Origin of the sequence: Chloracidobacterium validum, from assembly GCF_018304825.1 — a bacterium.
Classification (GTDB): domain Bacteria; phylum Acidobacteriota; class Blastocatellia; order Chloracidobacteriales; family Chloracidobacteriaceae; genus Chloracidobacterium; species Chloracidobacterium validum.
Window position 1 is genome coordinate 2,235,206 of record NZ_CP072648.1, and the last position, 115,343, is coordinate 2,350,548.

Here is a 115,343-nt window from a genome sequence, read left to right on the forward strand (position 1 = left end):
CGGTGGAGAGCGGCATGTCCTGGAACTCATCGCGGCGCTGGCAGCCCGTGGGCACGCCGTACACATCGCGGCCCCGGCACATAGCGCCCTGGCCAAGCGGCTTGGCCTGGTGAGTTTCAGCCATCACATCCACGCCCTTGCCGTGCGTCATGCGCTCGATGTCGGCGCGGCCTGGCGACTGGTGAAGCTGGTTCGACACCATCAAATAGACATCCTGCATGCGCACTACGCCCGCGACTATCCCGTTGCGGCCGGTGTCGTCCGGTGGCAACGCTGGACGGCAGAGCGGCGGCCGGCGCTGTTCCTGACCCGTCATCACTACGCGCCACTCACGGGCAACTGGTTTTACCACCGGTGGCTCGGCGTCGCCGAGCGATTGATCGCCGTTTCCGACTACGTGCGCGAACGGGCGCAAAACTCGCTTGGCTGGGACACCGGCCGGATCGTCACCATTCCCAACTGGGTAGATACCACGCGGTTTCACCAGCCATCTGCCCGGGCACGCCAGGACTGTCGGCGGCAACTCGGCCTGCCGGTCGAGGGCTTCATCGTTGGCTGTCTCAATCGCCTTGAACCGAGCAAGGGACAGGCAACGTTGCTGGGCGCGGTGGCGTTCACGCGCCGCCAAACGCCCCACCTTCACTTGGCGCTGGCTGGGAGCGGCCAGGCGGCCTACCTTGACCGGTTACGGCAGCAAGCCAGCCAAGCCGGCGTTGAGCGCCAAGTCACCTTCCTCGGTTTCATCGAAGATGCGCCTGGCTTTCTGGCGGCTTGTGACGTGATGGCCATTCCTTCGCACGATGAAGCATTTTCCCTGGGCGTGCTTGAAGCCTGGGCGGCCGGCGTGCCGGTTGTCGTTTCCGACGTGGGGGGGCTGGCAGAATTGGTCACACACGAAAACAATGGACTCCGGGTGGCGCCCCGCGACCCGCTCGCCTGGGCAGCGGCCCTGCAGCGGATGGCAGCCGACGAGCAACTGCGCCGACGATTAGCCGCGGCCGGCCGGCAGTCGGTTGGCAGCTACACGCTTGACCACGCCGTAACAGCGGTTGAAACGCTTTACCAGACGGCGCTCATCCAGAAAAACTGATACACTCTCTGCAACGAGAGGCGCGCTTTTTTCGTCAAAGTGCTCGTCACACTTGCTGAACCGGGGATAGGCACATGAGAAATGCGAGGCGGATTGAGTCCCACATCGCTCGTTGGGCACTGACGCTATTCATCGCGTTGGGTCTGGTTGCGTCACCGCTCGTGACACTGGCCCAGTCAGGCCGCCAAATCACGCGGCCACGGGTCGTTCCAACCCGCCCGCCGGCCGAGGCGACACCCCCAGATGACAACGCCAGTTCACCAACGCCACCGGAGCGCCCAACCCTGGGGCGGCGCGGCGGCAATGTCCCTAGTCCGTCAGTTCCCGCGCCGGCCAGCGGCCAGGATGAAGACATCATTACCATCCAAGCGACGCTGGTCACGATTCCGGTCGTGGTCAGCGATGATTACAACCGCTACTTGCCGTTCCTCAAGAAAAACGAATTTCGGTTGACCGAGGACAATGTCCCCCAGGAAATCACGTTTTTTACTTCAGAGAAAGTTCCCTTTCATGTCGCCCTGGTGCTCGATGTCAGTCGCAGTGCTTACCTGAGCATTGATGACATGCGCAGCGCGGCGGACGCTTTCATTGATCACCTTCGCCCCGACGACCGGGTGAGCGTGTTTACCTTCTCCGATAAGATCCGCCAACTTTGTCCCTTCATCAGTGACCAAGGTGAACTGCGTCGCGCGGTGGCGCGCGCCAAAATCGAGGGCGGCACGCGACTCTATGACGCGGCTTATCAGATTCTGGAAACCCACCTGGCGCCGATTGAGGGACGTAAGGCGCTAGTCCTGCTCACCGACGGCGAAGATACAACGAGCCGAGCCTACAGGCCGCGGGACGTGCTCAACCGGGTCATCGAGTCGGATGTTTTGGTCTATACGTTGCAGTACCCGGCAGCCGACCCAAACCAACCGCAGATTCAGTTGCCCTTTCCCTTCCCTTTTCCGCTTCCACTTCCAACGCCCCGACGCGTTCCACGTCGCGGACCATTCTTTCCACCAGATGGACGGACAACCCAGGTTCAAGGCTCACCAAGCCGCCAAGAACCGTCCGTGCTCGGGCTCGAGGAAACATTTCTGCAGGACCTTGCTACGGTCTCTGGCGGACTGCACAGTCCGTTCACCGATCTGGGCACGGCGCGCGCCCTGTTCAAATCCATCGCCGAGGATTTGCGCCATGTTTACGTCCTGGGCTATTACCCAACCCGTGGCCTCGATGAGCCGGGTTATCGCCGCATCCGCGTTCGGGTCACGCGGCCGGAGGCCAGAGTCCGCGCTCGACCAGGTTATGTCGTAACGGCTGAGATGGCGCGCCGAAACGCGCCAACGGCAGCTCCGGTTCCAACCAACGCCCGTGACTGATGCCCACTCGTAACCTCATCATCCTCGACTATGGCGTGGGCAATCTGCGCAATCTGGAGCGTGCCTTTGCCCAGGTAGGCGTGACGGCTCAAATTTCGTCCGATCCAGCCGTCGCGCACGAAGCAACGCACCTCGTCCTGCCAGGGGTCGGAGCCTTTGGCGCCGCCGTGGATGAGCTTCGGGCGCGCCGGCTCGACGACCTGCTTCAAGTCGCAGTGCGCAAGGGAACATGGCTTCTTGGCGTTTGCGTTGGGTTCCAAATGCTCTTTGAAACAAGTTACGAGTTTGGCCGCCATGCCGGGCTGGGGTTCTTGGTCGGAGACATCATCCGCTTCCCGTCAGATGTACGACCGGTTCCCCATGTCGGCTGGAACCAGGTGGAGCAAGCGCGCCCACACCCTCTGTGGAAAGACATCCCAGATGGCGCGTTCTTCTATTTTGTCCACTCCTACCACGCGGCTGCGACCGACCCGGAGGCCGTGATTGGGGTTACGGCGTATGGGCTGTCCTATGCCAGCGCCGTCGCGCGGGACAACATCATGGGCGTACAGTTTCACCCTGAAAAAAGCCACCGGGTCGGCTTACAGCTTTTGCGCAATTTTGCCAGCTTGTGACGCGCACCGTGGACGGACTACCGGGATGTCATCTGTCGCCACAGGAACTCCGCCAGCGGTAAATCGTCTGGATGGGTAATTTTCAGATTCCAGCGCGGCCCAGGCACGATCCGGACCGGCACGCCCAATCGCTCAACCAGCATGGCGTCATCCGTGGCGCGAAATCCATCGGCTTCGGCCTGCGCATGGGCTTCACGTAGCAGTTCCGCCTCAAAGGCCTGTGGCGTCTGCACCGCGTAGAGCGTCAGACGTGGTGGCGTCGCGTATGCCAGTCCATCCCGAACCGTTTTGATGGTGTCAGTCGCCGGATGGCCGACGACAGCAGCGCGGTCAGCCTGGGCGGCAGCAATCGTGGCCGTCATCAAGTCCGTTGTGGCAAAGGGACGCACGGCGTCGTGAACAATGACGACCGTGGCGCTGGTTGGCGCCGCCGCCAGCGCCAACCGAACTGAATCCTGCCGCTCCGCGCCGCCGGTGACCGTCGTCAGTGGTTTTTCAATCGGGAAGTGCTCAATCAACCGCTCAAAGGCGGTGCACGCGATGGCAGGCAAGGCCACAATCACCTCGCTGATGGCAGGGCAAGCCGCCAGTCGCCGCAGGGTGTGGATGATGATGGGAACACCGGCCAGTTCAAGAAACTGCTTTGGCCGGTCAGCCCCAAAGCGCGTTCCCAAGCCACCGGCCGGAACAATGGCAACGGTCGTCATAAGTGTGCTAGGCGCGAGCTTCGAGTTGCATTGGCATGCCGTATTTGGGCCGTAGGGTAATCAGCGGCTCCGGCACAATTCGGGCTTCTGGCGCAAGTCGCATGCGCCACTTCTGGGCAATCGTCGCCAGAATCAACACACCTTCCATCCACGCGAAGCCTTCGCCGATGCAGGCACGCGGGCCGCCGCCAAACGGAAAATAGGCAAATTTTGGCCGCTTTTCCTTTTCTTCGGGCGTCCAGCGTTCTGGGATAAAGCGTTCCGGGGCCGGATAAAAATCAGAGCGCCGCTGGACAACATACGGACTCATCAGCACCAGCGCCCGCCCCGGTAGCCGATAGTGACCAATCGAAAAGTCATCGAGCGCACGGCGGCCAAATACCCACGCCGGCGGATACAGCCGCATGCTTTCGGCAAAAACCATTTCGGTGTACTTGAGCTTGCCGTATTCGGCGACCGTTGGCAGTCGCCCGTCAAGAACGGCGTCAATTTCAGCGTGCATCTGGGCTTCGACCTCTGGGTGCTGCGACAGCAGATACCACGTCCAAGTGAGGGCGTTGGCCGTCGTTTCGTGACCAGCCAGGAAAATTGTCATGGCTTCGTCACGCAGTTGCTCGTCGGTCATGCCCGTCCCATCGCCTTCTTCGTCTTGGGCAATGAGGAGCATCGAGAGCAAATCCCCCCGGTCTCCGCCGGAGCGACGCCGTTCCTCGATGATGCGATACACCGTCTCGTCCAGGCGCGCGCGGGCCGCTCGGAAACGATAGTTGAACGGCAGTGGGAGCTTCTCGATCAACTCGAAGAAAGGCAGCGTCATCACTGCGGAAAACAGCTCGATGGTCGTCGTCAATGCCGCGCCGATTTCATCCATTTCACTCTTGACTTCGGCATCGAAAAGGGTCTTGGCGACCACTCGCAGCGTCAGGCGCATCATTTCCTTGGCCATGTCATGTTGTTCGCCGGGCTGCCAGGCATCGCGCATTTCGGCGGCATACTGCGCCATGACGCGCGCATAGGTCGCAATCCGTTCGCGATGAAAGGCCGGCTGCGATAACCGCCGCTGCCGTTTGTGAAACTCTCCTTCGCTCGTCAGCAAACCGTTGCCGAGGAACTTGCGCGCACGCTGTAGGCCACGTCCTTTGATGAAATTCTTGTGATTGGTCACAAGGATTTCCCGAATGTATTCGGGGTTGCTCACCATAAAGACCCGTTCGCTACCCAGGCGAAACTGCACAACATCGCCATAGCGGCGATACATCCCCTGCAGGAGCCGCAGGGCATCGGTTCGGAAGCGGTAGATATTTGCGCCTGGCAACGTACGAGCGGCACGTGGAGCTTCGAGTTGAGCCATCATTGACAACAACCTTCCCAGCCGAAGAAATGTCGAGCGGCACGCAACAACCATCACCAAGTGCTGGCTTAGTGCGCTACAACGCCAGCTTCAAGTTTTACGCTGGAAGCAGTCGGGATGCAAACAGGAATATGAGCAAGACTTCAGGTTTTGCCGGATGACACCGACACCCACCTTTTGCCGGTACGCCGCACAATAAGTTGTGCCAGTTCGATGCCGCTCACGTAGTCCGTTGGGTTGAAGCGAAGGCGCTCCCGCCCAACGATGGTGTAGGTCAAGCGACGGCTATTGGGTCCGCGCCACTCGACCTGCAAATCGGTGACTTCTCTCCAAGGCAGGCTGACTTGCCGCCAGATGCCTTGATACTCGATCTGGTGTGGGGTGATGGTGATGTTGACGCGGGCTAGACTCCACCCCAGGAGTAAGGCCAAAACACCAAGCGGCATCAGGAGAACCACCGACACTAGGCTCCCCAGCCAAAACGGCACCACCAGCCCAAGCAGCCCTACGCCGTAGATCGGAAAACGCAGGGTTGAACGCAATGGAAACTCGCAGATACCAAGGTGGTAAGTCTCACCCTGGATATTGCCGGCCCACGCCGTCGCTGACCAAGCCATGGTCACGCGCAGGCGTGGGCCGCCTGGCCCAAATTCGATGTCATCACCGTCACTGAGTTGGGCCTGGGTGATGCGGCAATTGTTAAGCCACGTCCCGTTGGTGCTACCCAAGTCTTCAACCCACAGTGTCTGGCCGTCGAACCAGAACCGGGCATGGCGGCCCGAGGCTTGCATGTCCTGCGGGTCAAGTTGAATGTCGCACTGGCGGGAACGCCCAATGACGGCCGGAAGCCGCGCGATCACCTGCTGTTTTCCAGCCAGCGCGCCGCACAGGTGTGTAACCGTCAGGGTGACGGGAGGTGGCTCTGGGGAAAAGGTTGCCGGCTCATTCTCCGTCGGCATCATCGGCAGCGGGGGTCAAGGGGGCGATGACGACGTCGCCATCCGCTGATTTGAGAACAACCTCGATCCGCTGCTCGGCCGCCGTCAGGTGCTCCCGGCACAGACGAGCCAGCCGCATGCCACGCTCGAAGAGACCAATGGATTCTTCCAGCGGAAGGGTTCCATCTTCCATCTGGTGGACGATGCGCTCAAGCTCGGCGAGCGCAGCCTCATAGCTGACTGGTTCAGGCTCATTCGTGACCGACATACCGACTCATAACGTGCGCAAGTAGGCAATCAAATCGTTTAGTTGCTGGGCATCGTACTTGCTGCCAAAGGCCGGCATGCCGCCGCCGCCTTTCTGGATTTGCGCTTTGACGACGGCCACCGAAACTGGACGATTGGTAGCTGGCATTTTCTTTGCCTTGAAGAGACCTTGCAAGCCGGGTCCAACATTCGCGGTTTTGCTGGTGGCGCTGTGGCAGGGAGCGCAGGTTTGAGCAAAAAGCTGTTTTCCGTTCGTGGCATCGCCGGCGGCTTTACCCTTTTGCACGGCTGAAGCGGTCCAGCCGGCCGCGACGGCACCAACCAGCGCCGTAGATAGCACGATAGGCTTGATCATGGGGCATCTCCACAGATGAAAAAGCCCCTGCCAACGCTTTTGGTAGGCAGGGGACATAAACTCAGTGCGTAAGTCCGCTTTACTTGACAACGGGTCCCTGAAGCAACGGATTTTTTTGCAAAACAAAGCGCAGAAGCGCCGCGTGCTGGGCTTCGGCCGCACCGATGCCGGCCAGAACCGGAATGAGGTCTTTCTCTGAAAATGAGGTCAGGACGCCGATGTACGCGCCGGCCGCCTGCTCTTCCAGTGTAAGGGCGAATTCAAGAATGTCGGTGGCTGTCTTGATATTCGGGACGGCCTTGGCAATGGCTTCGTATTCTTTAGGGTCTTGCTTTGGCTCGACAGGCGTCCCGCCAAACTTCTTGATGACGCCGATGAGTGCGTCACGGTGCGCTTCATGGTGGCTCATGAAGAGCTTGGCCGCTGCCAGCGCGGCGCCTTCCAGCAAGCCGGTGCCGGCGCCAACCCCATACGCGGCAATGGCTTGGTGTTCGAGATTGAGCGCCACGTTGGCAATTTTGACATCGCCGGCTTTGTCAGCCCCAAGAGCAATGGATGGCGTCAGCAGTGAGCCGCCAAGCATCGTGAAGGCGCTGGCGCCAAGTCCGACCACGCCAGCTTTGAGCGCCGCGCGACGCCCGCGTTGAATCAGTTCACCAACCTCAAGGTATTTGTTGGTCAAGTCGCGTTCTTTCATTGGAATCACATCCTCCGAAAATGTGAGAAAACCGTGTGTTGACGACGCCGAACAGCCGAAACATCACTGCACAGCGCATTAGCACGACATATACGCTTAGGTGCGTGTATGTCGCACGCATACCATTTACGGCCTGTTGCTTGGGGTGGATGAGTATATTTTTGTTCATGACCGCGTTCAGGCCGCCGGATGTCTATTGCATCAAAGCTCAGGATGCAAGGCTTTGGTTGAGAAACCATGTCGCGCTCAAGTGTTGATCGCGCTGGGGAGAGCGAAGTTTTTCTATCACGCCAAACTGTGTGACTACTGGTTGCTACGATACTGACTTGGCGCGTCAGCTTGTTGAGTGAGACGGTTCGGGCGAAGCTTACTTCAGAAACAAGCGCGTGCGGGCTATAACCTCTGGGCTGGCAGTTTCTGGCGTTCCGGCGTAAAACGGTGGCTGTGGAGCATACTCGATAAAGAGTTGGATGCATTCCGCCGTGGACTGATCGCACTCCAGCGCCGCCAGTGTCAAAGCCGCGTCTATCCCGGCTGAGACACCGGCGGCCGTGATGATTTTTCCCTGGCGCGTCACTCGCGCCCGGCTGGGCGTCACGCCAAAGCGGCGGAGGTGGTCACGCGCCGACCAGTGCGTCGCCGCCTCGCCGCCGGTGATGACGCCCGCGGCAGCCAGAATGAGCGAGCCGGTGCAGACGCTCAGTGTCCAGCGAGTTGTAGCGTGAATCTGGCGCAACCAAGCCAGCGCCGCCGGATTGCGCATCTGGGATGGGGCATTGCCACCCGGCACAACGAGAATGTCAGCCTGCTTGACCTCGTCCCAGCTTACATCGGCATGGAGTCGCAAAAATGTCGAATCCACGGTGACTGGGCCGCGCTCCTGCGCAACAAACTGGACGGTGGCGCCCGGCAGCCCACGCAAAATTTCATACGGACCAATCGCATCCAGCGCCGTCAACCCGGGATAGATGTACACCGCAATGGCGCGTGATGCTTCCACCAGATGATTTGACATGCTCTTCCCTCTCATCACCAACCGTGGCCAAGCCAGGGGACAAAGCCCTGGTTTGACAGAACCCTGCGCCAAACATAGCATCGGGTGGCTTTCCCAAACACACTTAACCTCATACGTTCAGGAACATGCCCTTACTCGCCCGTCTGTTCCGCACGAAATCCGTTGCCCGCATCCAGGCCGAGGCTGCCGCCGGCATCAGCGATCATGAGTCTGGCAGTGCGTTGGCCAAGGAACTCACCACCTTTGACCTGACGGCACTAGGCATCGCGGCAGTCATCGGGGCCGGGATTTTCTCAACGGTTGGCAATGCCGCCTACAGCGGCGGCCCGGCGGTGTCGCTACTTTTTATTTTCACGGCCATTGCCTGTGGTTTTGCCGCGCTGTGCTACGCCGAATTTGCCTCGATGATTCCGGTGGCAGGTTCAGCTTACACCTATGCCTACGCCAGCTTTGGGGAACTGATCGCCTGGATCATCGGCTGGGACCTCATTCTCGAATACGCGATTGGTAACATTGCGGTCGCCATCTCGTGGAGCGAGTACTTCTCAACCTTGCTCGAAGGGTGGGGTATGCCGATTCCGGCGTACTTCCGTATGGACTTCCTCACCGCCAAGCGCGGCTTTGATGCCGTGACGGCGCTGCTCCACCAAGGACAAACCCTTGAGAGCATCCGTGGCCTCGACGGCATGGCGTCCCAGGTTCTGAGCTATGAAGCCTGGGTGAATGCGCCGCGGCTGGGATCGCTGCCGGTCGTTTGTAACCTGCCGGCCCTGGGAATCGTCATCCTCATCACAGTGCTGGTGTATGTCGGTATCCGTGAGTCGAAGCGCGTCTCGAACGCCATGGTGGTGTTCAAGGTGGCCGTCGTGCTGTTCGTGATCGTCGTCGGCGCGTTTTACATCAAGCCGGAAAACTGGACACCCTTTGCGCCCAATGGCGTGGCCGGCGTGCTGAACGGCGTCGCGGCCGTCTTTTTTGCTTACATTGGCTTCGACGCCATTTCAACGACGGCCGAAGAATGCCGCAATCCACAGCACGATTTGCCCCGTGGGATCATCTACTCGCTCATCATCTGCACGGCGCTGTATGTCTTGGTCTCGTTGGTGCTGACCGGGATGGTATCCTACACCAAGCTGCAAGTGGCCGACCCAATGGCTTTTGTCTTTGGAAAAGAAGGCGCGAACCTACTTGTCATTGAACGCATCGTTGCCGTCAGCGCAGTGGTGGCCACCACCACCGTGCTGCTGGTCTTTCAGATCGGCCAGCCGCGAATCTGGATGGCGATGTCGCGTGATGGACTGCTCCCCAAAGTGTTTGCCAGCGTTCACCCGCGTTTCAAGACACCGGGCTTTGCCACCATCGTGGCTGGTCTCGTGGTAGCGATTCCATCGTTGTTCATGAATCTGACGGAAGTGACGGACCTCACCAGCATCGGCACGTTGTTTGCTTTCGTGCTGGTGTGCGGCGGCGTGCTCGTTCTGGAACAGACGGCACCGGCTGCCGAGCGGAAGTTTCGAGTCCCGTACGTCAACGCCAAATACATCGTGCCGGCCGGCGTGGTGGTCGCGTGCCTGATCTTTACGCTTTATCCACCGGCGACGGCAGTAGCGCGGAACTTTCTGACCATCACCCCAGCCGAAGGCGAAAGCTGGCTGGGCGCGTTTTCGCACAAGATTCCATTCCTGGTCTTTGCCGTCGCCACACTGGTACTCGCCGGGCTGTGCTTTTTCAAGAACCTGTCGCTCATTCCCGTGCTTGGGTTGCTACTCTGTGGCTATCTGATGACGGAACTGGGCCTCGTCAACTGGCTTCGATTCCTGGGATGGCTGGCGGTGGGGCTGGCGATCTACTTTGGTTATGGTTTCTGGCATAGCCGCCTCGAAGCCGAGGCTCAACAAGGCGACTGATTACGCCGGGAGCAACCCTTCTAAGTCGCGCAGGCGTTGAGCCAGACGCAACAGTTCGGCGTCGGTCGTCGGCGCGCCGCCGATGATGGATTGGCAGCGTTCCGTCACGGCGCGCCATTCACTTGCCGGCCGCCCAGAACGTTCGGCGGCGGCAGCGCACAGGTCGCCGAGCGGGGTGGTTGTCGGGAGGCCGGTGTAGCGACAAAGCCGCCGATGAAAGCGCCGGTAGAGGTTCTCAATCGCCAAATCGCGGCTCTCGGCCACCCGCTGGATGCGCGCCATCGCCGCGACAAACTCAAGCGCATTGGTGCGGGGCTTGACCGGCAAGCGGAGTGGTCGCCCAAAGCGGCGGCCCAGCGTATAGGCAACGAGCAGGCTCAGGGCCGCCACATGCCACACCATCCAGGGAATGGGCGTTCCCCGGAAGTAGCCGAGAAAGCCCAACAGCCCGCCGTTGGTTGTGCGATAGCCGTGATGGTAATCGTCAAAAACAATCCGCCCACCGGTCTGACCGGTGAACATACGCGCAAGGTTGACGACAAAACGCGCATTGTCGCCCTCGGCAATGCCCTGGTTGGCGATGATAAAGGGGTCGCCGACGAAAATGACGCACCCTGCGCCATAGCGTACGTCCACCACTGCCGGGGCGTCATTGACGCCAGCAAGTGGCACCAAACCGGCCGGTGAGATGCCGTCCCCGAAAAAGTCGTCATCCAGGCTCAGCTTAGGCATCGGACCGAGACTTACCGTCGTGGCATATTCAGAGCAACCCAGCCAAGTCACACCTTGAAAGAGGCTGCCCGGCTGCCATGGGACGAGGCGCTGTACCGGGACTTTGCCAAAAACCGAACCGGTCTCACCGACCGGCAAGGGCAAACTAGGCTTGAGCTGGTGGCGGCCCAGTTCGAGTGACCAGTGGCGCTCAAACAGGATGAACGTTCCGCCCTTTGCAATCCACTGAAGTAAAGCCCGCACCTGTTGCCTGTTGGGTTTGTCCCTTGGCTCAACGAAAATCAGGACACGCACATCCTGGGCATCGGCTAACGCGCGGTAATCTTGCTCCCATCGGCTCACACGCAGGCCTGATTCTTGCAGCAGCAGATAGGCGCCCAGCGTGCCGTAAGGCCGCCCGGAGTAAGTCGAGCGGTCGGCGTACACCGGTGACTCTTCATCCGGCTCCGGCTTGACGTAAAACAGCAGATTGATGGCGAACAGCAGGACCATCACCCCGATGACAATCAAGCTATTGGTGAAGGTCTGGCGATTCATGGCGGGGTGGCGAACGTCGAATGTCAGGCGGCCGCGGGGACATCAGCCCGCGCTTCCCAGTAACGGGACAGGCAGCGCTCGTAATCCTCGCGGCTGCCCGGGTGCTGTCCGTACCACAACCAGTCAAAGCGGTCGGTCAGTTCGCGCATGGCGGGATAGAGGCTGGATTGCGCGCGGACGGCGGCCAGGTATTCGTGGTTGGTCCAAGCTGGGTTGAGCGGCACAATGCCGCGCTTGTCGAGGTCATGGAGTAACGCAATGTAGATTTTGCGCACCCCCTGTCGCCAGTCACCAGCTTCGGCCGCCGCGCGCGCCTGTGCCAGGAGTTCGTCGGCATCCATATCGAGCGCAACCGGCTCACCCAAAATGATTCGCGCGCCTTCCTCTACCGACTTGGCTTGGCGTCGCAGGCGACGAACGACCCACAAGCTCCCAGCAATCAGCAGCGCCGCGATGCCAATCCATATCCCACCTTGCGCCCACTGGTTCCAGGTACTGAGCCCACCATCCGACTGCCTACTTCCCTTCGGGAGCAGCTTTTCCAGCAGTTGAAAAAACCACTCACGAAGCTGCTCCAGTGGGGTTTTGGTTTTTTTGATGGGCTGGAACGCATCACGCGCGAGAATTTCCTGGATATTCGCGGCGCTACCATCCACCGGTGCGGTCAGGTAACCTTGAACGATGTCGAGTTGGGCTTGCAGCTTAAGGAGATGCTCGCGCATTTCAGCTTTATCTTCGGAGGCGCACAGGGCATCGAGCGTTTCGCGCAGCGGTTGGTTTCGGACAACAACCTCGCCGGTTGGCGTCTGCACGATGCGCCGTTCCGGCAACCTGCGGTATAGCTCTTCCTGAAGAGACAGTGGCAGAATTTCCTCGACAGTGACATCTTCCGTCTCGAGCTTGAACCGTATTTCCCAAATCTGTTCAACGACCTGTCCAACTTGAGACCGGTAGGCTTCAAGCGGCACGACATCTGAAGGATTCGTGGCAGCGTAGCCGGCGCTCAAGAAACAGGCCAGGACCAGCGCCGGCACGATTAGCCAACTCAGTCCGGGGTGCTGGCGTGCTCGTCGTGGCGGCTTGGTCATAACCATTGGCATTGAGCGCGGAGGAGGGTCAATACTCATAGAACCCGCGTCCGGTTTTGCGGCCCAGCCAGCCGGCCGCGACATACTGGCGGAGCAGCGGGCAGGCGCGGTACTTTGGGTCGCCAAAGCCTTCGTAAAGCACATCTAGAATGGCCAGGCATACATCGAGTCCGATGAAGTCGGCCAGGGTCAGTGGCCCCATTGGATGGTTCATGCCAAGCTTCATGATGCCATCAATTGCCTCACGGGTCGCTACGCCTTCGTAAAGCGCGAACATGGCTTCGTTGAGCATGGGCATCAGGATGCGGTTGGAGACAAAACCCGGAAAATCGTTGGCAATCAAACAGGTTTTGCCAAGCTTTGCGCCAAGCTCAAGGATGGCATTGGTGGTGGCGTCGCTTGTCGCGCGGCCACGAATCACCTCCACCAGTGGCATGACCGGCACCGGATTCATGAAGTGCATGCCAATGACTTGCGTGGGGCGCTTGGTCACGGCTCCAATTTTCGTAATCGAAATTGAAGATGTATTCGTCGCTAAAATCGCTTCAGGACGGGTCAAGGCATCGAGTTCACTGAAGAGCGCCGCCTTGGCCGCGAAGTTCTCGACGATGGCCTCCACAACGATTTCGGCGTCTTTGACAGCCGCCAACTCGGTCGTCGGATGAATCCGCGCCAGGATTTCGTCTTTTTGGGCCGGCGTGAGACGCTCTTTTTTGACATCCCGATCGAGACTGGCCGCAATGGTCGTCAGGCCTCGGTCGAGGTATTCCGGCGCGACATCCCGCAAAACCACATCAAATCCGGCGCGGGCGGCCACTTGGGCAATGCCACTGCCCATCGTTCCTGCGCCAATGACAGCGAATCTACCCATGGTGTTTCCTCACCGTATCCAAGCTAAAACCGGCCGTGGCGAACGCCGATACCGCGCCGCCATCAACAGTGTAGCCATCAATAGTAGCGGTCACGTTCATCATCCTCGTCATCGTAGTCGTCGTCGTAGTCGTCGTCTTCGTCATCATCCTCGTAGTCAGATTCGAGGTCGAGTTCAATGGGGTCGAGTCCGACTAAGCGCAGTACCGCGCCGCACTCGTCACACTCGATGATATCGCCTTTGTCGGCGTCTTCGTCCACATGAACTGTTGCTTTGCACTCAGGACAGGTTCCCTGCGGCATGACCGTTGTTTCTCCTTCAGAAGTGGCAAATGCGCATAGCAAGTCGGGTTGAGGCGAACGTAAACCAGCCAGCCCAACGCTGCAAGCCAGTCTTTCGTAGCAAAGGGTGGCACAGGCATTCCTGCCTGTAGCAAAGGGCGGCACAGCCATTCCTGCCTGTAGAAAGCGTGGCACAGGCATTCCTGCCTGTAGAAAGCGTGGCACAGGCATTCCTGCCTGTAGAAAGCGTGGCACAGGCATTCCTGCCTGTAGCAAAGCGTGGCACAGGCATTCCTGCCTGTAGCAAAGGGCGGCACAGCCATTCCTGCCTGTAGCAAAGCGTGCCACAGGCATTCCTGCCTGTAGCAAAGGGCGGCACAGCCATTCCTGCCTGTAGCAAAGCGTGGCACAGGCATTCCTGCCTGTGGCAAAGGGCGGCAGGACACAGGCAAGAATGCCTGTGCTACCTTGTTCGCTTTAGATACCCTCACAGGGACGGATTGAGAATGGCAACATAGGGCAGGTTGCGGTATCGCTCGGCATAATCCAGGCCAAACCCAACCACAAACTCGTTTGGAATCGTGAAGCCCACATAGGTCACGTGCACCTCACGTTGCCGCCGTTCCGGCTTGTCGAGGAGGGCCGCCACGCGCACCGAAGCCGCGCCACGCCGGCGAAACATATCGAGCAGGTAAGACAAGGTGAGTCCGGTATCCACGATGTCTTCAACAATGATGACTTCCTGCTCCCGGAGACTGGCGTCGAGGTCTTTGAGCAAGCGCACTTCGCCCGATGACTTGGTTGAAGCGCCATAGCTTGACACGGCGATGAAATCCATCGTCACGGCCAGGTCTATCGTCCGCACCAAGTCCGCGGCAAATGGCACCGCGCCCTTCAACACCACGACCAGCAACGGCGACCGTCCGGCGTAGTCAGCCGTAATGGCCGCCCCCAACGCTCGAATTCGAGCCTGAATCTGCTCGGCGGTGAACAAGACACTCAACTGCGGTTGGTCAAATTCCGACATACGTTATCTCCACGCAAAAGGTGAACCGTCATCACCGATGCTCCGCCGGCAACGAGGACTCTGGCTGTGACGCGACGGTGACTTGATTCCGTCCATTTCGCTTCGAGGCATAAAGTGCCTTGTCGGCTAGCTCGACCAGTCTGTCGGGGGTGGTGGCCGCGGAAGACGGTAGGGCCGCGACCCCAAAGCTCGCCGTGATACGGAGGTCGCCGGCCGCCGTGGGAACAGGGCGCGTCTCGATTTGGCGGCGCAGACGCTCGGCAACATCGCGCGCGCCCTGAACCGGCGTACTCGGCAAGATAACGATGAATTCCTCACCGCCATAGCGACCGGCAATATCGGCGTCACGCAGCTTACCGCGCACCATCTTGGCCAAGTGCTGCAAGACCTCATTCCCAACCTCATGGCCATAGGTGTCGTTGACTTTTTTGAAATGGTCAATGTCGAACATGAGGACAGCCATCTGCCCATTCGCCGCGAGCGTCTTGGCAAATACTTCGGTGAGCTTCGCGCGGACAGTACGGGCGTTGAGCAGCCCAGTGAGGCCGTCCACGGTCGCCAGCTCATAGAGCCGAGCCTTTTCCAGTGCGCCGACCAACTGTTGACCGAGCGCCCGTAACATTTCCTCATCTTGCTCTGAAAACGCCCGTGCCTGGTGGCTCGCCACGCTAATCACACCAAGGGCCTTCTTTTCGGCTTCAAGGGGCACGCCCATCCAGGAACGATAAGGCAGCCGCTCCGTCAGCCAGCGGTAGCCATAGGAGCCGGCTTCCCGTTCAACATCACTGATGCGCAGTGCCTGCTTATGCTGGATACACCACTCAGCTAGCCCAAGCGCATCCACTTCAGGACGAGGAATCTCATGCTCACTGGTCGAGCTGCGCGATTGCCATTGCCCGCTTGGTTGAGCCTGAGCCTCGATTCCCCGGCGTTCAGCCTGTGGGCGATTCACAGCGACCGACTGCCACTCCAGGACTTGGGGCTTGATGCTATCTTGTGGAAACAGGTACACCGCCAGTGAATCCGCGCGAAACAAGGCGCGCCCTTCTTCATAAAGTGTTTTGAACAACTCGCGGCGTGTCTGGGCCGGATTGCTGAGCGCCCGCCCGACACCGACCAGAATTTTCATTTCGGCAATGGTCCGCTGTTGCCGTTCTGCCGCCTCACCCTGTTTGCTGAGCAAGGCGACTAGCGCCACCAGCACCGCGCACAAGGAAAAAACAGGGAGGAAGCCGGGCTGGGTGTACACCACGGCAATCATTACAGACAAGACGACGGTGGCGAACTCCGCCAGAAAGGTAACGACGGATTGCCGGGCACGCGCTTCCTGTACAAAGACCGTCAGCGAGATACCGCGCACCCATAGGTAAAGGAAGGATATGCTGACCCGCATGACGAAGACAGAGAGGTATATCAGTGGGATGGTCACCAACTCCCGCAGACCATACTGCGGGTCGGTGTGCCACTCATGGAGATAGCCAGCCTGCTCGACGGTACTTCCAGTCACCCCAATAAATGCCGTCACCCCACCCTGAAACACCAACTCGCCAAGCACGACATACCAGCCTCCCACCGGCAAGCTACGCTGCACCCGCTCGGCTTGTTGGCTTACCGATTCGAGGATGCCGGCAATGCCAAGTAATGTCACCGTTACCTCGATGGGGAAGACCAGAATGATCATCACCATGAGACCGTCTTCGGCGAGCGTTGGTGCGTAGGCTTTTGACCGGCGCCGCAAGAAAGCGCAGACCATGAGCAAAAGCAAGAAACCGGCCGCCGCCAAGCCATCCCGCTGAAGCCAGAAGCTAAAGGGGTTCCATCGCAGTTTCCCCGGCGTTTTTAGCTCAACGGCCAGGACGAGAAGCCATAGCAGCGTACCCAGCCCCCACAACAGCAGCCCATACGGTAAACCAAACGGCGTTCGACTAAGCCGGAACGGCATACGTGAATTTCAGATGAGTGGATTCCTGGAGGTCGTGTCCAAAAAGTAACGTTGAAAAAGTAGCCTTGGAAAAGGCGATTGCCGCATCAGTAGGAGGAGAATGTAGCAAACACGTCGTCAACAAACTATCATCTCACTACGCGCGTTCTTGCTCAGGGTAATTTCCACAACACGCCTCACCTTGGCGCATCCCCATTGCGGCACTATGTCATCAAAAACAGAAACTAAACGGTTGACATCGTCAAATATTGAACTCAAGCCAAGTTACCTCCCAGATGATGCGCCGGCAGCCAAGGCTGAAAGGCCGGGGGAATACCCGTTCACACGCGGCATTCACGCCACCATGTACCGCGCTAAGCTTTGGACCATGCGCCAGTACGCGGGCTTTGCAACGGCCGCTGAATCCAACGCTCGCTATCGCTACCTGCTTTCCCAGGGAACGACTGGCCTGAGCGTCGCCTTTGATTTGCCAACCCAGATCGGACTCGACTCTGATTCCCCCCTCGCGCTGGGTGAGGTCGGGAAAGTCGGCGTCGCCATTGACTCGCTCGAAGACATGGCGGTGTTGTTTGACGGCATCCCGCTCGACCAAGTTTCGACCTCGATGACCATCAATGCCACGGCTCCGATTTTGCTCGCGCTCTACATTGCGGTTGGCAAACGCCAGGGAGTGACACCCGACAAGCTCAACGGCACGGTACAAAACGACATTCTCAAGGAATACATTGCGCGTGGAACCTACATCTATCCACCCCGCCCCTCGCTGCGACTGATTACGGATTTGTTTGCTTACTGCGCCGGCGAAGTTCCCAACTGGAACACCATCTCGATTTCGGGCTATCACATCCGCGAGGCCGGCGCCACGGCCGTGCAGGAAATCGCCTTCACGCTGGCCGACGGCATTGCCTATGTCGAGGCCGCGATCGGGGCCGGTCTCGATGTGAACACCTTTGGTCCACGCCTGTCATTTTTCTTCAATGCCCATAACAACTTGTTTGAGGAAGTCGCCAAGTTTCGAGCCGCGCGACGCATGTGGGCCCACATCATGCGGGAGCGGTTTGGCGCAACCAACCCCAAGGCCTGGCAGTTGCGTTTTCACACGCAAACCGCCGGGAGCACCCTCACGGCGCAGCAGCCGGAAGTCAATGTCATTCGCACCACCATCCAAGCCCTGGCCGCCGTGATGGGTGGGACGCAATCGCTCCACACCAACGGGAAGGACGAGGCCCTGGGCTTGCCAACCGAAGAAGCGGCCCGGATCGCGCTCCGCACCCAACAGGTGCTGGCTTATGAGTCAGGGGTCGCCGATGTGGCCGATCCCCTGGGCGGGGCTTATTTCATCGAAGCTCTCACCGCCGAACTCGAACGCCGGGCCCTGGCTTACATTGAAAAAATAGACTCACTGGGCGGCATGTTGGCCGCCATCGAGCAAGGGTTTCCACAACGCGAGATTCAACAAGCGGCGTTTGAATACCAACGCGCCGTCGAGCGCAATGAAACCATCGTCGTCGGCGTCAACCGCTTTCAGGTTGACGAAGAACACTCCATTCCAATCCAACGCATAGACCCAGAAATCGAACGGGCGCAAGTCGAACGGGTGCGCGCCCTGCGCGCGCGACGCGACGCGACGGCCTGGGCAACGGCGCTTGACGCACTCGAAACCGCCGCACGCGGAACAGACAATCTGATGCCGTATATTCTCGCCGCCGTTGAAAGCTACGCGACTGTCGGTGAGATTTCAGATCGTCTGCGGCGCGTCTTTGGCGAGTACCAGGAAACCATCGTGTTCTAGTTGAGCCAAATTCTAGTTGCGCCAAACGCACTTTTCCGGTCATCGGCCGGTTCGCTCCGATGCACGCCCCTTACCATGCTTGGACTTGATGTCATCCGCCAAAACTTTGAACTGGTCTGCCAGTCGCTCGTCAACCGTCGGGCCGATCTCACGCTTGATGCCTTCCGCGAACTCGACGTATCCCGCCGCCGCCTCATCGGCGAAGTCGAACAACACAAAGCGACATTGAATCGCATCAGTCCCCAGATTGGCGCGTTGCTCAAAGCTGGACAGCAAACCGAAGCCGAAGCCAAACGCGCCGAGATGCGCGAGCTGAAGTCCAGTATCGAAATGCTCGAAGCCGAGCTTGAAAGCGTCGAGCACCGCTTGCAGGAGATTGTCCGCATCATCCCCAATCCGCCCCATGCCTCCGTTCCGATTGGCGACGAATCGGCCAACCAAGAAATCAGTCGGTGGGGTGAACCGCGTCAGTTTGATTTTCCTCCAAAGGATCACGTCGAGCTTGGCACGGCGCTGGGCATCCTGGACCTTGAACGTGCAGCCAAAATCTCCGGCGCGCGCTTCGCCGTGCTCAAAGGTGTTGGGGCCCGGCTCGAACGGGCGCTGATCAGCTTTATGCTCGACCTTCACCTCGATGAGCATGGCTACACCGAAGTGCTTCCGCCCTTTCTCGTCAATGGGGATGCGTTATTTGGCACCGGGCAGCTTCCCAAGTTTGAAGCAGACCTCTTCAAGCTGACCGATGAACGGGGGCTTTATCTCATTCCGACAGCAGAAGTCCCGGTCACGAATTTACACCGCAGCGAAGTACTCGACAGCGCACAGTTACCGCTGCGGTATGTTGCCTATACGCCCTGTTTTCGGAGCGAAGCCGGCAGCTACGGACGCGATACGCGCGGACTCATTCGCCAACACCAATTTGACAAGGTCGAACTGGTCGCCTTTGTCAAACCCGAAGAAAGTTACGCCGAACTCGAACGCCTGACGGCGCATGCCGAAGCCGTTTTGCAGCGCCTCGAGCTTCCCTACCGCAAGGTTGTCCTGGCGACCGGCGACCTGGGCTTTGCCTCAGCCAAGACCTACGATCTGGAAGTCTGGCTTCCCAGCCAGGGGATGTATCGGGAAATTTCTTCCTGTAGCAACTTTGAAGCCTTCCAGGCGCGGCGGGCCGACATTCGGTTTCGACGGGCGGCAGGCGCAAAGCCGGAATTCGTTCACACGCTCAACGGCTCGGGCCTGGCCGTTGGACGAACCTGGTTGGCGTTGCTCGAAAATCACCAGCAGCCGGATGGATCGGTGACGATTCCAACGGCGCTCCGCCCCTACTTGGGTGGGCTGGCGCAGATACCTTGATGACCACATTGCCAAGGTGCTTACGCGATCAGGAAGGCTATGGGCGAAGCTTCACCAATGCTGCCGGCGACCGATGAGCCGATGTTTCATGGCCGCCTGCATTACAAAATTCTCCTGACCACGCTGCTGTGCGCGGCGCCGCTCATTTTTGGCGTTGACTATCTGTTTTACCGCAATCTGCAACGTGACAAGATTGCCGAACAAAGTCGGCAGTTGCGACATATTGCGGCAACGACGGCAACACTGCTTGACATCACCGGACTCCCGATAGAACCACCAGGCGAAACACCATCAGGGGCAATGCCCGCGCTTGCCACCTTGACCGCACAGCTCTACGCCGTGCAGCGTGTCAACGAACTCGACCAGCCAATCGAGTTGTTTTACTGGCGGGAAGGTCATTTCACTCCGCTCGAAACAACGGTCGAGCGCCGACCACCGCGCCAACTCCGCCCAGAAGCTCACCAGGCCGTCCAGCGACGGGAGGCGCTGGCAACCGATGTGTACACCGACCTTCAGGGCACCTGGATTTCGGCCTATGCGCCGTTTCGTGGCACGTCCGATGCGTCAGTGATCGGCGTCGTCGCCATTCATGCCCGCGCCGACCGCATGAACCTGCTCATCGTTGATCACTTCAAAATGTTGTTTCTGGAAGTGACCCTGACGGGTTTGTTCATTGTTGTGTTCTTCTCGCTCATTCTACGCTACTTCGTCACCCAACCCCTGGGACGACTGCTGGCTGGCGTCCGTGCCATGGCGCGCCGCGAGTATGCTTACCCGATCTCAACCGCGGCCAACGATGAACTCGGCGCGCTGGCCCGGGCCTTTGTGCGTATGCGTGAAACGCTTCAGCACCATGTAGCGGAGCTGGAGTCGTTTGCCCAAACCCTTGAAGAAAAGGTCGAAGAGCGCTCGATTGACCTCATGAGCGCCAACCAGGAGCTTTTGCTGGCCAACTCTGAGCTGTATGAAAATCAGCGCCAGCTTCGCAAAATCAACGAGGACTTACGCCGTGCCAACCTCGCCGTGATGGAAACCAACCGGCTCAAATCCGAGTTTGTGGCGAATATGTCGCACGAACTTCGGACACCGCTCAACGCCATCATCGGCTACACATCCCTGTTGCAACGCGGACGTTACGGGACGCTCACCGACGCGCAAACCCGCGCACTGACGCGCATTTCCGAAAACTCAGCGAACCTCCTGGAGCTTATCAACACCTTCCTCGACTTCTCGAAGATCGCTGCTGGCAAGATGGAAGTCAACGTCAGTGAAGTTGACTTGGTGCAGTTCTTGTCCGAGACGATTGCGCCACTCGATGCGCTCGCGCGGGCCAAAGGTCTGACGCTCAACATCGAAGTGCCGCCCCAGATGCCGTCGGTGTCAACCGATCCGGTCCGTTTGCGGCAGGCGGTTACCAATCTCGTCTCCAATGCGCTCAAGTTTACGGAGCGTGGGAGCGTGACCATTGCCCTACAGATAGAGCCTGGTGCGGAGACGTTCACCATCGAGGTTCGGGATACCGGTATCGGCATCGCCGAGAAAGACCTTCCCCACATCTTCGAGGAGTTTCGGCAGGTGGATGGCTCGTCCACACGCAAATACGGGGGCACTGGACTAGGGCTGTCCATTGCCAAGAAAAACGTCATGCTGCTCGATGGCGTCATCGAAGTCGAAAGCGAGGAGGGCCGCGGTTCCACCTTTCGAGTGCGGCTGCCACTGCGCCTGCGCGAGCACGAGATGATGGAAGCCAGCGAAAAACCCGCGATTCCCCTGCGGCCCTCCCCAGATAACCGCATCATCCTGTGCATTGATGATGAGCCGGACCTGACGCAGCAGTTGAAAAACTTGCTCGACCTGACCAACTACACCGTCATCGGCGCGCGCAATGTCACCGAGGGGCTAGAACTCACCGCCGTGCTCCGGCCGCGGGTCGTGGTGCTCGATCTCATCCTGCCGGGCGCAAGCGGACTCGCATACCTTGAACGACTGGCCGAAGACCCAAACCTTCAGGGCATCCCAGTGATTGTCGTCAGTCAGGCGGACCGCCGAATGGCTCAGGCAGCATTCGAGTTTCCAATGGTGATTGGCTACCATCCCAAGCCATTGGATCGGACGTGGCTGCTCAACAACCTCCGTAAGATTGAGCAAGAAACCTTGCACCGCTCACCAATGAGCCTTGCGACCGGGTAGCCCAAAATCGCCATGACGCGCATTCTGGTAGTTGAAGACAACATGGATAGCCGTGACATTCTCACCTTCGAACTCGAGGCTGAGGGCTACGCCGTACAAGCCGTGAGCGACGGACTTAGCGCAGTCGAAGCGGTTGCCAGTTTTCAGCCTGATCTGATCATCATGGATATTTCGCTGCCGACCATTGATGGGCTGGAGGCGACCAGGCGCATCAAGACGCAACCTGATTTCGCTGATATTCCGGTGTTGGCGCTTACCGCGCACGCGATGACCGAAGATGAAGCTCGTTTCCGGGCGGCGGGCTGCGACCACTATCTGGCCAAGCCGACCAGTCCCGAAGCGGTGCTCCGTACCGTCCGTCAGCTTTTGGCGCAACCGCGCCCTGGGTCAGCTTCCGTCTGTTAAGGGTTTCCAATCCAAGTAGCCGGCGCCATACAACCGGCTCGGCTACGGAACAGGCATCAAACTTTCAGGCATCAAACCTTTGCAGCAGAAGGCTGGACAAGCATCACTAAATCGTGGAAAGTGAACACGCAGGCCATCGCGCGTGGCGAGTCGGCGCAACTTCTGTCCCCTTTCGCAAGCTCCATGGGACATTCTCCATCACAAAAGCCTCGCATTCTGGTCATAGATGACAACCAAGACGTACTCGACCTGCTCCACGACGAACTCACCGCTGAGGGGTACGCAGTCGAAACAGCTTCTGACGGACTCGCTGGGCTGCGCGCGCTCAAGCGCTCCAAACCAGACTTGGTCATCATTGACATCATGATGCCACACGTTAGCGGGCCGGCCGTTATGACGCTCATTGGTGAGAAAGAGCACTACCGGGAGCTTCGAGACGTGCCCATGCTGATTATTTCAGCCCAGTCCAACATCGAGTATGTTCGTGAGGAAGGGTTGCCATTGACCGAGTCAGACTACCTGACCAAGCCGATTGACTTTGACCGTCTGCACGAACTCATCCAGCGCAAGTTGGCTCAGAGTATCTCGGAGGATGCGCCTCGGCCTGATACTACCCATTGGGTACAGGCTTGATGCCACGCCTTTTGGGCGCGTATCTGAAAGCTCCCAACCAGTGCGCTTTGGTTTAGCCTCCACGACTGAACACGCAAGCACGGATGCCGATAACCTTTAGCCACGTCCGTCAGGGCGTGAGGGCAGCGCCATTCCTGCTATCCTCAAGTCCTCCTATCCTCAAGGCGCAAAGCGCCGACGGAACAGCACCCTGCGCCTGCGGGGATGGCGCGAAACCCAATCGGGTCATCCCCCAACTGTCGGTGTGTCGGCACCTCCTCCTGCGCTTAGGCGGGTAGCCATGCTTGCGGAGGAGGTGCTTGGACAAAACACGGAGCTTCGCCCGCGCGTTCTCGTGCAGCGTCCGTTTGACCGTCATGTGTTTGCGTCCCGTCTCGATTAGCTCTCGGGCAATGGCGCGTTGTTCGTCCAGCGGCGGCACGCCCACATCAGGTGGGGCGAAGCAGACCAACGTATTGCTTGCGGAGTGCGGAGACGACAAGCGAAGCTTGCTGGTGAAACCTCCCAATCAAAGCGAGTGTTAGCCTTCGATGTATTCATCAATGCGCTTGTACTCTCGTTTTTTGCCCGAGAAGTGTTCGAAAAGCAGTCGGTGGCGGTGTAAGCCGTATTCGTCGGATCGGGTTTCGTATTCGCGGACCCAGGCAACCAAATTGGCTAACATCTCTTGCTGCTCCTTCTCAGTCGGGAATTTTTCTGGCTCCCACGGCCTCTTCAGGCAGTGGTCAACACATACCTCAATGCCAGGGTTCAAGAACCGTAATTCCTCGCAGAAAGGCAGTGCCACCTCAACCAAGTCGCTATAGCAACCCTCAATAATCCAGTGCTCGTTGTCGTCTAGGAACTTGCGGAGAACTTGTACGCTTTCTTCAAAAGGCTTGCGTTCAGCGCCTTGTCCCCAAGCGATTTCGTCAAGAGAAAGGTGTGGAACCGACAGACCCTGCATCAACCGACGAGCCATCGTACTTTTTCCGGCTCCCGCATTACCCAAAAGGATGATTCTCATGGTTGGTTTCTGATAAGGCTAACGTGAGATTGGGCTTATCAAAGCAGGGTGTGGCGTTAGGGATGGTGCCATGTAATGTGCTTCATGGGCCAACTTCAAGGCTTTATCTACCACATCATCTACCACATCGCCTCATATTGCCTTGTCGTTTGGCTGGTCATTACCGTCAGGATCATCGAAGTTCACACTAACCCTAAACGAGTAGCTGCTTTGAGGCTGGCGGCCGCCACTGCTCGTAGCTGTCGCAGTCATTCGTTCACATACCTAAAGGCAGGCAAGGTACCAATCCCGGCTGAACGGTCGCTGACTCATGGCTGGACTCATGGCTGATTGATATACGCCCGGTTGTATGACAAACGTACAGCCGCAAATCGAGGGAACAAGCCATTGAGATATTCTGCCCTGCGCGTATGCTCACTCACAAGATTGAGCTTTGCTCAACGGCGGCCCAAGCGTAGCGGCTGGCCAGGCCATGAGAGTGGCGCAGTCCGCCTGCGACCGGTCACTTGCCGAATAGAAATAGAAGAAGCGCCAATCACGGGGTTGAGCAACGGATGCGGCACACGTTGAGCCTACTGTTGGGCGGCTGTTGTCAGCCGCCGCTTGCCAACGACTAATGGGCTAAAACCCGGCGACGAAGCGGTAAAACCGTCGGCAAGAACGTACGCTCACATACAAAAGCCCATTGCAATCGTTTAGGCTTGTCCTATAATCAACCCGGTTTTCCTCCTCCGGTGGTGCGCATTTCGGCGCTGGATTGCTTCCGCTGATGCCCCGCCGAGACTCGTCGCCGCCTTCCTCCCCCAAGTCGTCTTACTTCGCTTCGTGTGTTCGTGACGCGGGGTCGCTTGGGAAGCGCGTGCGCCACCTGGCTTACTGAGGTCTCATGAGCATCGTCCTGAGTAACCACTTTCTTGCCCGTCGGCTGCATTCGCTCAGTGGCGTTATCCCGATTGGGGCGTTTTTACTGGAACATCTTTACACCAACTTCCACGCCGTAGCCGGACCGGCAGCGTTCAATGAAGCCGTCAAAGGCATTCAGGAATTGCTACCAGGTCCGATGCTGCCACTGGCCGAGCTGTTTCTCATTGGACTGCCGATTGCCTTCCACGCCATTTACGGCATTTACATTGCTTACACATCGAAAAACAATGTGTTGAGTTACAGCTATGCGCGTAACTGGAACTACTTGTTGCAGCGTGTAACAGGGGTCATCCTGTTGTTCTTCATCACCGCGCATGTGCTGACGCTGCGCTTTGGGATAGGCGGTTTGGGGCTGGCGGTCGCGCACCATCCCGACCAGGCCTTCACCATCGTGCAATACTGGCTGGCACAGCCGATCTTCCTTGCCTTCTATGTGTTAGGCATTTTCTCGGCGGCTTTTCACCTAGCTAACGGTTTGTGGACGTTTGCTATCGTGTGGGGAATTACCGTTAGCACGCGCTCCCAGCAGACGTTTTCCTATGCCTGTGCCGTTTTCGGGGTAGCGGTCTTTGCCGTTGGCGTCCGCGCCGCATTTGCCTTTGTTCCATAGACACTGTTCCACGGAACTGGCCTCCATTTCACGAATCAAAGCACCCATGAGTAAAAAACCAAACATCATTGTCGTTGGGGGCGGGCTGGCCGGATTGATGACGACCATCAAAGCCTGCGAACTCGGTTACACCGTTGATCTGTTCTCACTCGTTCCCGTCAAGCGGTCCCATTCGGTCTGCGCCCAGGGTGGAATCAATGGGGCAGTCAACACCAAAGGCGAGGGCGATTCCACTTACGAGCACTTCGATGACACCGTTTACGGTGGTGACTTCCTCGCCGAGCAGCCACCGGTCAAAGCGATGTGCGATATGGCGCCAGACATCATTTACATGTTTGACCGCATGGGTGTGCCGTTCTCGCGTACCCGTGAAGGACTGATTGACTTTCGGCGGTTTGGCGGCACGAAGCACCATCGCACGGCGTTTGCTGGCGCAACCACCGGGCAGCAACTTCTCTACGCCCTTGACGAGCAGGTGCGCCGCTACGAAGCCGAAGGCAAGGTCTATAAGTACGAAGGGTGGGAGTTTTTGTCCGGCGTCATCGAAAATGGGCGCTGCTACGGCATTACGGCCATGAACCTCCAGTCGTTGGAAGTCAAGGCATTTGCCGGCGCCGCCGTCGTCATGGCGACCGGCGGGATTGGGGCGATTTTTGGTAAGTCCACGAACTCTGTCATCTGTACCGGGAGCGCCCAGGGCATGCTTTACCGGCAGGGCGTCAAGTACGCCAATGGGGAATTCATCCAGGTTCACCCAACGGCGATTCCCGGCGAAGACAAGCTCCGGTTGATGTCCGAAAGCGCCCGCGGTGAGGGCGGCCGCGTGTGGGTTCCGCGCACGCCGAAGGACCAGCGCGCGCCCAAGGACATTCCCACTTCTGAGCGGTGGTACTTCCTCGAAGAAAAGTATCCTGAGTATGGCAACCTTGTTCCGCGCGACATTGCCACCCGCGAAATTTTCCAGGTCTGTCTCGATGGCTATGGCGTTGGCGGTAAGTTCCAGGTTTACCTTGACCTCACCCACATCCCCCGCGAACAGCTCGACCGCAAACTGGGCGGCATTCTCGAAATTTATGAAATGTTTGTCGGCGACGACCCACGCGAGACGCCTATGCGGGTGTTCCCCGGCATGCACTACACGATGGGTGGGCTGTGGGTGGACTACGAGCAACAAACCAACATTGCCGGACTCTACGCCGTTGGCGAGTGCGATTACTCCATTCACGGCGCAAATCGGTTGGGGGCAAACAGTCTGCTTTCCTGTGTGTACGCTGGCATCGTCGCTGGGCCAGCAGCGGTGAACTTCGCCAAAAATAACTCGACCAAAGACCCGCTTGATCCGATTTTTGAGCGCGAACGCGCGCGCCAGGCGGCGCTCAACGAAGCCATCAAAACCAAACGCGGCACGGAAAACCCGCGAGTCCTGCACGAAGAACTCGGTCGGATCATGACCGAAAACGTCACTGTGATTCGGTACAATGACCGCCTGCGCCAGACGGATGAAAAGCTTCAGGAGCTGCTCGAACGTTATGAGCGGATCAACCTCAACGAGCAAAACTACTGGGCAACCCAAGCAATTCCGCATGCCCGGCAGCTAGAAAATATGCTGCACCTGGCGCGGGCCATTACGCTGGGCGCACTCAACCGGGACGAGTCGCGTGGCGCGCACTACAAACCAGACTTCCCGGAGCGGGATGATGAGCGCTTCCTGAAAACGACCATTGCAACCTGGACACCAGAGGGGCCGCAGTTGACCTATGAGGATGTCAACGTAAGCCTTATCAAGCCGCGCAAGCGTGACTACTCGAAGAAAAAGGCGGCTTGAGGTCACTGTCTATCGAACCAACCAGGAGCGAATCCAACGTGAACCCCCCTCTAAACTACATATCCCTGATGGCAGGTCTCTGGTTTAGCTGGCTGTTGTCCCCGGCCTGGCTGGTCACGGCCCAGGCCAGTCCTGCGCCGCGTGGGCAGAAGATGTCCGTGACACCGGTTACGAGTGTCCCAACCGGGATGCGCGGCTTGTTCAAAGGCAACTTCAGGTACGGTTTGCGCTGGACTGACCTCAGCGGTGATAACTGGCTTATCCTTACCCAAACCGGTGACTTTACACCGCCTGGACGGCGCCCCAGTCCAGATGAGCCGGACGAGTCACGCCATTCGGAGTTGTATGCTTACCGCTTTGTCAATGCGGCTGGTGTTTTTTCACCGGCCTGGCAAATCACAGACTTCGTACGCGACTGCCCGCTCGACATTACGGCTGAGTTCATTGTTCCGGCAACCGAGGTGACTGACCTCAACGGCAATGGCGTCGCCGAAGTGTGGGTTATGTATAAAACAGCTTGCCGGGGCGATGTCAGCCCGGCCACGCTCAAAATCATCATGTACGAAAGCAACAAAAAGTATGCCATGCGAGGGAATGCCCGCATCCAACTGCCGGATTTCTCGGAGGGTGGTGACAAGAACCCGGACGCCGCACTCCGGGCCAACCGGACGTTTCTTCAGCACGCTGAGCGGAAGTGGCAGAAGTTCTGCAGGGAAACCTTTGAGTAAACAGGCTTGGTGCCAGCAGCACCACATCGAATGTGATAGCGCCAGCCAAGTCTGCAAGTGATGTAAGTCAAGTGATGCCGCCCCCCGAACATGGAGATGGCCAGATGACCCGTGAAAACATTGTCCTCAGAATCAAGCGTCAGGATGCCCCTGACAAACCGGCGCGGTGGGAAGAGTTCTCGCTTCCCTACCGCCCGAACATGAACATCATTAGTTGTTTGATGGAAGTGCAAAAACAACCTGTCACGGCGTCGGGGGAAGCCACGACACCTGTGGTCTGGGAATGCTGCTGTTTGGAGCACGTTTGTGGTTCCTGCTCGATGGTGATCAACGGCAAAGCCCGTCAATCGTGTAGCACGCTCGTGGACAAACTCGAAGAGGGGCCGATTACCCTTGAGCCGATGACCAAGTTTCCGGTCATCCGTGATTTGCAGGTTGACCGTTCGCGGCTCTTCAACGATCTCAAAAAGGTCAAAGCCTGGATTCCGCTCGATGGCACGTACGCCATGGGGCCTGGGCCGCGGCTCGACCAGAAAACCACTGAGATTCGCTACAAGCTTTCCACGTGCATGTCCTGCGCAGTGTGTATGGAAGTGTGCCCGCAATACAACGAGCGTTCGGCTTTTGTTGGTCCGTCAGTGCTCAATCAGGTGCGCTTGATGAACCTGCACCCAACTGGCAAGCTCAATCAAGACGAGCGGTTAGAAACCATCATGGGGGATGGGGGCATTACCGATTGTGGCAATGCCCAGAACTGCGTCAAAGCTTGTCCGAAGAACATCCCACTGACTGAATCCATTGCCGATCTTGGACGACAAACGACCATTCGTGGCTTGTTTGGTTGGCTCATGCCCTGAGCGTCCAAAGCCATGAAAAGCCGCTATGACCGACATCCAGCACATCACGGCCACCGAACTCGCCCAACGTCTGGCAGATGGGCAGCCGGTCAACCTTCTGGATGTGCGCGAAGCCTGGGAGTACGACTTCAATCGCATTCCCGGCGGAACGTTACATCCGATGAGTGACATGGCAGATTGGGCCACAAAACTTGATCCGGCGCAGGCATACGTCATTTATTGCCACCATGGCATTCGGAGCATGCACGCCTGCGCCTATCTGCGCAGGCGGGGCTTTACCCAACTTTTCAACTTGGTGGGCGGAATTGATGCTTGGTCGCGCGAGGTTGATCCAACCGTTCCACTTTACTAGCTTCCATAAATTCCATCGCTGCTCAATTATCGCCTTGTACGCAGGCAGCTACTGAGCGCGCAGGCGAGCGAGTTCAGCCTCAAGTTGGGTGCGAGCCTGGCGTTCCGCTTCAGCGCGGGCTTCAGCTTCCAAACGGGCTTGCTGTTCCGCCTCTTTTGCTTGGCGTTCAGCTTCGGCACGCGCTTCAGCTTCAAGCTTTGCCTGGCGCTCGGCTTCGGCACGCGCTTCAGCTTCAAGCTTTGCCTGGCGCTCGGCTTCAGCGCGGGCTTCAGCTTCAAGCTTTGCCTGGCGCTCGGCTTCAGCGCGGGCTTCAGCCTCAAGCTTTGCCCGGCGCTCGGCTTCGGCACGAGACTCCGCTTCCAAGCGCGCTGCCTCCTCTGCCCATAACCGCTCCACCTCCGCACGGACCAGCTTACTCGCCGTCCCCCCTCCCAACAGCGGCTCAACCTCAAACGTCGCGCCCCCCAACCCCTCTAACCCAAATGCCTCGCCCCGCCGATAAACCCTCACCTCCCCGTACTTCCCATCCTCTACCACCGGACGCCGATGCACGACCACCTGCTCTTTCCCCACGTCCACAATCACGTACTCCCCAAGCCCACGCCGCGCATACTCCTCCAGCTTTACCACGTAGTCGTCCCGCCGATTCGTGCTCACTACTTCCACCGCTACCACCGCCGTATCCTGCGCCAGCCACACGATCCCACTCCGAGCATCCAACCCGGCACTTGCATCTGCCAGTTTCTGATACACCAGCACGTCAGGTATTCGTATGGTATCCACTTCCGTCTGCAACCCGAGTTGTACGGCTTCGTACAGTAGTCCCCGCTCGGCAATCGCGCGGTTGAAGAGATGAAGCAGGGCCGTGATGATGAGTTGATGTCGTTCGCTCGGTGGAGGCATTTCAACGGGGATGCCGCGGACGAGTTCATAACGGCGGTCGTCGTCCTGACCGTAGGTGAGAAACTCTTCAACCGTCAAGCGGCGGGGTGGCGCAGTTACGACAGGTGCAGACACAGCGGCAGTTTCCCCCAAAAACAACCTCTGGCACAGACGCCAACACCAACCAGTGTGACCGAAACCAAAGGTTGACGGCAAGGTACGGGCCGAACCACAGACGAGTCAGCCCCAGCATCACCTAGTACGCACTCAGGATTGCCCCAAAGCTGCCTGGATGCCTCTGGTTAGAGATTCGCGTAGGTGCTGATATTCAGTCCAAGACCGGCCGGCAATGAGTCCGCCATCCACGACAAGCGCATGCCCATTGACGAATCGCGCATCGTCGCTGGCTAGCCAGAGCACAGCCTGCGCGATGTCCACGGGTTGGCCGGCGTGACGAAGTGGCTGCGCGTTGACTTGCATTGGGGCCATCAGTGGCGCAAGCGCGCGCGCCACCTCTGGTGGAAGTCCAAAAGCATTGCCGAAAATGCCGGTGGCAATGAAGCCCGGACAAACGCAGTTGACCCGGATGCCCTGCTCGCCCAATTCCATGGCGACGGAATGGGTCAGGTGGATGACGGCCGCTTTGCACGCACTGTAGATGTGCGGCGCGTGGCCGGTGCGCAGCCCGGCTACGCTGGCGGTGCTCACGATGCTCCCAGCGCGGCGTGGCAGCATCACCCGCGCGGCATGCTTCATACCCAGAAAAACGCTCCGCAGAAGCAGGGCTATCGTCTGGTCAAAGCCTTCCGATGGGGTTTCAGCAATCGGACCCGAAACACCCTGCGCCCCGGCGTTGTTATACATGATGTCGAGTACGCCAAACTCAGCAACGGCAACATCCACGAGTGCGGCAATATCGTCCTCGCGGGTGACATCAGCTCGCTTGTAGATGGCGCGCTCGCCAAGTTCGGCCGCGATCTCCCGACCGCGCTCATCCTGAATGTCACTCAAAACGACGGCCGCGCCTTCGGCATGAAACAGCCGGGCCGTCGCCTCACCAATGCCGCTGGCCGCGCCCGTCACGACCGCAACCTTCCCGTCGAGTTTACCCATAACTTGCTCCGTTGTGTTCAAGATATTGTGCGCTGATGGGTTGATTGATGGCTAGCCACCAAAGAAGCGCTTGATGCGCTCCCAGAAGGATGGCTTGGGAATATCGAATGGTTGATTGAACTCTGGGATTGGCGCCGGCTCTTGAAAGGCTTCAGGACTCCGCGACTCTCGCAGACGGCGGATACGGCTTGACATGGGTGTTTCGAGGTCGGATGGCGGCGAAGTCGTCTCCGCTGGGGGCATCACCGGCGCTAAGCCGGAGCGATTCGACCGCGCCACCTCACCGGATGCCGGGCGGCGTGCGCTATCACTGCGCAGGCGGGATGGGCTTTCATCTTCCACAGGACAAACTCCTCAAAAGAAACCGGCAGATTATCGGTCCATGGCAATCCGTGGGTCAAGAAACCGGTAGAGCAGGTCGGTCAAGGTGTTGACCGTGACATACGTCAACGCGATGGCAAGCAAGTTGGCCTGAACCTGATTATACTCGCGCTCATTGATGGCCCGCACCGTGAGGTCTCCGACGCCCGGCATCGAGAAGATGGTTTCGGTGACGATGGCTCCGGTGAGGATGATGCCAAACTGTAGCCCAATGATGGTGACGACCGGAATGAGGCTGTTTTTGAGAACGTGCTTGAACAGCACGACCCGTTCTGGAAGCCCTTTGGCGCGTGCCGTCCGCACGTAATCCTCGCCTAACTCCTCGATGACGCTGGAGCGCACCAGGCGCGTCAAAATGGCGGCCATGGCCAGGCCAAGCGTTGTCGCCGGCAAGATGAAATGCTCGAAACCATCACTCCCTGAAACCGGCAGCCAATCCAGATAAACCGCAAAAACGAGAATGGACAGCGGCCCAATCACAAAGTTGGGAAGCGCAATGCCGCCCAGCGACACAACTGAGATGGATGTATCCAGCCAGCGTCCACGCGCAACGGCCGCCGCAATCCCCAGTGGTACGGCAATGATGACCGCGACCAGCATCGCCGCGCCCGCCAGCTTGAGCGTCGTCGGGTAACGTTTCAGCAACTCACGCATGACATTTTTGCCACCGAACGTCTCACCCAAATCACCCCGCAGGATGCCACGGTGTTTGTCTGCGCCATCGGTCGTTGGTGCGCCAAACCAGAGCCGGTAATACTGCTGCCAAAGCGGCAAATCGAGGCCGTGCTTGTGACGCAGTGCCTGAATTTCTTCTGGGCGGGCGCTGTCGCCAAGGTACATCACGACAGGATCGCCGGGCACCAGGTGAATCAGCACAAACACCAGTGTCACGACCGCCCACATCACCGGCACGACTATCGCCATGCGCTTGAGAAAGGAAAGAACAACGACCATGACAAGTAGCGCGACGGTTGCCGCCCTGCCTTGGCGCGCATCACGGAGTCGGCACCCCGGCCAAGGAAGTCGCGGTTACGAAACCGGCGTTAGTTGAGCCGGCATTGAAGGTTGCGGATGGCCTTCTTGGCGGCTGCATAGTCTGGATTATACGCCAATGCCGTCGTGTATTCGCGCATGGCGTCCAACCACCGTCCCTGGAATTCCAGCACCCGGCCATAGTTGAAATGCGGGTAGAAATAGCATTCGTAGCGCTTGGCCTTCATGGCACGCTGCAACCAAAGCGTGGATGAAAGGGGGTCGTCACGCTCGATGAGATAGGCCCCAATGTCGTTGTAGGGATTGCCAAAGTCTGGATCGAGTTCAATCGCCCGGAGGCATTCAGCAATGGCGCGGTCGAGATCGCCCAGGAAGCTGTACGTCCAACCAAGAAAGGTGTGGGCTTCAGCCGTTGGGTGGAGTGCAATCGAACGTTCATAGAGCAAGATGGCTTCGTCGAGCTTGCCTTCCATCTGACGCTGATAAGCCGTTTGGAAGTAGTGCGTCGCTTCACGCTCGGCTAGATCATCTGTCGTATCGAGATGTTCAAAGTTATCGCGCGCGTCATTCATAGTGATTCATCCTCGTTGGGAAGCCGAAGTCGTCGCTGGTTTGACCGCTGTCGTTTTGCCATGAGGGCAGTTGCCGCTTCAACCGTTGTGATACCTTCGGCGACGAGCCGGTTCAACAATCGCAGGAAAAGCTGGGCGGTTGCAAGCGCGTCTCCCGATGCGCGGTGACGGGCTGGGTTGGAGATGCGGAAGTGGTCAGTCACGCAATCGAGGCGGTAGCTATCCAGTCCGGGGACGAGGCGGCGCGCGAGCTGAACCGTACACAGCGTCGGAGCCTCCCAAACGAAGGTTTCGTCAGCCCGCGTCAGCTCGGCCGTCAGAAAGCGCCGATCAAAGCTGGCATTATGGGCAACGACGACCGTCTGGACGAGACGCGCGCGAAGCTGCGGGGCAATTGCCGCAAACGGCGGGGCATCGGCCACCATGGCGTCACTAATGCCAGTCAGCGCCGTGATGAGCGGCGGGATTGGCTCGCCTGGATTGACCAAACTGGTGAAGGTGTCCGTCATCTCACCGCGTTCGATCAGGACACAGGCGACTTCAGTAATCCGTCCGTGCCGGGAACTACGGCCGGTCGTTTCCACATCAATGACGGCAAAGCGACTCTCCAGAAGCAACTGGGGCCAATCAGGCGTGGGGTGCGCCAGATAGGCTTGCCAGCGGATACAGTTGTCATCACCCAAAATGGCTTCTGGAATCTGCTCAAGGAACGGCAGCAGTATCCGGCGGACAAGCTCCGGTGATGCCTGCGGCGCTTTGAGCAGCTCACGCCCCAGCGTCGTTAGGGAAACCGGACCCGGCGCCGCTGACAGGCGGGCGCGCAGGGTTCTCAACAGGGTGGGTGAAGCGCCTACCGTTTCGTTCGCCAAGGTTTGGGCAACTCCGCAGAAAAGCCAGACCAAGCAGCCATCCCGACGGCGCGGCGCGGACTCGCAGGGGGCAGGATGGTGACCGTCATCTTGCTGAAAATCCCGGCTCTGTCGCGCTCAAAGAACGTTTTCAGATACACGGTCGGGCAGGTTCAGGTTGGATGCGCTCAAGGAAGCGGCCGAAATGAATAGGCCAGCCGATCCGTCTGGTAACGCAGTGTATCGTGGAAGCGAGTTTCTCCCTCGAAGCGCAGGACCCAGATTGTTTGATCGTCTGTCTGCAAAAAATAGTAACGCCCGGTCATAGGCTTCCCGACCCGGCGGAAGGTAAAGGTCAGGAGCGTTCCACGCGCAATCGCCGTTGAAAAACGCTCTCGCTTTTTCAACTGAAAGTCCGGCCGAAACTGAAGGGAGGTTTCGGCTTCACGGTCGGCCAGGCAGCGGGCCGGTTCGTCGGCACAGTCTGCCGGTATGGTTTCACGCTTCACCTTGAGCAATGCCTGGCTGCGGTCGCGGTAAATGATTTCAAGCACCCGCCGCCCATCATTCTCGATGGCGTTTTCCGAACGCCAGCCGGGTAGCAGTTCCAGCTCAAAGCCGGCCTCGGGATCGGCAAACTTGCGCACTTCAGCCGTGCGCTCGCTGGTGGCGGACGACGGCGGCAGCGGAATCCCCTGGGCAGTAACCACCGCTGGCAGCCCCCCCAGCACGAGCCACCAGAGTGCAGTTCGGCAAGCCATGGCAACCTCCAAAAAACCAATCGGATATACGCGGCAGGCTGGTCAGGCGTCTAGTTCGGCGAGCGCCTGGAGCACTTGCGCATCATGCCCCTCAACCTTGACCTTGGGAAAGATGCGCGCGATTCGCCCCTGCTCGTTGATGATGAAGGTCGCGCGGACGATGCCGAAATAGGTCTTGCCGTAGTTTTTTTTCTCCTGCCATACGCCGTACTGCTCGGCCACAATGTGGTCGGGATCGGACAATAGGGGAAAGTCGAGTCCAAACTTCGCGGCGAATTTCCCGTGGGAAGCCACACTGTCGGGACTAATCCCAATCACTTGCGCCCTGAGCGCCGCCAGCTTGTCGCGCACCGCGTTGAAGGCACAGGCCTCTTTGGTGCAACCCGGCGTGTTGTCACGCGGGTAGAAATAGAGGATGACCCGCTGTCCGGCAAAGTCCGTCAGGCTGACAGCCTGCCCATTGGCATCCGGGAGGGTGAATGTCGGGGCTTGATCGCCAACCGACAGCGAAGGACGATGAGAAGTCATGCCAAGCTAGGTATGCTTGCGGTCGCTCCATTGCGATGTGGTGTCTGGAGCATTGCCACCACCGCCGGATCGGCCGCGATTTGATGGTTGAGGTGGCGCAGGTGCGCATCCCGCGCCACCCGGATGGCGTTACAAATCGCCTGGGGCGTCGAGCGACCGTGACCAATGATGACTGGCTGCCGAATGCCAAGGAGTGGCGCACCGCCATACTCCGCATAGTCAAACCGCGCGCGCACCTGCTGCAACCCACTCAGCGCGTCGCGGGCACCCGCCGCCGAACCGAACGCCTGCTGAAGCAGCGTCAGCAGCGTCGTTGCCAGCCCTTCGCTCACCTTGAGCACGACATTGCCAGTAAAGCCATCACACACGATGACATCCACCACACCGGCATACACGTCCTTGCCCTCGACGTTGCCCACGAAGTCAAACGGACGGTGCGCGGCGTGTTGACGCAGCAACGCATGGGTTTCACGGGTCAGCTCATTGCCCTTGACGCTTTCTTCTCCGATGGAGAGGAGCCCGACCTGGGGGCGGGCAACCCCCAGGATGCGTTCGGCATAGGTAGCCCCCATGACGGCGAACTGATCCAGCATCGCCGGCTTGCAATCGGCATTGGCGCCAATATCGAGCAAGAGCGTGCCGCGGCCGTTGAGGGTCGGGAGGACCGTCGCCAGCGCCGGACGCGCAATGCCGGGGATGGTGCCTAACCAGAGTGTTGCCGCCGCAACCACTGCGCCAGTGTTCCCGGCGCTGACGAAGCCCACGGCCCGGCCTTGCTTGAGAGCTTCCAGGCCAACGCGCAGGGAGGAGTCACGCTTGGTGCGAACGGCGCGCGTCGCCGTCTCATCCATGGCAACAACTTCGCTAGCGGGGAGAATTTCGATGGGTTCGGTCGTCCAGCCGGCTTCCTGAAGCGCGACTTGCAGCCGCTCCGGGCGACCGGCAAGCAGCACTTTCACGCCCAAGTCACGGGCCGCCATGAGCGCGCCTTCAACTTCTGGAACCGGCGCGGAGTCCCCACCCATGGCATCGAGAGCAATTTGCAGCATTGAGGTCATGTCAGATTGCCGGGTACGTGGCAACCAACCCGGCCGCTCACCGGTTTCACCAACGTTCAGAACCAGTTCCTATTCTTCGGCGCCCTTTTGACGCACAACGATCACCTGGCGACCACGGTAATAACCACATTCACCGCACACGCGATGCGGTAGGCGGGGTGCGCCACAGTTTTGACAGCGGACGATGGTCGGATTGACTAATGCATCATGAGCGCGACGTTTACCGCGCCGCGATGAAGAATGGCGTCGTTTCGGATTTGGCATAAGCTTGATCGCCTTTCAAGAGCACGTTGATGAGCATTCGACGGAAATGCAAAAGCACAGGATTATAAGCTGACAAGGACGCTTGTCAATGTGCGGCAAGCCTAGGTAAAGCCCCCCAAACGGCTCGATGCGGTTTTGGATGGCGGCGGCGGTGTCCATTTTGTGAAAGCTGGAGGTCCTTCCGCTGGAAAGTCGCCACCCGCTTTACGTAGGCGCGGCTTTTGGTCATCCTTCGTCGCTGAAACACCACCTCCAGCCACAGGCAGGGACGGGCCTCTGCCGTGGGCAGCTTTATTTTCTATGCACGAGAAGTACCAACCGCACGTCATCGAAGAACAATGGCAACGGATTTGGCAGGAACGACAGACCTTCAAGGTTCGTGACGATGGCTCACGGCCGCGTTACTACATGCTGGAAATGCTTCCCTATCCGTCAGGGCGCATTCACTTGGGTCACGTTCGCAACTACAGCATTGGCGACGCCGTCGCCTGGTATAAGCGCCTGCGGGGCTATGACGTGCTGCACCCGATGGGCTGGGATGCCTTTGGGTTGCCGGCTGAAAATGCGGCCATCAAACATGGCGCGCGCCCCGACGAATGGACGTTCCAAAACATCGCCACCATGCGCGCTCAACTCCAGCGGATGGGGTTCAGCTACGACTGGGGACGTGAAATTGCCACCTGCCACCCCGATTACTACCGGTGGAACCAGTGGATGTTCATCCAGCTCTTCAAACGGGGGCTGGTCTATCGCAAGCGATCCGTTGTCAACTGGTGTCCGAAGTGCAACACGAGCCTTGCCAACGAACAGGCTGAAGGCGGCTTCTGCTGGCGACACGAAGACACGCCGGTTGAGCAACGCGAGCTTGAACAGTGGTTCGTTCGCCAAACGCACTACGCCGAGGAACTCCTGGCCGGCATTGAAGGTAGCCTCCGGGATGGCTGGCCCGGACACGTTCTCAAACGCCAGCAAGATTGGATTGGCCGCAGCGAAGGCGCGGAGATTGATTTTACGCTGGCTGATGACCCAACGCTCAAACTGCGCATTTTTACGACTCGCCTGGATACCATTTACGGCGCCAACGCGGTTATCGTCGCCCCAGAGCATGGCCTCATGCCACAGTTGCTCGAACTGTCGCCGGTGCGCGATCAGGTTGAAGCCTTTGTCACCCACATCACCTCTCAGTCGCTCCGCGAGCGGACGGAGTCACGGGAAAAAGAAGGGGTGGATACGGGCCTTTATGCCATCAATCCATTCAATGCGGAGCGCTTGCCCGTCTGGACAGCCAACTTTGTCCTGGCGCAGTACGGCACGGGTGCGCTGATGAGCGTTCCGGCGCATGACGAACGTGACTTCGAGTTTTCGCGCAAGTACGGCCTGCCCATTCGGCGGGTCATCTGGGATGTCGTGCCGAGCGATCCGAAAACGACGCTGCGCATCTCGTCGTTGCCGTTTCTGGATGAAGGGCAACTCGGCGCCGACTGTGGCCCGTTTTCGGGTCTTTCTTCGGATGAGGCGCGCAGCGGCATGGCCCGGCAGGCTGAAGCGCAGGGCTTTGGAAAACGCACAACAACCTACCGGCTGCGCGATTGGGGCATCTCGCGGCAACGCGCCTGGGGAACCCCGATCCCCATGATTCACTGTGAGGCCTGTGGCACGATTTCCCCGGAAGCTGAAGAAAACCTGCCGGTTCTGTTGCCACCCGACTTGGATTTTTCTACCGGCGCGCCCTTGGCCACGCATCCAACCTTCACCAAGGTCACTTGTCCCAACTGCGGCGCGCCGGCCCGACGCGACACCGATACCATGGACACGTTCGTGGACTCCAACTGGTACTACTTCCGCTACTGCGACCCGCGCAATGCCGAGCGACCATTTAATCGGGAGGTCGTCCACCGCTGGACACCGGTGGATTTTTACATCGGCGGCGATGAGCACGCCGTCATGCACCTGATTTACACGCGGGCGTGGACAATGATGATGCGCGACATTGGGTTGGTTGATTTTGGCGAGCCGGTCAAACGGCTTCTCACCCAGGGCATGGTCATTCTCAATGGCGCGAAAATGTCAAAGTCGCTGGGCAATATCGTGGACCCAGACGAGATGATCCGGCGCTATGGCGCGGACGCCACCCGGCTATCCATCCTATTTGCGGCCCCGCCCGAACGGGAAGTAGATTGGAAACGGATTACGGATGAGCACGGCGAAGACGACTATCCGGCCGCCGAAGGCGCGATGCGGTATCTGGCTCGTGTCTGGCGGTTGGCGCACCGGTGGCACGACCGGTGCCGCGCCGTGACTGGTCTGCCCGAAACGACCTCACCGGCGGCAGAAGCCGCGCGGCGCGCTACACACCAGGCGCTGGCGCGGGCGACTGATGCGTTTGAAAACGGGCTCCGCCTCAACGTCGTGGTAGCCACCTGCATGGAACTGACCAATGCGCTCTATGACTTTGACACCGCCGTTGGGGACACGACCGCCGTCACCGATGTCCAGACCATGCGGGAAGGCCTCGAAGCCCTCACCACCATGCTGGCCCCGCTGGCCCCGCACACGGCCGAAGCGCTTTGGCAAGCCCTTGGGCACGAAACCTCGCTTGCCGAAGCCAACTGGATGGACCCTGATCCCGACCTTGCCCGCGAACCACAGTTGGAAATTCCGGTGCAGGTCAACGGCAAGCTCAAAAGCAAGGTCTTGGTGGCGGCAGATAGTTCGGATGCGGACTTGGAAGCCGCCGCACTGGCCGACGCCAAGATTCAAGCGTTGACGGCGGACAAGACCATCGCCAAGGTCATCGTCGTTCCCAAGCGGCTGGTCAACGTGGTCATCCGGTAAGCGACCCGGCTTGGTTGACGTTCTCTCACTTGAAAGGTCACTGCGTTTATGAACGCCATTGTTTTTCACGCCCCGCACGAAATTGGATGGCAATCCATTGCCTTACCGCCTATGACCCCAACTTCGGTACGGGTTGCCACCAAACTCACCTCCATCAGCGCCGGGACAGAGCGCATGACACTCGAAGGACGACTGCCGGGGATGCCACAACTGCGCTATCCGCTTATCCCAGGGTATGAAAACGTCGGCGAAGTCGTCGAAGTCGGGGCAGATGTTGACCCGGCGCAGTTCAAGGTGGGCGACCGCGTGTTTCTCCCCGGCACGGTTCGCTACGAAGGCTTTTTTTCCGTTTTCGGCGGCCAGGTCTCGGAATCCATCAGTGAGGTTCAGCGCCCGATCAAAGTGCCGGACGGCATCTCGGATGAAACCGCGCTCCTGTTGGCACTTGGGGCCACGGCTCACCACGGCGTGCGCGATTTGGTACCCGCCGGCAACCAGCCCTCGGTTCTGGTCCTCGGTCAAGGTATCGTCGGACAACTGGCGGCCCGGATGCTCACTGAAGCCGGCGCAGAAGTTACCGTTGCCGATACGATTCCCTTTCGCGTCGGACTGGGCGAAGCTGACCACTTCATTGTTGTCAATCAGGAGAGCGACATCCCGTCTGATAGCTTTGATGTCGTCGTCGAAGCAACCGGCAACGTGGCCTGCTTCGACACAGCCGTGCGCGCCCTCAAAAAACACGGACATCTGCGCTCACTCGGCTTTTACGAAGACATTCGGTTTGCTTTCGGTCCAGCCTTCATCAAAGAAATTCGGCTTGACATTGCCGGTGAATGGGATGCGCAAGACATAGCCGCAACTTGCCGGTTCCTCGCCGCGCAGGACGACGCCCTCCGGCAGCTCCTCACGCACCAGTTACCGGCCAGCGATCCGGTTCGGGCCTATGGCGTTGCCTTGCGTGATCCAGAGTGTTTGAAAATCGCACTCACATGGTAAGTTGAAAGTAAGGGTGAAGGCGATGGTCTTCACCCTGAAGTGTTTTTCCCATGGGCGACGTTCCCCAGCCCCTTGTTTTGACGCCGGCATCCGTGCCGCGCTGGTCTTCTCACCTTTCTCGCCTGATCGGGAGCGTCTCATCCTATGCCACTCTCACAAGAAGTCGAACAGCTCACCCAAACGGCCCTACGCGCCGGACTCACCCTCAACGTCAAACGTGACGTGGACACCAGCAATGCGTTTTGGGGGGCGTTGTTTACGTTTGGGTGCTTGCCTGACTTGCAGGTTGTCATCAACGGTCCGGTGGGATGCTACACGTTGCCGATCACCTCGATTCTCAACTACACCGACACGATTCCGAACCTGCCGAACGTCATTTCAACTGATTTCACCGAACGCGAAGTGACGCTCGACGGCACGAATCCCATTTTGCGCACGGCCCTTGATGGACGCTCCACGCTCAACCACCAGCGCCGCGCCACAGTTGTCTTGACGACACAGGAAAGCGAACTCATCAGCACCGATGGCTTTGAGTCCGGTTCAAGCGTTGCCGGGTCCGTCGCCCACTTTGAGAGTCGGGCGCTGCAAGACGACGAATGGCAAGGGCGCGATGCCGCGCTGCTTTACCTCTATGAACAGCGCGAATGGCTGCTGACATCTTCTGGTCATGACGCAAGAGCCTTACGGCAGGCCGCCGAGAACCGGACAAAGCCGCGCGTGACCATCATTGGCCCAACCTATGGCTGTTTCAACGGCTATGCCGATCTGGCCGAGATTGAGCGGCTCATCCGTGGCATCGGGGCGGAGGTCGGATGCGTCATGCCACTTCGGTCGCGGATCGCTGACCTAGCAACCCTGGACGCCTGCGACGCCTGTGTCGTCATGTACCAGGAGTTTGGGGCGAACCTCGCCGCGCGCCTGGGCAAGCCCTATCTCTATGCCCCATTTGGCATTCACGACACGACCGAGTTCGTGCGTGAACTTGGCCGGATGCTCGGTCTGCCGACGCAAGCCGAAGCCTTCATTCAGCAGGAAAAACAAACTACGCTCCGGGCTTTCTGGGACCTCTGGCGCAGCCCGCACCAGGATTTCTTTGGCACATCGAGCTTCGGCGTTGCCGCGGGCGAAACCTATACCCAAGGGATCCGGCGTGTGCTGCAGGATGAATTTGGCATGCGTCCGACGCTCGTGGCCTCGCGTCAGGCGAAATCCGGGCCGTTTGCTTACAGCGCGATTGACGTTCGGCAGACGCTCCTCGATGACCCACCGATGCTGCTGTTTGGCTCGATTAACGAGAAAATCTACATCAGTGAGCTTGAACTGCTCACCGGTTACATTCCGGCGTCTTTTCCGGGGCCTGTGGTTCGGCGGTCAACCGGAACGCCGTTCATGGGTTACGCCGGGGTGGTCTATCTGGCGCAGGAAATCAGCAACTTCTTGTTTGAGATTTTGTTCCGCCACCTGCCCGTGGAAGGACTCGAACGCAAACAGGCGCAGGAAACGACCATGGCCGTTCCAGATGCCGAAATCATCTGGAATCCCGACGCCATCGAACGCATGAATGTCGTCCTGAAAAAAGTGCCGTTCTTTGTGCGCATTTCCGCCAGTAAAAAACTGCGGATCGAAGCCGAGCGGGAAGCCATTCAGCGCCGGATTCGAGAAGTCACCCCGGACATCATTGACGACGTGGCCCGCCGATTTGCGCGCTAGGGTATCATTTGACGCAACCGAACCTTTCTGCGTCATGGGATGAAACCCACATGGATGACTATGCCGACTTTGCCCACGCTGTCTATGCGACCGGTGTGCTCTCCGACCCATGGTTGTGGGGCGAGCCGCGTTTTCGGTTGCAGGGAGCCATCATCTCACCGTCCCTTGCCAACCAGTTGGCCGAGGCGGCTGAAGCTGTGACCTACCTTCACCAGGCGCTGGTTGAAATCTTGCTGGATAAGCCAGAGTTCATCGCATCGTTTTATCAGCTCACCCCCTTCCAGCGCATGATGTGGCAGGCGGCTGGAGGGATGTGGCATGGCATGGCGCGGGCTGACCTGTTCCTGTGCGCCGATGGACGCATCCAGTGCTGTGAACTCAACAGCGATACGCCCTCGGGCCAACCCGAGGCCGTCTGGCTCAACCACCTCCGCCAAGCTGCCCACCCCGGCTGTCTTGACCCAAATCTGAACTTTCCGGCGCGATTTCTTGAACTGCTGCGTGAAAGCCACGCCAAACGCACGGACACGCCACTGACCAAGGTCGGGATTGTCTATCCGACCGAGTTGACAGAAGACCTCTGCATGATCGCCGCCTTCTCACGGTGGCTGGAAGCTGAAGGGATACACGTCGTCACTGGCTCACCCTACAATCTCTGTCGAACACCAACCGGTGTCGCTTTGCTGGGCCAGCCGGTGGACTTAATTCTGCGCCATTACAAAACGGACTGGTGGGGGGAGCGCCTGCCGGTTTGGGCAGATGCCGAGGGCTACCCTGACGATGAACCACTCACCGAGCCGCTGTTGGCCCTGCTAGATGCCGATGTGCAGGAACAGGTGACGGTCGTCAACCCATTCGGCGCGGTTGTGACCCAAAACAAGCTTTCATTGGCGTTCTTCTGGGAAGAAATGGAGCGCTTCACACCCGAAGCCCAGCAGCTCATTCGCCGCTTCATCCCTGAAACCTATCGTTTGACCCAAATTTCGCTTGACCGGCTATGTGATGAGCGCGAGCAGTGGGTTCTCAAAAGTGACTACGGCTGCGAGGGCGCGGAAACGGTTTGCGGCCCCTTTGTCACGCCGGAAGTGTGGGAGAAAGCCATCGAACTGGCCCTGCCAGAACACTTCGTGGCGCAGCGTTTCTTCGAGGTTCAAGCTGACAATGAAGGCTGGTTGCCTAACTATGGCGTGTTTGTGTTGGGCGGTGGGGCGGCCGGTTTCTTCACCCGCCTGTCGAAAAAGAGTACGGAATACAACGCGGTAACCGCGCCAACGTACATCAGTGGCACGCCAGCTTAGTCAGCGCTTTAGTCAGCGCTGGGCGCACGATTGGCGAAATATCGCAAGATGGAGACCCCATCGACCGGCGGGCAGTTCAGTACCTGACAGGCATCGGCCACGTACTGGGGCCGGCGCATGCCAACGAGCACACAACTCAACTCCGGCAGGCTGCGCAACGTATTGATGGCCATTTGGCTGAGGGATTGCTCCCGGCTTTCATAGCCAGCGCTAGAGAGCTGCTTCCGCACGGCGTCCGACTGGTGCTGGGCCTGTGCTGCGGCAAACTCGGCTACTGACGCCAGCGCAGCATTGGCCAACGCCATAAACTGTTCCTGCCAGGCAGTGAAAGCCACCGCATGGGGAGGTGCTGGTGGCGTAAGCTGCTCCAGCCATCGGCGAACCGGCAGGACGACCAGCCGGTAGGCGTTCTGCTCCCAGGCAAACGGGGAGTCAAGCCGTGGCGCAAGCTGAAGCAGCCAATCGGTTAAGCCACCTTCGCCCATGAGCGGCAGCTTGAAATCAGCCGTCAGCCGCGTCTCGTGCTCACGCAGTGGTGACAACGCCGCCGCCAAGGCGTCGAGCGATGGTCGGCTGCCTGGGGGCAGGAAGTCGGCCAACCGTACCATGCGCTGCTGTGTAAAGGCATTGAGGGGCCGGTTGGCCAGCGTGCCGATGCCCTTTGCCGTACACAATGCAAGTGGTGTCAAACCGGCATTATTGATTTCTGTCACGGCCCCGGTCTCAAACAGGTTGAGTGGAAATTGCACCACCTTGAAGTGGTGATGCGGCGTGATGGACTCCGCCTGGGCCAAACAGCGCGCAAGACTGGTGTGGGTTGGGTCGCGCTGTGGTAGCGGAAAGTTGTTTGAGGAAATGCCGTAGAAACGAAGCGTACCGGCAGCAACCTGCGCTTCGAGAAAGACAAAGGCTTCACGAATGCGGCGGTAGAACTCATCGTGATCGGCGTCCGTGACGCCATGCTTGGCACGAGCGTTGAGAAAGTATTCGGGATTATGGAGCAAAAAGACATCCAGCGTGGCGACACCTAGGCGCTCCCGGCTGCGTTCAATCTGGGTTGCCAGAAAGTCTGGGTGGATGCAGTGCCAAAGACCTGGGCCGTACTTGACTACTTCGGGAAAGTGGCGACGCTGGGCCAAGCGCATGTTGTCGCCCTGGATGTACCCACCTTTTGTGACGATGATAACAGAAGCGCGATCAATGTCGCGGAGAACACGTCCGACGGTGCGTTCAGACCCACCGTCAGTGTAGTTGGCACTGGTGTCAATCAAATTCCCGCCTTGCGCCAGATAAGCACGCAGCGCTGCCTCATGGGTTGGATCGTCTTCTTCGATGCGATAGCAGCCGAAGCCTAATGGATGACACCACAGCCCGGTCTGACCAAGCGGTTTGAAATGTGGCGGGATCTCCTTTGGCGTGTGCGCGCTCCCTGCAATGGTGCTGGTCATTCCCCCGACCTCCAGCGTGAACCGACAACAAAAAAGCCTCCGCCACGCGAAGGCTTGTGACGAACTGCCCGAAGCTCATCACCTAAACAAACTCTTTTTCAAGTAGCAGATGGGCTTTGCGTAATTCAAATCGCGCGCGCCCAATGTTACCGCCCGGCCCAAGCGTGAGGATGATGAAGTACTCGCGTCCAATCAAGCGCACCACAAGCCGGAAGTCATCCGACACCAGTGTTAGTTCATTCAACAGGCCTACGCCCGTGTCGGATGACATTCGCATCGTGTTACGCAACAGGGTCGCGTGTGACGTGGCAATCAGTGCAACATGCTCACCGAGTTCCATTTTCGATGGGACTTGGGCTTGTTCGATAGCTAAGCCGTCAAGTCCCATAATGGCAATACCGATGCTGCCCTCGACCCGCTCCAGGATACCCTTGAGCAGCTCTGAAAACGTCACGGCTGCCCTCCACTGGTGGCGGGCTGGGGAGAGACTGGTGGTTCACCACCAGAGAGAATGTTTTCGCCACGCCCAATACGGGGGGTAATAAAGAACAGGAGCTCACCAGTTGAACGTGACAACTCCCGCCGCTTGAAAAGTTCACCCAACAACGGCAAGCTGGAGATGCCTGGCGTTCGGAAGACATTTGTCGTTTCCGTATCATTGAGCACGCCACCGATGATCGTCGTACCACCATCGGGGACAATCACCTGGGTTGTTGCCGAGCGGCGGCTGATACTTGTGAACCCATTGATAACCTGTCCTGGAGCATCATTCGTCACAGATACGTTCAGAAGCACATTCCCCTCCGTCGTGATCTGAGGCGTAATGTTCAGGCCAATCGTTGCATTGACAAATGTAACCGTCTGCGCCACCCCAACGCCGGCCGTAGCAATGAAGGGAATCTGTGTTCCAGAGGCAATCGTGGCTTGAGCGTTGTTGAGGACGGTGACGCGCGGCGCGGCAATGGCCTTGGCTACCCCTTTCTGTTCGTTAGCCGTTAGGGTGGCAGCTAGTAACGCCGTTCCAATCGGCCCGGTTGTCAGGCCTAGGACGGACGAGCCGCCGCCGGAAATGCCTGGTGCTGCAACGGGGCCAATGAGAAGCCCCGGCGCCAGTGATGCCCCAGTTCCTCCACCCTCTGCAGCAGTGTCCAAAAACGTTCCGGCTGAAGTTGAGAACGCGGCCGCTCGTCCCTGACGGGTTGTAGCAGCCGCAAAGAGTTGAACACCTAGCTCACGTGAGAAGTTACGTGAAGCAAACACAATCCGGGCTTCAATCTCAACTTGAGGTTCTGGCACATCGAGGCGGGCAATGACATCCCGAACTTGCTCTAGGGAGGAAGGAATATCCGTGATAATCACCGTGTTGGTTCGTGGATTGATCGAAATCCGCCCAGCCGGAGAAAGTGACTGCTGAACAATCGAGACAAACCCAATCCCACCCAGCAAACCACCAAGCGGCTGCCCTGAAGGACTTTGGAGTGCAACCCCACCCGCTGCCTGCTGCTGAGCAGCATTTTGATCAACACGTTCGTACTTCAGCTTGAAGTATTCGGTCACGGTCGGAGCGCTGTAAATCTCTTGAAGGCGCTGGTTTCGGCGATTTTGCTCCTCAGCCGTGATAGCCGCCACCGTCGCCACTCGCACGATCATCCCCTCACGGCGATACGTAAGCTGGTTTGCGCGCAGGATGGATTCAAGCACTTGTGTCCAGGGCACCTGGTTGACCTTGAGGGTTACCGGAACCTTGCCAACTGATTTGTCGAGAACAAAGTTCACATCATAGTTATCAGAAATAAACCGGAGAATGTCGGAGAGATCAACATTGGTAATATCCAGACTCACCGGATCGCCTTGATAGGACGGGTCACCAAACTGCGCGCCACGCCCCCCTTGCGGTCGCCGTCCTGTCGTGGGCGACGGGGCATGCGCCGGCGCGGACGAAGCCGCTTCAGATGTTGGCTTGACCTTTGCGGCTTTCTCTTTTGCCGATGTTTCGGTACTAGCACCAGCGCTCGCACTACGTGCTGGCGGAACCGTCAGCGCCGCCGGCTCTGGACGCGCGCTTGTCAGGCGCTTTGGCGTCGGTGCTTCCGAAGCATCTGCTTTGGAAGCCGGTGAAGCTGATGCTGTCGGCTGCAGTGTGGGTGTGCCGACGGACTTTTCAACCGAAGCATCCGTAACCACCCCATTTGCAGCCGGCATGGCCGAACTAGACGACGTCGACGCTCCAGGCTCACTGGCGACGGCTGCGCCGACCGATGCGCGGGCTGGTGACCCGGCGAAACGCACGACCAAACCGGACTCCGACTCACTCACGGTATATGGTACCGACTGCCTCAAGTCGAAAACGACCCGAGTGGTACGCCCGTCTGGTTCGCCGACCCTGACTCTGGACACGAGGCTGTCGTCGCCAGAGATTGTCCGTTTTTCAACTGCTGCGGCTGCATCAAAAAGGTCTATCACCAATCGAGAAGGATTCTGCAGGACAAAATGATTGTACTTTGGCCTGGCCGTGAGTCCCAACTCGGCAATTGTTGCATCATCCAACTTGGCCAAGGTCACGGATTTGAGAGACGGCAACTTGGCGTTCGTTGACTTCGTTGCGCGGGATGCGCCTGTCCGGCTAAAGGTTACTGGTTGAACCACAGATGGCAAGGCTTCGCGCGCCGCCGGCGGGCCAGCAACGACGGACTCAGAAGATGGGCTTGCCTTGGGTTGAACGCCGCCCTCTCCAGCAAAAACCCCAGCCGCAGGGGCCTTCGTCGCCGGTTCAAACTCGATCACGAGCGATCTGGCGTCATTGCGCAAGTAGGAGCGCACTTCACAAGGCTCACGCAAGGTAATCTCAAGCCGCGACGTGGCCTGTCCAATCAATCCAGATTTGACGACAACTGAAGCAACCAGTCCCTGTTCAGCACGGTATTCAGGCTGTAATGCCGATGTGTCCGCGCCGTACAGGTCAATGGAAACCAAGTGTGGTTCAGGCTTTGACACATTATAATCAAGACGAGCCGTGCTCTGTAACTGGACACGTGTTACGGACGGCGAATCAGAGCGTACATCCAGCGTCGAGACGATGACGGTTTCCGGCGCAGCCGCAAGGCCCCGGATTGGCCTTGCCTCACACAACCCGAATCCACAGAGCAGGACGAGTGCCACGCTGACATATGAGCGTTTCGGCAGGGATTTCATAGCTCTCCTCCGATGAAGCATTCACTATTGACCTAGAGAATCTAAACCTGACCAAATCACTTGATGAACTTTATGTTGAGCCGGAAGACTGCCTTCCCGAAAAGCCAGTCACCAGCCGCGTGCCAGCCGGCCCAAAAAACTGGTCTCTTTTCGCTACTGACCCGCCGTCGGCGCCCCCCCGGGCGGAGCTTTTGGAACATAATCCAAGAAGCGCTGCTTGGTGACGAGCTGTCCATTGCTCCGAACAATGATTTCCGAACAAGTTATGCGCCCCACAACTTGGGTATCTGACACACCAAATGAACGCGGCGTACGCTGGATACTGATAACCGAGCCATTCCAAAACTTTGATCCCTCACGCACGAACACGGTCGTCCCCGAACGACGCTCCTTGAGCAACGCGCCCAGTCCACGCTCAGTTGAGTAAATGCCCATGACGAGTAACTCTTCCACTAGGTATTTCTCCGACTCCGCTGGTGGTGGCTGCCCCTGGTCCAAACGACGGTCCCGAATTTCACGCCACTTTGCCTCGCGGGTCGGAAAGTCAGGATAAGGCAAATCAGTTACCGGCGGACGAAACGGCTCACGAATCTTGGTACTATCTCTGAAAGGGTCGTTGGATGGACGCCGAAATGGATCCCTCCCCGTGCCAGTGTAAGTCATGGGGATCGTGTCGGCCGTGGGACCCTTTGCCGGGGCCGCCCCTCCCTGACTACCAGAGGGCGCTTGCGGCAATCCAGCCGTCGCCTTCTGCGCAGTTGCCGACGGCGACTGTGCCCATGAAGGAACAATGACCATCGGCGTTAGCAACCCTGCCGCGCCAATGAGTATAGATAATTGACAGGTGCGGTTGAAAATATAGGCATTCATTGGTATCGTCCTCGATTCCAGCTTACTTCCCTCTAGCTCGGCGCTTCCGAGTGCGATGCACCAGTCGGCAGCGGAATGAAGTCGTAAGCACGACGCAACGGAGTGAGATCCGTCCAGAATCACGCTGGCAGGGTGTCACTTTTGTTCTCCCTCGTCACCGAGAATGTCTTTCTCCGAAGCAAAAAACGTCGTGAGTTGGTAGGTTGCCTCGATGGTTAACTTCGGGGTTTGAGCGCTGGCTTGACGAATTTCGACGTCTGAAACTTTGACAATGCGCTGAAGGGCAGCAATATCGGCAAAGAGCTGCCCAATTTGATCGTAGGTTGTGCCAGCTTTCACATTGACAGTTTTCTCGTAATAAAAGTCTCGCTTCTGAACATTACCCGGGCGAAACTCTCGGACCACCGCCGAACGTGAACGCGCAATGTTTTGAAGTTGAGCGAGCGTCTCCGATAAGCGCACTTCTTCCGGAATATTGACGCGATAGGCTTGCAGGTCTCGCATGTATTCTTCGATCTTCTTTTTGTAATCATTGAGTTGCACGCGGACATTTTCCAATTCACGCACTTCAACATCTATTTTCTGGGCTTCTTTCTCGTCGCGCTCCGCCTGCGTCCGTATGTCACTGAACATCAACAAATCAATGAGGAAGCAGAAGACGCCAACGCCAACGATGACAATAAGAATTTGGGCCCACAAAGGAACTCGCTCAAGCATGCCGTGACCTCCTCTATTTTCCAGCCTGCGCAGCCTGCGCCGTACCAGGCGGCGCGGCTGGCTGAGGGGGATTATAGTCACACACAATCGTAAACTTCAGTGACTGCTGCTCAGTTGCGTCTGGAAGCGTTTGCCCAGTTTCTTGGAAAGTTGGATTGACGTTCGTGAAGAGTCCATTTGAGCGCAGTTCGAGCTGCTGGGCAAACTCGGTGATGATGTCCCGATTTTTCTTTTCGCGGTCTTTCTCGGCCCGATCAACCACACCTTCAATTGTCACTGAATTACCGCGCAGGAGAATTCTGTCTAACCGCACCCCAGCCGGAATGCGGGCGTTGACCTGAGACATAACGCCAACTGGGCCACGCCGCTCTGCATCAAGCTTCCTAATGATTTCAAGGCGGGTTTCGAGTAACTTCTTTCTTTTCTCGTATTCGTCCCGCTCTTTCTTGACCTGTTCCAATTCAGCTTTTTGCTTTTTAGCTTGTTCGAGGTGAGCCTTGGCATCCTTCGCCAGCTTGTCACTGTAAAAGCTGTCACCAACATAGAAGACGATGATCGCCATTGCTCCAAGTACAAGTAAGATGATTTGAGCCGTACCACGAACTGGAGCAGGCGCAGTTGTCGGTATCGGCTCACTAACGGCACTCGTGGCAAGATTGATTTTTGGCATATTCAAAGTTGCTACTCAGCCGGCTTCAACAGGTTTGTCTTTGACCACCGACTGACCAGCTCTCCTCACAAGGACTGTGCAACGAGTGGTATAGGCAAACAAGATAAATGTCCAATAGCCAAGTTGCCCACACCGGCATTACTGTTCGTTACTGTCCGGGCTGACGCGCTGCCAATCCGACAGCAACTGCCATCGTAGGTGACATTTCACGAATATACTCTTCGTCAAATTTTTTTGGATTCACAATAATCCGGGATGGATTGAAGGCATTGAAACGCTCTACGGGAATACCAAATCGCTCTGAAAACGCTGATGTCAAGCCAGACACTTTTGAACTTCCCCCAGCGATCAACACCCGATCCACCGGCGCGACATCCGATGGTGATCCAGCAGCACGCCAGAAATCCAGCGTTTTCTGAACTTCCATCGCCATCATATCCGTCACAGAATCAATGAGCGATTGAGCATCACTCGGCTGCAGGCCGTTATCTGTCGGCACGCCGCGCTTCAAGGCTTCAGCTTGTTCAAACGTCAAGCCGAGCTCCTTCTGAAGTAAGTCAGTATATTGATTTCCACCAGCCGAAATATCGCGGGTGAAAACCGAATTGCTACCTCGAACGATGTTGATACTGGTCACACACGCTCCGACATCCAGAAGCGCTACCGTCGCCGTAGGCATAGGTTGGTAGTTGACTTCATAAGCGTTTTGCAGGGCAAAAGCATCTACGTCAATAACCACTGGATTGCGACCAGCTTGAGAGATGACGGTCGTGTACTGGGCAATCTTGTCGCGCTTACAGGCAACCAGTAAAACTTGCATCACACCGCTGGCTGGATCGCGTCCAACCACCGAATAATCCAAGTTGACATCCATAATATCAAAGGGGATGTGTTGGTCGGCTTCCCATTGAATCCGTTCCGCCAACTCATCGTCGGTCATATAGGAAACTTCGATTTTCTTGACAATCACAGAGTGCCCAGAAACCGACGTATTGACATCTTTTGCCTTGATGTTGTGCTCTCCCAAAAGGCGACCAATGGCATCGCTGACGTGATTGAGGTCAATGATGTGACCGTCCACAATCGCGTCAGGAATCAAGTTCGCGTGACCGATTGCCAGTAACTCAAATCCATTCTTCAAAGGTTTGAGTTCAACTGCCTTGACCGCGCTCGAACCAATGTCAATGCCCACAACGGTTTTGGAACCGCTTAAACCGAACAGGCCCATGGCAAGCCTATCGCCTCCGTTTCAAACAAGAATGGGATGCACACACGGCGAGAGCGGGCAAGACGAACATTCGCACACCAAGAATCGGAGGTCGTGGACCCAGCCAGCAGCAGTCTGGGCGCCATCCCATCCGAACGAGTCCTTTCGCATCACCGCGCCGTGCATTCCATCGCACTCGTCGTTTCTGGAGAAGTTAACCTGGCTGTGGAAAACGCGCCCTCACGCAGTGCAAGCGATGTAAATCTTGGAGCCATTCGACGCACGCCCCTTGATTGACGACTGCCCTGTACTTTTGCGTGCTGTATGGTTATCACCGCACTCCAAGCACGTCAACATCTTTTTCAGAGCTGGTGGCGTGAATACAAGACAAACATCTGCACTTTCAATCATGTTCAGCCCATTGCATCCTGGCACTAGCAGTGAACTAGCTGTTTTCAGCCATCTGTCATCCATGGGGCCTAAATCTGGTCATTGCGCGAACTTCCAAAACTCACTACATTCGCAGACGTGAACGCACGGCCGACCACGCACATCGCACGACGCACTGGATGGCTCATCCTCGGCTTGGTATTGGCTGGGGGACTACTCTGGGTATGGCCGCGGTCGCGGACGGTGCCACCGGACCTTGCCCGCTACAGTCCGCGCGAAGCGTTGGTATTCGTTGAAACCGACTCGTTGCCGAACGCGCTTCGTCGCCTTGAAACCCTTTCGTTTTGGAAAGCGATCAAGCCAGCGATTGGCGTTCCAGGCCAGTTCGACGACGTTCTCACCAGTGCGCGTGTGCTAGCGTGGTTGGATGTTGGACCGGCGGAGGCCAAGCTACTGGCGCGCGCGCGCTGGGGATTGATCATCACTGGATTGACGGCCGAAGTTGCCGCGCCTGAATCACCAAGCAGCGACCCGCTGAACACGACATCCACCCCAGCCAAAGCAGAAACGCCACCTGGAGCGGCACTTGATGTGACCCCCCAACTCACGGTATGTCTTGCCACCGGGCTTTCTGCCGAACAAACCCTGCGAGTTGGGCAGGAGCGGCTGCCGCTTATTGCGCGAAAGCTCTTTGGTTGCGCGCCGCTGCCACCAGAGCAAGCGGATCAAACCGTTCAGCTCATGCGCTTCCGCCACCCAGAGCGCCCAGAAACCTCGCTCTGGGCGGCAGCTCGCGGCGACCTGCTCTTTCTGGCCAATGACGAAGCCGCCATTCGAGCTTGCCTCGAGGCTACCGACGGCCGCCGTGCCACGCTTGCCGATCTGCCGGCCTTCAAGCGCGCCCGTCAGTCCATTCACCCTGACCAAGCCTTGCTCTTTGCTTTTGTCAATCCGGCTGGACTGGAGGCGGCATTGCGGCTACGGCAAGGAAACCTTGGCCACAACAACGTGGTATCCCAGGACGGCAAGGAACAATCACTCCTGGCTTCCATGCTGGCCGGGCTTTCGGATGGCTTAGGCTACAGCCTTGATGTTCAAGAAGGGCAGGTTGTGGACCGCTACTACCTTGCCCTTCATCCGAGTATTGTGACCGAGCTTCGTCCACATGTGCGCCCAGCCCTTGGCGCATCCGCACCTCAACGTTTTCTTCCCAAACAGGGTAGCCTCATCAGCTTTGGATGGTCACGCCCATTGACGGCGCTTGATCGGGTACAAACTGCACTTGCGGCCCGCAGCAATGCGGCAGTTGCCTTTCTCAGCCGCGAACTCCTCGATGGCCTCCGCGAACGCTATGGCATTCGCCCCCGCGAGCCACTCGACGACGCCCTGGGCGACCAGTGGCTGGCTATTCACCCTGGGGACGAAGCAGAAACGGAAACCATTTGGGGCATTTCGGTTCGTGAGCGCGCCCGACTCCTACCGACCCTCGACCGCTATCTACGGGCCGATGGCGCAAGCATCACAAACGTGAATGTGGCCGGTTCGGATGTTCCCCTAGCGGCTTCGACCCACCGGGACGGGCGCGCAGCCTGCTTTCTCGACAACTGGCTCCTGCTTGGCAATCGCCCCACGCTTGAACGCTTTCTTGCGCAGCCGCCCCAGCCGCCCGTGGCTTTTCCCCCAGTGGCGGACGCTTTTCTGTATCGGCACACCTGCCCGCAGGAAGACCTCAGCCAGGCGACACTGGCACTCATCAAACTGACGCGCGCTGGCGAAGCCACCCCGCTGCGCCTGACAGAACCGGCCATTCGACAGGCCATCGAGCAGCAGCCCGTAGCCACCGGCTACTTCCGGCTTGGCGATGATGGTTGTCTTGGCGAAATGCGCTCACCGATTGGAAATCTCGCGTACTTGACTTCGTTCATCAGCAACTTGTGACGTATGCTACTGGCTTTGACTCAACTTTCGGTGATCGGAGACAGCGTACGGCATGACCGCCCATCAACCCAGCCTTGGCATGGTTAGCCTTGGTTGCCCTAAGAATCTCGTTGACAGTGAAGTGATGCTTGGTCTGGCGGCGCAGGCTGGCTACGCTATCACCGACACCGCCGGCGACGCGGATGTGATCGTCGTCAACACCTGCGGGTTCATTGAGGCGGCCAAGCAAGAATCCATCGAGACGATTCTTGAGATGGCAGCCCTCAAGGCCGCCCAACCGGGAAGACGTTTGATTGTCGCTGGCTGTCTCGTCGAACGCTACCGCGATGAGCTGCGCACCGAACTGCCCGAAGTTGATGCCTTCATCGGCACGAATGAACTGGAGCAACTTCCGCGCCTCCTGCGCAGTCCGGGGACGACGATTGCCCCGCACCCGGTAGCGCTGCGACCGCGTGGTGGTATTCCGGCGCGTGAACGCACTCGTCCCGACGCTGACTACCTTTACAGCGAAACAACCCCACGGATTCGCACCACGCCCAGGCACTACGCCTATGTCAAAATTGCTGAAGGCTGCGACCATCCCTGCGCGTTTTGTTCGATTCCGCAGATGCGCGGCAACCTGCGGAGTCGGCGCGTTGGCTCGATTCTGGCCGAAGTCGAACGCCTGGCAGCCGAGGGCGTCCGTGAAATCATCCTGATCGGGCAGGATACGACGAGCTATGGTGAAGATTTGGGCCTGAAGCATGGGTTGGCCACCTTGCTGCGCGCCTTGGCGCAAGTCCAGGGCATCACCTGGATTCGCTTTCTGTATGCCTACCCGACCCGCATCAGTGATGCCCTGCTCGACGTGCTGGCAAGCGAACCCAAGCTGTGCCGGTACATAGACATGCCGCTCCAGCACGCCGCCACACGCATGCTGCATGCCATGCGGCGGCCCGGGTCACGTGAGTTTATGGAAAAGCTCATCGCCCGTATCCGCGAGCGGGTTCCGGGCGTCGCGCTGCGGACAACGTTCATCGTTGGCTACCCAGGCGAAACGCAAGCCGACTTTGACGTTTTGCTGGATTTCTGCGCGTCCCAAAGTTTCGACTGGGTCGGGGCATTCGTCTATTCGGACGAAGAAGGCACGCCGGCCTTCGACTTGCCCGACAAGGTCCCGGCCCGGACGGCGGAAGCGCGCCGAGCGAAGCTCATGCGGCTCCAGGCGCGCATTTCCAAGCAGCGGCTCAAGCGATTCAAACGGCAAGTCGTTGATGTTCTGTTTGAAGGGCCGTCCGAGGACAGCGATCTCATCTGGCAGGGACGTCTGGCGACGCAAGCGCCAGGCATTGATGGAAGAGTCCTGATCACGGATGCTCCGGCCGACATGCCATCTCCACAGCCAGGCGATTTGGTCCAGGTCGAAATTACTGCCACCCACACCTATGATCTCGTTGGGCGAATCGTTGCCAACCGTACGCCGCCAAGCGCATGAGCGAAGCTGACCCGTCTTCCGTTCCGGTTTTGGTCGAGGTTCGGCGTGGTGCCGTTGTGGAGTCGCGCCACCGTGGGGCGATTGCCGTCGCGACGGCTACGGGGCGGACGGTTGCCGCCGTTGGCGACCCGGACTGGATTTGCTTTCTTCGTTCGGCCGCCAAGCCCTTCCAGGCCATTGCCGTCATCCGTACCGGGGCGCTCGAACGCTTTACCATCACCGACCAGGAACTGGCCATCATCACGGCCTCACACAACGGTGAGCCGGAGCATGTTACGACGGTTGCCGGTCTGCTTGACCGCTTGGGGCTGACACCTGCGATGCTGCGGTGCGGCATTCACCCACCGTTCAATCAGGCGGCAGCCCGCCGGTTGGAAGGGACGCCACCCACCGTCCTACACAACAACTGCTCTGGCAAGCATGCTGGTCTGCTCGCTGGCTGTCTGGCGGCCGGTTTCTCGACGAGCGATTACGACCAGTCCGACCATCCCCTGCAGACAGCTATTGCCCAGGTGATTGCGGCTATGTGTGACGTTGCTGCCACAGCGATGCCGGCCGGGCTGGACGGCTGCACAATACCCACTTGGGCTGTCCCACTGCGGGCCATGGCAGTCGGTTATGCTCGGCTCTTTGCCCATTCACCCTATCCAGAAGAAAGCCGCCGGGTTGCCGAAGCGATGCTGGCGCATCCCGAACTGGTTGGCGGCACGGAGCGGATTGACACCGACTTGATGCGCGCCGCACAAGGGAAACTGTTGTCGAAAGTTGGGGCGGAAGGTGTGCATGTTGTTGCCGTGCCGCCTTGTGACCGTTTCCCGGAAGCCCTTGGGATTGCGGTCAAGGTTGAGGATGGAGACAGTTTTCGGGCGCGTAACACGGTCATGCTGGCAGCCCTTCGACAACTAGGACTCCTCAGCGCCGAGGCTTACACGGACTTGGCCGCCCGATACAGCCGCCCGATATTGACGCACCGAAAGCAGATCGCTGGCGGTCTGCGCGCCGTGTTTTCTCTAGCGTCAGACAGGTAAGTGCCTGGCGACAAGGACTCGGTGTCTGTGGCGGAGAACCCAACGGCGAGGTAACTGCTACCAGCTTTTTGTTGGCGCGGTAGCCACTGGCACGGAGCGTCGTTGGGGTTGTGTCCGTGCCAGCGTGAGGGGGGCTGGGGTCGCCAGGGAGCAGTCCGGCAAGGAGCTGCCCGTGGAGGTTGGGGCTTAGGAATGCCTACTGATATTTCCTGATAACTATTGCTTTTTTACAACAAAATAAGCTTACCATACGACACTTTATCGGCAATAGTTGCGGCGCTGTCACTATGCAACCACAACTCAATCAAGACCCAGTGCGGTGTTCCAGCGGTTACACCGGAGGGCCTCTCAGGCGCAAGGTGAGGCAACGGCGCACTGGTCAGGAAGCGGGAGTTTTTATGCTGCGTCACGCCGTCACACCGATTGTCCACGGTTTCCTTATCGCTGGTGCGCCCATCGCGGCACAGCTTGTCATGTCACTCCAAAGCCTTGGTCAATGCGCGGCGCGCCTGCGGGGTCTGCGTCTGTGGAGTTTCCGGCTGCTGTGCGGCGTCCTGAGCGGGCTGCTGGTGATGGGCAGTCTGCCGGTGGGCGTCCTGGCCCAGGGGAGGGGTGGGGTTCGCCCCGATGACCTGCGCTACCCGTACCGGGGCGTCCCGCTCAACCTGCCCTCGACGCCGCCGATGCAGGCTGCGCCGATGCATCCGACGCCAAGCCGGGCGGAGTTGCTGGCGCGGGTGCAGGCGCTGGATGTGCCGTATGCGCGGGGCGTGATTGGCGTTGGACAGGTGGGCGCGATGCTGACGACGGTGGTTGGCGCGCGGGAGTGGTTCACCGCCGTGCCGCGCGATGCGGCTGGGGGCGTCGTGAACGGGTTGGCCCCGGTGTGGCGGTCGTCAGACGCGACGGTGGTGCGGGTCACAGCACAGGGGTTGGCGGAGATGCGTGCGCCTGGTCGGGCGGAAGTGACCGGGCAGGTTGGGACGGTGACGGTGACGGTGACGGTGATAGTGGAGCGCGGTGGGCGGCGGATGGGCGAGCCGGTGGCGTGGTTGAAGCGGTCGGGGCGGGTGGTGCCGGCCGTGTGGCGGCGTGAGCCGTGGGCTGGCGAGCGGTCGGCGGTCGGTGGGACAGAGGGCAGTAGTTTAGGGTTGGTCAGGAAGCTGACGACGGGGCAGGGTGGTGGGTGGCAGTACAGCCCGGATGATCCGCTGCCGGACGAGGTGACGGGACAGTTATTTGAGGCGCGCAACACGGTCGGGACTCCGGTGGGGCGGGTGGTGCCGGGAGGCGGGCGGTCCGCGACCGGGAGCGCGGAAACCAACGGGAACGCCAACTATGCGTTTGGGATGCCGCTGGTGGAGTTGCCTGGGCGGGGAGACGTCAGCCTGGCGGTTGGGCTCAGCTACAACAGTGCCGTGTGGGCGGCGACGGACGAATGGAGCGGGTCGGTACTGACGTCGGTACTGACGTACGATCCGGACGTGGCCTACCCCGCGCCTGGGTTTCGGCTTGGGTACGGTCACGTCGAAGACAAAGGGGCGCAGTTGGTGCAGGTGACGGGGAGCGGGACACGGCGGGGGTTTCGGTTTGAGCGGACGGATGGGAGCGCGGAGGTGTGGGCGGCCCAGGATGGGAGCTTTGACCGGGTGGTGGTGTATGCCCGGAGTGGTGATGGGCAAATTACCTCGGCGGTGGTGCAGAGCACGAGCGGGGTGGAACTTGGGCTTGGCGCGCGGGCTGGGGATCGGCTGTATGTAACCGGGGTGGCGGATCGGCACGGGAACTACCTCAACGTTGGGTATGTCAACAACGCCGGGCCGCGACTGGCATACATCGTGGACGGGCTGCAGCGGTACGTGGTGTTTGAATATGACGAGCATGGGTGTCTGTGGCGGATACTCGCGCCGGACTTTGGGGGCGCTGGACAGCGGGAAGTGGCGCGGTTGGCGTACGAACCACTGACGTTTGGGAGCGGTTTGTTTGCGGCTGGGCGGACGGTACGGCATCCGGCGACGGTACGGGTGCTGCGGGCGGTACTAACCCCGACCGATGGGCAGGCTGGGACGTATCGCGGGCAGCAGTATGCCTACACCGCCTACGGGCAGGTGTGGCGGGTGCGGAACGTGATTGGGGTGAATGTGAACGCGCCGGTCGCGAGTGGGACGGAGGTAGCGTGGACGGCCTACAACTACCCGCAGGCGGCGGCTGGGTTGAGCGGGATGCCGAAGTACACGGCACGGACGGAGAACTGGATTGGACGGGCGGCTGGAGCGAACGGGGTGGTGACAACGCAGTATGCGGAACGTGAGCAGTGGGATGGTGGGCGACTGTACCGGGTGACGCAGGTGACACAGCCGGATGGGGCGATGCTGGAGACATGGCAGAACGTTGGGACGGGGTATGTGGAGCGGCAGCGGGTACTGACGGGTGGGGTGTCCCGGACGGAAACGCGAACCACGTGGGAAGTGGTGGAGGGCAATCCGCGGGTCACGGAGGTGCAGGTTGGGACGGAGACTGGGGAAAGCAACGGGGTGCTGGAATGGCGGCGGGTGGCGTATGCGTACGGGGCGTTCAACACCGTGACGGAGGTGCGGGAGTACGGATATGGGGGCGAGTTGCTGCGCCGGACGGCGACGAGTTACGTGACGGACAGCGGGTACACGGGGCGGCAGTTGGTGCGCTTACCGAGTCAGGTGGATGTGTTTGACGGGGCAACAGGGCGGCACGTGGCACGGACAGAGTGGACGTACGACGAAGGGGCGTTGGTGGCTTGCCCTGGAATCGAGGGGATGCAGCACCGGGTGGACTACAACCCTTATCACCCGGGGTATGTGGCTGCAACGGCCAAGCGCGGGAATGTGACACGGGTGACCCGGCGGGCGCGGCCTGGGCTGGTGAGCGAAAACGATGAGGTGACAACGGCGAGTTATGACGTGGCCGGGAATGTACGGGTGCAGTCGGTTGGGTGCTGTCGGCAGGTGGAGGCGGTGTATGGGGAGGGGACGAAGTACACGTACGCGACGACGGTGAAGCGGGGTGCCGTTGGGCAATTGGAGACGCAGCGGGCGTACGACTTGGCGAGTGGGCTGGTGGTGAGCGAGACGGATGCCAACGGACAGGTGACGCAGTATGCGTATCAGGCGGTATCGCTGCGGTGGCTGCGGACGCTGTGGGCGGATGGGGGCGAGGTGCGGGCGACGTATTACGATGCCCATGTGTGGGAGTATGCGGGGCGCGCGGTGCTGCTGGGGCAGGTGGAGCGGAAGGTTGCGAGCGGACAGTTTGTGCTCACGCTGAGGTTGACGGACGGACGTGGGGGTGCGGTGCGGACGGCGACACATACGCCGGATGGGTGGCTGGTGGAGGATGTGGAGTACGATGGGCTTGGGCGGTGGTGGCGAGAGGATGCGCCGTACTACACAGAGACGTGGGCGGCGCAGGTTGGGAAGGCAAATCAGTGGACGACGGTGACGGTGTACGACAACCTGAGTCGGGCGCGCGTGACGCAGGCGCCAGACGGGGGGACGGTGCGGCTGGATTATGCGGGGCGGTGGACGACGGTGACGGATGGGGTGCAGCGGTCACGGCGATGGGCGACGGACGCGCTGGGGCGGGTCGTGGTGGTAGAAGAGCCGGATGCGGTGAGTGGAGCGTTTACGGGGCAGCAGACCGAGTATCGCTACGACGTGCTGGGGCATCTGGTGGCGGTGGAGCAGGGGGTACAGCGGCGGTATTTTCGGTATGACGGGATTGGGCGGATGACGCATGCGAGGCATCCGGAGATGAGTGCGCCGCACGGTTTCAGTGATGCGCAGACGGGGAATGGGCAGTGGTCCGAGGTAACGAGCTATGACCAGCGGGGTCTGGTGGTGAGCCGGGTGGATGGGCGCGGGGTGACGACGAGCTACAGCTATGACGGGCTGAATCGGGTGGTGCAGATTGGGTACAGCGACGGGACGCCGGCAAAGCGGTTTGTGTATGGGGACGCGCCGGTAGGCGGGGCGACGCCACCGGCGAACGGGCGTGGGCGGCTGATGTGGGCGGTGACGGAGGGCGGGCATCCAGATCAGCAGATGTGGCTGGCGGTGGAGAGCTACGACGCGGTAGGGCGGGTGACGAGTCAGGTGCAGCGGTACAAGAACGCGGCTGGGACAGATTGGGATTATGAGAATGAGTATCGGGTGGGGCGGAGCTACAACGTAGGTGGGCAGGTGGTGAGTGAGACGTATCCGAGCGGCCGGGTGGTGACGACGGGGTATGACAGTGTGGGGCGGGTGGCGCATGTGGAAGGGACGCTGGGGGGCGTGAGTCGGACGTATGTGAGCGGGCTTCAGTACACGGCGCGGCAGGCGGTGACGCGGGAGGCGCTGGGGACGGGGACGGTGCAGTGGCGGAATTACCGCTACGACGCGCTGGGGCGGTTGGTGGACCTGCGGGTAGGGAGCGAGGATGCGGCGTGGGGACGGAATCAGGGGGCGTGGCAGTGGAGTTGGTCGGTGGCTGGGCAAGCAACGAGCCACCGGACGTTTGTGCCGCTGGACGAGGCGGCGGCGGTGTCGGAGGTCTATCGGGAGCAGTACACGTATGATCGGCTTGGGCGGCTGAAGCGGGTGGAGGGCGATGCGCATCAGTTGAGTGGGCCGTGGTGGGCGCCGGTGGAGACAAACCAGCGGGGGCAGTATGTGCAGGAGAACGAGTACGACCGGTATGGGAACCGGACGGTGGGGACTGGGAGTTGGGGTCTGAGTGGGAAGGCGTACGTGGTGGACGCACAGACGAACCGGCTTGGGGTTCCGGCGGGCGAGGCTGGGGAGATGGTGTACGACGGGGCTGGGCAGTTGGTGCGGGACACGTACACCCGGGGCGGGGTTGGGGATGGACAGCGGGAGTATGACGCCGAGGGGCGGGTGGTGGCAGCGCAGGTTAGTGGTGGGGTGTGGGAAAGGAGCAGCTACGATGCGTATGGCAGGCGGGTACGGGTGCGGCTGGAGGGGAGTGGGGAGACGAGGTATGTGTATGGGATTGGGGGCGAAGTGTTGGCGGAGTATGGAGGTGGGGTGAGTGGGGCGAGCGCGCCGCGTGTGGAGTACGGGTATCGGTTTGGGGAAGTGGTGGTGGAAGCGCGTGGGAGTGAGGTGGTGTGGCGTGTGAGCGATGTGGTGGGGAGTACGCGGGCGGTCGTGGACGGGAGCGGGCATTTTGGCGGGACGCGGCGACTGGATTATGCGCCGTTTGGGGAGGAGTTGGTAACGCAGGGTGGGCGGAGTGCGGCGCAAGGGTATGCGCCGACGAGTACGACGCACCGGTACACGGGTCACGAGCGGGATATGGCGAGCGGGTACGACCACACGCTGTACCGGAAGCTGGATAGTCGGCAAGGGCGGTGGACGAGGCCTGACCCGTACCTTGGGAGCGCGGAGGTTGGGCATCCGCAGAGCTGGAATCGGTATGCCTATGTGAACAATGACCCCGTCAACGCCATGGACCCACTGGGGTTGCATAGCTTGTTCATCGTCGATTCCATGACGGTGTACGGAAACCTCAATAGCCATTTCATTTGGTATGGGGCGGCATTTAGTCATGAAACGAGGCTGTTTGTGGAAGCCGACATTGGGGTTGTGGCTGGAGGCAGTGATGGGGGCTGGTTTTCTGATCCGAATCGGAATCTGGATTGGTTGCAGACGGGGTTAGACATTTGTGGTATGGTTCCGGCGGTCGGGGAACCGTTTGACGCGGTGAACGCGCTGATCAGCCTCCTGCGTGGCGACATAGCCGGGGCGGGGTTCTCGGCTGGGGCGATGGTCCCGTGGCTCGGGATCGGGGCGACCGTGCTAAAGTGGCTCAAGAAAGCCGACAAGGCGAGTCAGGCTGCAACCTGCGCCGTAAAGGCGGGAGGGTCAAAGGTTGATGATCTAGTTCGGCAGATCGATCAGTCAGGCGCCAAGGTTAAGCTGAATCCCAAGACCACGAATCAGGAGGGCAACGTTACACTGGATTTTGGTCAACAGGGGCGCGTGAACCTTCGTATCGAGACCCATCCTTTGACTCCTGGTGGACCACCGGTCCGGCATGCCAACATAGAAACCGTCAGACAGGTTGGTTCCAAAAAAGTCACCAAGAATATTCACATCACGGAGTGATTTATGGAAACAAAGCTACGGTTTGAATGTGAGTTTGAAGACCAGGGCCCTACCCAGATAACGTATGAGATTTCCGGTTATCCAACTGACAAAGCTAAGCTTGTAATCGAGGATCAAACTCCCGTGTTGTATGTCAACAAAAGTGCCTGCCACGTTCTTGCTGAAATCTTCGCAAAGCTCGCCATTGGAGCTTACAAGCCCGGCTTCCACATCCACTTAAAGGAGAACTTTGATTCGGATGACAAGGAGATGTTGCGGATCGTTCTTGCTCCGGATGCCACGACGTGAAATCCCCATCGCCCCGCTATTGCATGTGGCGACGAACGCCAAACCCATGTCAACCACTGATGAACACTTCGTCAGACTGCCGGCTGATGGGGCGGAATAGAGCGGTCGCTGGTTTGACACGCCGGCAGGTATGCGCTGTCGCCTGCGAAGAAAGAGTTTGGTGAGGCGTGGTTGTCGGCGTGGGCGATGGTCCCGGGGGCTGGGATCGGGGTGACCGCGGTAAAGTGGGTGCTAAAGTGGCTCAAGAAAGCCGACAAGGCGAGTCAGGCTGCAACCTGTGCCGCAAAGACGCCACTGTGGACTTCCACGAAATCGACAACAGCAGTCGAGAATGCCTTCGAGCACTGGAAAAAGCATGGAGCGGAGTTCCCTGAATTCCAAAATGCCAAGCAATACGTCGAAGGCGCGAAGAGCTTCTTCAACGATCCGCCTGCCGGAACTCTGCCAAAGGTCAGGCCGAATGGAGACAAGCTTTTTTACAATCCTGCAAACGACAGCGTGCAGGCCGCCGATGGCGCACCGCGAACCATGTTTCGTCCGGCTGACGGGATCAACTACTGGAACAAGCAATGAGCACCGCCAAAACGAACTACGATTTGAAGCCGTGCCCTTGCTGCGGTTCACAAGTGCTTACCACGCTGGGTGAATATGAAATCTGTGAAGTGTGTGGCTGGGAAGACGACCCGGTTCAGTCGGCTGAGCCAGATTACGCCGGTGGCGCCAACAAGTTGAGTTTGAACGAAGCCAGAAAGGGGTGGGTAACCAGAAGACCGAAGCCCTGACACAGCTTTTGATTTGCCTGCTGACACTGTTCTTTTCGCTCACAGCCTAGCGATGGGATTAGTCCTCCAATGCCGCAAAGACAGTAGGACGGTTGGGATGCGAGGGCGAAGCTCTTCTTGACGGGGCGAACGGCTCAGCCTCGCGCGTGGCGACATAACCGGGGCGGGGTTGTCGGCGGGGGCGATGGTTCCGTGGTTCGGGATCGGGGCGACCGCGGTAAAGTGGTGGCTAAAGTGGCTCAAGAAAGCCGACAAGGCGAGTCAGGCTGCAACCTGCGCCGCAAGGACGGTAGGCGGTGCCGCGGATGATGTAGTGATTCAGTTCGGCAAGAACGCCAACCAAGTCCAACATGCTTTTCGGCACACTGACGCACTCGGTCTTGATCGTATGGTCGTTCAGTCTGGAGTTCAAAGTCACCTCAAAACAGTTGCTTCGCAGATCACTCCTGGAAAAGCGTTCAATCAGATTATCGAAGTTGGTGGTCAACGAATCCAATATACTGCTTTCAAACTTCCGGACGGAACCATCAATGTGGGGAGGATCCATGGTGCTCCGTAATCCATCGCCAAAAGAGTTCATGCTTCTGGAGTTCCTCGTTGGTGAAGCTGACCTTTCTGAAGCCTCTGAAGTAATCCTCGAAGGTCTGAAAGTTGCCGACATGGATGATGGCGGGATGGGAAGTTTGAGGTTGTTCCCAAAGGGTTCTGATGATCGAGATAAAAAGATCGGGAAATGTGCCAGCACCTGTCACTTCACAGATGAGGATGGAGTCGAAGTTGTCGCTTCCCTGAATCTGGATCAGCACGGAAACTTGTACGAACTGGACATGTGGAAAACAGACTTTGGGAAACTGATTCGGATTCCAGACAACAGAAAGCAATTACGACGGGAGGAGATGTGACCTGACCGTATGACGAGACTGTTTTTGTTGCTGCTGGCGCTGCTTTTTCCGCTGAGCGGCCCGGCGATGGGGAATACAGCGATGTTGGGCAGTCCTCCAATGCCGCAAAGAGAGCAGGACGGTTGGGATCAGAGGGCGAAGCTCTTCTTGATGGCGTGAACGCGCTGATCAGCCTCGCGCGTGGCGACACGACCGGGGCGTGGTTGTCGGCGTGGGCGATGCTCCCGGTGGCTGGGGTTGGGGCGACCACGCTAAAGTGGTTGCTAAAGTGGCTCAAGAAAGCCGACAAGGCGAGTCAGGCTGCAACCTGCGCCACAAGGGGGGGATCATCACTGTATGACGATGTAACCCGCGCAGGAAGTCGTGTTGCAAATAGAGCAACAGATGTCACCAAGTCGCAGTTTGAGAAGAATCTCATCGATTCTGGCTTTACACGATCTCTGAGCAAAGATGGCAAAGCCATTATCCTTGAGAAGGATGGAGCTAAATACATTCTGCGGGACGGTGCGAAGTCCACTGGCGGACCAACGGCTGATTTTTACAAGGCCGGCAGCACTTCTGCTGATCTGAAAATCAGGCTTGAGCAAGGAGCGCCCTAATGAAACGAGTTGCTTTTTTAGACGATTTTGAGCGGTTTGCCATCCGCAAGCGTGATGTCGAAGCTTGCTTCTGCATCGGGAAGTCTCTTCCAGAAAGGGTTTTTAACGAGAGTCTGAGCTACTTTCGCTTTGAGGAGTTTGATTGGGCAATGTCCGCTGAATTCTGGCCGTCTGTTCAAACACTTTGTCAGAGTTCCGGAGATGCTTCGATACTGATTGCAGTTCTTGAGCCTGATCCATTGAATTACTACAAAAAAGAGTTCGGCTATTTCAACTGGGCAGAGTTACCGATTGTGGCGTCCAGCGAAGACTACTGGGCGCTGCTTAACCATTGCCCTGATGAGAGTCCTGCCGATTCGCTCCTAGCGAACTCTGAAAAGGTCGTGTGGCTTCCTCCTTCGAAGAAGTGGGCTATTTGGGGGGAAAGGAGCTTCGAAGTTTGTGTGCTGGGCGGCCAGGAGCCAACGACTTTGGATTTGTGGAATGATATCGAGTGGGCATTAGAGACGGGAATGCCAAATGCCTTTGCGCACAGGATTTTGCCAGTGGGCTTTGGAGAACAGCTTCGACAAAATTATGGAGTCGTAACGTGAATCCATGCCGAGCCGCGTGTAGCAACGTCCGCCAAACCCTCGTCAACCGCCGATGAACCGCTCGGTCAGATTCCTATCTACCTTGACACCGAAGCCCAGACGGTTGAGCGGTATGGCCCGCGGGCGTGGGTGGGCTATGCCATGCCCCGGATGCAGTTGCGTGAATTGGAGACCTTGACCGGCGGGCGTAGGTTCTACGCCAAAGCCGTTGGGGATTTAGAGGACTGCTACGCGGCGGTCGCGGCTACACCCTGCTCAAGTAATTGCCTTCGATCTCAGCTTGGGAAGACAGCCTGCCGGCTTTCTACCGCAGCCAACGGGATTCGGTTCTCTTGACGCCACAGTGCGCAAGCGAGGGGAGGCATTCGATGTTGATTCAGGTCGGCCCTCTACCGTAGCAAGTATGTTATGCTGCCTGTACCAGTCACCACCCTGTCTCAAACTAAACGGCTCGCTGACCATGCAGCCAACCCCAAAGCGAGCAAGCTATGGCGCATATCCTCATTGTTGAAGATGAAGCTGCCCTCCGCGATTTCATCCGTGAGGCGTTGATGGAGCAAGGTCATACGACAGTAGCCGTTTCCGATGGCATTGAAGCCATGGTGCGGCTCCGGGACGCTGAACTCAGCCAACCCTTTCAGCTCATTATCTGCGATATTAACCTGCCCGGACTGCCTGGATGGTCCGTTTGCGACCTCGTCCGGCTCGATCCCCGCTTGGCTCACATCCCATTTCTCTTCCTGAGCGGGCTGGGGGAAATCGAGCAGCGGCTGGATGGGATTGCCCGGGGGGCCAACGATTACCTAGCCAAGCCTTTCTCACTCAATGAACTCCTTGAACGAATCACTTGGCTGCTCAGTCAGGCGGCCCAGGCGTCTGACATCGAAGTCGCGCCCAACCCGCTCGAGCAACAAACGCTGACCGACCTGCTGCGGGATATTGTCCATAATGCCCGCAACGGCACGTTGCATTTCCTGCTCGGCGATGGCTCGCAGGGACACATTGCCTTTCGGGAAGGCAAGTCCGCCGTCGTGGTAGGCGATGGGTCAGCCCCCCTTGAAGACCAGCTACGCCGCCTGTTTACCGGTCACGCTAGGTCATTTCATTTTGCATAAGGCACGTTGGCCAACCGCGCCAGCGCACGATAGACCTGCTCGGCGGCTAGAACGCGCGCCATCTCATGGGTAAAGGTCAGCTTCGATAGTGACCACCGCCAGTCGGCGCGCTGCCGTACGGCTTCCGTCACCCCCCAGTGTCCGCCAGTCACAAAGCAGAGGTCACGGACGCCGGTGTCGCGCCACTTGCGCATTTTTTCGGCCAAGGCTTCGGATGAAACGACTTCCCCGGCCACGTCGAGCAGCACGACATAAGCGCTGGCCGGCAGCGCAGCCAGCAGATGTTTGGCCTCGCGCGCGCGAGCAAGTTCAGGATTGGCAGCCAATGCTGGCTCAGCCTCGCGTACGACCTGGATGCTGCCTGGAACGAAGCGTCGAATGCGCTCGCCGTAATCATGCGCAAGGGCGTCCCAGTGCGCCGATTTGGTTTTGCCCACGACGAAAAACGTCACTCTCATGTGGCGTTGCCTTCAGGTGGATTGACACTGAAAACCGGGCTCGGCAGTCGCTTACTTGGCAATGTCCCGATGCCGGACGCGCACGGCAAAACGCAACTTGCGAACTTCCTTTGCCAAGGCCTCGGCCATCATCACCGAACGGTGCTTGCCACCCGTACACCCAATCGCAATGGTCAAGTAACTCCGCCCATCGCGGGCATAGCGCGGCACGACAAACGCCAGCAGCTCGGCAAAGCGGTTTCGGGTTTCCACAACCTCATCATCGGCCAGGAGGAAATCAGTCACTGCCGCATCCTTGCCGGTCAGCGGACGCAAATCAGGCACGTAATGCGGGTTTTTGAGAAAGCGAACATCTAGCACCAAGTCAGCTTCGGTCGGCAAGCCATGTTTGAAACCAAAACTAAGCAACAGGACGCGCATGCGCGTGACCCGCCCAGCCCCAATCGCCTCGCCAAGTTGCCGCCGCAAGTCGTAAATGGTCAGGGCGGACGTGTCAATCACGCGGTCGGCCAGTTCCCGAATCGGCATCAACAGCGTTCGCTCGGACTGAATAGATGCCCGTAACCCACGGGTTTGCCGCCCCGCTGCATCCAGTGGATGCGGCCGCCGCGTCTCACTGTAACGGCGCATGAGGACGTCGTCCGTCGCCTCGAAAAAAAGCAAACGCACTTCCCCAATCAGCTCACGCAACCGCGCATAAGCGGCCGGAAAGGCGGCGACGAAGGCCGGCTCACGGGCATCCACAACCACGGCGGCCCGGGCAATGCCACCTTCCGAGCGGCGGCATAACTCGGCAAAGGTCGGGACGAGAGCGACTGGGAGATTGTCCACCCCGAAGTAGCCCAAATCTTCCAAAGCATTGAGCGCCGACTGTTTACCAGAGCCGCTGAGGCCGGTGATGACAACCAGACGGGGCGTGGACGCAGAAGCACGGGGAGGCATCGCAGACCGGACATCCGCACAGCAGTCAAAGCTTACAAGTTGATTGTGCGCGGCCAACCGAAAGCTGGCAAACAGAAAAGTGTTAGGCCACAAAAGTTTTGGGATGTGCGCCATCACGCACATCCCAAAAACCACTCCAATCGAGACCGCAGGCCAGGTGTTAGCACCCCAGCTTAGTTGAGTTGCTTGCCATAGCGAACGATTTCACGGCCCTTTTCCAAGTGCTCACGGTCCCAGACCATCCCGGCTCGGTTGTAGCTTGCCAGCTCAAACTCCTGCGTCAGCTCGATACAGTCTGTCGGGCAGGCTTCAACGCATAGGTCGCAGAACATACAGCGTGACGTGTCGTAGACATACGCCGCCAGGACTTTCTTTTTCTTGGGCTTGCCATCTTCCATGACGACTCGGTTCACGGCCCCGACATTGATGCAGTTTTCCGGGCAGGCCAGGGCGCACAGGTTGCACGCAATGCACAGGGTATCGCCGGTCGCGGGATCAAGGTTGAGGCGTGGCGCACCCCGAAACCGCTCACTCACCTTGGGCCGTTCTTCCGGGTAGAACTCCGTGTAGGCCCCACGCAGTGGGTCACCACCTGTTCCACGGGATTCGGTCAGCACTTTTCTGGTGTACTTGAAGGTGAGAGCAAACCCCTTGAGTAAATCCAGCATGAAGAAGCGCTCAAGGGTCTGCTTCCAGTTGCGTTTGGCAGGCGCGGTTGTCGTCATAAGTATTTTGCCTCGTCTAAGTTGCGGTTACGGCATCGTCCCCGGTGTTGAGTCAAGTGGAAAGCCTAGTGTAACCTTCTGAGAGTTTTTGGTGGTTGAGCGACCGTCACCTGCCCGCAGGTGCTCGCTTGGCCTGCAACATTGAATAGGCGAAAACGCTTTCAAACTGTTTGTAGGCACACATTTCACGGGAGGTACTCGGTAATGCACAAATTGCTTTGCGCAGCGCTGGCCGGATTGCTGACTGGCGCGCCGCTGCTACTGGAAGGCGTGTCAGCCAGCGCGGCAGTTTCTAAAATTGACCGCAAAGTTCGTGAGCGGCTTGATCGTTCGGCTGAAATCCTGACCGAAGTCATGCGCGCTCCCGACCAAGGCATCTCGCCCGACTTCTTACGCAAGTGTGAAGGTTTGGTTTTTATTCCAGGCGTCAAAAAAGGCGCGCTCATTGTGGGCGGACAGTTTGGGCGCGGTCTCATGGTGGTGCGCCAGCCCAATCGTCAGTGGGGTCCGCCCGGCTTCGTCACGCTGGGCGGTGGGAGCTTCGGACTGCAAGTTGGTGGTCAAAGCAGTGACATCATTTTACTTGTCATGAATCGGCGTGGCATCGAAAAACTCGCCTCAAACAAGTTCCAACTTGGCGCGGATGCTTCCGTGGCGGCCGGCCCGGTTGGGCGCAATCTCAAAGCTGGAACTGACCTCAAGATGCAGGCCGAGATTCTCTGCTATTCCCGCTCACAGGGGGTGTTTGCGGGACTTTCCCTGGAAGGAGCAACGCTCCAAGTCGATGATGACGCCAACCAAGCCATTTACGGACGCACGGTCGCCAGTCGGGAAGTGGTCGAAGGGACGCTTCCCAGACCGAAAGAAGCAGCGCGGTTGTACGCCGTACTGCGGCGCTATGCCGGTTGACCACAGTTTTATCCAGTGACCACGACGCCACGGCTTTATCTCGACCATGCCGCCACGACGCCAGTCTTACCAGAGGTCGTGGCGGCGTTTCTGCCCTATCTGACCGAGCAGTTTGGCAATGCCTCGTCCGTGCATGCCTTTGGGCAGCGCGCGCGCGCGGCAGTCGAGCAATCCCGCCGGCACGTGGCAGCGCTGTTCGGCGCGGAACCAACCGAAGTCACCTTCCTCAGCGGCGGCACCGAAGCCAACAACTTGGCGATTCGTGGCGTGGCGGAAGCCTACGGCGACGCCAGCCGCCGCAACCACATCATCACGACCTCATTCGAGCATCCGGCTGTCTTAGCACCTTGCCAGGCGCTTGAGGCGGCTGGGTTTCGGGTGACGTACCTACCGGTCAGCTTGGCCGGGCGCGTGAGCGCCGCAGAGGTGGCTCAGGCGCTGACCGATGAAACTTTGCTGGTAACGGTCATGCTGGCCAACAACGAGGTCGGAACGCTCCAGCCAATCGCGGAAATCGGCGCGCTGGTTGCCGAACGCCGGCGGCGTGGTCAGACACTGTTTTTTCATACCGATGCCGTGCAGGCCGTGGGCAAGGTTCCGGTCAACGTCCGCGACTTGGGCGTGGATTTGCTCTCCCTGTCCGGTCACAAAATCCATGCGCCCAAGGGTATTGGCGCGCTCTACGTCGCCAAGCACGTCCGGCTGGCGCCCCAGCAACTTGGCGGACACCAAGAACGTGACCGCCGCGCCGGAACGGAAGCCGTCGCCAACATCGTGGCGCTCGGCTGCGCCGCCCAGCTTGCCGCGCAACGCCTCGACCAGATGGCGCAAGTGCGAAACCTGCGTGATACACTGGAACACGAACTCCAGGCGCGCCTGCCGTGGATGGCGGTCAATGGCGGCGCGTCGCCGCGCTTGCCGAACATTTCAAATCTGGCGTTTGACGGCCTCGACGCGAATCGGCTCGTGATTGCCCTCGACCTGGCCGGCATCGCCATCTCAACGGGTTCAGCGTGCTCGTCCGGCTCAACCGAACCCAGTCACGTCCTGCGTGCGATGGGGCTGCCGCCGGAGCGGGTACGCGGCTCGATTCGCATCAGCTTGAGTCATACCACCGCGCCGTCAGACATCGCGCGCGTGATTGATCTGTTACCGAAGACCGTCGAGCGTCTGGCGCGTCTTCAAAACCCAACGGACTAGCACACCATGGAACGCTTTCCGCGCGCCAGCGCCTACCTCAAGTGTATCGAACCAACTTGTCGCGCAACCTACGATGCTGGCGAGCAACTCTATGCCTGTGAACGATGTGGCGGGCTGCTCGATGTGTGCTATGAGTGGTCGCCGGCAGCCCTACACGACATTTTGGCCACTTTTGATGCCCGCCGCGCTTCTTATCATCCCTATGATCAAAGCGGTGTCTGGCGCTTCCGCGAACTCTTTCCATTTGCCACCTCGCCAAGCCAGGTCGTCACTTTGGGCGAAGGCAACACACCACTTTGGGATGCCCCACGCAGCGCCCACTACGCCGGACTCAAACGGCTGACGGTCAAGCATCAGGGCCTGAACCCAACCGGCTCGTTCAAGGACAACGGCATGACGACCGGTATCGCCCAGGCGCGTCGGCTTGGCGCGCGGGCTGTTGCCTGCGCCAGCACTGGCAACACGTCGGCATCGCTTGCCGCCTATGCCGCCCGGGCCGGCATGCATGGCATTGTCTTTATTCCAGGCGGCCGCATTGCTTACGGAAAGCTGGCGCAAAGCCTTGATTACGGCGCGGTAACGCTCCAAATTGAAGGCAACTTCGACGACGCGATGCGCCTGGTGCGCGACCTAGCCCGCACAACGCCACTTTATCTGCTCAATTCGGTCAATCCCTTCCGGCTGGAAGGCCAGAAGACCATCGCATTCGAACTCCTACAACAACGCCGGTGGCAAGTCCCCGATCGCGTAGTTGTCCCTGGCGGCAACCTAGGCAATGTCTCCGCACTCGGGAAAGGGTTTAAAGAGCTGCATGACCTGGGACTTATCCCACGCTTGCCCAAGCTGACAGTCGTACAAGCCGAGGGCGCAGCCCCTCTTGTCCGGTGGTATGCCGCCCACCGGGTGGGTAACCTGTTGCCGGTCAACCGCCCCAAAACCTTGGCAACTGCCATCCAAATCGGCAATCCGGTGTCCTGGCTCAAAGCAGTGCGGGCACTTGACTGGACAGACGGTATCTGCACGACAGTTTCAGAACAAGAGATAGCCGACGCCAAGGCAATCATCGGACGTGACGGCATCGGCTGCGAACCGGCCAGCGCGGCAACGGTCGCCGGATTGCGACGACTCGTTAGCGAAGGACTGGTGCATCCCGAAGAAGACGTCGTGGCCATTCTCACCGGCAGCGCGCTCAAAGACCCAGACTTCACCGTGCAATACCACACCGGACAACTTTTTACCGATGCCGAACGCGAGACTCACCTTGCCTATGCCGAAGGCCACCTTATGTCCACGTTCGCCAATGCCCCACGTCAGGTGCCAGGCAAGCCCGACGTGTTGCGGCAAATCATTCTCGACCTACTTGCCGAACCATCCTGTCCGACAGCATGAACGACATACGCTTCCGGCCACATGGTTTTATCCGGCGCAGCAGGCCGTGGGTGTCTCAAATCCTCCTCATTGGGCTGCTGCTCCTGGGTGGCGGGATCGCCGCCGCCCAAGAGGACGTCCCGGACGAGCCGCCTGAAGAAAAGCCAAGCTGGACGGCCCGAACCGGTGCGCGGGCGGCGTTCGTCGCTGATGCTGGGTTGGCGGCTTTGCGCATCACACCAAGCGCCACCGGTGACCTCAAGCAGCGGCTGCGGGTTGGGCGGCGCGTCTATGTGCTCGGTCAGCGTCGGATCGTTGACGGGCGAACCTATGTGTTTGTCGCCGTCACCCGGCGCACCCGTGGCTGGCTTGACCAACGGGCGGTCGTGCGGGCAAACGCGCGCGGTGACGACACGCGCCTCTTGGCGCTGGCGCGGGTGGAAACTGCTGGTTATGAACGGTTGCGCCTCTGCCGGTTGTTTGAAACGCTGTTTCGGTCATCACCGCAGTTGCCAACGGCGCTGCTCCTGCTCGGAGAAACCGCCGATGCGGAAGCCGAAGCCATGCAGCGGCGCGCCGTCCGGCGCGTTCAACAACGAGTTGTCGCCGGCAATGCCGATGAAGCGTCCTACTTTGATAATGATCCGGGCTTGGATCGCTATAACCGACTCGGCGTGAAGTTTCGTTACGATTCGGCAAAGAAGCGGTATCGCTACGACGGCGCGGCCTATCGCCGCCTGGCGCGGCAATATCCCCAGACTCCCGAAGCCGACAAGGCGCGGCAGTGGCTCTCCAACCAGTGATAGCTTTCCCACCCAGTCATGACTGTCGCCCAGAAAACTCGACTAGCGACAAGTGCAGGGCGCGCCGCTCCCGCCACGGCGTTCGGCGGCCGCTTCGGCTTGGGCGCGGGTGTCGAACTCGCCCAGCAGGCAGGCTTCGCCGCGGGCTCGCTGCATCTGCTCCGGCGTGCGCGTGTCCACTTCGATTTTTCCATTTGCGCAATAGACCCGGTACTTTACATCCGCGCTGACGAGGTTAGCCGCAAGCAAACTCATCAGCCCCAGCACCAGCCCTCCGGCCAAAGGTAAACGGACTGCCATCATGGTCTTGTCTCTCCAGGTTCAGTGGCGTCAGGTGGATGGGCACCAAGCAACACAGCTTAGGTGCGCATTGCGCGCGCCGGGTTGCTTGCGCCATAGTGCCGCACACCATCCGGCGTCGCAATCATGCCTGACTGATTCGGCTTGGCACAATGCTCAAACTGACTGAACGCGAACTGCGCCGACTAGCGGAAACACTCGATACACTGCATTTGCGAGGCGTCTTGGGCGCGGAGGCTCGCCCGGCCGGCAAGCGAGCCGACCTCTTGCGCCAAGTTGTTGAAAAGGCGCAGGAACATGCCGCAACGGCCCATCGCCTGTACGAGGCGGCCCGCCTCTCACCTGAACAAATTCACGACTGGCTGGCTGAGACTGCCCCGGACCTTCCATCCGATGCGCGCGCGCGCATCCTCCGCCTCTTGACCGCGTCTCGTGAGCCTGGCGAGCGCATCCCGGCGCAACAGGTCGTCAGCTTGCTGACGCTTGGGCTGGCAACGGTTCTGGATGAACTGCGTGAGATCGAACGCCGGCGGCCCCGCCCAACCCTCGACTATCACGACTTCCAGGTGGAACGCCACCGCCGTGCGGCCCTCAAAAAACTCCTCGACGGTATCGGAACGCCCGAACCTCAGCCGTTCGTGCCCGATCCGTTTCAGTTGGCGGCCGTTGCGATTGTCACCGAACAGGGGCTGGATGCGATGGTGGCCGCGCCGACCGGGTCGGGCAAGACCTGGATTGCCGAACAAGCCATCCGCCGAACACTCGAACGGGGCGGCACCGCCTGGTACACCTCACCCCTCAAAGCCCTCTCCAACGACAAATTTCGTGAGTTTGGGCGAACGTTCGGACCCGACGCGGTTGGGCTGATCACCGGCGACCGGCGCGTGAACCCTGACGCGCCGCTCAAGATTGCCACCACCGAGATTTACCGCAATGGTTTATACGACGCCATGACCTCGGAGGGGGTGGTTGGCGCGCCGGATTTGGTGGTCTTCGACGAAGTCCACTACCTCGGCGACCGGCACCGTGGCGTGGTGTGGGAAGAATCCATTATTTACACACCAGCTTCGACGCGCTTGCTCCTGCTCTCAGCTACGGTTGGCAACGCCAGGGAGTTGGCAGAATGGGTGACGTGGACGCGCGGCGTCGAGTGCCGACTGGTTGCCCACCCACAGCGTCCAGTGCCGCTCCGAACGGCGTTTATCCACCCCGATGGACGCCTCCAGCCACTTTTTGAGGATGACGCCACCGGACGGCTGCAAGCGGACGTTGAAGCCCTGTACGTCCAAGCCAAGCAGCAAGAGGCCGCCGCTCAGGCCAGGCGGCGGCGACCACCGTTTTATCGGCGCCGGCGGCGACGCTGAACGTGCCTCTGAAAAGTTTCTTTGATGGCCTGAAACCGGTCGTTCACAGGCCAGGAATGCCGATGCCACGCTTGTAACACTCTGGCTTGCCCAAGTTGACGTACAGGCAGGAATGCCTGTGCTACTTTGCAACACTCTGGCTTGCCCAAGTTGACGCACAGGCAGGAATGCCTGTGCTACCTTTTCAAGCTCTGGCTTACGGATTGAGCGGCAGGACGCCAATCCCCCGATCTTCCAGCGTTCCCAAGTAAAGTCGCCCATCGTGCTCGACAACGTTGGTCACCGGCGCAAAGGCCGTTGGCGCCGGGTCTTGTAAATTCTTGACGACTTCGCTGCGCTCATTCACCGCGATGACAAAACCATAGTGATCCGGTTTGGGCTGAAAGAGGCGTGGCAGCCGAAGAACCATCTTGCGCCAGAACGGTTGCGGTAGCAGCCGGTCAAGAACAACGTTGCGCCGCGCGAAAAGCGCCACCCAAAAGACCCCATCCCGTCCGGCCGAAATGCCATCGGGAAAGCCCGGCAGGTTTTCAATCAATGGCTCAACCTGGCCGCGCCGTTCACCAGCCAACCAGTAGCGAAGCACCCGATACTTTGCCGTTTCCGTCACGACCAAAAACTGCTGATCAGGGCTGACCGCAACGCCATTGGCAAAATACAGGTTATCCAGAATGACGCGCGTGGTCTTGGTTGCCGGGTCGTAAGCCAGCAAGCGCCCATTCGGACGGTGTTCAAGAAAGTCAAGCCGGTATTCAGGCTGGCTAAACTTCCACGAGGCATCGGTGAAATAAATCGTCCCGTCGGCTGCAATGTCGAGATCGTCGGTGAACTTGAACGGCTTGCCGCCCGCTTCAACGCTGAGGACATTCACCGTCCCATCCGGCGCGACCTCCAGCAGTCCGCGCTGACAATCCGCAACGATCAGATAGCCGCGCCGGTCAAACTTGAGTCCGAGCGGTCGCCCGTTGGTGACGGCGAATCGTTCGGGAGCGCCACCCGCAATCGGCATGCGGTAAATGACGCCATCCTTTGCGCCGGCATAGATGCGCCCATCCGGGCCAATCGCCACGTCTTCCGATCCCACGATGGCTTCCGCCCCACGGCGCTCGACGCCGGACAGCACGCTGTTGACGGCATATACGCCTTCAAGTTTTGGGGTTGGTGGCGGCGTCCAGGCAGCAGCGTCAATGCTGACCGGATAGAAAAGCAGGTAGAGTATGCCAAGCAACGTGATGACGGCCAGTCCGATGACGAAGTTCCACAGCTTCAAATTTCGCCTCCCTTCAAGTGGCGACAGGTAAGACCTCACCACAGTTAAGACCTAACCACACACCGCCTACTGTCCCAGCGCGACGATGATGCGCCGCGCCTCGGATCGCGCCCACTCGTCAGCCGCCAAGATGGTTTCCAACGCCGTCGTCGGTTGTTGGGCATGCCGCGCCATGGTCGTCTCAAGCACGTAGGGAATGTCCACAAACCGTATGCGTTCCTCAAGAAATGCCGCCACGGCCTCTTCGTTGGCGGCGTTGAGGACGGCCGGGAGCGTACCGCCGGCGCGTAACGCTTCGTAAGCCAACCGCAAGCAGGGAAACTTTTCCAAGTCAGGCGGATAGAACTCCAGCTTGGCCACGGCGGTCAGGTCGAGACGCTCAACCGGCGAAGGTTTCCGCTCCGGGTACGTCAGCGCATATTGGATTGGATGCCGCATGTCAGCCACGCCCAACTGCGCCATCGTTGAGCCATCCACAAAGGCGACCAGGGAATGCACGACCGACTGGGGATGAATCACGACCTCGATGCGCTCCGGCGCGATGTCATAGAGCCACCGCGCTTCGATCACTTCAAGCCCCTTGTTCATCAGCGTAGCCGAATCAATCGTGATTTTGCGGCCCATCGTCCAGGTGGGATGCCGAAGCGCCTGCGCCACCGTAATCTGTGAAAAGGCTTCAGCCGGCAGCGTCCGAAACGGTCCACCGCTAGCCGTCAGCACCAGGCGCTGCACTTCGGCGAGCGCATTGCCCCGCAGGCATTGATGAAGCGCGTTGTGCTCACTGTCCACCGGCAACACCTCTGCGCCGCACTCGCGCGCCCGGCGCATCATGAGTTCGCCCGCCATGACAAGTGGTTCTTTGTTGGCGATGCAGACGCGGCGGCCAAGCTCAATAGCGCGCAGCGTCGGCTGTAGCCCACGCCCTCCAACCACCGCCGACATCACTGTTGCGGCGGCCGGATGGGCGGCCACCGCCAGCATCCCCTCCATCCCAACGGCAAGCTCCCCTTGCCAGTCTGACCCGATGTGGTGCCGGAATGCGCGCCGCGCGTCTTCATCGGCAACGGCGACGAGCTGCGGCCGGTGCCGCCGAACCTGTTCGGCCAGCCGCTCGACGTTGCGCCCAGCGGCGAGCGCCACCACGGTGAAGCGCGGAGCCAAACGCTCGACGACATCCAGTGTGTTGCACCCAATCGAGCCGGTCGAGCCGAGAATTGCCAATCCTGTCATGCAAGGTTGTTCCAGTCGTTGAAAAAGTGCGCCGGTGGTGGCACGGACTTGACGCTAGTCTATCGGTTCCAGGAACGTAATCAATCACGAGGTTTGAATCTACTCGTAGCAATGACTTGGTCGGAGTGATTGCCTGGCGCTGTGGTGTGAGGCAGTCGCCGATTCCATACGCTTGGATGGTTTATGCTGGCATTTCTTTTTCCTGGACAAGCTTCGCAATACGTCGGCATGGGGCGCGACCTGGCCGACACCTTTCCAGAAGCCCGCGCAACGTTTCAAGAAGCGGACGAGGCGCTTGGCTTCACCCTGAGCCGACTCTGCTTTGACGGACCGGAAGCCGATCTCAACCTAACCACCAATACCCAACCGGCCGTCCTGACGCATGCGGTGGCAACGTGGCGCGTACTGCACCGACAGGGGTTCGCGCCGGGCATTGTCGCGGGTCATTCACTGGGCGAGTATGGCGCCCTGGTGGCGGCTGGCGCGTTGGATTTTGCCGACGCCGTGCGAATCGTGCGGCGGCGCGGACAGTACATGCAGGAAGCCGTGCCGCCGGGCGTTGGGGCGATGGCGGCCATTCTCAAGGCGGACGCCCCGACCGTCACGGCGCTGTGCGCGGAAGCCGAGCGGGACGGCGAAATCTGTCGCCCGGCCAACTTCAATGCCCCGCAACAAACGGTCATTGCCGGCCACCGCCCCGCCGTCCAACGCGCCATGGAGGCTGCGCGTGGGCGCAAGGCGCGCGCAATTGAACTCCCGGTCAGCGCGCCGTTCCACTGCCCACTGATGAAGCCGGCCGAAACGCGATTGGCACAAGACCTGGCAACCGTGAACTTTCGGCCACTTCAACGGGCGCTCGTCGCCAACGTCACCGCCCAGCCAACGACTGACGCCGAACAAGCCCGCGCCAACCTGATTGCGCAAGTTTGCGCACCCGTCCGCTGGGTTGACTCGGTCCAAGCACTGGCGGCGCTAGGTGTCACAGCCTTTGTCGAAGTCGGGCCGAAAACGGTTCTGACCGGATTGGTGCGGCAAATCTTGCCCGAAGCCATCACGTTCAACGTGGAATCCCCACAGACCCTCGAAAGCTTTGTCGCCGGGATGCGACTGCCTTGAGCAAAGCTCTGGCTTGTGCCAAAGTCAAGCGCACCGTACTTTCAACCGTTCAGTTGCCAGTTTCTCCAGTGGGGTTCTCAAACTGTGGCAAGGCGCTCGTGTGGATAAGCCATCTGCAACACACCAACATATAAACGCTTATGGAAAAGAAAATCCTTGATCGCATTCTCACCATGGCCGTCAAAAGCGGCGTCTCTGACATTCACTTCCAAGCCGGAAGCGTTCCTCTTTTCCGCTACAATGGAACGCTCATGGATGTGAAGTACGATGTCCTAACACCGCAGGACACTGAGCTTATCGCTCAAATCCTGCTCAAAAATGATCGCCTGCACGCCTATGAGGACTTTGTTGAGAAGGACGTTTCGTATGGTGTTGACAATGCCGGTCGCTTCCGGGCCAACATCTTTAAGCAACGCAACAGCTTTGCAATTGTGCTGCGGGCAATCTCCATCGAGGCGCGGACCTTTGAGCAACTCAACCTGCCACCGACGCTTGCCCACATTGCCGACCTGGGGCGTGGACTTGTGCTGGTGACCGGCGCGACCGGCAACGGCAAATCCACAACGATGTCGGCGATGATTGAGCATATCAACCGCACCCGGAAGCTTCACATCATCACCATCGAAGACCCAATTGAGTTTCTCTATAAAAACGACCGCAGCGTGATCACTCAGCGGGAGATCGGTCAAGATACGCGCTCATTTCCAGAAGCGCTGCATGCGGCACTGCGGCAGGACCCAGATGTGATTCTCGTGGGTGAAATCCGGGATGGCGTCACATTCGACACCGCGCTGCGCGCGGCGGAAACCGGCCACCTAGTGTTTAGTGCGATCCATACCACCGATGCCCAAAAAACCATTTCCCGCGTCCTGGGCTTTTACCCGCCGGAGGAACAAGCCACGGCGCGCGCCCGCCTAGCCGACAATCTGGCCGCGATCATTTCGCTGCGACTCCTGCCAATGTCCAACCAGCAAGTACGGATTCCGGCCGTGGAAATTTTGCGCATGTCCAGCGCCGTGCAGGAATGCTTACGCAATCCCGACAAGCTCAATGACCTTGGGTTCATCATCGCGCGCAGCCGGGAATACGGCATGATGACGTTTGACCAACACCTCATTGACCTGTGCAAAGCTGGCAAAATCACGTTGGAAGTTGCGCGGGCTGCCGCCACCAATCGCCTGGAGTTCGATAAGGCCCTGGCTGCCGAACGCATGGCAGCGGGCGCCACTACCGAAGACAACGCATCAGGCGCAGGATCCGCTTCGGCGATAACCACCCCGCCACCGGCCGCTGACCAACCGGCACCTAAACCAGAAGCGGATGACAGCGGCAACAAGACCTATTCCTTCGTTTGAGTGACACGGCTGCCAAGCTGAGCAACACTGCTGGCAAGCACAAGCCAGCCTGGGGCAGCACTGAACCGGCACCTCCGACGCTGCGCCAGTTTGGGCTGTCCTGCTTGGCACTCGGCAGCACGGCCTTTGGCGGCGGCGCCATGATTGCGCTGCTCAAGGACGCCTTTGTGCGCCGGCGTGGCTGGCTGCGCGACGCGGACTTTCTTGAGGCAGTTACGCTTGCGCAAAGTCTGCCGGGCGCGATTGCAACCAACACCGTCGCTTTCGTTGGGTATCGGCTCCACGGCCCCGCAGGCGCCAGTTTGGGGATGGCGCTCTATGCCCTCCCCTCATTTACGCTCATGCTTATGTTGGCGGCCCTTTATGAGCGCATCCGGGAAATTCCCTCAGCGACGGCTGTGTTCACCGGACTCAATGCCGCCGCTGCCGGACTTGTCGCCGTAACGGCCATCCAGCTCGGACGCCAGGCCGTCACCACCCATGGGCAACGGCTCCAAGCGGTCGTTGTCTTTGGGTCGGCCGTACTCTTCCCATCCCTTACCTTGTACTTGATTCTACTTTCTCTGCTTGGTGGGCTGCTGATGCTTAGGCAATCGTGCCAGCGCCACCCAACCGCTCCGACTGACTTGGCTGAAGCGCCATCTGCCACGTGGACCGGAGCAACCTACGCCCTCCTGGCGCTGGCCAGTGGGGGCGTCGTGGCTGGTATCTGGGTGGTGGGGCACTACGTAACCGAATCCAGTTTGCAACGCGCGGCGCAGCTTGCGCTGGTCACGCTCAAGGTCGGCGGACTCACCTTCGGCGGGGGCTTTGTCATCATTCCCCTGCTGGGACACGAAGTCGTTGACGTTCACGGCTGGCTGACGCCCAAGGAAGTTGCCGACGCCGCCGCGCTGGGTCTCTTGACGCCAGGCCCCTTCGTCATTGCCGCGACGTTTATCGGGTATCGTGTCGCGGGCCTGCTTGGCGCGGGGGCGGCAACGCTGGGAATTTTTGGGCTGCCACTCTTACTTGTGATTGGCGTGTCGGGCGCGGTCGAACGCTTCCGCCAAAATCCCTGGGCGCAAGGCGCGCTCCAGGGGGTGATGCCAACCGGCATCGCCCTCCTTGCGGCAGCGGCCGTCACGATTGGGAAGGGAGCCTACGGTCAAGCCCTCCACACTTGGTTGCTTGCGCCGTGGCTGGGCATCCTGAGCGCCTGGCTGGCCGGGCGCTACCACGTCAACCCGGTGTTTATTCTCTTTGGCGGTGCTTTGCTTGGTCTGGCTGGCGGCTGGCTCTGGCCGTGAGGAGGTTGGCGACGCATTCGACCTGCACTATGCTTGTGTCAGTAAGCTTACATTAAACTACATCATCAGTTTCAGGTTCTTGCCTCGAGGTCAAATCCTCACATCGAGATTTGGCTCACCTATCAGCTTGGTAGCTCCTTGAGGCTTCCTCCGGGCTCCGCGTTTCTCCGGTTTATGTGGTTGGTCGCGCGCGTCCTCATTTTTCTGACCCTGTGGAGCGCCATGCAGCTCGGTGCGTTGGCGCGTGACCCGGACTTTGCCGCGGCGGTTTTTGAGCACATTACCCAAGACCAGGGACTCTCTAACAACGCTGTCAACTGCTTGCTCCAGGACCGTCGTGGCTTCCTCTGGGTTGGCACCGACGACGGGCTTAATCGCTATGACGGACACACGTTCGTTGTTTATCGCCACCAGCCGGACGATCCACATTCGCTGCCAGGAAACTTTGTCCAAACGATCTACGAAAGCCCGGATGGCGTCCTGTGGATTGCAGCCGTCGGTTCTACCTTTTGTCGCTATGATGCTCAACGAGACGCCTTCATCCGTTACGACCTGTCCGCTCTAAAAGAGCGAGAGCGGGATTACTACATCTCAAGCATCTATCAGGATCGGAATGGGCTATTGTGGCTGGGCAGCGGTTACGGACTCGTTTGCCTCGATCCTGAGACTCGAATTAGCGCGCTCTACTTCCCTGGCGATGACTTGCGGAGCCAAGGCATTCAGGCATTGCGAAGCAATTACACGCACACGGTGTTTGAAGATGCCTCTGGGCGACTGTTTGTTGGAAGCGAGCAGGGCATCCTGGTATTTGATCGCCAAACCAAACACTTCTCGGTAGTTCTTTCCGCGCCGCTACCCATCGAAAAAAACAACGTACGACACTTCAGCTTCAACGGTACTCCGCTGGGGCAACTCAGCGATGGGCGGCTTTGTGTTGCTTTAATCAACTGGGGGGTGTTTTTACTCGACCCACAGACCTTGCGCGTCGTAGCCGGTTATGACCTCCAGGGCCGGCACATCCAGAGCGATACGCCACCGCGCTCCGTTGATCCGTTATCCCGTGGTTCAGTGCTAGGACTTCATCCATCAGGGTCGGTTTGGTTTTCCCAACGCGACCTCGGCCTAACGCGCCTCCACCTGGAGACCGGCCATTGCGCACCTTTGTATCGCAAGGCGTGGACTTCGCTTGGCTTTAGTCTGGAAAGCATCATGGCCGCATTCTGGGATCGGTCTGGTGTCCTATGGATTGGCGACCGCGTCCATGGACTGCTGAAGTTTTCCCCGAGTCGCAACCGTTTTGAATGTTATCGCCACCGGCCTTTTGACAACACATCACTGGCGAATAGTTACATCCGGGGCATTCTGGAAGATCGGCAAGGAAGACTCTGGGTTGGCTCACAGTTTGGCGGTCTGTGCCGCCTGGATCGCCAAACGGGGCAAGCTGAACGCTTCAACACCTATCTTACCCACCGTGACCGGACGCCACCGAGAGGCGTTTTGGCCATCGGCGAGGATCACCGTGGGACGCTTTGGATCGGCACAGACCAAGGACTCTACCAGTTTGATCCGATACGAAAGCGGATGCGGGAAGGTCCATGGCCCGAGCTACCGAGCCTCCCAACCCAAGTGGTTTATGAAGACGCGCGTCGCCATCTCTGGATTGGCATGGCGGAACGGCTTTTCGAGATTGCACCTGACCGAAAGACGATCACGGATCATACCCAATCCTTCCCAATCTTTCGCGTGCCAAGCGCCGGGCAACTGGGCCATGACGTACAGTGCATCTATGAAGACCGGCAGGATGGGGCGTTGTGGATTGGCGTCAACTTTGGCGTCGTGCGGTATGATCCACGGCGCAAAACGCACCGCGCATACGTCATCGAGCGCCGGCCCGAATATGGCATCCCCTACGTCACCCACCTTACCGAAGACGCCGACGGAACGCTGTGGATGACAACCAAAGGCGCCGGACTTTGCCGCTTTGACCCACAGCGTGAAACCTTTACCCACATCCTCGAAAAAGACGGACTGCCCCATAACAATTGCTATGCCTTGTTCCCGGACGCCACCGGTGTCCTCTGGCTCAGTAGCGACGCCGGCATCGCGCGCTTCGAGCCACAGCGCCGGCACTTCCGCACGTACACCACGACGGATGGACTCCAGGGACGGGAGTTCAACCGCTTTGCAGCGTTTCAGAACGGGCGTGGTGAAATCTTTTTTGGCGGCACAAACGGACTCAACATCTTTCACCCAGCCGACCTCACCGACAACATCCCCCCACCACTGGTTGCCATCACCAATCTGAAGGTCAACGGAACGGCGCGTCTCGCCAGGGAAGGGATGTTTTTTTCATTGTCACACGAAGAAACATCACTCGACATTGGCTATGCCGGGCTGGATTTCAATGCTCCTGGTGACACTCGTTATCGCTACTGGCTTGAAGGTTTTGATGCAACGTGGCGGGACGTTGGCGCGCGCCGCGAAGCGAACTACACCAACCTGCCGCCGGGTCAGTATCGGTTTTGGGTCATGGCGGCCAATCACGATGGTGTATGGAGCACCGGTAAACTGTTGCTCCGGATCGTTATTCAGCCGCCGTGGTGGCGAACCTGGCCGGCCTATGTAGGGTTTGCGCTCGTTGGGGGGCTGGTACTGTATGGCGGCGTGCGGCTCAGGCTGCGTCAGTTGGTTGCGCGGAATCGGCTGTTGGAAGCGAAGGTGAGCGAGCGGACACAGGAGGTGCGGCGTAAAAACGAAGAGTTGATTGGCCGCAACATCGAAATCGCCGCTCGCACCCGTGAAGCCGAGGAGCAGCGGCGCAATATGGTGGAGAGTCTCACCTATGCACGAATGATTCAGCAGGCAACCCTACCAACCGAGCCTGAAGTCAGTCACGCCCTCGGCGAGCATTTCATCCTGTGGAAGCCCAAGGACATTGTGTCAGGGGACTTTTACTGGGTTTGCCGACGGGACGGCATCGTCATTCTCGTGGTGGCGGACTGCACCGGACACGGCGTACCGGGTGCGTTCATGTCCATGATTGGAAACGATTTGCTGGGGCAAATCGCGCTTGAGCAAAGCCGGCTCGAGCCAGCGCGGATTCTGCTCAAGTTGCATCATGGGATTCGGCGTGCACTCAAGCAACAGGATGAAACACAACTGCCGGATGGGATGGACGCCGCAGTGTGCCGATTTGACCAGCGGGCGCAAACCGTCACCTTTGCCGGGGCGCGGCGACCGCTTTACTTGGTGGCGGATGGGATCTTGACCGAGATCAAAGGGGATCGATATACGCTTGGTGGGGGTGGTCGGGAGCGACAGCCACGAGTTTTTACCAACCATGAAGTGGTGGTAACGCCAGGCGCGACGCTGTACCTGACAACCGACGGCTTTGCCGACCAGCCGGATGAGCAGGGGAAAAAGTTTGGGACACAACGGTTGAAGAACTTGCTGCTTCAGGTCGCACCGTTGCCGCTGGACCAGCAGCAGACACGGTTGGAGATGGCCTTATTCGCCCACATGGGAGGCGAGCTACAGCGTGATGACATTACTGTCGTGGGCGTACGGTGGAACAACGGCAAGGCCGACTCACGGCAGGTTCCCACCTAAAACCCGACGAGCGCTTGCCCTAGGCGGCTGAAACGTCATCGCTGACCCGTCGTGGGGCAGTTCCGGCGCGCGGCCCAGGCACAACGTGCCGCCGCTTTGACCCGCGAAAGCGGCCCGCCACAGGCAGGACTGCCAATGCCACCCTTCCACGACGGTTCCGGTGCCGGCGACTCCTGCGCCATCACAGCCCCAGCAGCCAGCGTGCGGTGAAGAAGTAAATCAATAGTCCCGTAATATCCACGATGGTCGTCAAGGCCGGACTCGCCACAACGGCCGGGTCAAGCTTCAGGCGCGCCGCCGCCAGCGGCAACAGCGCGCCAATCAGCGTCGCCGTCACAACCTGCCCCGTAAGCGCCGCGGCAATGACCAGCGCCACGTTTGACAGCGTGATTCCCGGTGGCAACGCCGTGTCCTGAGAAAGCCACACGACCTTGGCCCACGCCAAACATCCCAGTACCGCCGCCAAAAAGACGCTGACTTGAAATTCTTTGAGCAGCACCCGCCAGGCGTCGCGTGGCGCAATCTCACGCAGGGCAAGCGCCCGAACAACCACCGTCGCCGACTGGCTGCCAGTATTGCCGCCCGTATCGGCAACCATTGGCATGTAAAGCGCCAAAATGATGACCTGCGTCAACGTCGCCTCAAACTCATGGATAATCAGCCCCGACACCAGACCCAACGCGGCCAGTCCGACCAACCACCCAACCCGTTGCTGGACATGCTTCCAGAAGGGCGTCCGCAGGTAGCCCTCCGTTCCGGCGCTCCCGGCAATCGCCATGAAACGCCGCATGTCTTCCGTATGCTCCTGGGTGATGATGTCAATGGCGTCATCGTGCGTAATGATCCCAACCAACGCCCCGTCCTCGTTGACGATGGGCAGAGCGATCAGGTCGTACTTTTGAATGAGACGCGCCGCGTCTTCCTGGTCATCACTGGCGCGGGCAAAAATGACATCCTCGTGCATGATGTCGCGGATGGTGGCATCACGGCGTGCCAGTATGAGGTCTTTGAGTGACACGAACCCCAGCAGTTTGCGCTCATCATCCACCACGTAGGAGTAGTAGATTGTCTCTTTGTCGGGGGCAATTTCGCGCAGGCGCTCAATGGCGTCAGTCACCGTCAAATCTGGCGGCAAGGTGGCATATTCCGAGGTCATCACCGCGCCGGACGTGCCATCTTCATAATCGGTCAAGCGGCGAATATCCTCACGCTCGGCCTCGGCCAGAGCCGGGAGTACCGCATCGCGGGATTCCTCTGGCAAGCGACGGAACAGATCGGCCCGGTCATCGGGTGGCATGTCCGAAAGCAGCCGCGCCATATCCGCGCGCGGCAGCGTACCGACCATCTCAACCTGTAGGCTCGGCGTCAAGTGACTGAAAATTTCGGTGCGAATGCTCGGTGTCACATCCCGGAGGATGTCCCAAGCCGCGGCCACATCGAGCGCGGAGAGGGCTTCCGCGGCAACGGCCGGATGGCTTTTCTCACACAGTGTTCGCAACGCCTCTGCCGGGTTGACGTTGTTTGCAGTCTGAGGGTTTGGCTGTTTTGTCGTCACTGAACGCGCCTCACCGAAACAGGATCGTGCGGGGCTGGCAGTGCCCGGGTACACCGCGCAAAAGGCGCGATTGTCTGTTTCGTCCAGGCGGCGCGTCAAGCGAAAAAAACCAGTGCGATGTCAGCTACCAAAGGCGCGAAGCGCCAACACATCACTCACTAAAACCGGCTAGGCAGGGCATGGCGTCCACATCCACCGCTGCCATCTGGCAAGGCAGGAGCCACTTCCCGTAGTGACGTACGCGCCCGCGAACAACATCGCCATAAAGCGCCTGCAAGCGGCGTGTCACGGGGCCAACCTGTCCGCTCCCAACGGGGCGGCGGTCCACCGAGCCAATCGCGGCAATCTGCGCACCTGTGCCGCAGAAAAACACTTCGTCGGCAATGTACAGCTCGGAGCGGTCAATCGGGCGAAACTCCGTTTCGATGCCCAACTCCCAGCGCGCCAGCTCAACGACCGTGTGCCGGGTAATCCCCTCCAGGATGTCGGCGTAAACTGGCGTCGTCACGAGCTTCCCGTCCCGCACAATGAACACATTCATTGCCGCGCCTTCAGCTACCTTGCCAGCCGAGTTGAGCACAATTGCTTCATCATAGCCGTTATCGCGGGCCTCGGTCGCCGCCAGCGCCGAGTTGACATAAGCGCCGCAAATCTTTCCGCGCGCCGGAATCGCATTATCCTCAACCCGCCGCCATGACGACACGCTAACCGCCAGCGGGCGGCTCGTATCTACGTAATCACGCATGGGCACGACAAACATCGTAACATCATCACCAGGTGAGAGTTTTGTGCCAATCTGACGCGCCGTTTTGTAAACCAAGGGGCGAATGTAGACATCCTCACGGTAGCCATTACGACGCACCATTTCGGTGGCCAGCTCACACAGCATATCTGCGTCATAAGGCAGCTTCATTTTGAGCAGCGAGGCATTTTGTATGAGCCGAACAAAGTGCTCGCGTGGACGAAAAAGGTAAATTTCCTGGTCATCCTCGCTCCAGTAGCCGCGAATACCTTCAAAAACGGCCGTCCCGTAGTTGAAGGCATGCGTCATGACGTTGATGTTGGCTTCGGCCAGGGGCACGAAGCTTCCCTCGAAAAAGGCAATTTCACGATGGCGCATGATCTGTCTCTCCCTTGATGATGAACTGGCTTGAACCAATCTACAGGACTGGCGGCGTTGGTCGGTTCGGAAATTTCATGACGCACTGAATCTAGGCTACACAAGCGGGACGGTCTGGGTGTGAAAACGCTCGGCCGCGCGACTTGCGCCACGGCCGAGCATCGCTTTGGCGGTTGTTCCAATGACGCGCATGCCGCGCTCGATTTGCTCCAGCGTGACGTGGCCGTAACTGAGGCGAAGCGTGTTTCGCTTCGGATTGTCACTGTAAAACAAGCGACCGCGACTAAAGACGACCCCTTGTTGGCGAACCTGATAAAGCAGTTCCGTGGCGTCCAGAGCCGTGGGCAGTGTCACCCAGAGGAACAACCCACCGGCCGGGCGTGTCCAGACGGTTCCGCTGGGGAAATCCGCCTCTAGCCGCTTCAGCATCACATCCCGCCGCGCGTGATAAATCGGACGAATCTTTTGCAAGTGCGCGTCATACCGTTTGCGTCGGCAGAAATCCCAGAGCGCCGACTGAAGCAGCGGGGAGGTCGTGATGTCGCTGTTTTGCTTGAAGGCCATCAGGCGCGTAATCACTGGACGCGCCGCGGCGCACCACCCAATCCGCAGGCCCGGCAGGAGGCTTTTCGAGAAGTTGCTCACGTAGATGACGTGTTCGGTATCATCCAACGCCTTGAGGTGCGGCAGCGCGTCACCATCAAAGCGCAGGTGCGAGCCGTAATCATCTTCGACAATCGGGAGGTTGTGTTCCCGCGCCAGCGCCAGCAAGCGCCGCCGGCGCTCCCAGCTCAGGCAAGCACCAGTTGGATTCTGAAAACTGGGCACGACATAGACCAGCTTGGGACGCTGGACCCGGAGCACGTTTTCCAGCACCTCGACGCACAGCCCATCCTCGTCCACCGGAATGGGCAGCAGGCGCGCCCCGGCCAAGGCAAAGGCGGTCATCGCGCCAGGGTACGTCGGGTTTTCAATGGCCACCGTATCGCCCGGCGAAATGAGCGCCCGAGCGATGAGGTCCAGGGCCTGCTGCGAGCCACTGGTTACAATGATGTTTTCAGCCGTCACATCTGACCCGCCCTCACGCATGCGCTGGGCAAGGTACTCGCGCAGCCGCTCGTAGCCGGCGACCGGACCATAGCGATAGACTTCATCGCCAAGCGTTCGCTCGGCAAAATGCAATGAGTTGCGAAAATCGCGCGTCGGAAACGAGCCGGCGTCCGGGAAAGAACCAGAAAACGAAATGACATCGCGCAGCGTGCTGACTTGGTAGAGATCCAGGAGTGACTCAACCACCGGGCTTTGCGCGCGCTCGGAAAACACGCCTTCCCACACCATCTTGCGATTTGGCGGCTGACGGGAGGCGCGCCCCTCCAGGGCCGTCACTTCGGCCAGGGTTTGCCGGGCCACGAATGTGCCGCGTCCGACAAATGACTCAACCACCCCATCCGCCAGCAACTCGTCGTAGGCCATCGCCACCGTGCTGCGGTTGACGCCAAGCTGCTGCGCCAACTCGCGTGTCGCCAGCAGCCGCGCGCCTGGAACCAGCTTGCCGTCACGGATGGCAGCCAGGATAGCCTGCTTAATTTGCAGGTACACTGGTGTTTTGGCGCTGTGGTCAATGGTGATACGCATACGAAAGACCGGCCGAGGACAAAAAGGATGGTTTGATTTTTAGCGCTTGGCACGTCATATTAGAGCGACTTGACTATAAGGAAACAGCCAATTCGTATTTTCATACCAGCCATTTCCCTACCGAGTAAGCAGCTTGGAACAGGCTCAACGGGGGGATAACAGCTTTTCGTTAGACATGTCAGCTACTTGGCTCTTCGCGCCTTCGACCAATGCCCTGCACGACACCGGCCATCACCCTGAAACGGCGGCGCGCGCAACGGCCGCAACGCAAGCCCTGCGGCAAGACCCGCGCCTGCGCGAAGCCTGTCACTGGGGAACGGCGCGGGCAGCCCGAACCGAAGAGCTGGCGCGCGTGCATGCCGTTGACTACATCGCCCAAATCAACGCGGCGAGCGACACGGCTCGCCGTCAGCAACGGCGACTGGCGCTTGATCCTGACACGGTGGTTTCAGCCGGTTCCTACGAAGCGGCGCTTCACGCAGCCGGGGCCGTCCTCACGGCCGTCGAAGTCGTAGGCCGTGGCGAGGCGCGGCACGCCTTTGTCGTTGCGCGTCCACCCGGACATCACGCTCTGGAAAACCGCGCGATGGGCTTTTGCCTGTTCAATCAAGTGGCGATTGCCGCCCGCCATGCCCAACACCTGGGGTTCGCGCGCATCCTGATTGTGGACTGGGACGTTCACCACGGCAACGGCACACAAGCCATGTTTTATACCGACCCCTCGGTTTTTTTCTTTTCGGCCCATCAGTTTCCCCACTATCCGGGCACGGGTAGTCGGTGGGAATGCGGAGCCGGTGATGGTGAAGGCTACACGCTCAACATTCCACTTGCCGCCGGGACATCGGCGACGGAGTACCTCCGCGCCTTTGAAGCCGGTCTGACGGCCGTAACCGATCGGTTTCACCCGGATTTCGTCTTGATTTCAGCCGGGTTTGACGCCCATGTGACCGACCCACTTGGGCAGTTGCAGCTTACCGATGCCGACTTCGTCCGTCTGACGCACTTGGTCAAGGCCGTGGCCACAACCTATTGTGCCGGACGGCTAGTCTCGGTGCTCGAAGGCGGTTATAATTTAGCAACACTCCCGCAGACGATTTGTAGCCATGTGGCGGCCCTGGCCGACCAAGGTTGAAAGCTATGAAAAACCGGCGCGACCGTTTACGGATTGGACACTGGCGAACGTCTCGGCGGATAAGCTCGGGCACATCGGGCAACCTTGCGCACGCCGCGGCCCTGACTCGGCTGCGGCAGATCAAGCAACGCTTTGCGCGCTACATCGGCCGCACCTACGGCCACCTTGCCGCCGACTGCGCCGTTTGCCCGACGCCCTGCTGCGCCGACGCGCAGTTTGTCAATGTCAACATTGTCCGGCTGGAAGCGGAAGCCATGCTGGAGACGCTGGGCCGAAGCCAGAAACACGGACCTGGCACAATCCAGGCCGTCATCACCCGCGCCCGGGCCGCCATTACGAAGTACGGACTGACCGAGCATGGCGACACCTTTGCCACAACCTACGCTTGTCCGCTCTTTGAGCCTGGCGTTGGCTGCCTTGTTCACTGGAAAGCCAAACCGGCAGCCTGCATTCAGCATGGGTGCTATGAGCGTTGGGAAGACTTGCCGGAAACCAAAACACAACGGGCCGTCGAGCGGCAGGTAGCGGCGCTTGACGAGGCAGTTCACGGCACACCATCGGTATGGCTGCCCATTCCCTTGTGGCTGGTTCGCCTTGTGGATGACGGGCTGCCAGCGGCTGACATCACCACCTCGACGGACGAGGTGACGGACATTCGCCCAACCTCTTGCTCGGTTGAAACAGCACGCACGCTAAAGTGAGGTAACAAGGCCCCCACCTAACAGTCTGGAAGGTCGTTATGCTAACCATCTGGTGCCCCCAGCACGCCACGCGTTTTCCCTTCAGATCGTCCACTTCGCCAGCTGAGTCGTCTGACGCGCGGTTTGACCCATCTTCAGATGAGCAACTGTGTCCAGGCGGTCACCACCTGCGGCTTGAGGGCATCTATGGCTACTGTCCCACGTGCGAATTGCTCTGGGATGTCCAGCAGGTTGAACATCCTGATGTTTGCCCGTATTGCCAGACGCCAGACATCCAGCGTCGGTTGTGTCCTGCGTGCCAGCGCCTGACATACGTCCCGGTGGCTACGGAAGAGCCGGTGTCAACGTGCGGCGGTTGCAGAACACCGTTTGACAGCGCGGACGCCATCTCACATACCTGCCGTGTATTGCAAACGACCGTACTTACTCAGCGGCAGCAGTGCCCGGCGTGCCAGGACCGAATCCAGTGGTCCAACCATACCGTACCGGCCACAGCCAGCGCAGGCCCCGCCGTCAAGGTTGTCATTAGCCACTCGCCTGCGACAAAGGTGGTGTCCCTTTCCGAGCCCAAAGAAATTGCTCTGGCCGCACCGGTTCGTGCCCGCGAGCTCTATCAGCAGTACTCGTCCAAGCTCATCCGAGTCCATTTTGATTACAATTCACATTGCTTTCTCAAAAACGAACGCGGGCTCTTCTATGCCTACCCCGTGGGCAACCCACCGGCGCACTACCAAGTCATCCCGAGTTGGGGACGCTTTGGCGTGGCAGGTGATTTCATACATTGGTTTTCAGGAATTTTTGACTGTGACCACCCACGCGGGGGAGAAATTTGGGTTCATCTGCCGGCAATAGCCGACGCGGAAGGAAAACTCATCCGCAAAGGACGGCTTGCAATCGACCCTGCGCCAAATCCGTCCAAGGAGTCAAATGCGCCACCACTCGTGAGTTCTCCAGCGCCAGAGCCAGCCCAGACGCCAGTGGAAACCAGCCCGGTCAGACGAATGCCGCCCGTGCGTGTGGCGACGGACGCAAATGTTGTCGTGCTCCCGTTGCCACCGAACGCATCTAAGGTGCCGCACGCCCAATCCTCCTCCAAGTCATCCGCTGCCAAGCGCCTACGTCGGCACCTGTTGCTGTGGCCATTTATCCTGGTGGTCATCCTGATAGTCAGGATACTTCCCTGGAAAGTTTTCTTTGATCCAGCCCACTCGCTGAAGTCGCCCAAGAAGACGGTCACCCAAGTCAGATCTTCGTACCCAAACCAACCTCAAGGTCAGCGTCAAACCGATCAGGAGGCACTCCAGGCTGTGCTGAACGGCTTGGCGCTGACCTTTAGTCAATCAGATCCAGCCAATTACGCAACCTATTTCAACGCCACCCTCAGTCCCTACTATGGGCGCCGGACAGCGACGGTCGAGCAGGTTGTTGGTGATATGCAGTCGCTGACAAACGCTTATGAGGGACTGGTCATGACACTTGGCAACTTCCAGATCCAAGTCAATACCCGCAGCCAGTCGGCAACTGTCATCACCGACCAACGGCTCACCGGCAAACACCGCACAACCGGGGAGGGGCTGGATAGCACGACCCGCATTGCATACCGCTTCGTCAAGCTCAGGGGCTACTGGGTGGTAGCCGGCATGCAAGTAGTAGCGCCGGACACCAGAGCCAGGCCAAAATCAAGGACCTCCAAAGCTACCTCACGGTAGTGAAGGTTGCACCAAGGAAACAAACGGCGTATCGGAAACCGATACGCCGCGCCGCGAAACTGTCTCCCAGGTTATACGTCAAAGTACAGTTGAAACTCGATGGGGTGCGGACGCAAGCGCAGGGCATTCACCTCACGCTTGCGCTTGTACTCGATGTGGCGTGCAATGAGCGCCTCCGTAAACACGCCGCCCTTAAGGAGAAACTCATGGTCGGCCTCGAGCGCGTCAAGCGCGTCTTCCAGCGACGCCGGCAAGTGCGGAATGTGCAGCTTTTCATCGTCACTCATCTCGTAGATGTCTTTCTCAAGTGGCTCGCCAGGATGAATTTTATTCAAAACGCCATCCAGCCCGGCCATCAGCATGGCTGACATCGCAAGATACGGATTACAGCTTGGGTCCGGCGGGCGAAACTCCAGCCGCTTTGCCTTCGGATTCTTTGAAAACATCGGAATCCGAATCGCCGCTGACCGATTGCGCGCCGAATAGGCCAGATTGACCGGTGCTTCATAGCCCGGCACAAGCCGCTTGTAGCTGTTCGTGGTTGGCGCCGCGAAGGCAATGATGGCCGGGGCGTGCTTGAGCAGACCGCCAATGTAGTAGAGCGCCATTTCAGAAAGATCGGCATACTGATCGCCGCCAAAAAGTGGCTGCCCATTCTTCCACAGGGACTGGTGACAATGCATGCCGGAGCCGTTGTCGCCATAGAGGGGCTTTGGCATAAACGTCGCCGACTTGCCATACTGGAGTGCCGTGTTGCGCACGATGTACTTGAACAGCATCAAGTTATCGGCAGTCGTCACCATCGAGGCAAAGCGAAAGTCTATTTCGCACTGTCCGCCGGAGGCGACTTCGTGGTGATGGCATTCGGGCGAAATGCCGACCGCTTCCAGGTTGAGCGCGATTTCGGAGCGCAAGTCTTGCAGGGTGTCAAAGGGTGGAACCGGGACGTACCCTTCCTTGGTGCGAATGCGAAAACCCAGGTTCTCGTCTGGATTATCACTCGTCCAGTTGCCCTCCTCGCTTTCAAAGCGGAAGAAAGCGTGGTGGGGTTCGTTGCGAAAACTGACGTGATCAAAAACAAAGAACTCAGCTTCTGGGCCGAAATAAGCGACATCCGCCACCCCAGTCGAGCGCAGATAATCCTCGGCGCGCTCGGCAACCGACCGTGGGTCATAGACGTAGCCCGTATGGGTTATGGGATCGATGGCGTCGGCAAAGAGGCAGAGCGTCGGTTCTTCAAAGAAGGGGTCAATCCAGAACCGCGATGGGTCCGGCACGAGTAGCATGTCACTTTCACTGATGTTGGCCCAACCCCGAATGCTCGAAGCATCAAAGCCAAAGCCCTCAGTAAAGCTGTCTTCGGTCAACTGGGAGATAGGGAAAGAGATGTGTTGCCACGAACCGGGGAGGTCAGTGAAACGCAGGTCAACGAACTTCACCCCTTCATCGTTGGCGAAGTTCAGTACGGATTTGGGATCCATGTGGATACCTTTCGACGTGAAAGACTTGGGACATTGTTGAACAAGTTGCCGTGGGGGGCGGCACAGGTTCATAAACCTTTTCAGGAATCCTTACACCATAGGTCTAGGCTCGGGGGAGGCATGTCACGTCACGCCGTGCGGTGTGGTTCGAGTTGGGGGGATGGCGTGTGGCCATTGCGTGTATCAGAGGCCAGCGCCGGACGCTCAGGCGGAGCCTCCCGCAACGGATTCGTCCCGATGGGCGATGAGCAGAACGCGACGTCAAAAATATGCGCGCCAAAGGCTTCGGTGATGCCCTCACAAACTTTGATAGCGCGCACGCTGTTGCCCCGTTCATCGAGCGGAGGTGAAAAGACGCCAATCCCAAACCGACCGGGCACCACGGCCAGCATGCCGCCTCCGACGCCACTCTTGGCCGGCAGCCCAATGCGATAGGCCCACTCCCCAGCATAGTCATACAGACCACAGGTAAACATCACACTGAGAATGTCGCGGACGTACTCCGCTGGAATGGCCCGTTTGCCAGTCAACGGATTGACGCCGTGGTTGGCGAGCGTAGCCCCCATCACGGCCAGGTCACGACAGGACACCATCAAGGAACACTGCTGGAAATACAAATCAAGCGCTTCATCCACGTTGCCGTCAATCATGCCGAAGTTGAGCATGAGGTGGGCAATGGCGCGGTTGCGGTGGCCAGTCGTGCGCTCGGACATAAACACCGACATATCGGCCAGGATACCGTGCCCGGTGTAACGCTGAAACAGGTCCAGAATGCGGTTGAGCTTGTCGGTCGGGTCGGTTCCCTTGATGATGCTCGTCATGGCAATCGCGCCGGCATTGACCAGCGGATTGTGCGGACGCTTTGAACGCTCATCAAGCTTGATGATCGAGTTGAAAGCGTCGCCGGTCGGCTCAACCCCAACCCGCGTCCGAACGTATTCGCGGCCGTGGTCTTCCAGGGCCAGTCCATAGACAAAGGGCTTTGAGATGGACTGAATGGTAAACAGATAGTCATAGTCCCCGACCTCGAAGACCTGCCCATCCGCAGTGGCAATGCAGATCCCGAACAAGTCCGGCGACACCTTGGCCAACTGCGGAATGTAGTCGGCAACTTTTCCGTCCGTGAGCGGTTTGTACTTGAGATGCAAATCATTCAGAACCGAGAGGATACGCAACTGCTCCGCGCTCTGACGAACCGATACGGCCCCGGCCGAAACGTTGACTTGAAGGCTCATACATCACTCCCAATGGTAAAAAAGGCCTACCTTGGTCAAACGATGGGCGGTGGTTAGCTCACAAAGCCGGCAGGCTTCTGAAAAAACCAGCGTGCTTGCGCGGCATCCACGGTTTCTGGTGGGTGAGGCTATTCTACGTATCATTCCAGCCACGCTGTGCGTTCCTACCGGAACCGCCATGCGATGTCAAATAGCACCAAACCTGCCTCACCCCCTTGAGGACGTGCCTGAAAAGTCAGATGTGACGGGTTGTCAGGATGGGGCTGGCAGGAGCGTTCGCAAACCATCACAAGCCAGCCGCAACCCGCCTTTTATTTGGTCGCTAGCTGGTTATTTGGCGCTAGCTGGGGGCGTTTACGGTGTGTCTGGTTTTCGCTCCTGCAGTAGTTTGGCCAGATACGCTTGGATTTCGTCGGCTGATAAACCCTTCAGCCTTTCCTCTGGGGCTAACCCCTTGAGTCGCTCCTCGGTGGGAATGTCCCTGAGTCGCTCCTCGGTAGGAATCTGCTCGAGCAGTTTCTCCATCGGGAGCGCCTTGAGCAACTCTTCGTCCGGTAGCCCTTTGAGGCGTTCCTCCACAGGAATATCCCTGAGCAGTTCCTCAATCGGAATCTCCCGCAAGATTAACTCCCGCCGGAGTTTCCGAATGAACTCCGGCATCGTCTCCGCCACAAACTCTTCCACCGTGTACGGCATCGCCAATCCCTCCGACTGATAGTACAACCACAACCGATCTAGTACCGAACTGGTATCCGACCGCTTCAGATGAAAACACCGGGCAGCGCGACGGACCTTGTCCGCTACCCCGCTGAACATCCCCCACAGCGCATTCTCCGGCGTGTCCCGAATCTCGCTCAACACAATCACCCGGATGCCAAGCGTCCCAAAGCCCAGATGGTAAACCCCTGGTTTGGTCGCATCAATCCGTTCCAACTTGACTTGACCATCGAGCTTTTCGGGAAAGCGGGTACAGACGGCATAGAGCGCCAGTGCCGACTTGGGCAGCCAAGTATTCGTTGAAGAAACCTGCTTGCGGTAGTTGACGGCATGACCAACGAACTCTTCGATGGCATCGTCGTCGAGCGCCTCGCGCAATGACTTGTACGTGATGAGGTTGTGGTCGGCGAGGTGGTCGAGACCGTCAGGGAGTGGGACGTGGATGTCACCAGGGGCTTTGCGGACGACCACGACATCGAGGAGTTGCTGACGCAGGGAGAGGTCTTTTTCCAACTCGACGATGAAGGGAAGGTCGGAAAAGAAGTCGGCCAGCGCAACGCCGAACAGCCGATGCCACCTGAGATTGCTCATAAGCGATTTACACTCCCTTGCCGGGAAGCCTTCATGCCTTTAGTGACCTTTGTGGTCAGCCAAGTGCGTGGCGTGGTGGTGATGAGAACGGCTCGCAGGCTTAGTAAGTATTCATAACAGGCGCACCATGCCACCATCCATTCACAACCCACCCGTTGACTTGCCAGACATACCTTGCCCGGCACGCTGCCTTCGCCTATTGTCGCAGGTGGTCGTCGTCCGTTCTATGCCGCGCGTGCTGGGCGCAAGTGTTTGGGCCGATGCCGTTTGAACGGGAAGCCGCGGCGAACTCGCGCCCGCGCCCGGTGCTATGTGCGCTGAGCTACGGCGCGACGCTAGGTTGCCCACCTGTCTATGCAGGTTCAAACGACGCGCCACGACGGCGGTGGTGGTTGGCGACGACCGCCTTCTCCTGTGCCGCGGCGGCTTTCGCGCCGCGTGGTTGGTTCTGCTCCATGCTCCTTGTGATTGATGTTGGCAACACGAATACGACGCTGGGGGTCTATGCCGGCAGCAACTTGGTTGCGCACTGGCGGCTTACCACGGAACGGGAACGCACCGTGGATGAGTACGGCATCTTGTGTCGCAACCTGTTTACGTTCTCGCAACTCGACCCGCGTGACATCGAGGGCATTGCCATCGCTTCGGTTGTGCCACCGCTGAACTTCACCTTTTTCCGCATGGCCCAGACCTACTTTGGACGCGAGCCGTTTTTTGTCAAACCGACCGAAAACGTTGGGATGCCGATTCGCTATGACGCGCCGCAGGATGTCGGCGCAGACCGGATCGTGAACGCGGTCGCGGCCTACGCGCGCTACGGCGGGCCATGCGTCGTGGTGGACTTCGGAACGGCAACGACCTTTGACGCCATTTCCGAAGATGGGGCGTACTTGGGTGGCGTCATCGCGCCGGGGATTGTTATTTCTGCTGAGGCGTTGTTCCAGCGAGCGGCGCGCCTGCCCAGGGTGAGCATCGCCCATCCGGCACAGGTTGTCGGTCGCTCGACGATTGGTAGCATTCAATCTGGACTCTATTTCGGTTATATCGGTCTCGTAGAAGGTATCCTCCAGCGCATGCAGTCCGAGATGGGCAACTTGCAGGCGGTCATCGCCACCGGCGGACTGTCCCGGCTCATCGGCAAGGGATCGCCGCTGATTACTGAGATTGATGAAAACCTCACGCTGGAAGGCTTGCGCCTGATTTACCAACGGGCGACCCAGGCGTAAGCTGCCGCGCGCCGGTTGTTCCGCAAAGCCGCTGCCTGGTGGTTGCTTATGTCGCCGACCTCTTCGCCAGTTCGTATCCTTTTGACCGGTGGCACGCTCGACAAGGTCTATGACGAGCGAACCGGCAATCTGGTCTTTTCCAGGACGCACCTGTTCGACATGCTCGACCAGGCGCGATGCTATCTGGTGAACATCACAATCGAGCCGGTGATGCTCAAGGATAGCCTCGATATGACCGAGGCCGACCGCGCGGCCATTCGCGCCGCCGCGCAGCGGTCGCCTGAAACCCGCCTCCTCATCACGCATGGCACGGATACCATGACCGAAACCGCCCATGACCTGGCCAACCACGTGACCGACAAGACGGTGGTGTTCGTCGGCGCGATGATTCCGTACTCGTTTGGCGGCTCGGACGCCCTGTTCAACCTTGGCTTTGCGTTGGCATCCGCCCGGGTCCTACCGCCCGGCGTTTACGTTGCGATGAACGGCACGGTTTTTGACTGGCACAACGTGCGCAAAAACCGGGAGCGCGGCCGCTTTGAACCGCTTCACCCATGAAGCGCATCCACCACCCTGACTGGCGACAGTCGCGTGTCACGGGAACCGTTCTCGGCTATAAACACCCTTTCGCGCTGGCTTACCAAGTCGGCGCTACCTTTGGGCGACTTCACCGCACCTGTCCATGACTGCTTCCACCCAAACGACGGCCCTCGTGTCGTCGCGGCCGGACTCCCAAACCACCAGCCCAACCGTCCAACCCCTACCAACGCCTTGGCAACGCTTGCTGGGCTTCTGTGCGCCCTACTGGACGAGCTTTTTGCTTGGCGGACTGCTCATTCTGGCCAGCGCCTACGTGAACCTGCTGTCGCCGCAGGTCATTCGGACGGCCGTGGACGACCTCCGAACCGGCGTCACGCAGCAGAAGGTAGCCCGCTATGCGTTACTCGTGATTGGCATCGCGGCCGTTCGCGGGCTGTTTTTGTTTTGGCAACGGCGCATTCTCATCAATCGCTCACGCGACATCGAATACGACCTCCGCAACGCTTTTTACGCCCACCTGCAACGGCAGCCGCCGGCCTTCTTCCACCGACAACGGATCGGCGATCTGATGTCACGCGCCACGAACGACATCGGCGCGGTGCGCATGCTGATCGGGCCGGCGGTGCTCTACGGACTCAACACGCTGTTCACCGTCGCGCTGGTTCTGCCGGCCATGGTGGCCGTCAATGCAACGCTCACGGCGTTTGCGCTCATCACCTTGCCACTGGCGGCGGCGGCCACGAAGTATTTCGGCGCGCGCATTCACGAGCGTTCGGAGGAGATTCAGGCATACTTTGGGCTGGTCACGGCCAAGGCGCAGGAGAACTTTTCTGGCGTGCGCGTCGTGCGCGCCTTTGCCCAGGAAGCGGCTGAAGAAGCCGCCTTTGATGCGATGAACCGGGAGTTCGTTCGGCGCAACCTGCGGCTGGTGCGCTTGTCGGCGTTGTTTCGTCCGGTGCTCGACATTCTGTTTGGCCTCGGCCCGGCCATTGTCCTGTGGTATGGCGGCCGGCTCGTGCTGCGTGGCGAGCTGACGCTCGGGCAGTTCGTGGAATTCAACCTCTACTTGACCATGCTGGTCTGGCCGATGATTGCCCTGGGGTGGGTCGTCAACTTGACGCAGCGTGGGCTGGCCAGCATGGGGCGGCTCTCGGCCATCCTTGACGAATCCCCGGCCATTGCCGACCCGGCGCACCTCCCCACGCTGCCGCCGATTGCAGGTGACATCGAGTTTCGCCATCTCACCTTTGCCTACGCTGGCGCAGGCAGCGCCGCGTCATCACCGGTGCTGCGGGATGTTTCGCTTCGGATTCCGTGCGGCACGACGCTGGCCATCATCGGGCCGACCGGGGCCGGAAAAAGCACCCTGGCCAACCTCATCCCGCGACTGCTCGACGCCCCCCCTGGAACGCTCTTCATTGATGGCCGTCCCATCCAGGACTATCCCCTCCAGCAACTTCGGTCGGCAATTGGCTATGCCCAGCAGGAAAGCTTTCTGTTTAGCGATACCATTGCGGCCAACATTGCGTTTGGGGTCGAAACCGCCACGCCGGAAGCCATCGCGCGGGTGGCCGAACAGGCCGGGCTGCGGCAGGATGTCGAACAGTTTCCCAAGGGCTTTGAAACCATCGTCGGAGAACGTGGCATCACGCTTTCCGGCGGCCAGAAACAACGTGCGGCACTGGCCCGGGCGCTGCTGCGCGATCCGCGGATCCTCATCCTGGACGATGCGCTGTCGGCAGTGGATACCGATACCGAAGCCCGTATCCTGGAACACCTGCGGCAGGTCATGCGTGGACGGACAACCATCCTCATCGCGCACCGGATTTCGACCGTCAAAGATGCCGATCACATCGTGTTTCTCGAAGATGGGCGGATTGTCGAGCAGGGAACCCATGCCCAACTGCTTGCCCTTGGCGGACGCTATGCCGCGCTTTACGAGCGGCAGAAGCTCGAAGCCGAGCTGGCGGCACTCTAACCGAGGAACGTCCACGCATGCCGATGCTCCCCAAGCTTCCGGCGTCCCTGCTCGTTGGACTGGGCATTCTCGCCAGCCGCCTGTCGGGGCTGATCCGCAATAAGGTTTTCGCCTATTACTTCGGCGACTCAGAGATTGCCGGGGTTTATCGCGCGGCGCAGCGGATTCCGAACGTCCTGCAAAACCTGCTCGGCGAAGGCGCGCTGTCGGCATCCTTCATTCCGGCTTACGCGCGGCTGCTGGCCGAAGGACGCGCGGACGATGCCGGACGCCTGGCCGGGGCCATCTTCGGGTTGCTCAGCCTGGCGGTCTCCGTCCTGGTTGCGGTTGGGATTGGACTTGCGCCCTGGCTGACGCGCGTGATTGCGCCGGGGTTCACCGGCGAACACTACGTGCTGACAGTCCGGTTGGTGCGGATTTTCTTCCCCGGCATCGGGATTCTGGTGCTTTCGGCCTGGTGTCTGGGCATCCTCAACAGCCACCGGCGCTTTTTGTTGCCATATGCCGCGCCGGTGGCGCTCAACGCAGTCGTGGTCGTCACGCTGCTCGTCTTTGGCGGACAACCGCTCGACCGACTCGTCGTCTGGACGACTTGGGGCGCGGTCGTTGGTAGTCTGGTGATGTTTGGCATTCAACTGCCGACGGTTTGGCGTGTCGCGTCACCGTTGCGCCTGAGCTGGCGCGTTGATGGCGCTCCAACCCGCGAAGTCATCCGCAACTTCTTCCCGGCACTGGTCAGTCGCGGGGTAGCGCAAATCAGCAGTTACCTGGACAACCTCCTGGCCAGCTTGGTTTCTCCAAGCGCGGTTGGCGTATTGGGCTACGCGCAGGATGTTTACATGCTCCCGGTCAGCCTGTTTGGTATCGCCATTTCGGCCGCGGAGCTTCCGGCGCTGGCCAGCGCCACCGGCGCGCGCGAAACCGTTGCCGCCCAGATGCGCGACCGGCTCACCCGCGCCATCGGCCAGATGTCCTTTTTCGTCATCCCGTCGAGCGTGGCGTTTGTGGCGCTGGGCGGGAGTATCGTCGGTGTTTTGTACCGGGGCGGCCGCTTCGATGACCGGGCGGCAACCGCCGTCTGGCTCACGCTGGCCGCCGCGACGATTGGGCTGCGGGCTGCGACGCAGGCGCGACTCTATGCTTCGGGATTCTACGCGCTGGGCGATACCCGGACGCCGCTGCGTTATGCGCTGCTCCGGGTTGGGCTGGCGGCCGGCGGTGGCGCGCTGGCAGCGCTTTACGTCCCGACGTGGTTAGGCTGGCCGCCAATGTGGGGCGTGGCCGGTTTGGCCGCGGCGTCGGGGGTCGCCGCCTGGGTTGAGTTTTTCTTCCTGCGCCGGGCGCTACAGGCCGAGATCGGGCAACTGGCTTCCCACCACCTTGAATCTGCCGGACTCTGGCTCTGTGCACTGTTGGCCGCTGCCGGTGCCTGGGCCGGACTGGGGCCGATGCGCAGCGTCTTTCCTTCCTGGCTGGCAGACCTAGGCGGACTGGCACTCTATGGAACGACCTACCTTGCCGCGGCAGTCATCCTGGGCCTGGCCCCGGTGGACATCCGCGCCCGGCTGCGGCGCTTGGGGCGACGGTCATCGGAGGAATAGACCGCCAAATTATCCCGGCTCTAGTTTTGCTCGGAGCGCCAGCTATGAGAACGTTGCACTGTTTTTTGAATCCTTGTTTCCCGATGTTTTCAGTATGTCTGACCTGACAATTGCCCGCTCGGTAAAACTGTCTCCCATCGTGGACGTGGCGGAACGCCTTGGCGTGTCGCCCGACGAGATTGAACCCTACGGTCGCTACGCGGCGAAACTGCCGCTGTGGTTGAGCGCTCCCGATGCCCCCCGCCGCGGCAAGCTCATCCTGGTTTCGGCAATGACGCCAACCCCGGCTGGCGAGGGCAAGACCACCGCCACGATTGGGCTGACGGATGCACTCAACCGGATTGGTCGCCGTGCCGTCGCGGTTCTGCGCGAACCATCCCTTGGGCCAGTTTTTGGGCTGAAGGGCGGCGCGACAGGTGGCGGGCGCGCGCAAGTCGCCCCAATGGACTTCATCAACTTGCACTTCACAGGCGATTTCGCGGCCGTGACGGCAGCGCACAACCTGCTGGCGGCGGTTGTGGACAACGACCTCCACCAGCGAAAATCCACCCACGGCCTCGACTTGACGAGTGTTCGCTGGAAGCGCGTCCTCGATGTCAATGACCGCGCCCTGCGGCAGATTGTCGTTGGTCTGGGTGGACGCACCAATGGGCTTCCCCGCGAATCCGGCTTCGACATTACCGCCGCCTCGGAAGTCATGGCGGCAATGTGCCTGTGCGACTCGCTGGCCCACTTGAAGGAAAAACTTGGTGGCATTTTCGTTGGGCGCACCCAGGACAAGCGCCCGCTGTATGCGCGCGATTTCAACGTCCACGGGGCAATGACGGCGCTGCTCAGGGACGCGCTCAAGCCAAACTTGGCGCAGACGCTCGAAGGCAATCCGGCCATCATTCACCTTGGACCCTTTGCCAACATTGCGCAGGGAACAAACTCGGTGATCGCCACGCGGGCGGGTTTGCGCCTGAGCGACTATGTCGTGACCGAAGCCGGCTTTGGGTTCGACTTGGGTGGGGAAAAGTTCCTGCACATCAAGTGCCGGACATCCGGCCTCGCGCCGGCCGTCGTCGTTCTGGTGGCTACCGTTCGGGGGCTGAAATATCAAGGCGGCGCAGCGCTCGAAGCCCTGCATGAGCCTGATCTGGCGGCCCTGGAACGTGGCTTCGACAACCTTGAAAAGCACCTGGAAAACGTTCGCCGGTTTGGACTGGAGCCGGTCGTGGCAATCAATCGCTTCACCAGTGACACCAGTGCGGAACTGGATTGGGTTCAGGCGCGTTGCACGGCTATGGGGACTGCCTCGGCGATTTCGGAGGCCTGGGCCTACGGCGGCGCGGGCGCGGAAACGCTGGCTCACGAGGTCGTCGCGGCGGTTGAGCGCGCAACCGGTCACTGGCAACCGCTTTACGCGCTTACCGACCCCATCGAGCGCAAAATCGAAACCGTGGCAACGCACATCTACGGCGCGAGCGATGTCCGGTTTCTGTCCAAGGCACGCGCTGACCTCCGCTTGATTGCTGAACTTGGACTGACGCAACTCCCCATCTGCATAGCCAAAACTCAAAAGTCGTTTTCAGACGATCCGACCCGACTGGGACGCCCACGGGATTTCACGTTGACCATTCGGGAAGTCGAAATTGCTGCCGGGGCGGGTTTTGTCATTCCGATTGCCGGTGATTTGGTACGCATGCCTGGATTGCCGGCCGTTCCGGCTTCCGAGCGGATTGACATTGACGCCGAAGGCAACATTACGGGGCTGTCGTAGGCCACGGTGGGAGCGATGACCGGCACAGCAGCGCAAGTACCAGGCGAACGTGTGAACAATGTGTGAAAAGGGAGGAACGCCGAGCATTCCTCCGCCAAAGCTTATCAGGCCTGGTAGTGTGTCATCGTGGCAACTTGATCATTTTAGCCGTGAAGCTACCCTTGATGCTTTTCTTTCCATCGGTGACATCAATTTCACCGGAAACATCTTCGCCGGCGACAGCGCTAATTTTGACCGATCCCGTCATCTTGCCCGAATCGAGGGACGTCAGAGTCTTTTTTGATTGCTGATAGCTGTGAAATCCCAAGCCATAGTCACGGGTCACAGAAAACTGGAAAGGACCTGCGCCAGCGGTTGCCATCGGATAAACACCGGGGGCAAGGGGGGTCCCGGCCGGCTCATTTTCCTTGCCAATCAGTTCAAATACCACGAGGTAGCCGTCTGACGTAGGAGCTTCCCGCAGAGATAGTTGTCCCCGCTCTGGGTTCAAGTTGTAATCGGCCAGATGGAAGGCATAGGAAGAAGCTTTTTTGGTTTCCGTATTTTTGGAAAGCCCGATTGTGGATGGGTAAATGTAGCCAGATTTGAGGGCAACAGGCTGTGACTTGCCGTCAACAGTAAGAACAAGCTCCTGCGCTTTGCTGCCACAGGCGATGCTGGATGCCACGACCAACATCAACATCAGTCCGAATGAGCGCACTTGCGGAGCGGAATAACAACTTAGCAGACAGCGCGTCTGACGCAACATGACAAACATCGAAGCAATCTCCCAACGGGTTAGGTGTGTGGAAGCAGCGCTTGATGAGAGTCACCGCTCGCCACAGAGGGGGGCGTCAGTGGCGAAAACATTTTGACGGTCTGGCAGCACGTTACCACGTCAAGGCCAGATTTTCTTGTGGTTGTGTTTTTTGTGGTCGTGTTTTTAGGCTGGCTCCGGCAGCCACAGTACGCCTTTGCGCAGAACCGTGATCTGACTCGGTTGCAGACCGATTTCAAAGGCGTCGCAGGCCGCCGCCGATTCCAGGCAGCGCGTACACAACGCATTCAACTGGCGGCGCACATCGGCTTCGATATGCAGCAGCGTCTCGTGTAGATCGGGATCGCTGATGACGCCACTCAGCGGCTGGTTGTCATCGGCCGCAACGATCAGCCGTTCCCCACTGGAGAAAAGCGCTTCGAGGCGGGTAATCGAAGAGAAAAACTCCTGCCGCCGGTCGGTCAGAATCTCATTGAGCTTGGCTTCTGGGAGGTTCTGCCCAAGGCCCTTGCGCTCCGCTGCGGCCTGCACTTGCAAAAGCTTCAGGTTGACCCGCGCCGTGAGCGCCGCCAACTCGTCCTCGATGCTCTCCGCCGCCGACTCCGCCAGCCGATTGACAAAGCTTTCCCGGCTCTCACCCACGTCAGAAAAAGCATCGAAGTTCTGGTTGAACCACAACCGCAGCTTTTCCCGACGCGACAGCCAGTTCACCAACTCTTCGACGTGGTGGGTCAGCACAGCCGCACCGAGCAGGTAGTCTTGCGTTCGGTGCGGTAAGTCACGCGGCGGGGATTTCCACAACTGCGCGTCCGTCAAGCCAGACGGATCAAGCGGCGGGGACTCCCAATCGGGCGGACCTTCGCCACGGGCGGCCCAGGCTAGAAAGCGTCGCTCATCCGTGTGCTTGATCCGCGCCCGCAAGCTGTGAAACTTCAGACTACATTCCACGAACCACGCCGGACGGTAGCCTGATGACGTATCCGGCACCGGCGCAAGCCAGTACTGCGGCACATCCAGTGTTGGCGGGGGCAAGGTTGTCATGGCAGAGATACAGAGACGCAGGGCGCAAAGGGGGTCACATGCGCTCCGGGGCTTCGATGCCAAGGACGGCCAAAGACGCCCGAAGCCGGTTTTCCACCAGCCCCACCAGCGCAATCAGAAACGTCCGCCGGACATCGTCCGACTCATGGCGGATGTTGTGCCGATTGTAAAACGTGCTGAACATTTGCGCGAGCTGAAAAGCGTACTTTGCCACGACCGCGGGTTCGAGCGATTCGCGCGCTTCATCCAACACCGTGTCATAACGCAGGAGCGTTACCGTCAGCGCCCAAAACTCGTTGGCGCGGTTGCCTTCGTCTTGAAGCCAAGTGGCAAGCCGTGGAAGGTGGTCACGGAGGATGCCGGCCGGGGCCGGGCAGTCCAGCCCAGCCTCGCGCAGCTTGCGGCGGATGCTGGCCATGCGCACCAGTGAGTAGAGCAAATAGACGCCGGTTTCCCCCTGTTCGGCCAGAGCATCGGCAAAATCAAAGGCAATGAGTGTCGTTCGCGCAAACTTGAGTAGAAAGTACCGAACCGCAGCGACGGCAACTTGGTGGGCAATCGTCCGTTGCTCGGCTTCAGGCAGGTCTGGCTGGCTGGCTTGCACATGGGCCAAGGCTTTGCTTTCCAGGCGATCCAGCAACTCGTCGGCCTTCACGCCCAGCCCCTTGCGTCCGCTCATCGAAACGAACGGCCGGCGGCGGTCTTCTTCAGAGAGGGTGAAGCCAAGTTCAAGGCAGCTCGCCGGGGTCAGCGCCACCTTTTCATAGGCGACATGGGCGCTGGCGGCAACGCGGTCACGGACATCGTCCGGGGCTACGGCCAACACACCGCGCTTGACAAACTCCTGGGCATAGCTCTGCCCCACGTCAATGACGTTCAAGTAAGCCACGCCCCGCCCAAACGACGGCGGCGATGGTTGCGCGGCCGGTGGGGTGGCACTTCCCATCCATACGGTGTGCCCATCCGGGTAGCCATAAAACGCGCGGTAATGGAAGTCGCGGTCGAGAACGCCCAACTTCCACAGATGGTAAGCAATGTCCTTGCCGGTGTAATTCACTGTGCCGTTCGAGCGGACAAGAATCTTGTCAGCGTCATGCTCATCATCCGGCGCGGCGGTTGCGCCTTGCTCGGCACGCATCACCCAGCATCCGGCGCGGCGACCTTCGGCTTCATAGACAATGGCACCGGAGGACTGGAGCCGTTCAAACGCATCGGCCCAGAAATCCAGGCGCAAAACGGCGCTTTCACAGGGCAAGACATCGTACTGAATGCCCAACCGCTCCATCGTGATCAAGTGACAGCGGACAATCCGCTCGGCGACGTGTGCGGCAAGCGCCGCCGTCTCGCCCTCGTGCCGCTCGATGGCGTGCAGGGTTTCTGCCCGCAGGCGCAATCGCGTTTCATCCGCGGCGTACCACGCGCCGACGCGGGCGTAGAGGTCCCAGCAGTAGTCATCGAATTTGCCGTCAATCGCCGCGACTTCATCTAGCGATTTCCCTTCAATGTGTTTGAACCCAACGACCACATCCGCCACTTGAACGCCGGTGTCGTCAATGTAGTTGTGGATTTCGACCGTCTCGCCCGTTGCGCGCAGCAAGCGCACCAAAGCGTCACCCAGGACGGCATTGCGCAGGTGCCCGATATGGGCGGCTTTGTTTGGATTGACGCTGGTGTGTTCAACAATCAGCTTGCCGCCAAAGCGCGGCGCCAGCCGAGCCGCCGGGGCTTCGAGTGCGTTGAGAAAAGCATCGGCCCGGTTGAGAAAGAGGTTGACATAACCGGCCCCGGCCACCTCGATGCGCTCAAACACGGATAGTTCAGACCCCAGCTCGGTCGCCAGCGCCTGGGCAATATCGCGCGGCGCGTGTTTTTCGCCGGTCGCTGCCTTGAGCCGCTTGGCAACTTCAAAGGCAACCGGCGTGGCAAGGTCACCCAAGCTTACGTTCGGTGGGAATTCAACCGCCACATCGGCCAAGGCCAGACCAAACCGGCGCTCGACCAAGGCTTTGACCGTTTGGCGAACAGTTTCTCTCAGTTGGTAAAACATCGTTGTGATGGATCGTAGGCAAGATTCAGCGTGAAAACCTACCACTCCGGCCCCAGGTCGGCGCAAGTCGGGGTCGTTTGACCACCAGCAGCAAGCCTCGTTCCGCGCCTAGTTGAAAAACGAACGCTCGCGTCCCAAACTTGGCCGACACCATAACGAATCATGACCGGCTTGGTCAGCCGAGCTGGCAGAACGGCAAGGAAGGTGACTGTCATGATGCGGCAGGCAATCGTATGGACACTGCTTATGAGTGGTTGGTTGGTGTGTGGCGACCGGTTGACAGCCCAGCAACGCCGTCCAGCACCCCGGACGACGCCGGCGCGTCCGGCCGTTCCACCTCAACCGCAGCCATCCACGCCAAAACCGAGTCGCGCCGAACAGCTCTCGATTGAGGAACTCAAGGCCACGCGGGCCGTCATCGAGTCGGCAGCGGGCAACATCGTGCTGGAATTTTTTCCGGAGCGAGCGCCCAATCATGTCCGCAACTTTCTCCGATTGGCAGAACAAGGTTACTACGACGGCACGGAATTCAACCGTATCGTGAAGGATTTCGTCATTCAGGGGGGTGATCCGGCCAAGTGGCCGGCAGATAGTCCCAATCGCAAGCTGCGCTTCGATACGTCGCCACTCAAGGCGGAATTCAACGAAACGCCACACGACAAAGGAATCCTGTCAATGGCCCATGGCAAGGACCCGGACAGCGCGACAACGCATTATTTCATCTGCCTGCGGCGGGCGGAGTCGCTCGACGGCAAGTACACGGCGTTTGGGCGCGTCGTCGAAGGGCTGGAAGTCGTGGACAAAATCGCCGAAACACCAATTCAGCCGGGCGCGGAGGACAAGCCGGCCGAGCGGGTCGAAGTCCGAACGATTCGGGTCATCTATCCAAAGCCTTAGTTGTGCCAAACCACGCTGCAACCGGTCTGCCACGCGCCGTATGGACGCGGCCGACACTCACCCGCCAAGCTCGCTTGGCTGTACGTTCCTGTCCCATTGTTAGTCCCACCAAACTTGAGGTCTCTTGTCATGCGTCACTGCTGGTTGGCCGGTTGGCTATTGATTTGGTTTTCCGCTTCGGGTTGGGCCTTGCCACCCGGCGCGCGCGGCCCAGCTTTTCAGAAGCCGCAGCCGCCACGCCTCGAACCGCTGGCCGAGCGGGTGTCAAGCGAGTACGCGCAACTCTTCAACCGGCGGCTGGCCAACGGTTTGGAGGTTATCGTGTACGAAGATCATGCCGTGCCACTGGTGACGATTGAACTCGCCTGCCGCAACGGTTCTTACACCGAACCGCCGGAACTCAATGGCTTGTCACACCTCTACGAACACATGTTTTTCAAGGCGAATCGCGCGGTCAAAAATCAGGAAGCCTACCTGCGGACGATTGGCGAACTGGGCATCGTTTACAACGGCACGACGCAAACCGAACTGGTCAACTACTACTTCACCACGCTGAGCCGAAACCTTCCGACGGCGCTGCGCTTCATGCGCGACGCCGCCCTGTACCCGGCCTTCGATGAAGAGGAGTTTGCGCGTGAAAAGGAAGTTGTCTTGGGCGAAATTGACCGCAATGAGTCGAACCCCTACTACTACCTCTCGACCGAAATGACCCAGCGGTTGTTCGCCAAGTATCCAAGCCGAAAGAACCCGCTCGGCACACGCGCCACCGTGGCAGCGGCAACGACCGACCAGATGCGGCTTATTCAACAGCGGTACTACCTTCCAAACAATGCTGCGGTGCTTGTAGCCGGGGACGTACAACCTGAAGAAGTCTTTCGTTTGGTGGCGATGTACTTTGGCGAATGGCCGCGCGGCAACGACCCGTTCAAGAAGTACCCGCCGGTTGAACATCCGCCACTCGAAAGAAGCGAAGGCGTCATCGTCACCCAACCGGTGCAAAGTGTGACGGTACAGATTGGTTGGCACGGACCATCAATTGGTAAAGATGACGCCGCTACGTACGCGGCTGATGTGTTTTCATTCATCCTACGCCAGCCCAATTCCCGTTTTCAGCGCGCGCTCGTGGACAGCGGACTCGCCACCGGCGTGGATTTGATCTACATCACCCAGCGCAACGTTGGGCCGATCACGCTGACATTACAGACCACGCCGGAAAAAGCGCGGGCAGCGCTCAAAGCCGTCCACGCTGAAGTCGCGCGATTTGCCGATCCCGACTACTTCACGGATGAAGAACTCGCCATTGCCAAGACCTTGCTCGAAGCCGACGACCTATTTTCCCGTGAGAAGGTGAGCGAGCATGTGCATTCGCTGAGCTTCTGGTGGGCTTCGACCGGACTGGATTACTTCCGCGGCTACCTGCCGACGCTCCGCCAGACGTCACGCGCTGACATTCAGCGTTACTTGCGCCGCTATGTCATCGGGCAGCCGCATATCACGGTGGCCATGCTGTCGTCAGACGCACAGGCAAGCCTGAAGTTGACGGACGCCGAACTGATTGGCGCGGCGCCGGTGGCACCCGCTTCTGGTCAATAGCCGAGCGCCCGCAGGCGTTCGGCAGTGAGCGGCGGCGTGGCGGCTGACGGTGACGGCGCTTGCAACAGACGCTCAACGTACTTAGCCAGCACATCGGCTTCGAGATTGACCGCTGCGCCCGGCTTAAGCTTAGGCAGCGTCGTCCAGTTGAGCGTGGCGGGAATGACCGCCACCTCAAACCAGTCTTCGCCAAGCGTCGCCACTGTCAAGCTCACGCCGTCCACGGCAATGCTGCCCTTGCGAACCAGGTAACGCCCAATGTCCGGTGGAAAACCGAAGCGCATCGTGACGGCATTCCCAAGTGGGCGACGGGCGAGAAAGTGACCGACGGCATCCACATGGCCCTGGACGATATGACCGCCGAGCCGCGCGCCGACGGCCAGGGCGCGCTCCAGGTTCACGTCATCTCCGGTCTTGCGTTCGGCCAGGTTTGACACCCGGAGCGTTTCTTCCGAAACATCTACCGTGAAGCTCCTAGCGGTCAGTGCCGTGACGGTCAGGCACACGCCGTTGACGGCGATGCTGTCGCCCAGCTTGGTGTTTTCCAAAACGACCTGCGCGCCCACCGTCAGCGCGCCGCCGGTTGAGCGCCGGTCAAGTCGTTCTAAACGGCCGACCTCTTCGATGATGCCGGTAAACATAGCGCAGGCTAGGCGTACGCGGGCGCATTGCCCGGTCGCCACTTGATGTTGCACCCAATGCTGGGCTTTTGCTCGCCGAGGGGAGGTTCGCCGGCCAATGCTGCGTCCAATGCGCGCCGAAGATCGCTCCCCGTGACCGGAACACCATTGCCGGGACGGCTATCGTCCATCTGCCCACGGTAAACCAGCGCGCGCGCACGATCATAGACGAAGAAATCCGGCGTGCAGGCCGCTTGAAAAGCCTTGGCAACTTCTTGGGACTCGTCATACCCATAAGGAAATTGGAAGCCCAACTCCCGCGCCATGGCGCGAAGCGACTCCGGCGCATCGTCCGGGTAAGCGGCAGCATCGTTTGAACTGATGGCCAGAACGCCGACACCCCGCGCCAAGTATTCATTGGCCAGCGCCGTGAGTGCTTTTTCGACATGCTTGACGTATGGGCAGTGCCGACAAATGAACATCACCAGCAATACTGGACGGTCAGCAAATGTTGCCAGTGAGATGGCGCGTCCGGTTGTGACATCGGTCAGGGTAAAATCCGGCGCTGGCGTGCCCAGCGCCAGCATGGTTGATGGCGTGAGTGCCATAGGTTAGCTCCTTGCCCGCGACAGTTCTTTTCTCGGCTATTTCTACGCTGAATTGACGTGGCTGGCAACGGACGGACGCTCTGGCAAGTGGCCGCTTCATGGCGCGCCATAGCGACGCAACAACGCCACCATGTCGTCGTGGCCCTGCCCCAGCGCCAACGTGAGTGCCGTTTGTCCGTTCTTGTCAGCCAGGTTGACCGTTGCCCCTTTTTCAAGCAGCAGTTCGGCGATGGGCAGCCGATTGAACAGCGCGGCAAACATGAGCGCCGTAGCATCATTGGCATTGACGGCATTGACCTCTGCGCCGTGTGCCAGTAGTTCCTGGGCGATGCCAAGATGCCCCTTGAAGCCGGCGGCCATCAGCACGGTATTGCCGAGCTTGTCGGCGGCATTGGGGTTGGCTTTGTGCTTGAGCAGAAACGTGACCAAGTCGGCGTGGCCGTAGTATGCCGCCAGAATGAGCGGAGTTGAGCCGCGCGCGTCAGTTTGCTCGATGTCGGCCCCGGCTTCGAGCAACGCCGCCACGGCCGGCACATCGCCCGCGCGCGCGGCATCAAGGAGCGTCGGCGGTTGTGGTTGCTGACCGAGCGCCAGAGCCGACAGGCCAAAGCATAGGCAAGCGACGACGACCAAGGCGCGGCATCCTGCCAGGGACGGCTGCCCACGGCGCGTTTTGACCAGTCTGAACACCATATCGAAACCTCCTCACTTGAAGTAGCGCCGTCGTAAACGGTGGCAGGTCAGTGGCGACCTGCCACCACCGGATGACGACCCGACTACTGGAGCGTTTGGGCTACCGCCTTCACGTCCGCCAGCGGCAACCCAAGGGCTTGGGCAAGGCGCGTGCCGTAGTCCTGGTCAGCCCGGTAAAAGTGGCTCACCATTTTGATCTGGATGTCCCGGTTGCGAACCTGCTTGAGATCGCCAGACAAATTCGCAATCAAGCTGGCGCGCTCGGCTTCACTGAAGGAGCGATAGAGGTCGCCAGCCTGCGCAAAGTCGTTCCGCTTTGAGATGGTACGCTGTTGGGTCGTTCCCGCCAACGGCATCGGTGTGCTGGTGTATCCAGCCTTGGCCCGGTAAGGCGCAACGGCGTCGCTGGCATGGTAGTTCGTGTCCGACGCCGTCCGTCGGGCGCTGAGTGCGCCGTCCTGATTGAAGTTGTTGACCCGCACGACCGGACGGTTGACATCAAGCTGCTGGAAGTTCGCGCCCAGCCGATGCCGCTGGGTGTCGAAGTATGAAAACAACCGGCCCTGCAGCAGGCGGTCTTCGCTCGGTTCAATGCCCGGAACCAAGTTACCCGGCGAAAACGCTGATTGCTCCGACGCTTCAAAGAAGTTTTCCGGCACGCGGTTGAGCGTCATTTTGCCAACCGTCATCGCCGGGACAAGGTGTTCCGGCCAGACCTTGGTGGCATCCAGTGGGTTGAAGTCAAACTTGTCAAAGTCTTTTGGGTCAAGCACCTGAACTTGCAACTCCCACGCCGGGAAGTTTCCCCGCTTGATGTTTTCGTAAAGGTCCACCGTGGCATGGGAGAACTCATCAGCTTGGATGCGCCGCGCTTCTTCTGCGGTCAGGTTGCGGACGCCCTGAAGTGACTTCCAGGTGTACTTGACGTACCTGACCTCGCCACGCGCATTGACCCACTTGAACGCATGGACGCCAAAGCCGTTGGTTTCACGGTAGTTGGCCGGGATGCCGTAGTCCGAAAAAAGAAACGTCAACATGTGGGTGGATTCCGGCGTGTGGGCAAAAAACTCAAAGAAACGATTTGGGTCTTGCCGGTTGGTGATGGGGGATGGCTTCAGTGAATGCACCATGTCCGGGAATTGCATGGCATCCCGGATGAAAAACACCGGCAGGTTATTGCCGACGATGTCGTAGTTCCCTTCTTCGGTGTAGAACTTCACGGCAAATCCCCGTGGATCACGCAGGGTTTCTGGTGAGCCGCTGGGATGAATGACCGTCGAGAAGCGCAGAAACACCGGCGTTTTCTTGCCCTTTTGACTAAGAAATGCCGCGCGTGTCAGCGCCGAGTAGTCACCATAGCTGACGAATTCGCCGTAGGCGCCGGCGCCGCGCGCATGAACGACCCGTTCTGGGATGCGCTCGCGGTCAAAAGCGGCCAGCTTCTCAATCAAGTGAATGTCTTGGAGTAAGACGGGGCCGTTTTCACCGGCGGTTTGCGAGTTTTTGTTATCACCAACGGGCGCACCGTTGTTGAGGGTGAGCGGCTGTTGTGCCCAGGTGGTCATTGTCAAAACAACAACGGCTGCCAGGGCAAGTCCATAGGGTCGAGTACGTCTGAGATTGGCCATTGCCATAACCTCCCTTTGTGAGTTGAAGGCATTTGGTGCGGACGGCATGCCTGGGTTGAGTTCGATTTTCCATTCATATCTAGATCAAGTCTTGAATTGGTTTGCATCTAAACTCTGAATCAGAAAACTCCCAACCCATAGCAACGCTGGCTACACAGGTTGCTCAACCAGCAAGCCCACATTGACCGATAGGCTTGCGTTGGCGCTAGCTGAGGTTTCCTAGACTAAGTCTAAACTTGAAAAGCGTCAAGATAAATTACTCGACGACACCAGCTCTCACTGGCAGCGGCCCCTACATCGCCAACCTCCGACTTTTTCCCGTAGCAGGTGTTATCTGTAACACCGTGTTAAGGGTTCTCCTGTTTTATGGAATGTCTAACCAGCAAAAGCTTAAACAAAAGCTCAAAACGATAACCTGTAACGAAGCTCGCTCACCCCCAAGCCAGAATAGTCAGCCACCCTACTTGGCAAAGTGGTGGCTAAGTAGGTCGTGACAAAGGGGAGATTAAGCCGATGTTGAGGAAATTGGCTGGAACAACACATCAGATGTGGCTAGTCCTTGGCTGGAGTGCCCTACTCCTGTGCAGTTTGTGGACTTCAGGGTGTGACCGTGACGCGGCAAATCCTGGCAGCGGAGCAACCGGTGCCGTGCCGCGCGCCAAAAGCAAAGCGCAACTCGACCTGAGCAACCTGCCAAAGACCATGGCTGGTGTGGCTGGTATCGAGATGGTACTCATCCCGGCCGGCGAATTCACTATGGGTGAGGCTGGCGGTGAACTGGATGAGCAGCCAACGCACCGGGTTACGATTAGTCAGCCGTTTTACCTTGGCAAGTACGAAATCACGCAGGCCCAGTGGAAACAGATCATGGGCAATAATCCAAGTAAGTTTGTTGGCGATGACCTACCGGTGGACAGTGTTTCCTGGAGGGAGGTTCAAACTTTCATCCAGCGCTTGAACGACGCCGACGACCCATTTTTTTATCGCCTGCCAACCGAAGCAGAGTGGGAATACGCCTGTCGAGCCGGGACATCTGGCAAGTACGCCGGTGACTTGGCCGCCACCACTTGGTACTTTGATAACGCCAGCGGCAAGTCGCACCCAGTTGGACAAAAAGCCCCCAATGCCTTTGGCCTGTATGACATGCACGGCAATGTGCGTGAGTGGTGCCAGGATTGGTACGATGACCTGTACTATAAGAAAGCGCCATCCGATGATCCCACCGGGCCGGTCAACGGCACGTGGCGCGTCATTCGGGGTGGTTCCTACTTTGCCAATGTGGCGGCCTGTCGGTCGGCAGTGCGCTACAAGCTGGACCCGGAACTAAAACTTGACTCTGTTGGGTTTCGAGTGGCGGCCAGCGTCCGGTAGTTCAGTTACGATTGGTAAGCGTTGAGTCACTCTACATCCTCAATGAACCGTCGGCTGGTAGAATCGGCTGGTAGAAAAGGCGGCCGGCAGCGACACGTCCAAGTCGCAGCG

General features: G+C 59.3%; 102 protein-coding genes (1 of these 102 cut by a window edge). 50 read left to right on the top strand and 52 right to left on the bottom strand.

Annotated elements, in window-relative coordinates:
* The 3 genes from J8C06_RS09350 to hisH form a co-directional block, all read left to right on the top strand.
* Positions 1–1,090, top strand: the 3' portion of a protein-coding gene (locus J8C06_RS09350) for a glycosyltransferase family 4 protein (protein WP_211428433.1). 38 nt of this gene lie to the left of the window's left edge; only the last 1,090 of its 1,128 coding nucleotides appear in the window; its start codon lies beyond the left edge, outside the window; its stop codon occupies positions 1,088–1,090.
* 74 nt (positions 1,091–1,164) lie between these two features.
* Positions 1,165–2,457, top strand: a complete 1,293-nt coding sequence (locus tag J8C06_RS09355; protein ID WP_211428434.1) for a VWA domain-containing protein — start codon at positions 1,165–1,167, stop codon at positions 2,455–2,457.
* On the top strand, positions 2,457–3,071 hold the full coding sequence (hisH, locus tag J8C06_RS09360) for an imidazole glycerol phosphate synthase subunit HisH (RefSeq protein WP_211428435.1): 615 nt from the start codon (positions 2,457–2,459) through the stop codon (positions 3,069–3,071). The genes J8C06_RS09355 and hisH overlap by 1 nt, the downstream gene beginning before the upstream one ends.
* 17 nt (positions 3,072–3,088) lie before the next feature.
* Here the strand turns inward: hisH and ispD are convergent, their stop codons facing one another.
* From ispD to J8C06_RS09395, 7 genes are all read right to left on the bottom strand, one after another.
* Positions 3,089–3,778 (bottom strand): 2-C-methyl-D-erythritol 4-phosphate cytidylyltransferase, encoded by a 690-nt coding sequence (gene ispD, locus J8C06_RS09365; RefSeq protein WP_211428436.1) that lies wholly within the window; start codon positions 3,776–3,778, stop codon positions 3,089–3,091.
* A 7-nt stretch (positions 3,779–3,785) separates the two neighbouring features.
* Complete coding sequence (locus tag J8C06_RS09370; protein WP_211428437.1) at positions 3,786–5,132, bottom strand: cytochrome P450; 1,347 nt, start codon at positions 5,130–5,132, stop codon at positions 3,786–3,788.
* A 140-nt stretch (positions 5,133–5,272) separates the two neighbouring features.
* Positions 5,273–6,091 (bottom strand): FHA domain-containing protein, encoded by an 819-nt coding sequence (locus tag J8C06_RS15305; protein ID WP_211428438.1) that lies wholly within the window; start codon positions 6,089–6,091, stop codon positions 5,273–5,275.
* Positions 6,072–6,335 (bottom strand): exodeoxyribonuclease VII small subunit, encoded by a 264-nt coding sequence (gene xseB / locus J8C06_RS09380; RefSeq protein ID WP_211428439.1) that lies wholly within the window; start codon positions 6,333–6,335, stop codon positions 6,072–6,074. The genes J8C06_RS15305 and xseB overlap by 20 nt, the downstream gene beginning before the upstream one ends.
* A 6-nt stretch (positions 6,336–6,341) precedes the next feature.
* Positions 6,342–6,689: a c-type cytochrome gene (locus J8C06_RS09385; RefSeq protein ID WP_211428440.1), complete on the bottom strand. Its 348-nt coding sequence runs from the start codon at positions 6,687–6,689 to the stop codon at positions 6,342–6,344.
* 79 nt (positions 6,690–6,768) lie between these two features.
* Positions 6,769–7,386, bottom strand: coding sequence for a ferritin-like domain-containing protein (locus J8C06_RS09390; protein ID WP_211428441.1), 618 nt, complete (start codon positions 7,384–7,386; stop codon positions 6,769–6,771).
* A 367-nt stretch (positions 7,387–7,753) separates the two neighbouring features.
* A complete protein-coding gene (locus J8C06_RS09395; RefSeq protein ID WP_246602023.1) occupies positions 7,754–8,401 on the bottom strand; it encodes a DJ-1/PfpI family protein in 648 nt (215 codons plus the stop codon).
* Positions 8,402–8,526: 125 nt separating this feature from the next.
* Here J8C06_RS09395 and J8C06_RS09400 point away from each other — a divergent pair, with 125 nt between their 5' ends.
* A complete protein-coding gene (locus J8C06_RS09400) occupies positions 8,527–10,308 on the top strand; it encodes an amino acid permease (RefSeq protein WP_211428442.1) in 1,782 nt (593 codons plus the stop codon).
* Here the strand turns inward: J8C06_RS09400 and J8C06_RS09405 are convergent, their stop codons facing one another.
* The 6 genes from J8C06_RS09405 to J8C06_RS09430 form a co-directional block, all read right to left on the bottom strand.
* Complete coding sequence (locus J8C06_RS09405) at positions 10,309–11,577, bottom strand: DUF4350 domain-containing protein (RefSeq protein WP_211428443.1); 1,269 nt, start codon at positions 11,575–11,577, stop codon at positions 10,309–10,311.
* Positions 11,578–11,600: 23 nt separating this feature from the next.
* Complete coding sequence (locus J8C06_RS09410) at positions 11,601–12,665, bottom strand: DUF4129 domain-containing protein (protein ID WP_211428444.1); 1,065 nt, start codon at positions 12,663–12,665, stop codon at positions 11,601–11,603.
* 28 nt (positions 12,666–12,693) lie between these two features.
* Positions 12,694–13,536, bottom strand: coding sequence for a 3-hydroxybutyryl-CoA dehydrogenase (locus J8C06_RS09415; RefSeq protein WP_211428445.1), 843 nt, complete (start codon positions 13,534–13,536; stop codon positions 12,694–12,696).
* A 77-nt stretch (positions 13,537–13,613) separates the two neighbouring features.
* The gene (locus J8C06_RS09420) at positions 13,614–13,838 is read right to left on the bottom strand and encodes a hypothetical protein (protein ID WP_211428446.1); all 225 of its coding nucleotides are present in this window, start codon (positions 13,836–13,838) and stop codon (positions 13,614–13,616) included.
* 466 nt (positions 13,839–14,304) lie between these two features.
* Positions 14,305–14,844, bottom strand: a complete 540-nt coding sequence (gene hpt / locus J8C06_RS09425) for a hypoxanthine phosphoribosyltransferase (protein WP_211428447.1) — start codon at positions 14,842–14,844, stop codon at positions 14,305–14,307.
* A gap of 31 nt (positions 14,845–14,875) precedes the next feature.
* Positions 14,876–16,786: a GGDEF domain-containing protein gene (locus J8C06_RS09430; protein WP_211428448.1), complete on the bottom strand. Its 1,911-nt coding sequence runs from the start codon at positions 16,784–16,786 to the stop codon at positions 14,876–14,878.
* Positions 16,787–17,018: 232 nt separating this feature from the next.
* Here J8C06_RS09430 and J8C06_RS09435 point away from each other — a divergent pair, with 232 nt between their 5' ends.
* From J8C06_RS09435 to J8C06_RS09455, 5 genes are all read left to right on the top strand, one after another.
* Positions 17,019–18,578, top strand: a complete 1,560-nt coding sequence (locus J8C06_RS09435) for an acyl-CoA mutase large subunit family protein (RefSeq protein ID WP_455423697.1) — start codon at positions 17,019–17,021, stop codon at positions 18,576–18,578.
* 75 nt (positions 18,579–18,653) lie between these two features.
* A complete protein-coding gene (gene serS / locus J8C06_RS09440) occupies positions 18,654–19,931 on the top strand; it encodes a serine--tRNA ligase (RefSeq protein WP_211428450.1) in 1,278 nt (425 codons plus the stop codon).
* Between the two features lie 39 nt (positions 19,932–19,970).
* Complete coding sequence (locus J8C06_RS09445) at positions 19,971–22,121, top strand: ATP-binding response regulator (RefSeq protein ID WP_211428451.1); 2,151 nt, start codon at positions 19,971–19,973, stop codon at positions 22,119–22,121.
* 12 nt (positions 22,122–22,133) lie between these two features.
* Positions 22,134–22,526: a response regulator gene (locus tag J8C06_RS09450; RefSeq protein WP_211428452.1), complete on the top strand. Its 393-nt coding sequence runs from the start codon at positions 22,134–22,136 to the stop codon at positions 22,524–22,526.
* A 183-nt stretch (positions 22,527–22,709) separates the two neighbouring features.
* Complete coding sequence (locus J8C06_RS09455; protein ID WP_211428453.1) at positions 22,710–23,159, top strand: response regulator; 450 nt, start codon at positions 22,710–22,712, stop codon at positions 23,157–23,159.
* Positions 23,160–23,268: 109 nt separating this feature from the next.
* Here the strand turns inward: J8C06_RS09455 and J8C06_RS15445 are convergent, their stop codons facing one another.
* Together J8C06_RS15445 and J8C06_RS09465 are read right to left on the bottom strand one after the other, a co-directional pair.
* Positions 23,269–23,517 (bottom strand): hypothetical protein, encoded by a 249-nt coding sequence (locus tag J8C06_RS15445; protein ID WP_407064901.1) that lies wholly within the window; start codon positions 23,515–23,517, stop codon positions 23,269–23,271.
* A gap of 162 nt (positions 23,518–23,679) precedes the next feature.
* A complete protein-coding gene (locus J8C06_RS09465) occupies positions 23,680–24,165 on the bottom strand; it encodes a P-loop NTPase family protein (protein WP_211428455.1) in 486 nt (161 codons plus the stop codon).
* 886 nt (positions 24,166–25,051) lie between these two features.
* Between J8C06_RS09465 and J8C06_RS09470 the strand changes: the two genes are divergently transcribed.
* The 5 genes from J8C06_RS09470 (at position 25,052) to J8C06_RS09490 (ending at position 29,461) form a co-directional block, all read left to right on the top strand.
* Positions 25,052–25,699 (top strand): succinate dehydrogenase cytochrome b558 subunit, encoded by a 648-nt coding sequence (locus tag J8C06_RS09470; protein ID WP_211428456.1) that lies wholly within the window; start codon positions 25,052–25,054, stop codon positions 25,697–25,699.
* Positions 25,700–25,745: 46 nt separating this feature from the next.
* Complete coding sequence (gene sdhA, locus J8C06_RS09475; protein WP_211428457.1) at positions 25,746–27,524, top strand: succinate dehydrogenase flavoprotein subunit; 1,779 nt, start codon at positions 25,746–25,748, stop codon at positions 27,522–27,524.
* A 38-nt stretch (positions 27,525–27,562) separates the two neighbouring features.
* Positions 27,563–28,252, top strand: coding sequence for a M949_RS01915 family surface polysaccharide biosynthesis protein (locus J8C06_RS09480; protein WP_211428458.1), 690 nt, complete (start codon positions 27,563–27,565; stop codon positions 28,250–28,252).
* Between the two features lie 104 nt (positions 28,253–28,356).
* Complete coding sequence (gene sdhB, locus J8C06_RS09485; protein ID WP_211428459.1) at positions 28,357–29,109, top strand: succinate dehydrogenase iron-sulfur subunit; 753 nt, start codon at positions 28,357–28,359, stop codon at positions 29,107–29,109.
* A gap of 25 nt (positions 29,110–29,134) precedes the next feature.
* A complete protein-coding gene (locus J8C06_RS09490; protein WP_211428460.1) occupies positions 29,135–29,461 on the top strand; it encodes a rhodanese-like domain-containing protein in 327 nt (108 codons plus the stop codon).
* A gap of 48 nt (positions 29,462–29,509) precedes the next feature.
* Here J8C06_RS09490 and J8C06_RS09495 read toward each other — a convergent pair whose 3' ends face one another.
* The 10 genes from J8C06_RS09495 to rpmF all read right to left on the bottom strand — a co-directional run bounded on the left by J8C06_RS09495 (position 29,510) and on the right by rpmF (position 36,861).
* On the bottom strand, positions 29,510–30,478 hold the full coding sequence (locus J8C06_RS09495; protein WP_211428461.1) for a Uma2 family endonuclease: 969 nt from the start codon (positions 30,476–30,478) through the stop codon (positions 29,510–29,512).
* A 132-nt stretch (positions 30,479–30,610) separates the two neighbouring features.
* On the bottom strand, positions 30,611–31,456 hold the full coding sequence (locus tag J8C06_RS09500; protein WP_211428462.1) for a glucose 1-dehydrogenase: 846 nt from the start codon (positions 31,454–31,456) through the stop codon (positions 30,611–30,613).
* A 51-nt stretch (positions 31,457–31,507) separates the two neighbouring features.
* Positions 31,508–31,798 (bottom strand): hypothetical protein, encoded by a 291-nt coding sequence (locus J8C06_RS09505; protein ID WP_211428463.1) that lies wholly within the window; start codon positions 31,796–31,798, stop codon positions 31,508–31,510.
* 30 nt (positions 31,799–31,828) lie between these two features.
* Positions 31,829–32,791, bottom strand: a complete 963-nt coding sequence (locus J8C06_RS09510) for an ABC transporter permease (protein ID WP_211428464.1) — start codon at positions 32,789–32,791, stop codon at positions 31,829–31,831.
* A gap of 89 nt (positions 32,792–32,880) precedes the next feature.
* Positions 32,881–33,402 (bottom strand): tetratricopeptide repeat protein, encoded by a 522-nt coding sequence (locus J8C06_RS09515; RefSeq protein WP_211428465.1) that lies wholly within the window; start codon positions 33,400–33,402, stop codon positions 32,881–32,883.
* Positions 33,399–34,271, bottom strand: a complete 873-nt coding sequence (locus J8C06_RS09520) for a 3'-5' exonuclease (RefSeq protein WP_211428466.1) — start codon at positions 34,269–34,271, stop codon at positions 33,399–33,401. Before J8C06_RS09520 ends, J8C06_RS09515 begins: the two co-directional genes overlap by 4 nt.
* Before the next feature lie 167 nt (positions 34,272–34,438).
* Positions 34,439–35,011, bottom strand: a complete 573-nt coding sequence (locus J8C06_RS09525; protein ID WP_211428467.1) for a hypothetical protein — start codon at positions 35,009–35,011, stop codon at positions 34,439–34,441.
* 42 nt (positions 35,012–35,053) lie between these two features.
* Positions 35,054–35,539, bottom strand: coding sequence for a thioredoxin-dependent thiol peroxidase (bcp, locus tag J8C06_RS09530; RefSeq protein ID WP_211428468.1), 486 nt, complete (start codon positions 35,537–35,539; stop codon positions 35,054–35,056).
* Positions 35,536–36,588: a phosphate acyltransferase PlsX gene (gene plsX / locus J8C06_RS09535; protein ID WP_246602024.1), complete on the bottom strand. Its 1,053-nt coding sequence runs from the start codon at positions 36,586–36,588 to the stop codon at positions 35,536–35,538. The genes bcp and plsX overlap by 4 nt, the downstream gene beginning before the upstream one ends.
* Before the next feature lie 78 nt (positions 36,589–36,666).
* On the bottom strand, positions 36,667–36,861 hold the full coding sequence (gene rpmF, locus J8C06_RS09540) for a 50S ribosomal protein L32 (RefSeq protein WP_211428470.1): 195 nt from the start codon (positions 36,859–36,861) through the stop codon (positions 36,667–36,669).
* A 300-nt stretch (positions 36,862–37,161) separates the two neighbouring features.
* On the opposite strand from rpmF, the gene leuS reads away from it, so the two are divergent.
* The 4 genes from leuS to J8C06_RS09560 all read left to right on the top strand — a co-directional run bounded on the left by leuS (position 37,162) and on the right by J8C06_RS09560 (position 43,700).
* Entirely contained in the window at positions 37,162–39,696 is a 2,535-nt protein-coding gene (gene leuS, locus J8C06_RS09545) for a leucine--tRNA ligase (protein ID WP_211428471.1), read from the top strand.
* 48 nt (positions 39,697–39,744) lie between these two features.
* On the top strand, positions 39,745–40,692 hold the full coding sequence (locus J8C06_RS09550; protein WP_211428472.1) for a zinc-binding dehydrogenase: 948 nt from the start codon (positions 39,745–39,747) through the stop codon (positions 40,690–40,692).
* Between the two features lie 144 nt (positions 40,693–40,836).
* Positions 40,837–42,402 carry a nitrogenase component 1 gene (locus tag J8C06_RS09555; RefSeq protein ID WP_211428473.1) on the top strand — a complete coding sequence of 522 codons (1,566 nt, stop codon included), beginning with the start codon at positions 40,837–40,839 and terminating at the stop codon, positions 42,400–42,402.
* Between the two features lie 50 nt (positions 42,403–42,452).
* Entirely contained in the window at positions 42,453–43,700 is a 1,248-nt protein-coding gene (locus J8C06_RS09560; RefSeq protein WP_211428474.1) for a glutathionylspermidine synthase family protein, read from the top strand.
* An 8-nt stretch (positions 43,701–43,708) separates the two neighbouring features.
* Here J8C06_RS09560 and J8C06_RS09565 read toward each other — a convergent pair whose 3' ends face one another.
* The 7 genes from J8C06_RS09565 to pilM all read right to left on the bottom strand — a co-directional run bounded on the left by J8C06_RS09565 (position 43,709) and on the right by pilM (position 51,825).
* Positions 43,709–45,148, bottom strand: coding sequence for an aldo/keto reductase (locus J8C06_RS09565; protein WP_211428475.1), 1,440 nt, complete (start codon positions 45,146–45,148; stop codon positions 43,709–43,711).
* An 82-nt stretch (positions 45,149–45,230) separates the two neighbouring features.
* Complete coding sequence (locus J8C06_RS09570) at positions 45,231–45,602, bottom strand: roadblock/LC7 domain-containing protein (RefSeq protein WP_211428476.1); 372 nt, start codon at positions 45,600–45,602, stop codon at positions 45,231–45,233.
* A complete protein-coding gene (pilQ, locus tag J8C06_RS09575; protein WP_211428477.1) occupies positions 45,599–48,340 on the bottom strand; it encodes a type IV pilus secretin family protein in 2,742 nt (913 codons plus the stop codon). Before pilQ ends, J8C06_RS09570 begins: the two co-directional genes overlap by 4 nt.
* A 153-nt stretch (positions 48,341–48,493) precedes the next feature.
* Positions 48,494–49,210 (bottom strand): hypothetical protein, encoded by a 717-nt coding sequence (locus tag J8C06_RS09580; RefSeq protein WP_211428478.1) that lies wholly within the window; start codon positions 49,208–49,210, stop codon positions 48,494–48,496.
* A gap of 135 nt (positions 49,211–49,345) precedes the next feature.
* A complete protein-coding gene (locus tag J8C06_RS09585) occupies positions 49,346–49,927 on the bottom strand; it encodes a type IV pilus inner membrane component PilO (RefSeq protein ID WP_211428479.1) in 582 nt (193 codons plus the stop codon).
* 13 nt (positions 49,928–49,940) lie between these two features.
* On the bottom strand, positions 49,941–50,597 hold the full coding sequence (locus tag J8C06_RS09590) for a PilN domain-containing protein (protein WP_211428480.1): 657 nt from the start codon (positions 50,595–50,597) through the stop codon (positions 49,941–49,943).
* 148 nt (positions 50,598–50,745) lie between these two features.
* Entirely contained in the window at positions 50,746–51,825 is a 1,080-nt protein-coding gene (gene pilM, locus J8C06_RS09595; RefSeq protein ID WP_211428481.1) for a type IV pilus assembly protein PilM, read from the bottom strand.
* A 612-nt stretch (positions 51,826–52,437) separates the two neighbouring features.
* Between pilM and J8C06_RS09600 the strand changes: the two genes are divergently transcribed.
* The 7 genes from J8C06_RS09600 (at position 52,438) to J8C06_RS09630 (ending at position 63,847) form a co-directional block, all read left to right on the top strand.
* On the top strand, positions 52,438–54,132 hold the full coding sequence (locus tag J8C06_RS09600) for a hypothetical protein (RefSeq protein ID WP_211428482.1): 1,695 nt from the start codon (positions 52,438–52,440) through the stop codon (positions 54,130–54,132).
* Between the two features lie 52 nt (positions 54,133–54,184).
* Positions 54,185–55,606: a 30S ribosomal protein S12 methylthiotransferase RimO gene (gene rimO, locus J8C06_RS09605; RefSeq protein WP_211428483.1), complete on the top strand. Its 1,422-nt coding sequence runs from the start codon at positions 54,185–54,187 to the stop codon at positions 55,604–55,606.
* Positions 55,603–56,634, top strand: a complete 1,032-nt coding sequence (locus J8C06_RS09610) for an asparaginase (protein ID WP_211428484.1) — start codon at positions 55,603–55,605, stop codon at positions 56,632–56,634. The genes rimO and J8C06_RS09610 overlap by 4 nt, the downstream gene beginning before the upstream one ends.
* 398 nt (positions 56,635–57,032) lie before the next feature.
* The gene (locus tag J8C06_RS09615; protein ID WP_211428485.1) at positions 57,033–62,777 is read left to right on the top strand and encodes an RHS repeat protein; all 5,745 of its coding nucleotides are present in this window, start codon (positions 57,033–57,035) and stop codon (positions 62,775–62,777) included.
* 3 nt (positions 62,778–62,780) lie between these two features.
* The gene (locus J8C06_RS09620) at positions 62,781–63,065 is read left to right on the top strand and encodes a hypothetical protein (protein ID WP_211428486.1); all 285 of its coding nucleotides are present in this window, start codon (positions 62,781–62,783) and stop codon (positions 63,063–63,065) included.
* Positions 63,066–63,293: 228 nt separating this feature from the next.
* Complete coding sequence (locus J8C06_RS09625) at positions 63,294–63,638, top strand: hypothetical protein (protein WP_211428487.1); 345 nt, start codon at positions 63,294–63,296, stop codon at positions 63,636–63,638.
* The gene (locus J8C06_RS09630) at positions 63,635–63,847 is read left to right on the top strand and encodes a CPCC family cysteine-rich protein (RefSeq protein ID WP_211428488.1); all 213 of its coding nucleotides are present in this window, start codon (positions 63,635–63,637) and stop codon (positions 63,845–63,847) included. The genes J8C06_RS09625 and J8C06_RS09630 overlap by 4 nt, the downstream gene beginning before the upstream one ends.
* A 229-nt stretch (positions 63,848–64,076) precedes the next feature.
* Here J8C06_RS09630 and J8C06_RS09635 read toward each other — a convergent pair whose 3' ends face one another.
* Entirely contained in the window at positions 64,077–64,394 is a 318-nt protein-coding gene (locus tag J8C06_RS09635; RefSeq protein WP_211428489.1) for a hypothetical protein, read from the bottom strand.
* On the opposite strand from J8C06_RS09635, the gene J8C06_RS09640 reads away from it, so the two are divergent.
* The 4 genes from J8C06_RS09640 to J8C06_RS09655 all read left to right on the top strand — a co-directional run bounded on the left by J8C06_RS09640 (position 64,393) and on the right by J8C06_RS09655 (position 67,056).
* A complete protein-coding gene (locus tag J8C06_RS09640; protein ID WP_246602025.1) occupies positions 64,393–64,749 on the top strand; it encodes a DUF6984 family protein in 357 nt (118 codons plus the stop codon). The two genes, J8C06_RS09635 and J8C06_RS09640, sit on opposite strands and share 2 nt — an antisense overlap.
* A gap of 122 nt (positions 64,750–64,871) precedes the next feature.
* Positions 64,872–65,348: a hypothetical protein gene (locus J8C06_RS09645; RefSeq protein WP_211428490.1), complete on the top strand. Its 477-nt coding sequence runs from the start codon at positions 64,872–64,874 to the stop codon at positions 65,346–65,348.
* Positions 65,348–65,941 carry a hypothetical protein gene (locus J8C06_RS09650; protein ID WP_211428491.1) on the top strand — a complete coding sequence of 198 codons (594 nt, stop codon included), beginning with the start codon at positions 65,348–65,350 and terminating at the stop codon, positions 65,939–65,941. Before J8C06_RS09645 ends, J8C06_RS09650 begins: the two co-directional genes overlap by 1 nt.
* Positions 65,942–66,429: 488 nt before the next feature.
* Positions 66,430–67,056, top strand: a complete 627-nt coding sequence (locus tag J8C06_RS09655) for a response regulator transcription factor (protein WP_211428492.1) — start codon at positions 66,430–66,432, stop codon at positions 67,054–67,056.
* On the opposite strand, the gene J8C06_RS09660 is transcribed toward J8C06_RS09655, so the two are convergent.
* The 3 genes from J8C06_RS09660 to J8C06_RS09670 all read right to left on the bottom strand — a co-directional run bounded on the left by J8C06_RS09660 (position 67,044) and on the right by J8C06_RS09670 (position 69,181).
* Complete coding sequence (locus J8C06_RS09660; RefSeq protein WP_211428493.1) at positions 67,044–67,514, bottom strand: 23S rRNA (pseudouridine(1915)-N(3))-methyltransferase RlmH; 471 nt, start codon at positions 67,512–67,514, stop codon at positions 67,044–67,046. The two genes, J8C06_RS09655 and J8C06_RS09660, sit on opposite strands and share 13 nt — an antisense overlap.
* 51 nt (positions 67,515–67,565) lie before the next feature.
* The gene (gene rapZ / locus J8C06_RS09665) at positions 67,566–68,456 is read right to left on the bottom strand and encodes an RNase adapter RapZ (protein WP_211428494.1); all 891 of its coding nucleotides are present in this window, start codon (positions 68,454–68,456) and stop codon (positions 67,566–67,568) included.
* 173 nt (positions 68,457–68,629) lie between these two features.
* On the bottom strand, positions 68,630–69,181 hold the full coding sequence (locus J8C06_RS09670) for a NuoI/complex I 23 kDa subunit family protein (protein ID WP_211428495.1): 552 nt from the start codon (positions 69,179–69,181) through the stop codon (positions 68,630–68,632).
* 204 nt (positions 69,182–69,385) lie between these two features.
* On the opposite strand from J8C06_RS09670, the gene J8C06_RS09675 reads away from it, so the two are divergent.
* The 4 genes from J8C06_RS09675 to J8C06_RS09690 are packed head-to-tail and all read left to right on the top strand — an operon-like array spanning position 69,386 to position 73,461.
* A complete protein-coding gene (locus J8C06_RS09675; RefSeq protein WP_246602026.1) occupies positions 69,386–70,090 on the top strand; it encodes a lipid-binding SYLF domain-containing protein in 705 nt (234 codons plus the stop codon).
* Between the two features lie 15 nt (positions 70,091–70,105).
* Positions 70,106–71,290 (top strand): cysteine desulfurase family protein, encoded by a 1,185-nt coding sequence (locus J8C06_RS09680; RefSeq protein WP_211428496.1) that lies wholly within the window; start codon positions 70,106–70,108, stop codon positions 71,288–71,290.
* A 6-nt stretch (positions 71,291–71,296) separates the two neighbouring features.
* Complete coding sequence (thrC, locus tag J8C06_RS09685; RefSeq protein WP_211428497.1) at positions 71,297–72,679, top strand: threonine synthase; 1,383 nt, start codon at positions 71,297–71,299, stop codon at positions 72,677–72,679.
* A 50-nt stretch (positions 72,680–72,729) separates the two neighbouring features.
* Complete coding sequence (locus tag J8C06_RS09690) at positions 72,730–73,461, top strand: hypothetical protein (protein ID WP_211428498.1); 732 nt, start codon at positions 72,730–72,732, stop codon at positions 73,459–73,461.
* Between the two features lie 42 nt (positions 73,462–73,503).
* Here the strand turns inward: J8C06_RS09690 and J8C06_RS09695 are convergent, their stop codons facing one another.
* Positions 73,504–73,764 carry a hypothetical protein gene (locus J8C06_RS09695; RefSeq protein WP_211428499.1) on the bottom strand — a complete coding sequence of 87 codons (261 nt, stop codon included), beginning with the start codon at positions 73,762–73,764 and terminating at the stop codon, positions 73,504–73,506.
* 149 nt (positions 73,765–73,913) lie between these two features.
* On the opposite strand from J8C06_RS09695, the gene J8C06_RS09700 reads away from it, so the two are divergent.
* Positions 73,914–75,125, top strand: coding sequence for a DEAD/DEAH box helicase (locus J8C06_RS09700; protein ID WP_211428500.1), 1,212 nt, complete (start codon positions 73,914–73,916; stop codon positions 75,123–75,125).
* A 196-nt stretch (positions 75,126–75,321) separates the two neighbouring features.
* Here J8C06_RS09700 and J8C06_RS09705 read toward each other — a convergent pair whose 3' ends face one another.
* Positions 75,322–76,395: an SMP-30/gluconolactonase/LRE family protein gene (locus tag J8C06_RS09705; RefSeq protein ID WP_246602027.1), complete on the bottom strand. Its 1,074-nt coding sequence runs from the start codon at positions 76,393–76,395 to the stop codon at positions 75,322–75,324.
* Between the two features lie 66 nt (positions 76,396–76,461).
* Positions 76,462–77,625 (bottom strand): 1-deoxy-D-xylulose-5-phosphate reductoisomerase, encoded by a 1,164-nt coding sequence (locus tag J8C06_RS09710; RefSeq protein ID WP_211428501.1) that lies wholly within the window; start codon positions 77,623–77,625, stop codon positions 76,462–76,464.
* A 183-nt stretch (positions 77,626–77,808) separates the two neighbouring features.
* Here J8C06_RS09710 and fabD point away from each other — a divergent pair, with 183 nt between their 5' ends.
* From fabD to J8C06_RS09730, 4 genes are all read left to right on the top strand, one after another.
* Positions 77,809–78,741, top strand: a complete 933-nt coding sequence (fabD, locus tag J8C06_RS09715) for an ACP S-malonyltransferase (protein ID WP_211428502.1) — start codon at positions 77,809–77,811, stop codon at positions 78,739–78,741.
* A gap of 140 nt (positions 78,742–78,881) precedes the next feature.
* Positions 78,882–80,096 carry a type IV pilus twitching motility protein PilT gene (locus J8C06_RS09720; RefSeq protein ID WP_246602028.1) on the top strand — a complete coding sequence of 405 codons (1,215 nt, stop codon included), beginning with the start codon at positions 78,882–78,884 and terminating at the stop codon, positions 80,094–80,096.
* Positions 80,093–81,385: a chromate efflux transporter gene (chrA, locus tag J8C06_RS09725; protein ID WP_211428503.1), complete on the top strand. Its 1,293-nt coding sequence runs from the start codon at positions 80,093–80,095 to the stop codon at positions 81,383–81,385. The genes J8C06_RS09720 and chrA overlap by 4 nt, the downstream gene beginning before the upstream one ends.
* A 174-nt stretch (positions 81,386–81,559) precedes the next feature.
* Positions 81,560–84,994, top strand: coding sequence for a two-component regulator propeller domain-containing protein (locus J8C06_RS09730; RefSeq protein WP_211428504.1), 3,435 nt, complete (start codon positions 81,560–81,562; stop codon positions 84,992–84,994).
* 181 nt (positions 84,995–85,175) lie between these two features.
* On the opposite strand, the gene mgtE is transcribed toward J8C06_RS09730, so the two are convergent.
* The 3 genes from mgtE to pdxR form a co-directional block, all read right to left on the bottom strand.
* A complete protein-coding gene (mgtE, locus tag J8C06_RS09735; protein WP_211428505.1) occupies positions 85,176–86,549 on the bottom strand; it encodes a magnesium transporter in 1,374 nt (457 codons plus the stop codon).
* Positions 86,550–86,700: 151 nt separating this feature from the next.
* Positions 86,701–87,669: a branched-chain amino acid transaminase gene (locus tag J8C06_RS09740; RefSeq protein WP_211428506.1), complete on the bottom strand. Its 969-nt coding sequence runs from the start codon at positions 87,667–87,669 to the stop codon at positions 86,701–86,703.
* A gap of 96 nt (positions 87,670–87,765) precedes the next feature.
* Positions 87,766–89,304: a MocR-like pyridoxine biosynthesis transcription factor PdxR gene (gene pdxR, locus J8C06_RS09745; protein WP_211428507.1), complete on the bottom strand. Its 1,539-nt coding sequence runs from the start codon at positions 89,302–89,304 to the stop codon at positions 87,766–87,768.
* Between the two features lie 175 nt (positions 89,305–89,479).
* On the opposite strand from pdxR, the gene J8C06_RS09750 reads away from it, so the two are divergent.
* From J8C06_RS09750 to J8C06_RS09760, 3 genes are all read left to right on the top strand, one after another.
* Positions 89,480–90,436 carry a histone deacetylase family protein gene (locus J8C06_RS09750; RefSeq protein ID WP_211428508.1) on the top strand — a complete coding sequence of 319 codons (957 nt, stop codon included), beginning with the start codon at positions 89,480–89,482 and terminating at the stop codon, positions 90,434–90,436.
* Between the two features lie 5 nt (positions 90,437–90,441).
* Complete coding sequence (locus tag J8C06_RS09755; protein ID WP_211428509.1) at positions 90,442–91,137, top strand: hypothetical protein; 696 nt, start codon at positions 90,442–90,444, stop codon at positions 91,135–91,137.
* A gap of 551 nt (positions 91,138–91,688) precedes the next feature.
* On the top strand, positions 91,689–92,846 hold the full coding sequence (locus J8C06_RS09760; RefSeq protein ID WP_211428510.1) for a hypothetical protein: 1,158 nt from the start codon (positions 91,689–91,691) through the stop codon (positions 92,844–92,846).
* A gap of 71 nt (positions 92,847–92,917) precedes the next feature.
* On the opposite strand, the gene glnA is transcribed toward J8C06_RS09760, so the two are convergent.
* The 3 genes from glnA to J8C06_RS09775 all read right to left on the bottom strand — a co-directional run bounded on the left by glnA (position 92,918) and on the right by J8C06_RS09775 (position 96,870).
* Positions 92,918–94,327 (bottom strand): type I glutamate--ammonia ligase, encoded by a 1,410-nt coding sequence (gene glnA / locus J8C06_RS09765; protein WP_211428511.1) that lies wholly within the window; start codon positions 94,325–94,327, stop codon positions 92,918–92,920.
* Positions 94,328–94,455: 128 nt separating this feature from the next.
* Positions 94,456–95,562 carry a glutaminase A gene (glsA, locus tag J8C06_RS09770; RefSeq protein WP_211428512.1) on the bottom strand — a complete coding sequence of 369 codons (1,107 nt, stop codon included), beginning with the start codon at positions 95,560–95,562 and terminating at the stop codon, positions 94,456–94,458.
* Between the two features lie 354 nt (positions 95,563–95,916).
* Positions 95,917–96,870 carry a hypothetical protein gene (locus tag J8C06_RS09775; RefSeq protein ID WP_211428513.1) on the bottom strand — a complete coding sequence of 318 codons (954 nt, stop codon included), beginning with the start codon at positions 96,868–96,870 and terminating at the stop codon, positions 95,917–95,919.
* A 260-nt stretch (positions 96,871–97,130) separates the two neighbouring features.
* Here J8C06_RS09775 and J8C06_RS09780 point away from each other — a divergent pair, with 260 nt between their 5' ends.
* The 6 genes from J8C06_RS09780 to J8C06_RS09800 all read left to right on the top strand — a co-directional run bounded on the left by J8C06_RS09780 (position 97,131) and on the right by J8C06_RS09800 (position 103,977).
* Positions 97,131–98,096: a type III pantothenate kinase gene (locus J8C06_RS09780; RefSeq protein ID WP_455423698.1), complete on the top strand. Its 966-nt coding sequence runs from the start codon at positions 97,131–97,133 to the stop codon at positions 98,094–98,096.
* Positions 98,097–98,144: 48 nt separating this feature from the next.
* On the top strand, positions 98,145–98,654 hold the full coding sequence (locus J8C06_RS09785; protein WP_211428514.1) for an asparaginase domain-containing protein: 510 nt from the start codon (positions 98,145–98,147) through the stop codon (positions 98,652–98,654).
* The gene (locus tag J8C06_RS15310) at positions 98,651–98,782 is read left to right on the top strand and encodes a hypothetical protein (protein ID WP_281423820.1); all 132 of its coding nucleotides are present in this window, start codon (positions 98,651–98,653) and stop codon (positions 98,780–98,782) included. Before J8C06_RS09785 ends, J8C06_RS15310 begins: the two co-directional genes overlap by 4 nt.
* A complete protein-coding gene (locus J8C06_RS09790; protein WP_211428515.1) occupies positions 98,779–100,614 on the top strand; it encodes an ABC transporter ATP-binding protein in 1,836 nt (611 codons plus the stop codon). Before J8C06_RS15310 ends, J8C06_RS09790 begins: the two co-directional genes overlap by 4 nt.
* A gap of 17 nt (positions 100,615–100,631) precedes the next feature.
* Positions 100,632–102,215 carry a murein biosynthesis integral membrane protein MurJ gene (murJ, locus tag J8C06_RS09795; RefSeq protein ID WP_211428516.1) on the top strand — a complete coding sequence of 528 codons (1,584 nt, stop codon included), beginning with the start codon at positions 100,632–100,634 and terminating at the stop codon, positions 102,213–102,215.
* Positions 102,216–102,309: 94 nt separating this feature from the next.
* The gene (locus tag J8C06_RS09800) at positions 102,310–103,977 is read left to right on the top strand and encodes a formate--tetrahydrofolate ligase (RefSeq protein WP_211428517.1); all 1,668 of its coding nucleotides are present in this window, start codon (positions 102,310–102,312) and stop codon (positions 103,975–103,977) included.
* A gap of 121 nt (positions 103,978–104,098) precedes the next feature.
* Here J8C06_RS09800 and J8C06_RS09805 read toward each other — a convergent pair whose 3' ends face one another.
* The 3 genes from J8C06_RS09805 to J8C06_RS09815 form a co-directional block, all read right to left on the bottom strand.
* On the bottom strand, positions 104,099–104,734 hold the full coding sequence (locus J8C06_RS09805; RefSeq protein ID WP_211428518.1) for a hypothetical protein: 636 nt from the start codon (positions 104,732–104,734) through the stop codon (positions 104,099–104,101).
* 165 nt (positions 104,735–104,899) lie between these two features.
* Complete coding sequence (locus tag J8C06_RS09810) at positions 104,900–105,775, bottom strand: hypothetical protein (protein WP_211428519.1); 876 nt, start codon at positions 105,773–105,775, stop codon at positions 104,900–104,902.
* 34 nt (positions 105,776–105,809) lie between these two features.
* Complete coding sequence (locus J8C06_RS09815) at positions 105,810–107,822, bottom strand: arginine--tRNA ligase (protein ID WP_211428520.1); 2,013 nt, start codon at positions 107,820–107,822, stop codon at positions 105,810–105,812.
* A gap of 213 nt (positions 107,823–108,035) precedes the next feature.
* Between J8C06_RS09815 and J8C06_RS09820 the strand changes: the two genes are divergently transcribed.
* Together J8C06_RS09820 and J8C06_RS09825 are read left to right on the top strand one after the other, a co-directional pair.
* Positions 108,036–108,719, top strand: coding sequence for a peptidylprolyl isomerase (locus J8C06_RS09820; RefSeq protein ID WP_211428521.1), 684 nt, complete (start codon positions 108,036–108,038; stop codon positions 108,717–108,719).
* 129 nt (positions 108,720–108,848) lie between these two features.
* Positions 108,849–110,312 carry a M16 family metallopeptidase gene (locus tag J8C06_RS09825; RefSeq protein WP_211428522.1) on the top strand — a complete coding sequence of 488 codons (1,464 nt, stop codon included), beginning with the start codon at positions 108,849–108,851 and terminating at the stop codon, positions 110,310–110,312.
* Here J8C06_RS09825 and J8C06_RS09830 read toward each other — a convergent pair.
* From J8C06_RS09830 to J8C06_RS09845, 4 genes are all read right to left on the bottom strand, one after another.
* A complete protein-coding gene (locus tag J8C06_RS09830) occupies positions 110,306–110,953 on the bottom strand; it encodes a riboflavin synthase (protein ID WP_211428523.1) in 648 nt (215 codons plus the stop codon). The two genes, J8C06_RS09825 and J8C06_RS09830, sit on opposite strands and share 7 nt — an antisense overlap.
* Before the next feature lie 8 nt (positions 110,954–110,961).
* Positions 110,962–111,540 carry a thioredoxin family protein gene (locus J8C06_RS09835; RefSeq protein WP_211428524.1) on the bottom strand — a complete coding sequence of 193 codons (579 nt, stop codon included), beginning with the start codon at positions 111,538–111,540 and terminating at the stop codon, positions 110,962–110,964.
* 96 nt (positions 111,541–111,636) lie between these two features.
* A complete protein-coding gene (locus J8C06_RS09840) occupies positions 111,637–112,233 on the bottom strand; it encodes an ankyrin repeat domain-containing protein (RefSeq protein ID WP_211428525.1) in 597 nt (198 codons plus the stop codon).
* An 83-nt stretch (positions 112,234–112,316) separates the two neighbouring features.
* Complete coding sequence (locus J8C06_RS09845) at positions 112,317–113,861, bottom strand: catalase (RefSeq protein WP_211428526.1); 1,545 nt, start codon at positions 113,859–113,861, stop codon at positions 112,317–112,319.
* A 648-nt stretch (positions 113,862–114,509) separates the two neighbouring features.
* On the opposite strand from J8C06_RS09845, the gene J8C06_RS09850 reads away from it, so the two are divergent.
* On the top strand, positions 114,510–115,232 hold the full coding sequence (locus tag J8C06_RS09850) for a formylglycine-generating enzyme family protein (RefSeq protein ID WP_211428527.1): 723 nt from the start codon (positions 114,510–114,512) through the stop codon (positions 115,230–115,232).
* Positions 115,233–115,343 lie beyond the last annotated feature (111 nt).

Excerpts from the sequence above, each read along its gene's own strand:
- J8C06_RS09355 (WP_211428434.1), top strand. The coding sequence starts at position 1,165 with ATGAGAAATGCGAGGCGGATTGAGTCCCACATCGCTCGTTGGGCACTG.
- hisH (WP_211428435.1), top strand. The coding sequence starts at position 2,457 with ATGCCCACTCGTAACCTCATCATCCTCGACTATGGCGTGGGCAATCTG.
- ispD (WP_211428436.1), bottom strand. The coding sequence starts at position 3,778 with ATGACGACCGTTGCCATTGTTCCGGCCGGTGGCTTGGGAACGCGCTTT.
- J8C06_RS09370 (WP_211428437.1), bottom strand. The coding sequence starts at position 5,132 with ATGATGGCTCAACTCGAAGCTCCACGTGCCGCTCGTACGTTGCCAGGC.
- J8C06_RS15305 (WP_211428438.1), bottom strand. The coding sequence starts at position 6,091 with ATGATGCCGACGGAGAATGAGCCGGCAACCTTTTCCCCAGAGCCACCT.
- xseB (WP_211428439.1), bottom strand. The coding sequence starts at position 6,335 with ATGTCGGTCACGAATGAGCCTGAACCAGTCAGCTATGAGGCTGCGCTC.
- J8C06_RS09385 (WP_211428440.1), bottom strand. The coding sequence starts at position 6,689 with ATGATCAAGCCTATCGTGCTATCTACGGCGCTGGTTGGTGCCGTCGCG.
- J8C06_RS09390 (WP_211428441.1), bottom strand. The coding sequence starts at position 7,386 with ATGAAAGAACGCGACTTGACCAACAAATACCTTGAGGTTGGTGAACTG.
- J8C06_RS09395 (WP_246602023.1), bottom strand. The coding sequence starts at position 8,401 with ATGTCAAATCATCTGGTGGAAGCATCACGCGCCATTGCGGTGTACATC.
- J8C06_RS09400 (WP_211428442.1), top strand. The coding sequence starts at position 8,527 with ATGCCCTTACTCGCCCGTCTGTTCCGCACGAAATCCGTTGCCCGCATC.
- J8C06_RS09405 (WP_211428443.1), bottom strand. The coding sequence starts at position 11,577 with ATGAATCGCCAGACCTTCACCAATAGCTTGATTGTCATCGGGGTGATG.
- J8C06_RS09410 (WP_211428444.1), bottom strand. The coding sequence starts at position 12,665 with ATGACCAAGCCGCCACGACGAGCACGCCAGCACCCCGGACTGAGTTGG.
- J8C06_RS09415 (WP_211428445.1), bottom strand. The coding sequence starts at position 13,536 with ATGGGTAGATTCGCTGTCATTGGCGCAGGAACGATGGGCAGTGGCATT.
- J8C06_RS09420 (WP_211428446.1), bottom strand. The coding sequence starts at position 13,838 with ATGCCGCAGGGAACCTGTCCTGAGTGCAAAGCAACAGTTCATGTGGAC.
- hpt (WP_211428447.1), bottom strand. The coding sequence starts at position 14,844 with ATGTCGGAATTTGACCAACCGCAGTTGAGTGTCTTGTTCACCGCCGAG.
- J8C06_RS09430 (WP_211428448.1), bottom strand. The coding sequence starts at position 16,786 with ATGCCGTTCCGGCTTAGTCGAACGCCGTTTGGTTTACCGTATGGGCTG.
- serS (WP_211428450.1), top strand. The coding sequence starts at position 18,654 with ATGCTTGGACTTGATGTCATCCGCCAAAACTTTGAACTGGTCTGCCAG.
- J8C06_RS09445 (WP_211428451.1), top strand. The coding sequence starts at position 19,971 with ATGGGCGAAGCTTCACCAATGCTGCCGGCGACCGATGAGCCGATGTTT.
- J8C06_RS09450 (WP_211428452.1), top strand. The coding sequence starts at position 22,134 with ATGACGCGCATTCTGGTAGTTGAAGACAACATGGATAGCCGTGACATT.
- J8C06_RS09455 (WP_211428453.1), top strand. The coding sequence starts at position 22,710 with ATGGGACATTCTCCATCACAAAAGCCTCGCATTCTGGTCATAGATGAC.
- J8C06_RS15445 (WP_407064901.1), bottom strand. The coding sequence starts at position 23,517 with ATGACGGTCAAACGGACGCTGCACGAGAACGCGCGGGCGAAGCTCCGT.
- J8C06_RS09465 (WP_211428455.1), bottom strand. The coding sequence starts at position 24,165 with ATGAGAATCATCCTTTTGGGTAATGCGGGAGCCGGAAAAAGTACGATG.
- J8C06_RS09470 (WP_211428456.1), top strand. The coding sequence starts at position 25,052 with ATGAGCATCGTCCTGAGTAACCACTTTCTTGCCCGTCGGCTGCATTCG.
- sdhA (WP_211428457.1), top strand. The coding sequence starts at position 25,746 with ATGAGTAAAAAACCAAACATCATTGTCGTTGGGGGCGGGCTGGCCGGA.
- sdhB (WP_211428459.1), top strand. The coding sequence starts at position 28,357 with ATGACCCGTGAAAACATTGTCCTCAGAATCAAGCGTCAGGATGCCCCT.
- J8C06_RS09490 (WP_211428460.1), top strand. The coding sequence starts at position 29,135 with ATGACCGACATCCAGCACATCACGGCCACCGAACTCGCCCAACGTCTG.
- J8C06_RS09500 (WP_211428462.1), bottom strand. The coding sequence starts at position 31,456 with ATGGGTAAACTCGACGGGAAGGTTGCGGTCGTGACGGGCGCGGCCAGC.
- J8C06_RS09510 (WP_211428464.1), bottom strand. The coding sequence starts at position 32,791 with ATGGTCGTTGTTCTTTCCTTTCTCAAGCGCATGGCGATAGTCGTGCCG.
- J8C06_RS09515 (WP_211428465.1), bottom strand. The coding sequence starts at position 33,402 with ATGAATGACGCGCGCGATAACTTTGAACATCTCGATACGACAGATGAT.
- J8C06_RS09525 (WP_211428467.1), bottom strand. The coding sequence starts at position 35,011 with ATGGCTTGCCGAACTGCACTCTGGTGGCTCGTGCTGGGGGGGCTGCCA.
- bcp (WP_211428468.1), bottom strand. The coding sequence starts at position 35,539 with ATGACTTCTCATCGTCCTTCGCTGTCGGTTGGCGATCAAGCCCCGACA.
- plsX (WP_246602024.1), bottom strand. The coding sequence starts at position 36,588 with ATGCTGCAAATTGCTCTCGATGCCATGGGTGGGGACTCCGCGCCGGTT.
- rpmF (WP_211428470.1), bottom strand. The coding sequence starts at position 36,861 with ATGCCAAATCCGAAACGACGCCATTCTTCATCGCGGCGCGGTAAACGT.
- leuS (WP_211428471.1), top strand. The coding sequence starts at position 37,162 with ATGCACGAGAAGTACCAACCGCACGTCATCGAAGAACAATGGCAACGG.
- J8C06_RS09550 (WP_211428472.1), top strand. The coding sequence starts at position 39,745 with ATGAACGCCATTGTTTTTCACGCCCCGCACGAAATTGGATGGCAATCC.
- J8C06_RS09555 (WP_211428473.1), top strand. The coding sequence starts at position 40,837 with ATGCCACTCTCACAAGAAGTCGAACAGCTCACCCAAACGGCCCTACGC.
- J8C06_RS09560 (WP_211428474.1), top strand. The coding sequence starts at position 42,453 with ATGGATGACTATGCCGACTTTGCCCACGCTGTCTATGCGACCGGTGTG.
- J8C06_RS09565 (WP_211428475.1), bottom strand. The coding sequence starts at position 45,148 with ATGACCAGCACCATTGCAGGGAGCGCGCACACGCCAAAGGAGATCCCG.
- pilQ (WP_211428477.1), bottom strand. The coding sequence starts at position 48,340 with ATGAAATCCCTGCCGAAACGCTCATATGTCAGCGTGGCACTCGTCCTG.
- J8C06_RS09580 (WP_211428478.1), bottom strand. The coding sequence starts at position 49,210 with ATGAATGCCTATATTTTCAACCGCACCTGTCAATTATCTATACTCATT.
- J8C06_RS09585 (WP_211428479.1), bottom strand. The coding sequence starts at position 49,927 with ATGCTTGAGCGAGTTCCTTTGTGGGCCCAAATTCTTATTGTCATCGTT.
- J8C06_RS09590 (WP_211428480.1), bottom strand. The coding sequence starts at position 50,597 with ATGCCAAAAATCAATCTTGCCACGAGTGCCGTTAGTGAGCCGATACCG.
- pilM (WP_211428481.1), bottom strand. The coding sequence starts at position 51,825 with ATGGGCCTGTTCGGTTTAAGCGGTTCCAAAACCGTTGTGGGCATTGAC.
- rimO (WP_211428483.1), top strand. The coding sequence starts at position 54,185 with ATGACCGCCCATCAACCCAGCCTTGGCATGGTTAGCCTTGGTTGCCCT.
- J8C06_RS09610 (WP_211428484.1), top strand. The coding sequence starts at position 55,603 with ATGAGCGAAGCTGACCCGTCTTCCGTTCCGGTTTTGGTCGAGGTTCGG.
- J8C06_RS09615 (WP_211428485.1), top strand. The coding sequence starts at position 57,033 with ATGCTGCGTCACGCCGTCACACCGATTGTCCACGGTTTCCTTATCGCT.
- J8C06_RS09620 (WP_211428486.1), top strand. The coding sequence starts at position 62,781 with ATGGAAACAAAGCTACGGTTTGAATGTGAGTTTGAAGACCAGGGCCCT.
- J8C06_RS09630 (WP_211428488.1), top strand. The coding sequence starts at position 63,635 with ATGAGCACCGCCAAAACGAACTACGATTTGAAGCCGTGCCCTTGCTGC.
- J8C06_RS09640 (WP_246602025.1), top strand. The coding sequence starts at position 64,393 with ATGGTGCTCCGTAATCCATCGCCAAAAGAGTTCATGCTTCTGGAGTTC.
- J8C06_RS09635 (WP_211428489.1), bottom strand. The coding sequence starts at position 64,394 with ATGGATCCTCCCCACATTGATGGTTCCGTCCGGAAGTTTGAAAGCAGT.
- J8C06_RS09650 (WP_211428491.1), top strand. The coding sequence starts at position 65,348 with ATGAAACGAGTTGCTTTTTTAGACGATTTTGAGCGGTTTGCCATCCGC.
- J8C06_RS09655 (WP_211428492.1), top strand. The coding sequence starts at position 66,430 with ATGGCGCATATCCTCATTGTTGAAGATGAAGCTGCCCTCCGCGATTTC.
- J8C06_RS09660 (WP_211428493.1), bottom strand. The coding sequence starts at position 67,514 with ATGAGAGTGACGTTTTTCGTCGTGGGCAAAACCAAATCGGCGCACTGG.
- rapZ (WP_211428494.1), bottom strand. The coding sequence starts at position 68,456 with ATGCCTCCCCGTGCTTCTGCGTCCACGCCCCGTCTGGTTGTCATCACC.
- J8C06_RS09670 (WP_211428495.1), bottom strand. The coding sequence starts at position 69,181 with ATGACGACAACCGCGCCTGCCAAACGCAACTGGAAGCAGACCCTTGAG.
- J8C06_RS09675 (WP_246602026.1), top strand. The coding sequence starts at position 69,386 with ATGCACAAATTGCTTTGCGCAGCGCTGGCCGGATTGCTGACTGGCGCG.
- thrC (WP_211428497.1), top strand. The coding sequence starts at position 71,297 with ATGGAACGCTTTCCGCGCGCCAGCGCCTACCTCAAGTGTATCGAACCA.
- J8C06_RS09695 (WP_211428499.1), bottom strand. The coding sequence starts at position 73,764 with ATGATGGCAGTCCGTTTACCTTTGGCCGGAGGGCTGGTGCTGGGGCTG.
- J8C06_RS09700 (WP_211428500.1), top strand. The coding sequence starts at position 73,914 with ATGCTCAAACTGACTGAACGCGAACTGCGCCGACTAGCGGAAACACTC.
- J8C06_RS09710 (WP_211428501.1), bottom strand. The coding sequence starts at position 77,625 with ATGACAGGATTGGCAATTCTCGGCTCGACCGGCTCGATTGGGTGCAAC.
- fabD (WP_211428502.1), top strand. The coding sequence starts at position 77,809 with ATGCTGGCATTTCTTTTTCCTGGACAAGCTTCGCAATACGTCGGCATG.
- J8C06_RS09720 (WP_246602028.1), top strand. The coding sequence starts at position 78,882 with ATGGAAAAGAAAATCCTTGATCGCATTCTCACCATGGCCGTCAAAAGC.
- J8C06_RS09730 (WP_211428504.1), top strand. The coding sequence starts at position 81,560 with ATGTGGTTGGTCGCGCGCGTCCTCATTTTTCTGACCCTGTGGAGCGCC.
- J8C06_RS09740 (WP_211428506.1), bottom strand. The coding sequence starts at position 87,669 with ATGCGCCATCGTGAAATTGCCTTTTTCGAGGGAAGCTTCGTGCCCCTG.
- pdxR (WP_211428507.1), bottom strand. The coding sequence starts at position 89,304 with ATGCGTATCACCATTGACCACAGCGCCAAAACACCAGTGTACCTGCAA.
- J8C06_RS09750 (WP_211428508.1), top strand. The coding sequence starts at position 89,480 with ATGTCAGCTACTTGGCTCTTCGCGCCTTCGACCAATGCCCTGCACGAC.
- J8C06_RS09755 (WP_211428509.1), top strand. The coding sequence starts at position 90,442 with ATGAAAAACCGGCGCGACCGTTTACGGATTGGACACTGGCGAACGTCT.
- glnA (WP_211428511.1), bottom strand. The coding sequence starts at position 94,327 with ATGGATCCCAAATCCGTACTGAACTTCGCCAACGATGAAGGGGTGAAG.
- glsA (WP_211428512.1), bottom strand. The coding sequence starts at position 95,562 with ATGAGCCTTCAAGTCAACGTTTCGGCCGGGGCCGTATCGGTTCGTCAG.
- J8C06_RS09775 (WP_211428513.1), bottom strand. The coding sequence starts at position 96,870 with ATGAGCAATCTCAGGTGGCATCGGCTGTTCGGCGTTGCGCTGGCCGAC.
- J8C06_RS09780 (WP_455423698.1), top strand. The coding sequence starts at position 97,131 with ATGCCGTTTGAACGGGAAGCCGCGGCGAACTCGCGCCCGCGCCCGGTG.
- J8C06_RS09785 (WP_211428514.1), top strand. The coding sequence starts at position 98,145 with ATGTCGCCGACCTCTTCGCCAGTTCGTATCCTTTTGACCGGTGGCACG.
- J8C06_RS15310 (WP_281423820.1), top strand. The coding sequence starts at position 98,651 with ATGAAGCGCATCCACCACCCTGACTGGCGACAGTCGCGTGTCACGGGA.
- J8C06_RS09790 (WP_211428515.1), top strand. The coding sequence starts at position 98,779 with ATGACTGCTTCCACCCAAACGACGGCCCTCGTGTCGTCGCGGCCGGAC.
- murJ (WP_211428516.1), top strand. The coding sequence starts at position 100,632 with ATGCCGATGCTCCCCAAGCTTCCGGCGTCCCTGCTCGTTGGACTGGGC.
- J8C06_RS09800 (WP_211428517.1), top strand. The coding sequence starts at position 102,310 with ATGTCTGACCTGACAATTGCCCGCTCGGTAAAACTGTCTCCCATCGTG.
- J8C06_RS09805 (WP_211428518.1), bottom strand. The coding sequence starts at position 104,734 with ATGTTTGTCATGTTGCGTCAGACGCGCTGTCTGCTAAGTTGTTATTCC.
- J8C06_RS09810 (WP_211428519.1), bottom strand. The coding sequence starts at position 105,775 with ATGACAACCTTGCCCCCGCCAACACTGGATGTGCCGCAGTACTGGCTT.
- J8C06_RS09815 (WP_211428520.1), bottom strand. The coding sequence starts at position 107,822 with ATGTTTTACCAACTGAGAGAAACTGTTCGCCAAACGGTCAAAGCCTTG.
- J8C06_RS09820 (WP_211428521.1), top strand. The coding sequence starts at position 108,036 with ATGATGCGGCAGGCAATCGTATGGACACTGCTTATGAGTGGTTGGTTG.
- J8C06_RS09825 (WP_211428522.1), top strand. The coding sequence starts at position 108,849 with ATGCGTCACTGCTGGTTGGCCGGTTGGCTATTGATTTGGTTTTCCGCT.
- J8C06_RS09830 (WP_211428523.1), bottom strand. The coding sequence starts at position 110,953 with ATGTTTACCGGCATCATCGAAGAGGTCGGCCGTTTAGAACGACTTGAC.
- J8C06_RS09835 (WP_211428524.1), bottom strand. The coding sequence starts at position 111,540 with ATGGCACTCACGCCATCAACCATGCTGGCGCTGGGCACGCCAGCGCCG.
- J8C06_RS09840 (WP_211428525.1), bottom strand. The coding sequence starts at position 112,233 with ATGGTGTTCAGACTGGTCAAAACGCGCCGTGGGCAGCCGTCCCTGGCA.
- J8C06_RS09845 (WP_211428526.1), bottom strand. The coding sequence starts at position 113,861 with ATGGCCAATCTCAGACGTACTCGACCCTATGGACTTGCCCTGGCAGCC.